The following is a 115,343-nucleotide window of genomic DNA, read 5'->3' on the forward strand; positions in this document are numbered from 1 at the left end:
CGTCCGGTCGGAGTGGTCGTGATTGGTGCCATTGCCGGTGCTGCCCGACCGGCTACCGGACGCGGTTAATCGTTTACCCGGGCTTCGCCGGTAAGGCGGTGGTGAACACCCACCGCCTTACCGCGATCGCTCACGGGCGCATTTCGTATGCGCCGGACAGCGCCGCCACCTTGCTCCAGACGCGTTCGAAGCGGGCTTGGTCGACAACGGGCTTGCGGACCTGCTCGACGGCCCAGCGCTGCTGCGCCTCGGTGGACGACGCCTTGCCGTGCAGCGCGACCGCGTAGGCCGAGAAGTCGCGCACCAGGACGTCGAACACCTGGTCCAGCACGTCGGTGTCCAGGTCGGTGATCCGGGCCTGCTCCAGCGCCAGCTGGCCGTAGACGACCAGCGTGAACAGGTGGCCGAGGTTGAGCAGGAAGTCCAGGTCCTGCTGCTGCTCCTCGTCCGGCGCGGCGGTGGTGAGCAGGGTGCGCAGCGCTCGGGCCTGCTCGTGGAAGCGGGCCACGTTGGGCACGTGCGCGTGCTCGCGGTAGGCGGTCTCCCAGTCCTGGAACGTGACCTGGCCGAGGCCGCGGGCCGGTCCCTGGCGCCAGAAGAACTCGTCGTCGGCCGGGTCGTGCCTGGTCGGGACGTCGGCGTAGGCGGTGGGCCGGAACAGGTAGTTCGGCATGAACTTGAGCACGAGGGCGAGGTTGACGTGGACCGTGCCCTCCAGCTTCGGCAGCGCGCGGATGTCGCGGGCGGCCATCGAGAAGTAGGTGTCCTTCTCGAAGCCCTTGGCCGCGATCACGTCCCACAGCAGGTCGACGACCCGTTCGCCCTCGCTGGTGACCTTCATCTTGGTGATCGGGTTGAACAGCAGGTAGCGGCGGTCCTCGGGGGAGGCGCTGCGGAAGTAGTCCGCGGCGCGGTCGGCGAACAGCTTCATGGCGACCAGGCGCGCGTAGGCGTCCACGAAGTTCTGCCGCACGTGCGGGAAGTCGGTGACCCGCTTGCCGTACAGGACCCGGTTGTGGGCGTGCGTGATGGCCTCGTAGAACGCGTGCTCGTCGATGCCGATCGAGGCCGTGCACAGGTTGAACTTGCCCACGTTGACCGTGTTGAGGGCGGCGCTGAACGCGTCCGGGCCGGTGTGCAGGACGTCGTCCGGGGACACCGGGTAGTCGTCCAGGTGGAACTCGCTGACGAACATCTGCGAGTCGACCACGTTCTTGACCAGCGTGAACTTCTCGTGCTGCGAGTCGACGGCGAAGAACACGTACCCGTCGGGGCCCTCGACGTCCGCGCGGCGGCCGAAGACCGACACCATGCCGGCCACGTTGCCGTTGCCGATGTAGTACTTCCCGCCGGACGCGGTGAAGCCGGTGGCGGTGGGCGTGAGGACCATGTCGGTGGAGTAGACGTCGGCGCCGTGCTCCTTCTCGGACAGCCCGAACGCGAACACCGAGCCCTGGTCGAGGAGTTCGGCGGCCTTCTTGCGGGCCACCGCGTTGTCGCTCATCCAGATCGGGCCCAGGCCCAGCACGGTGACCTGCCAGGCGTACCAGTACTGGAGGCCGTAGAAGGCGAGGACCTCACTCAGCGCGGCGTTGCGGGCGGCGTCCCAGCGCTTGGCGGGGTTGCCGTCGGCCTCGGTCGCGGGCGTGCAGAAGGTCGCGAACAGCTTCTCGCGCGCGACGAAGTCCAGGAACTCCGTGTACCAGACCTTGGCCTGGTCGTCGGCGATCAGGCGGCGCTTGCCGCGCTCCTCGAACCAGTCGACGGTCGCGCGCAGCAGGCGGCGGCCCTCCGCGTCCAGGTGTCCGAAGTCGTAGGTGTTCGGGTCGAACAGCACCGGGGTTCTCCCTTCGTCGCCGCCGCACGCTACCAGTCGGTAACTTCGCCGGCTCCTCGCGCTCGGGGTGCGAGGTCGCGTCGATCGTCCGTCTCCCGGGCGACCGAGCCGCCGTCTGCGGAGCGGCGGCCGAAAGACTAGTGTGCTGCGCGTCACAAGCCGAGGAGTTGTCATGAATCTGCTCGCCATCGGCACCCGCAAGGGCCTGTGGCTCGCGACCAGTGAGGACCGCACGTCGTGGAGCCTCAGCGGACCGCACCACCCGATGACCGAGGTCTACGCGATCGCGATCGAGGACCGCCGGGACCGGCCGCGGCTCCTGGTCGGCACGAGCAGTTCCCACTTCGGACCGACCGTCCTGACCAGCGACGACCTCGGCGTGACCTGGGAGGAACCGGATCAGGCGCCCATCGCGTTCCCGGCGGACGCCGCGCTGGAACGGGTGTGGCAGCTGGCGCTCACGCCCGACCCGGAGGTCGTGTACGCGGGCACGCAGCCGTCGGCGTTGTTCCGCTCCGAGGACGGCGGTCGGACGTATTCGCTGGTGGAGGGCTTGTGGAAGCACCCGCACCGCGAGCTGTGGGGCGAGGGGTTCGGCGGGCAGGCGATCCACACCGTGCTGCCGGACCCGGTCGACCCGCTGCGGCTGATCGTGGCGATGTCCACCGGCGGCGTGTACCGGACGTTCGACGGCGGGTCGTCGTGGAAGCCGGGCAACACCGGGATCAAGGCGTACTTCCTGGCCGACCCGTACCCGGAGTTCGGCCAGTGCGTGCACAAGGTGAGCCGGCACCCGTCCCGGCCGGAGCGGCTGTTCCTCCAGAACCACCACGGCGTGTACCGGTCGGACGACGCGGGGGAGACGTGGACGTCGATCGCGGACGGCCTGCCCGCCGACTTCGGCTTCGCCGTGGTCAGCCACCCGCACGACCCGGACGTGGTCTACACCTTCCCGCTGACCGCGGACGGCGACCGGTTCCCGCCCGGCGGGCAGTGCGCGGTGTACCGGTCGTCGGACGCGGGGTCCTCGTGGGAGGCGTTGCGCGCCGGGCTGCCGGACGGCTTCTGGACGGCCGTGATGCGTGACGCGATGTGCACGGACGCGGCGAGCCCGGCCGGCGTCTACTTCGGGTCGCGGTCGGGCGAGGTGTACGCGAGCGCCGACGAGGGCGCCGGCTGGCGGCGGATCGCCGAGCACCTGCCCGACGTGCTGTGCGTGCGGGCGGCTGAGGTGTGACGTGCGGGTGCTCGTGCTGATCCCCGGGCCGCTCCGCCGGACGGCGGGCGACCAGGCCAGGCTGGAGGTCGACCTGCCCGAACCCGCCACGCTGGGCGCGCTGCTCGACCACCTGGCCGCGCGGTACCCGTTGCTGGACCGCAGGTTGCGCGACGAGCGGGCCGGGCTGCGCCGTTACGTGAACTTCTACGTGGACGGGGAGGAGTGCCGCCGGCTGTCCGGCGCCGACACCTCGTTGCGCCCGGACGCGGAGGTGCGGATCCTGCCGTCGGTCGCGGGCGGTTAGGGCTTCGCGAGCCGCCGGTACAGCGGGCGCAGCTCGTCGGTCACCGAACGGCCGTCCACGACGAGCGGTTCGAGCTGGTCGAGCAGCGCGTCCGGGCGCCTCGTGGTCGGCTCGACGACGTCCGGCACGACCTCGGCGACCTTCGGGCGTGCCCAGAAGGTCTCGAACGAGTCCTCCCGCGGTCCCTGAGGCGTCGAGGGCTCGGCGGGCGGGATGGGGGCCCGCAGGTCGCGCAGCCGGTCGAGCAGGTCCTCGCGGGACCTCCCGCGCCAGGCCAGGATCTCGAACGGGTCGGTGTCGAACGACTCGGCGAGCAGGTAGCAGGTGGCGGCGAGGTGCTTGCACGGCACTTCCCAGTCCGGGCACGTGCAGTCCATGTGCAGCTCGCGCATCGTGCTCGGGAAGAGGGCGAGGCCGAGGTCGGCGAACACGTCCTCGATCTCCGGCGGCATCTCGCCCGCCAGCAGCTTGGCCGCGAAGATCGCCCGGTCGGCCAGCGCGTGCTCGATGCGCCGCCAGTCGTCGTCGGTGAACTTCCGCACCCCGATCCGCGCCCGGTACGGCTCGGGACGCGTCCCGGTCACCAGCGCCACCACCAGGCTGGACGACAGGGACAGGCTCATCACCTGGCCGGTGCGCGCGTACGCCCGGCCGCGGGCGAGGCGGGCGGCCATGCCGAACGACTCCAGCACCTCCAGGAACCGGCGCGACCACCACGTCTGCGCGATGTCGCCCCGCTTGCTGCGCAACGTGAGGCCGCCCTCGACCCGGATCGGCCGCGCCGGCGGGTGGTACCCGTGCCAGTCAGCCACCGACGGCCTCCCCGGACAGGGCGAACAGCTCGCGCAGCTCGCCGGTGGACATCTCGGTCAGCCAGTCCTCGCCCGCGCCGACCACGAGCTGGGCCAACCCGCGCTTCTCCTCGATCATCCGGTCGATCCGCTCCTCCAGCGTGCCGACGCAGACGAACTTGCGCACCTGCACGTGGTTGCGCTGGCCGATGCGGAACGCCCGGTCGGTGGCCTGGTCCTCCACGGCCGGGTTCCACCAGCGGTCGAGGTGGATCACGTGGTTGGCGGCGGTCAGGTTCAACCCCGTGCCGCCGGCCTTCAGCGAGAGCACGAAGATCGACGGGCCGTCCTGCGCCTGGAACCGCCGCACCATCTCGTCGCGCTGCCGTTTGGGCGTGCCGCCGTGCAGGTAGAGGACTTCGGTGTCGAAGCGGGCGGCCAGGTGGGGGACCACGAGCGAGCCGAAGGCGGTGAACTGGGTGAAGCACAACGCCTTGTCGCCGTCGGCCAGCGCTTCGTCCAGGACCTCCTCCAGCCGGGCCAGCTTGCCGGAGCGGCCGGCGACGCGCGAGCCGTCACCGAGGAGCTGCGCCGGGTGGTTGCACACCTGCTTGAGGCGGGACATCGTGGCCAGGACCAGGCCCTTGCGCTTGACGCCCTCCGCCTCGGCGATCTTGGCCAGCATGTCGTCCACCACGGCCTGGTAGAGCGTGGCCTGTTCGGCGGTCAGCGTGCACAGCTGCTTGACCTCGATCTTGTCCGGCAGGTCGGTGATGATCCGCGGGTCGGTCTTGAGGCGGCGGAGCACGAACGGACCGGTGATCCGGCGCAGGCGGACGGCGGCGTCCTCGTCGTGGTGGCGTTCGATGGGCACGGCGAAGCGGGCGCGGAACGTGTTGACCGTGCCCAGGACGCCGGGGTTGACGAAGTCCATGATCGACCACAGTTCGGCCAGCCGGTTCTCCACCGGTGTGCCCGTCAACGCCACGCGGTGCCGTGCGGGCAGGGCGCGCACGACCTTCGACTGCCGGGTGGCGCTGTTCTTGATGTTCTGCGCCTCGTCGAGGACGACCCGGTCCCAGCTCACGTCGGAGAGCTTCCCGGCGTCGCGCGCGACGACCGCGTAGGTGGTGATGACCAGGTCGCAGTCGGTGTCGAGGGCGCGGTCCGCGCCGTGGTAAACGCGCACCTCCAGGCCGGGGGTGAAGCGGGCGGCTTCGCGTTGCCAGTTGCCGACCACCGACATCGGGCAGACCAGCAGCGTCGGCAGGCGGGCGCCGTGCGCGCGGTTGTGCGCTTCCAGGGCCAGCAGTTGGACGGTCTTGCCGAGGCCCATGTCGTCGGCCAGGCACGCGCCGAGGCCGAGCCGGTCGAGGAACGCCAGCCAGGCCAAGCCGCGCTGCTGGTAGGGCCGCAGTTCGGCGACCAGGCCGCTCGGCTGCCCGACCGGCTCCAGGTGGTGCTCGACCTCGCCGGAGAGCAGGTCGCCGAGCCAGCCGGTGGCGCTGACGCCGTTCAGCGGCAGTGGCAGGTCGGCGTCCTCCGGGTGCAGGCCGGAGTGCAGCAGGACCTGCGCGGCGGTCATCTGCCCGCCGCCGCGCTTGAGGAAGGCGAGGCCCGCGGCGAGGCGTTTCGGGTCGACGTGCACCCACTGGCCGCGGACCCGGACCAGCGGCACCTTGGCCTCGGCGAGGGACTGCAGTTCGGCCTCGGTCAGCCGTTCGTCGCCGACGGCCAGTTCCCACTTGTAGTCGACCAGGACCTTCAGCCCGAGTTCGCTCTCCTTCGCCACCTCACCCGCCGTGCCGCGACTGGTGGCGTTGAGCCGGAGCCCGAGGCGCTGGGGTTGACGCCACCACGAGGGCAGCATCACGCCGAAGCCGGCCTCCGCCAACACCGCCGCGTGCTGGAGGAAGTCGTACGCGCCTTCGACGTCCAGCTCCAGCTCCACCGGCCGGCGGGCGGAGAGCGCCCGGTCCAACGCCGGGTAGAGCCGACCGGCCCGCCCCAGGTCGCCGAGCAGCACGTCCTCCGGCCGACCGACCCACCGCCGCAACACGGCGTCCTGCTTGTGCCACAGCTGTTCCGCCGTCACCACGACGCTGGGCTCGTCCACGGCCTGGAGCAGGAACTCGACCCGCCACCCGTCCTTCGCCATGCCGCCCTGGTCGGGCGAGCTGAGCCGGAAGCAGGTCCGAACAGGACTCTCCTGCAACCCGTTGGCCCGCCAAGCCCCCACCTTGGCCCGCAACGCACCCACTTCACCGACCACGCGCGGTTCGTCCACCAACGCGTTCAGCCACTGCCCGACCATCCCGTCCCCGCCGGGCCGCGCACCTCGCAACGCCACCCTGACCTCGCGGTCGACCGCGCGGTCCAGCACCTCCTGGACCAGGTCACCAGGCCCGTCGGAGCCCAGGAACGACGGCGGCGCGCTCGCCCGCAAAGCCGCGAAGCGCAACGCGTCCACCCCGGACAACGCCGCCCGCCACCTCGCGCACCCGTCCCCGTCCAGCGAAGGCAGCACCCGTCCCCGCCGAACCAGCTCCCGCCCGAACTCGAGGACGTCGATCAGGAACTTCCACGAAGCCCCACCCCGGCAGTCCGGTGGCAGCGACCCGGCCACCCCCTCGACCCACGCAACCGGAACCACCCACTCCCGCCAGCGCAGAGCTCCCCGCCGCCCACCGACGGCCTCGCGGACCAACTCGGGCGAACCGACCGGCCCACCGGCGTAGGAAGGCAACCGAACGGAAACCTCCCCGAGCACCCCACCGACCAACCGCGCGAGCCCTTCCCCGCCAACCGCGAACGGATGCCTCACCGCCCGCCGAGGCAACCGCCCACCAACCCGCTCCGGCAAGAGCGAATCCTCCACCCAAACCCCAACCCGCCCGCCACCCACGCCCAACGCATGCAGCACCAACACGAACAGCACTATGCGCCTACCGCCACCTCGTCCCCAACCCACCCCCACCCAGCCGACCACCAACAGCACCACCTACCACCGCCCCACTGCCCACTCCGCACCACGCCCCGCCGTAACCCTTGGGCCTTGGACGACCGGAGCGCCGCGTGGGCCTGCGGGCATGGTGGGGCGGGCCGGGCAGGGGCCGTGGCAGGCCGGACGGGGTTGGACCGGGCGGCCTGCCGGTGGAGGTTGGTCACTGGGGTTGGCGGGACCTCCGGCGGGCCAGGGTGGTGACGCCGACGGCGGCCAGGCCGACTTGGAGGGCCAGTTCGATCCAGTCGATGCCCGAGGTGTTCGAGACGCCGATGACGGACGCCGCGAAGGTGCCCACCAAGGCCGCCGCGATACCGACCAGCAGCGTCATCACCATCGAGATCTTCTGCCTGCCCGGCACGACCAGCCGCCCGAGGCCACCGACGACCACGCCGATGAACAACGCCGAGATGAGCCCGGTGATCTCCACGAGAGGTCCTTTCCTCGCCCTACGCGTCCACCTCGAGCATCACTCGGCGCCCTCCCCTCCTGAATCGGGTTTGCCCCTGACCCGCCCCTGATCCCGACCCTGAACCCGGAACACCTGCGCGCCGTCGGAGGACAGCTCCCGGCCGGGCACGTCCGGGTCGCAGCCCACCCTGGCCAGTCGTGACCTGATCGAGGTGGGGGAGCGTTCCAGCCGCTTGGCGATCGAACGGATCAGGTCGGCGGTCGGCGTCTCGGTGGTCGCCGCCAGCCAGTCGGCGCGCAGGCCGTCGTCCAGGTCCTGGCTCCACGGTTGGTTGGCGTTGGCCGGGCGGTCGCGGGCCGAGAGCGGGGACGGTGTGCTCAGCCTGCCCAACGCCTCCAGCACCTGCGCGAGCAGCTTGCCGATCTTCGCGCCGGCGTCCGCGGGCAGGCGGATGGTGCCCTCGGCCACCAGGACGCCCGAGGCGTCCACACCGGCCAGGTCGACGGAGAGGTCCGGGTCGGCGGTGGCCACCACCTGGTAGGTCGTGGAGCCGATGCGGACCGCGTTCTCGTACGTGGTTGTCGTCATGGTGATGACGCTAGCGGAGGGGTCCGACAACTTCGGGTCGCCGGCCACGGCCACGTGCCGGGGAACGGGCCGGAAGCCCGGGTCAGGGGCAGAGCGGGCAGGTCGGCGCGGTCGGCTCGGCGCCCGTCAGGTACGGCTTGAGGTGCACGGCGATGGCCCTCGCCAACGACGGCGGCACGGCGTTGCCGATCTGCCTGGCCACCTCGATCTTCGAGCCGCACCACTCGAACGAGTCCGGGAACGACTGCAGCCGCGCCGCCTCCAGGTGCGTGATCGGGCGGTCGACCCGGTGCCCGTCCTCGCCCGGCTCCCACTGCGGGTGCAGGTAGCGACCCTTCTCCGGCTTGTAGAACTCGGTGCGGATGGTCACCGACGGCTCGTCCCACCGCATCCGGCCCATCACGTCCGTCGTGCCGCTCTTCTTCTCCCGCCAGCACCGCGGCAACAGCTCCGTCGGCACGTCGAACCGGCCACCGCCCGGCGGGACGTGGCGGTACCGCTCCAGCGACAACGGCGTGGGGTTGCGGCCGATGTGCAGGTCCGGGCTCTTGAACGGCCCCGGCAGCTCCCGACCGAAGAACTCCACCACCGAGTTCGGCAACGCGGTCGTCACCGGCCGCTCCGGCAGGCCTCGGAGCACGTCGCCCACCGTGTGCCACCGCCCGCGCGGGTGCGTCGCGACCGGCAGCGGGACGCGCCCGATCCGCGAGCCGATCACGATCGTGCGCCGACGCCGTTGCGGCACGCCGAAATCCGCCGCCAGCAGGATGCCGAAGCTCAGCTCGTAGCCCTCGGTCTCGGCCTGGAGCAGCGCGAACTCCGTCGACGCCAGGAACCGGTCGACGTTCTCGATCACGAACACCTTCGGCCGGGCCTTCCGCACGAACCGCAGGTACTCGCGCCACAGCGAGTTGCGCGGGTCGTCGACGTCCTTCGAGCCCAGGTTCGAGAACCCCTGGCACGGCGGACCGCCCACGATCACGTCGACCTCGGGGATCGCGCTGTCCGGCACGGCCGCGATGTCCGACCAGCGGATGTGGTCCTCGCCGAAGTTCGCCGCGTACGTCGCCGCCGCGTGCAGGTCCCACTCGACCGCCATCACCGGCCGGTAGCCGCCCGCCGCGGCGAACCCCGCGGTCATGCCGCCGCAGCCGGCGAACAGGTCGATCATGGACAGCACGAGCTCAGGCTAGCCGACCGCGACGCCGCAACACCGTGGTCCGCACCCGACTCGCCGCGACGGCCGGGTCCTCGTGCTCCCACACCCGCACCGCGAGCCACCCCGCGTCCGCCAGCACCTGGTCGGTGTTCGCGTCACGCGCCTGGTTCGTCTCGATCTTGGTCCGCCAGAACTCGCCGTTGCGCTTGGGCCACGTGCCGTGCTCCGGGCAGCCGTGCCAGAAGCACCCGTCGACGAACACCGCCACCTTGGCCGGCCCGAACACCACGTCGGCCTCACGTCGCACCGCGCGCACGGGCCGTTGGTGCACCCGGTACCGCAGCCCCAGCCGGTGCAGCTCGCGCCGCAACGCGACCTCGATGCCCGTGTCACGGGAACGCTGCTTGCTCATCCGGGCGCGGACGTCGTCCGTCGTCTCCAGGTTCGGCACCCGGCCATGATGGCCCATGCGCCCGTCCCGCCGGCGCTCACCGTGGCCGGAGCCCACCCACGACCTCCCTCATGCCGGGTGCAGCACGTCGCGCAGCCGCCGCGCCGCGCGGTCCAGCTGCGCGCGTGACGGCAGCAGGGCCGCACCGACCTGCGTGAACTCGGTGACCCCCAGGTCCGTGAAGAAGAACGGCGGCATCGCGTGCACCAGCAGGTCCGCCGACCGCTGCCCGCCGCCGCGCGGGTTGAGGATCAGCCGCTCCACCCACGCGTCCACCTTGAACACGGTGTCCGCCAACGGGTGCACCCGCACGTCCAGCCCGTGCCCGCGCAGCACCGCGAGCACGTGCAGGTCGCGCAGGAACCCCAGGAAGTCGGACACCACGCGGTTGCGCAGCGCCGCACGCCCCTCCGGCCCCACCTCGGCGATCACCTCGCGGGCCGGCGTCCACAACATCCCCCGCGCCTGCTCGTCGGCCTCGCAGAACTCCCGGAACTCGGGCCAGCCGGGTAATCGACCAAGCGCCTCGACCACGTGGTGCGCCACGTGCGCGAAGGCGAAGTCGGGCCGCCAGTCCCGGATCTCGGGCACGTCGGTCGGACCCGGCCGCGGCGCGCTGCGGCACGCGGCCTCGACCTCGTCGGGTGTGATCCGGTGCACGGCCACGGACTCGTGCGCCATCACGTGCGCCACGACGTGCTTGCGCCCGCTGAACCAGTGGTTGAAGTGGAACCGGGTCTCCTGCGTGACGTTGAACAGCCGGCGCACTTCCATCGCGGTGGTCATGACGCGGAGAGTACGGACGACCACCGACAGCCCGACCGCGTTCGCCGCCGCCATAGCGCTCCGAGGACGCCCCGGTCGGCACAAGTGCGGACCGCGGGTTCCGACTGCCCATCGAATCGGTCACCTGCCGGAGCCGGTGTGCGCTGTGCGGGCGGAACGGGTTCTCAAGCGGTGCGCGAGGTGTTTGTCTGCTGATCCGCCGTGCCGCCGCTGCCTGTCCGGCGTCGGACGAGCCCGGCTTCCGGGCCCGTGCGTCGACCGCGGTCCTCGACGAGGTCACCCGAGGGTTCCGACGGGTCGCCGACCTCGACGTGCTCGCCGAGCTGATGTCCGCTGCGGCCGACCAGGACCCTTGAGCAACCGCCGGGCGTCAGGTGATCGACAGGTCGGCCCGGTCCGCGGCGGAGCGGCCCGCGTCCCACCCCGCCGCGCTGCGCACCGGCGTCGACTTGGCGACGGTCCGGGCGAACATCGCGCCGAAGTACTCCTCCACCGCCTTCTTGCGCTCGGCCAGCACGGGCAGCAGCCGGTCGTCGTCGGGCACCTCGTTCGCCGTCCGCAGCCGTTCCCCGATCCGGTGGGCGTACGACAGCAGGAACGACTTGCGGAACGCCGCCGACCGCGCCTCGTCGCCCTTGCGCGCCTTGTCGCCCGCCGCGATCATCGCCCGCGTCGCCTGGACCAGCAACGACGCCGACAGCAGCTCCACGATCTCCAGGTCGAGCTCCTCGCCGACCAACGCCACGAACCCCAGGTCGTACACCACGGCGCGGCAGCGGTTCGCCTCCGCGACCACGTGCACGACGTGCGCCTTGCCGTCGAAGTACCGCTTGTCCAACCACAACCGGCGTGACGTGGTCGTCGGCGCTTCCAGGGGCATCCGCTCCAACGCGTGCCGCGTCACCAGCTCCTGCGCCTTGGCCGACAGCGCCTCCGCCTCGTCCGGGAACGCGGTCGACTCCGCCTTGGCCAGCAGAGCCCGCACCCGGTTGAGGATCTTCGGGTCCACGTGGTGGTGGTCGACCTCGGCCAGCGGCGTGCCCGGCCTCGGCACGATCACCGGCAGACCCGGCAACGTGACCAGCACCGCCAGCACGGCCACGGCGGCGGCCACGGCGTCGTCACGCAGCTCGATGTGCCTGCTCGCCCACTGGTCGACGTGCGGCTGCGAGGTGTTCCACCACACCGTCGCCCCGATCTCCGCCAGCTGCTCCCGCCAGCGGGGGTGCAACACCGGGTAGCGGGCCGCCTCGACGGCCAACGAGTCGACCAGGAACGACAACGCGCGCTCGTCTTCATTGCGCCGTACGACCTCGTACACGTCGTAGGGCAGCCAGCCGTGCTCCCAGAGGTGCTCGAAGGCACGCCTCAGCACCGCCTGGACCGCGTCGTCCACTTCGGCCGGTGGGAGGGAGGAGGTGCGCGGCAGCCCGGCCCGGCGATTCGCCGCGGCCCGCCACAACGCATCGCGCAGGGAGTCCACGACCGCCGATTGTCCCCTTTCGGGTGTGGTGTCGCCGCACCCGGTGCGCGTTGCGGCCCCGGCGGGCCCCCGACGTGCCAGCCTCGCGCGGTGAGCCGGAAGACGCAGGTGCCGAAGCAGCGGCCGATCGTGGTGGTGAACCGTCCACAGGGGACACCGCTGACCGTGGCGCAGCGACAGGTGGTCCACCGCTGCCGCGCCCTGCCGCAGCTGCTCGACCCGCTGGAGGCGGAGCTGACGGTCAGCAGCGCGGTCGCGGACCTCCAGCCGGACGAGGAGTTCTGGGCGGGCCTGGTCGAGCACGCCGTGTCGCTGCCCAGCCGGCGCAACCACGCCCTGCTGCGCGTCCTGGCCGCCGTGCTCACCGGCCGTCCGCGCGAGTGGGCGGCGAGCGCCGTCACGCCGGCGGGCCCCGCCCTGGCGGTCGGCGGAGCCTGGATCTGCGACCGGTCGATCGACGCCGGCTACCTGGCCCTGATCTGCACGTACACGTTCGCCGGCGCCGAGCACGCCATGGTGTTCCTGATCGACGAGCTGTCGGGTGGCGAGGTCCGCACCGCCTTCGTCACCAGGGACGTCGTCACCGCCCGCGCCCGCCTGGCCGACCAGGGCCCGCTGAACCCGATCGGGGCCGAGGCCGCGCACTGGCTGCTGGCCAAGTCCTACCACCGCCTCGACCGCAACGCGGACGCGGTGATCGACCAGGACGTCCGGCGGACCCGGCTGCTGGCGGCCCGGCGGATCGCGCTCGCGTTCGGGTGACCCCTAATTCATTGCTCCGCCATCTAATCAGGTGACCGCGGTCACGATCCCGTTGGTCCGAACGGAGAGCGAATTGCCGAAGTAGGGGAATGTCTTCCGTACTGACATACCGTACGGTCGTGTTGTTGGTCGAATTGACACGCCACGGGGGTAGCGGATGTCGCGATCAGGTCAGGGCCCGGACCCGACGGCCGAGCTGGGCAACACCTTGTCGGGGTCCGTCTCCGGCGGTGCGGTGCAGGCGGCGGTGGTGCACGGGGGGATAGCGTTCCACAATGCACCGTCCACACCGCCGCCGGTGCCGCGGCAATTGTTGGGCGCTCCGGTGCATTTCACGGATCGGGCCGCGGAATTGGCCGAGCTGAACGAGGCGCTGGCCGACAACCGGCGCGACGGAATCCGCATGTTCGCGGTGCTCAGCGGTCCCGGCGGGGTGGGAAAGACCGCTCTCGCGCTGCACTGGGCGCACACCGCGCGCGACCGGTTCACCGACGGCCAGCTCTACGTCGACCTCGCGGGGTTCAGCGGATCCGAGCCGGTGACGCCGGAGGACGCGCTCGGCCTGTTCCTGCGCAGCCTGGGCGTGCCGTCCCGGGAGGTGCCGGTCGAGATCGCCGAGCAGGCCGCGCTCTACCGCTCGCTGACCGCGGACAAGAAGCTCCTGGTCCTGCTCGACAACGCGTACTCGGCCGCGCAGGTGCGCCCGCTCGCGCCGAACTCGCCGGCCAGCGCGGTCCTCGTGACCAGCCGCAACCGGTTGACCGGCCTGGTCGCCGAGGGCGCGCGACTGGTCGACGTCGGTCCGCTCGGCAAGCTGTCGGCGGTGCGGCTGCTGGCGAAGGTGGTGGGCAAACGCCGGATCGACGACGATCCCGAACGGGCCGAGGCGCTGGTCGGCATGTGCGGTGGCCTGCCGATCGCGGTCCGGGTGGCCGCCGCGCGGCTCGCCAGCCGCCCCAAGTGGTCCGTGCAGAAGATCGTCACCGAGTTGAGCGACGAGCGCAGCAGGCTGTCGATGCTGTCGGCGCCGGAGCTGTCCGTGCAGACGACCTTCGACCTGTCCTACCGCGCGCTCGGACCGACCGCGGCGGCGCTCTACCGCAGGCTCGCGCTGCACCCCGGCCAGGAGTTCGGCGCCTCGGTGGCGACGTCGGTGCTGGAGCAGGACACCTCGCACGCGTTGTTGGAGGAACTGGTGGACGGCAACCTGGTCGAGTCGGTCGGCGAGAGCCGGTACCGCTTCCACGACCTGCTCCGGCTGCACGCCCGCAACAAGGCCAACTCCGAGGACGACCCGGACGAGCGGGCGCACGCCGTGCGGCGGATGGTCGAGTGGTACCTCGCCGGCGCGATGGCGGCCGACCTCGTCGTCACACCCCACCGGCGCAGACAGGCCTACGAGTTCCTGGCACGGCCCGAGGGCGTGCCCGACTTCGCGGATCGCGAGTCGGCGTTGGCGTGGCTGGAGGAGGAGCGGCGGAACCTCATCACCTGCGGCCTGGTGGCGGAGGAACGCGGCTGGTGGGCGCTGGCCTGGCAGCTGGCGGACGTGCTCTGGCCCCTGTTCCTGCACCACAAGCACTACCGCGACCGCCTGGAGGTCGACCGGCGCGGCGTCGAGGCGGCACGCCGGTGGGGGAACCGGCTCGCCGAGGCCGACATGCTCAAGCGGCTCGGCCTGGTGTGCACCGCGGTGGGCAGGCTGGACGAGGCCGAAGAGCACCTGCGGGCGTCGGTCGCCGTCGCCGAGGAGATCGACGACCGGCGGGGCGCCGCCGACGCGGAGGAGGCGCTCGCGCTGCTGCACGTGGCCGGTGGCCGGCTCACCGAGGCCGTCGGGCTGTTCGAGCGGTTGGCCCGGACCAACCGGGACCTGGGCGCGCGGCGGAGCCTCGGCCTCACCCTGATCAACCTCGGTCGGGCGCTGACCGGGCTCGGCCGGGTCGACGAGGCGCTGCGGGCGTTGCTGGAGGCGATGGCGCAGTTCCGCGGGTTGGAGCCGCCGGACCCCTACAACCAGGCACGGGTCGTGGTGGCCCAGGCTGCGGCGTACCTGCGTGCCGACGACCTGCCGCTCGCCGACCGAACGGCGCGGAGCGCGCTGGACGCGCTGAGCGCGCTCGGCTCCAAACAGGGGATGGCCGAGTCGCACCAACTGCTGGCGGAGTCCGCCGAACGGCAGGGCGACGCGGGGCGGGCCGCAGAGCACTGGAGACAGGCTCTGCGGCTCTACACCGAGATCGGATCCTCAAAGGCCGCCGGCATCGCTCGACGACTGGACGTCCAGGACGACGACCCGGAGCCACCCGCACGCGACGGCTGACCGACGTGCCCGGTGTTCCGCGCACCACACGGGCAGCCCACGCGGTCGCAGCGCACTCAGGTCGAGTCGTGCCACGTGCCACGCGTAGAGCGACTGCACAGCCGACGCCACGACCGCCTGGACGTCGAGGCAGCGCGCCGCGGTGGCCGCGGGCGTGAGCTCGACCACCTGGCCGAACTCGGTCCGCACCACGAGCCGATCGGCCGACGCGGCGACGGCCAGCGCGGCGAACGGGTTGTCGCGCAGCAGTTCGGCGGTCGGATCGCCACCGTCCACAGCGGACATCTCGCGCACGAGGACGTCGGCCAGGCGGTCCGGCCCGCTCGTCCACCGCACCACGGGTTCGGTCACGGCGACTCCTCCGGTGGTGTCGGAACCGGCGGCACGGCGCGGTGCCGTCCCGGTTCGGGGAGGTCGAGCAGCTCGTACATGATCCGGCGCAACCGCGCCGACGAGCGGCCGGGCTCGGAGGTCAACCGCTCGCGCACGACCTCGCCCAGCTCGGCCGCACGTGCCGCGGCCAGGTCGAGCTGCGGTCGCACGGGCGAACCCGCCTGGAACCTGGGCGCCAGGTGCCGCAACAGGTCCTGCGCCGACCCGCCGGACGTGGCGACCCGCACCGGCGCGTCGACCAGGACCACCGGCCGCCCGATCGCCGCCGCGTACACGCCGACCGACCCGTGGTCGGCCACGACGTGGTCGGCGGCGATCACCGCGGCCCGCCAGTCCACGTGCGGACCGACCACGACCAGTCCTGCGTCCCGGCACTCCGCGAGCCACGCGTCCACCTGCCGCCGACCGTGGCCGAACCAGGCACCCGGGTGCACCAGCGCCACCACGCGGAACCCGTGCGGCGTCAGCTCTTCGAGCAGGCTCGGCAGCAGGTCCTCGAACCTGGCGAACAGCGAGTCCAAGCCCCACGTCGAGCTGACCACCACGGTCTGCCGACCCGGCTCGATGCCCAGCGCGGCCCGGTACTCCTCGCGCCGCGGCAGGCTCGCGACCAACCGGTCGTAGGCCGGGTCGCCCGCCACGACGGCGACGTCGAGCGCCTGCGGGCACTGCCGCCGCAGCACCTCCCGTTCGTCGTCGTGCGCGAGCACCAGCGCGCTCGCCAGCACACGGCCGTTGTGCAGGAGCCGTTGCGCGTCCAACCCGTAGACCACCGGCTCGCCGCCGGTGGTGAAGGACTTCCCGTAGCCCGCGCCGTGCGGCATCACCACCAGCGGCGCGTGCAACTCGTGCAGCCCGCCGTAGGACGCGGCGACGGCCAGGGCGAACTCCTGCCGGATCGCCAGCTCCCACGGCCACACGACGCCCCCGGTGGACCGCAGGAACTCGGCCACCCCGTTGCTGAAGACGTCAGGCGCCTGCGTGAAGACGACCTGCAGCCTCGTGTCCGTCTCGATCAGCTCCACGGCTTCCAGCAGACGTTGCCCGCTGGTGACCGTGTGCACCACGGCGAGCACCGACAGGCACCCGGCGCGGCTGACCCACTGCGACGCGTCGAGCCCGATCGGCACTCGCGGCCACTCTGGACGTGTCATGCACTCCCCCTCGCGCTCCAACCCTCGGGAGAAGAGTGACGGACCGGTTTGCCGGGAACTTGCAGTCCGCTTGCATCTGCCGATCGCCGTCCGGTCAAATAGGCGATTCGGACGAAAATGGGTAAACGGGCCTGCGGAACTTCCTCCCAGTGAAGCACACTGTGCCCAAGGGCAAGTTGGCCAGCGAAAGGGTGGCGCTGGTGGAGTTCAAGATCATCGGCAAGACGCGATTACACATCGACGGGAATGATTGCGATCTCGGGCCGGCCAAGCACCGTGGCGTGCTCACATTGCTCCTCTACTACTTCCCGAGACCGGTCCAGGTGGACACCATCGCTCAGGTGCTCTGGCCGGACAGTGCCCCGGAACAGGTGAAACGCAACCTGCAGCCGATCGTCAGCAGACTGCGGGCCATTCTGGCCAAATCGGGGACAGGCGCCTCGATCCCGAAGGAGGGCAACGCTTATCGGTTGGTGTTGCGACAGGCGGACTTGATCGACTACCACCGTTTCCGCAAATTGGCGGAGATGGGTCGGGTAGCGGCCTCTCGGGGTGACCACCGGGAGGCCAAGGCATTGCTGCGCGAGGCGCTTTCGCAGTGGAACGGCAGGCCGCTCGAAGAGCTCGGCGGGGCGTGGGCCGACCATTGTCGTGACCAAATGGAGACATTCGACCGGATGCCCGCGTTTTACGCGTTGCTGGACAGCCAGCGCCAACTGGGCGAGCACCTGGAGGTGATGGCGGAAGCGGGCAGGCTCACCGCGACCCAGGCCCCGGACGAGGCGTTCGCCGGCCTGTACATGCGCTCCCTGGACGCCTTGGGCCGCTACTCCACGGCGCTCGACTTCTACGCCGTGTTCTGCCAGCGCCTGTTCGAGCACGTCGGCGCCGAGCCCGGCCCGGAGTTGCGGGACCTCTACCGGAGCATCCTGCGCAAGCAGGAGAGCACCGCGGTGTCGGGCACGACGGCGCCGCACCAGCTGCCGCCGCCCGCGCGCAGCTTCACCGGCCGCGACGACCTGCTGGCCAGGCTCGACGCCCTGCTCGGCGAGGGCGACCAGGGCCGGGTCGTCGCGCTGCACGGGATGCCGAGCGTGGGCAAGAGCCAGCTCGCCCTCAAGTGGGCCGCACGGCACCGCGACCGGTTCCCGGACGGGAACCTGTACCTCGAGCTGCGCGGCGTCAGCCCCGGCACGCGGGTCGCCCCCGACGACGTGCTGGCGTTCCTGCTCAGGTCGCTCGGCGCCGAGCGAATACCCGCCACCGGCGGCGAGCGACAGCTCGAGCTCCGCCGGTTGCTGGGCAACCGCAGGATGCTGGTCCTGCTCGACGACGCGCACGAGAGCGCGCAGGTCAGGCCGGTCCTGGCCGCGACACCGCAGTGCCTCACGATCATCACGAGCCGGACCCGGCTGATGGGGCTGAAGGTCCTCGACCACGTCGACCTCGTGCCCGTGCCGCCGCTGTCGACGGCGGAGTCGATCACGTTGTTGCGCAACGAGATCGGCCGCGAGCGAGCCGACGCCGACCCCGCGGCGCTGCGGGACCTGGCCGGTCTGGTGGGCGGCCTGCCGCTGGGGTTGAGGATCATCGCGCAGCACGTCGCGAACCGGCCGGACACCCCGATCGGGGATCTCGTCGAGGACTTCAGGGGTCAGGAAGGGCTCGGGATCCTCGGATCCGTGCACGACAGCGACGACGAGAGCGCCACGCTGCCGGCGGCGTTCTCCTGGTCGTTCCGCGACCTGCCCGCGGACACCGCGCGGATGTTCCGGCTGCTGGCGCTCAACCCGACGGCCGAGTTCGGCGTCGACGCGGCGGTCGCGCTCCTGGGCGAGCCCTACGACGCGGTCAGCGCGCACCTGAGCACGCTGGTGCGCAGCAACCTGCTGGACTACGGCGCCGTGCCGCGGCGGTTCAGGCTGCACGACACGTTGTACGGCTACGCGCTGCACCTCGTGCGCCGCGACGAGCCCGCGCAGGCGCGCAAACACGCGATGACCCGGCTGCTGGACTGGTACCTGGCGTCGTCCGGCGCCGCGGCCCACCTGCTGGATCCCCAGACCTCGCCGGTGCCGCCACTGCCGGGCATGTCGGCGGAGCCGGTGCCGCTCGCGGACCAGTCGGACGCGCTGAGGTGGCTCACCAGGGAGCGGGCGAACCTGGTCGCCGCGGTGCCGCAAGCCGTGCGCCACGGGTTCCACGGGCACGCGTGGCGGCTATCGGCCAACTTCCACGAGGCGTACGACCGGTCCGGGCATTACGAGGACGTCCTCATCAGTCACCGTGCGGCGCTCAAATCGTGTGCCGCGCTCGACGACCTGGAAGCGTTGAGCGGCACGCACAGCAATGTCGGAATGGTGCTGTACCGGTTGTGCAAGTACGCCGAGGCGGAAGAGCACTTCAAAGCCGGATCGGACCTGGCGCAAGCCATCGGCGCGCACGAGATCCGACTCATCTGCTCGCACAACCTGGCCGGAATCCGCTTGGCCCTGGGCGAGGTCGGCGCCGCGATCGAGCTGTACCGGGAAACCCTGGACGCGACGCGCAAATCCGGCTATCGCGACGGCGAGGCGTACGCCTTGAACGAGCTCGCGAACGCGTACCGCAAAGCGGAGCGGGACGATCTCGCGTTGGAGCACTACTACCGGGCGCTCGCCATCCGTCGCTCGATAGGTCACGTCAGGGGTGTGGCGACCACGCTCACGGACGTCGGGCGGCTCCACTTCGAGAGGGGCGAGCACGAGGAGGCCCTGAGTCGGCTCCACGAAGCCCTGGCGCTCCACCCGATCGGCGGTGATCGCGCCCGCACCGCCGACGCGCTCGTCACCCTCACCGAGGTGGAGTACGACCTGGGCCGGTTCGGTGAAGCCATCGGCCACGCCGAGGAGGCCGTTTCCACGTGTCACGTCATAGGGGCGCGTGCGGGGCAGGGTCGCGCGTTGCACGTCTGGGGTCACGCGCTGGTGGCCCTCGGGCAGTTGGACGAGGCCGAAGAGCGGTTCCGGCTGGCAGTCGAGGTGCTGCGGGGCGTGCAGGAGGTCGAGGCCGAGGTGGTGACGGAACACCTGGCCGATGTGAAGACGATTCGCAGCGCTATTCCGGAGCCTCGTTCGTCGGCGTCCGACTTCACCGCGACACCCGCCAAGGAGATCACTGAGCGTAAGAACTGAGTGGAAAGGTCGTCACCTGATCCAGTGAATGTTGAGCGGGACAACAAAATAGTTATGCATCAATGGTTGTCGCAGCTCTTCTCTGACGGGTGGGTGACACCCGGAAGAGGACCACCCCGGTGTGAACGGGCCACTGGGGCGGGTGATCTACTGCGCCCGTGCGTACTCACGTTTCCCGCGCAATGCGGAACCTGGCTGTTTCGTTGATCGGTTCACTCGCCGTCGTCGCATTCGTGCTCGGCGGTCCGGCGGCGACGGCCGCCGAAGCCGATCCGGGTAGCTCGGCTTGTGTTGTGCAATGGCCCGGCCGTATCGGATGACGACCGCTTCGCGGTGGTCGAGACTCGAACGAGGAGCTCTGATGGAACCCGACATACGCAGAGCCGGCAGTACCGGTGGTGGAACCTCCGAGGCGCCGACCTGAGGACGTGGGTGGGAGTACAAGTTCCCACCCACTCCTTCGTGGCGTTCATCGCCGTGAAAGACAACAAGAGGGCCACCGGAATGGTGACCCTCTCGCTGTGTTGTGCGCCGCCAGGGACTCGAACCCCGAACCCGCTGATTAAGAGTCAGCTGCTCTGCCAGTTGAGCTAGCGGCGCTCGGACCCTCTTGCTCCGTCCGACGTGAAGAACATTAGCACAGCGTCCGACCGGGCTCCCAATCGCCTGGTCAGGGTAGGTGTGCCGCCCTGGTGCAGGGGGAACTTCGCCTTGGTAACGATCCAGCATCTCGGGCAACATCGTCAACCCTCCAGGCGTCACCTTGTCAGGGGATGCCGACAGACTCCTGTGCGGGCTGTCACGGCGTTCTGGGGATGAAGCGGAGGACGGGGATGTACCGCAAGCGGGGGGCGCGCCGAGCGCTGGGAATCGTCGCGATCGGGTTGGTCGCGACGTTGATCACGAGTTGTTCTTCCGGTTCGGCCGCGACCGGGGACGCCGGCGGCGAGGCCTCCACCACCACTACGTCGTCGACACCGCCGCCCAAGCCCGTGTCGTTGACCACGGGCCCCGCGGACGCGGCGGTCGACGTGCAACCCGGCGTGCCGGTCGTCGCCACGGCCACCGACGGCAAGATCACGTCGGTCTCGCTGACCAACCCGGAGGGCAAGGCCGTGGCCGGTCAGGTGAGCCCCGACGGTCTCCAGTGGACCAACACCGAGCCGCTCGGTTACCAGAAGACCTACACGCTGGCCGTGACGGGCGAGGGCGCGGACGGCAAGCCGGTCACCAAGACGTCCACCTTCACCACCGTGAAGCCGCGCACGCTGACCTACCTCTCGGTCAACCCGCAGGACGGCACGACGGTCGGCGTCGGCCAGCCGCTCGCGTTCTACTTCGACGAGCCGATCGCGGACAAGGCCGCCGCCGAGGCGATGATCTCGATCACCACGGTGCCGCGCGTCGAGGGCGCCTTCTACTGGTTCGACGAGAAGACGGCGCACTGGCGGCCGCAGAATTACTGGACGCCCGGCACCAAGATCACGATCAACGCCAAGATCTACGGCAAGCACGTGGGCAACGGCGTGTACGGCGAAGAAGACCGTGTGATCAACACCACCATCGGCGACTCCGTCGTGCACGAGGCGGACGGCCAGACGCACCAGGTCGTCACCAAGGTCAACGGTCAGGTCGTGCGCACCATGCCGACGTCCATGGGCGACGCGCAGAACCCCACCCCCACGGGCACCTACGTGCTCATGGAGAAGCACGCCCACATGGTGATGGACTCCCGCACCTACGGCCTGTCGCTGGAGGCGGGTGGCTACGTCACCCCGGTCGACTGGGCCTACCGGATGTCCAACTCCGGCATCTTCTTCCACAGCGCGCCGTGGTCCATCGGCGACCAGGGCCACCGCAACGTCAGCCACGGCTGCCTGAACCTCTCTCCCGAGAACGCCAAGTGGGTGTTCGACAACTCCAAGCAGGGCGACATCGTGGTCGTCACCAACTCCGGCGGCCCGGTGCTGGAGTCGTGGGACGGCTTCGGCGACTGGCAGATCCCGTGGGACCAGTGGGTCAAGGGCAACCGCTAGGGCTCAGAGATCGGTGACGCGACCCGCCGCCACCACCAGGCGGCGGGTCGTGCGCGCCGCGTCCCGTACTACTTCAACATCCTCGGGGAACGCCGCGAACTGCTCGCACAAGAACTGATCCGCTGTCGTCACACGTAGGCCGCGCCGACCCAGCGCCTGCTTGGGAAAGCCTCTGACGTCACGGGTGAGCAGGACGTCGGCCTTGCCGGCGAGGGCGGCGGCCGAGTGCGCCCAGTCGTCGGGGTCGGTTCCCGGCATGGAGGCGATGGGGCGCTCGTAGGCGCGCCGGGGCACCTCGTCGTCAGGAAAGACCTCCCGGATCGCCGCGCACAGCCCTGCTACGGCTTGCCTGCTCTTGTGTCCTGACCTGGGCACCACTTCGACGAGTCCGCCAGCAGGTCCTCGGACCACAGCACCCGGAACAGATCTTCTTCGGCGCAGTGCAACAGCAGGTCGCAGACGTAGAACGGGTACAAGGTGTCGGTGTCGGCGAAGGCACGGGTGACGGTCACCGAGGATCGGTCAATCCTGTCGATCGTAGAGGCCTGCTTCGGCGATCTCGTTCATCGCCGCGGACAGCCGGGAGCGTCGGTCGACCTTGCGGTCGAGGTAGGACTCCAGTGCTGCGACGGAGATGCGCCGATGACGACTTCCCTGCAGGTTCCGTGCCGGAATCGTCCCGTCATCGAGCAACTTGACCAGGAGTGGTCGGGAGATGCCCAAGTACTTCGCGGCTTGGTTCGGTGTGAGCTCCTCGTCCGCGTCAGGCGCGACCACGCGGACCCGGCGCCCGGCGGCCTGCTGGTGCACGGCGTGTAGCAGGACCTGTACCAGCGCCTTCGGGACTTCGACCTCTTCGCCGTCGACCACGAGCACGGCTCGGTCGAAGCGTGCGCCCGTCATAGCGTGTTCGAGTCGCGAGGATGCCTGTCGGGTCACCTCGTCGGGGCGTTCAAGTTCGAAGAGCGGTTCGACCGCGGACATCGCTACCCCCTCTGCGCATCGCAGGTAACGCCTATCTGCAGCATCTGCAACTGCTGGCTACAAGTCGGTGACGCGACCCGCCGCCACGACCAGGCGGCGGGTCGTGCGCACGGCGTCCAGCATCCGGCGGTCGTGGGTGACCAGCAGCAAGGTGCCCTGGTAGGAGTCGAGCGCGGACTCCAGCTGCTCGATCGCGGGCAGGTCGAGGTGGTTCGTCGGCTCGTCCAGCACGAGCAGGTTGACGCCGCGCGCCTGGAGCAGGGCCAACGCGGCACGGGTGCGCTCACCGGGTGAGAGCGACGCCGCCGTCCGCAGCACGTGCGCCGCCTTCAGCCCGAACTTCGCCAGCAACGTGCGCACGTCGGCGGGCGGCACGTCCGGCACGGCCGCGCCGAACGCGTCCAGCAGCGGCTCGTCGCCCAGGAACAGGCCACGCGCCTGGTCGATCTCGCCGACCACCACACCCGAGCCGAGGGACGACGAGCCCGAGGCCAACGGGACGCGGCCGAGCAGCGCCGCCAGCAACGTCGACTTGCCCGAGCCGTTGGCCCCGGTGATGGCGACCCGGTCCGCCCAGTCCACCTGCAGGTCCACCGGCCCCAGCGTGAACGACCCGCGCGTCACCACCGCCGCCCGCAGCACGGACACCACCGAGCCGGACCTGGGCGCGGCGGCGATCTCCATCCGCAGCTCCCACTCCTTGCGCGGCTCCTCGACCACGTCCAGGCGTTCGATCAGGCGCTCGGTCTGCCGGGCCTTCGACGCCTGCTTCTCGGTCGCCTCGGTGCGGAACTTGCGCCCGATCTTGTCGTTGTCGGGCGCCTTGCGGCGGGCGTTCTTCACGCCCTTCTCCATCCACGCCCGCTGCGCCCGGGCGCGCTCCTCCAGCGACGACCGCGTGGACGCGTACTCGTCGTACTCCTCACGCGCGTGCCTGCGGGCGATCTCCCGTTCCTCCAGGTACGACTCGTAGCCGCCGCCGTAGGACCGCACCTGCTGCTGCGCGAGGTCCAGCTCGACGACCCGCGTCACCGTGCGGGCCAGGAACTCGCGGTCGTGCGACACCACCACGACGCCCGCCCGCAGCCCCGTCACGAACCGCTCCAGCCGCGCCAGGCCGTCCAGGTCGAGGTCGTTGGTCGGCTCGTCGAGCAGGAACACGTCGTACCTGCTCAGCAGCAACGACGCCATGCTCGCCCGCGCCGCCTGGCCACCTGACAGGGCCGTCATCGGCAGGTCGAGCGAGACGTCGAGCCCCAGGTCGGCGGCCACCTCCAGCGACCGCTCCTCCAGGTCCGCGCCGCCGAGCGCGAGCCACCGCTCCAACGCGTCGGAGTAGCCGTCGTCACCCGAACCCGACGACAACGCCTCGGTCGCCCGGTCCAGCTCGACCTGCGCCGCCGCCACGCCCGTGCGTCGGGCCAGGAAGTCCCGCACGGTCTCGCCGGGGCGCCGTTCCGGCTCCTGCGGCAGGTGGCCGACGGTCGCGGTCGTCGGGGAGAGGCGGATCACACCCCGCTCGGCGGGCAGCAGGCCCGCCAACGTCCGCAGCAACGTCGACTTGCCCGCGCCGTTGGCGCCGACCAGGCCGATCACGTCACCGGGTGCGACGACCAGGTCCAGGCCTTCGAACAGGACGCGGTCGCCGTGCCCGGCGGCCAGGTCCTTCGCGACGAGTGTGGCGCTCATGACGACTCCACGGCAAAAGAAGACGCCCCTCGACAGGCGTCGAGGGGCGTTCGCTTGGGGTGAGTGACGGGACTTGAACCCGCGACACCTGGGATCACAACCCAGTGCTCTGCCAGCTGAGCTACACCCACCAAGACCGGCTGACCCGGCGCGTGAAGCATACAGTGCCCTACCGCCGGGTCTGAAATCGACCCTATTTCAGGTGGTCGGCGGCCAGCAGCTCGGCGGCCACGGCCTGCGCCTGCTCCGAGGAAGGCCCTGGCTGCGGCACGAACGCCGTCCGCCGGTAGTACGCCAGCTCGCGGATCGACTCCTTGATGTCGGCCAGGGCGCGGTGCGCCAGGCCCTTGCCCGGCTGCGCGTAGTAGATGCGCGGGTACCACCGCCGGCACAGCTCCTTGATCGACGACACGTCGACCATCCGGTAGTGCAGGTGCGCGTCGAGCTCGGGCATGTCACGGGCGATGAACCCGCGGTCGGTGGCGATCGAGTTGCCCGCCAGGGGAGCGGTGCGCGGGTCCGGCACCCACTCCTTGATGTAGGCCAGCACCTGCGCCTCGGCGTCGGCGAGCGTCACGGTCGACCGCCGCACCTCCTCGGTGAGCCCCGACTTGGCGTGCATCTGCATGACGACGTCCGGCATCGAGTCGAGCGCGGTGTCGTCGGCGTGGATCACCACGTCGACACCTTCGCCGAGCACGTTCAGCTCCGCGTCGGTCACCAGCGCCGCGATCTCGATCAAGGCGTCCTTGCCCAGGTCGAGGCCTGTCATCTCGCAGTCGATCCACACCAAGCGATCCATCACCCGCGCGAGCCTAGTCGCCCGGTCCCGCCGGCCCCGCGTCGCTTCGGGTGGCGGGCCCTTCCAATCTCATTACGCTCGGGGCGATGACGGCCCAGAGCGACATCGCTGCCGGTTACGCCTCCGAAGGCGCGGCCATCGAACTCGGTGCGGTCCTCGTGGACGGCACGGTGGAGCCGACCGCGCGCGTGCGGCTCCCGCTGGCCACGCTGAACCGGCACGGGCTGGTCGCGGGCGCCACCGGCACCGGCAAGACGAAGACGTTGCAGCTGATCGCGGAGCAGCTGTCGGCGGCGGGCGTGCCGGTGGTGATGGCGGACGTGAAGGGCGACCTGTCGGGGTTGTCACGGCCGGGCGAGGGCGGCGAGCGGGTCACCGAGCGTGCCACCCAGACGGGTGATGACTGGCAGCCTCAGGCGTGCCCGGTGCAGTTCCTGTCGCTGGGCACGGGTGGCGCGGCAGTGCCGGTGCGGGCGACCATCACCAGCTTCGGGCCGATCCTGTTGTCCAAGGTGCTCGGGCTCAACGACACCCAGGAGTCCACGCTCGGGCTGATCTTCCACTGGGCCGACTCGCGCGGGTTGCCGCTGCTGGACATCAAGGACCTGCGGTCGGTGATCGGGCACCTCACGTCCGAGGAGGGCAAGGCGGACCTGAAGGGCCTCGGCGGTGTGTCGTCGGCGACGGCCGGTGTGATCCTGCGCTCGCTGGTGAACCTGGAGGCGCAGGGCGGCGACACGTTCTTCGGCGAGCCGGAGCTCGACCCGCGCGACCTGATGCGGCTGGTCGACGGCCGCGGTGTGGTGTCGCTGCTGGAGCTGGCGGAGTTGCAGGCCAGGCCCGCGTTGTTCTCGACGTTCCTGATGTGGCTGCTGGCGGAGCTGTTCGAGGTGCTGCCCGAGGAGGGCGACCTGGAGAAGCCGAAACTGGTGTTCTTCTTCGACGAGGCGCACCTGCTGTTCGCCGACGCGTCCAAGGCGTTCCTGGAGCGGATCACGCAGACGGTGAAGCTGATCCGGTCCAAGGGCGTGGGTGTGTTCTTCTGCACGCAGCTGCCGACCGACGTGCCGAACGCGGTGCTGTCGCAGTTGGGCGCACGGGTGCAGCACGCGTTGCGGGCGTTCACGCCGGAGGACCAGGCGGCGTTGGCGAAGACGGTGAAGACGTACCCGACGACGCCGCACTACGAGCTGGACGAGGTGTTGACGTCGTTGGGGATCGGCGAGGCCGTGGTGACGGTGCTGAGCGAGAAGGGCGCGCCGACGCCGGTCGCGTGGACGAGGCTGCGCGCGCCGCGGTCCTTGATGGACACCATCGGATCGGACGCGATCAAGCAGGCCGCGGAGACGTCCGAGCTGCACGGCAAGTACGCCGAGACGGTCGACCGCGAGTCGGCGTACGAGAAGCTGACGGCGAAGGTGGCGCCTCCTCCCGCGCGGGAGGAGGCGCCACCTCGGGAGCCCGAACGCCGGGCCGAGCGCGAGGAGCCGGGCGTGGTGTCGCAGGTGCTCGGCAACTCGGCGGTGAAGTCGTTCCTGCGCTCAGCCGCGAGCGCGCTCGGGCGTGAGATCACCCGTGGGCTCTTCGGGACCTCCCGCAAGCGCCGCTGAGCGCTTGACCTTCATGGACAGGAACGCGGCGCCGATGCTGAGCAGGCCGGCGACGTACCAGGCCGGCGCGTAGTCGCCGAAGTGGTCGCGGGTGAGGCCGGCGGCGGTGGCGGCGATCGCCGCGCCGATCTGGTGCGAGGCGAAGACCCAGCCGAAGACCACCGGGGCGGACAGGCCGAACACCTGGCGGCACAGCGCCACCGTCGGCGGGACGGTGGCGACCCAGTCCAGGCCGTAGAAGATGATGAAGACGAGCATCGACGGGTGCACCGAGTCGTGGAACAGCTGCGGCAGGACGAGCAGCGACGCGCCGCGCAGCGCGTAGTACACGGCGAGCAGGATCCGTGAGTCGACGCGGTCGGTGAGCCAACCCGACAGGACCGTGCCGGCGATGTCGAAGATCCCGACCAGGGCGAGCAGGCCCGCCGCGGTGGTGGTGGGCATGCCGTGGTCGTGCGCGGCGGGGATGAAGTGGGTGCCGACCAGGCCGTTCGTGGTCGCGCCGCAGATCGCGAAGCCCGCCGCCAGGAACCAGAACGGTCCGGTGCGCGCGGCGCTGGTCAACGCGCCGATGGCACGCCGGGCCGAACCGCCCGTCGACGGCGGCACGGGCACGACCTCGTCGCCGCCGTAGGGCGGGACACCCACGTCGGCGGGGTGGTCGCGGAGGAACAGCAGCACCAGCGGCACCACCGCGAGGGCCGCGACCGACACCACGACGGACGCGGAGCGCCACCCGGAGGACTCCGACAACGCCGCCACCACCGGCAGGAACACCAGCTGCCCGGTCGCACCGCCCGCGGTCAGGATGCCGGTGACCAGGCCGCGGTGCTTGACGAACCAGCGGCCGGTGATGGTCGCCACGAACGCCAGCGCCATCGAACCGGTGCCCAGGCCGACCAGCACGCCCCAGAACAGCACCAGCTGCCAGGCCGTGGTCATGAACACGGTCAACCCGCTGCCCACCGCGACCAGCGTCAACGCCGAGGCCACGACCTTGCGCACGCCGAGCCGCTCCATCAGGGCGGCGGCGAACGGCGCGGTCAGCCCGAACAACATGAGGTTCACCGACACGGCGAAGCCGATCGTGGCCGTGGACCAGCCGAACTCGCGTTGCAGCGGTTCGATCAACGCGCCCGGGGTGGCCCGGAACGCCGCGGCGCCGACGAGCGCGATGAAGGCGACGCCGGCGACCACCCATGCCCAGTTCTGCCTGCTGCGAATCACGTGAGCAGCCTCAACGATGCGACCCGGTTCCGAAAAGTGGCTGGATGGCCATCATGTGCAAAAATCCGGCCATGGACAGCCGTCACCTGGTCGCCGTGCTCGCGCTGGACGAGGTGGTGACGTTCGACCTCGGCACGCCGACGCAGGTCCTCAACGCCGCCCGCGACGAGCACGGACAGCGGCACTACCGGGTGCGGGTCTGCACGCCGGGCGGACGTCCGGTGCGCAGCGCGGCCGGGTTCGCCATCACCCCCGACCACGGCCTGGAGCTGGTGGCGGAGGCGGACACGGTGATCGTGGCCGGTGTGCACTACGGGGCGCAGGTGCTGGAGGACGGCACGCTCGAACAGCCCGTGCGCGACGCCCTGCTCGCGGCGGCCGACCGGGGCGCGCGGGTGATGTCGATCTGCACGGGCGCGTTCGTGCTGGCCGCGGCCGGCCTGCTGGACGGGCGCAAGGCCACCACGCACTGGGCCCACGCGGACAACTTCCGCCGCCTGTTCCCGAACGTCGACCTCGACCCGGACGTGCTGTTCGTCGACGAGGGCGACGTGCTGACCTCGGCGGGCGTCGCCGCGGGCGTCGACCTGTGCCTGCACGTCGTGCGGCAGGACCACGGCAGCGAGGTCGCGAACATGGCCGCGCGCCGGTGCGTCGTGCCGCCGTGGCGTCCGGGCGGGCAGTCGCAGTTCATCGTCCGCCCGATCCCGGACCGGGCCGACACGTCCACCGCACCGGCGCGCGCGTGGGCCGTGGCGCACCTGCACGAGCCGCTGGACCTGCGCGCGCTGGCCGCGCACGCCCGGATGAGCGTCCGCACCTTCACCCGCCGGTTCCGCGAGGAGACCGGCGTGAGCCCCGGCAAGTGGATCACGCAGCAGCGCGTCGAACGGGCCCGGCACCTGCTGGAGACCACCGACCTGGCCATCGACCAGGTGGCCCGGCACGCGGGCTTCGGCACGGGTGCGGCGCTGCGGCAGCAGATGAGCGCGACGCTCGGCGTGTCGCCCAGCGCCTACCGCACCACGTTCCGCTCAGTCGGGTAGCTCCAGGAACGGGCGCAGCAGGTCCGGCACGGCCTCGTCGGCGAGCGCCAGGCCGTCGGCCTCGGCCACGTCGACCACGTGGTACGCGCCGTTGCCCGCCGCGGTGGTGGCGGTGATCGTGACCAGGCCCGCGCGGCGTTGGAAGAACGAGCGGGAGATGCGCCAGCCGATGATGCCGGTGCGTTGCAGCGCAACGGTTTCGCGGACCGCCGAGCCGGCGCGGGCGAGGAGGTGTCGGTCGGTCAGGGCGTGGCCGAGCGAGCGGTAGCGGTCCCAGCCCAGGGCGGCGGAGAAGGGCACCAGCGCCAGCACGACCTGCCACGTCCAGCTCGGCGCGAACCACGCCAGGACGGCCGCCGGCACCAGCAACGGCACGACGGCGCGCACCATCCGGCGGCGCAGGGCGGCGATCGGGTGCCGGCGCAACGGCGTCCGCGTCGGCGACGCCCCGGCCTGGTCGGCGGTGGCGGCCTGGTCGGCGACGCTGCCGGTCGGCGACCGCAGCACCTCCGCGGACACGCGGTGCGCCTCGGCGACCGGCGCGGGCGGCAGCAGCAGGTTGCTCTCGCCCTTGCGGCCCAGACCGGTCGTCACGGTCTTGGCGTGCGCGCCCCGCCCGGCGCGCAGCAGCAGCGGTTCGACCAGCTCGACGCCGCGAAGCCGTTGCTCCGCAACGGAAACCGAACGGGTGGTGAGCAGGCCGCGGCGCACGCGGACCGTGTCGTCCGGCTCGCGGGTCAGCCGGTAGCCCCAGAACTGCACCACGTACACCAGCACCGAGCCGAACGTGGCGACCAGCAGCACGACCGCGGCGATCACCGCGATGGTCAACCCGAGCGGCTGCTGGGCGACCCAGTGCGCGGCCTCGCTCATCGGCTCGAACACCTCGATGTCGAGCTCCCGCGCGAAGTTCATCACGAACCCGAACAGCGCGCCGGCGGCCACCAGGCCGGACAACGTCAACGGCGCGTAGCGCAGCCACCGGTTGTCCCATTCGGACAGCACGACGCCCGGCCGCGCTTCCTCCGCGACGGCAGGGGTTTCCGCCTTGGCGATGGTGAGCAGCAGCACGCGCAGCCGTTCCGCCTCGGCCGACGACACCGCGTCCAGCGTCAGGCCGTCCTCGCCGGGTTGGTCGCGCTGCCCGGTGCCGACCCGGATCGCGGACAGCCCGAACAGCCGGTGCCCGAGCTTCGCGGTCAGGTCTACCGTGCGGATCCGGTCGCGCGGCACCGCCAGGCGCTTGCGCACGAGCAGACCGGTGTGCAGCTCGACCTGCTCGGTGGTGATCCGGTACCGGGTGGTGATCCAGCGCAGCAGGCCGAACAGCACGATCGCCGCGATCACGCCGACGCTGACCAGGATCCGCCACGTCTCGCCCTTGCCGAGCACGATCAGGCCGACGAACAGCGGCACCAGGCCGAGCAGCTCGTTCAGCGGGCGGACGACGAGCATCCGCACGTCCAGCCGGTGCCAGTCCACCACCGGCTCGGCGTACTCGGGCGCGGCGGGCAGCTCCGTGGTCACGTGGCATCACCCGGCGTGGCCTGGGTGGTGGTGGTCAGCTCGTCGGCCAACCGCACCGCGTCGTCGTGGTCGAGGCCCTCGATGAGCACGGGACCGGCGGCCGAGGCGGTGGTCACGGTGACCGTGGACAGCCCGAGGAGCTGTTGCAGGGGACCGCGCTTGGTGTCCACGGTCTGGATGCGCGAGACCGGCGCGATGCGCCACTCCTGGTTCAGCCAGCCGGCCAGCGTGTACACCGCGTCCGGGGTGGCCTCCCAGCGGTGCACGCGGTACCGCCAGCGCGGCATCACCAGCGTGTGCGCGGCGCCGAGCACGAGGGTCGCGATCGCGGCGGTCACCTGCCACGGCGACGCGGTGAAGATCAGCACGACCAGTTGCGGGGCCAGCAGCACCGCCCAGCCGATCAGCGCGTGCAGGGTCCAGAGGGTGATCGACTTGCGGCTCACCTGGTGCCGCGGCGCACGCAGGCGCAACACTTCGCTGCTCACGCCGTCCACTGTGCCTCAAGGCCGAGCCCGCGTGCGCGCGAACCCGGCCTCGGGACCGATCGGTTACGGCTGCGGTGCGTAGGGCGCCTGGAACACCCTGGCCGTGGCGCTCTCGCCCTGGACGGCCACGGCGGCGGGCACACCCACGACGACCGCGAGACCGGCGCAGACGGCGAGCGCAGCCATGATCTTGTGCAGGGAGTGCACAACCATCGTCGAACTCCGTTCGATCGTAGCGGCTTTGTCGGCAGGGGGAGCCGGACCAGATCCGCGGACAGCGCCCGGAGGCGTCCAAGCGGAGCATGGCACAGGGGGGTCGTCACGGTCATCACCCACTTCTGCCCCTGCCCGTTAGGCAATACCCCCGGAGCGGCAGCCCCGATCGTCGGGGACATCCCACCATTACGGTAACGAGCCGGAAACCCTGAGGTGACTCAGTCGAGCAGCGGTCTGGTCCGCGCCTCCTCGTCCAGGTCCACCCACCAGACCGCCGCGCCCGCCCGGTCGCGCACGCCGATCGTCCGGTAGATCCGCTGGAGGTGGTTCTGCACGGTCTTCGGCGACAACGACAGCTCGGCCGCGATGTCCGCGGTGCTCTCACCGGCCGCGACGCGCCGCAGCACCTCGATGCCGCGCTTGGTCAGCCCGGACCGCAGCGCCCGCGCGATCCGCCGGTTGTCCTGCTCGGCGGTGGCCGAGCTGCGCAGCGGGTCCGGCGCCGCCCGCTGCTCGCGGCGCAGCCCGAACGTGCGCTCGGCCAGCTGGTCGACCAGCCGGGCGGACAGGTCGTGCTCCCGCATCCGCAGCAGGTCGCGGCCTTCCTGGAGCTCCCACAGCCGGTACTGCTCCAATTGAGACCGGGCGTGTCGCAACGCGGAGTCCAGGTTCCCGGCCCGTTCGTGGGCCACGCTCAGCGCGCCGTGCGCCCGCACCGCGACTTCCCGCGCCAGCACGCCCATCGCCAGCTCCGCCGCACGCGTGAGCAGCCGCACCTGGTCGTCGTGCCGCTCCCGCGCGCCGCTGATCCGGGCCCGCGCCATCAGCAGCTCGGCCCGCAGCACGGGCCGGTCCTGCCCGGTCAGCAGCCGGTCGGCCCGCTGGCACGAGCGCAGCGCCCGCTCCACGTCGCCCAGGTCCAGCCGCACGTGCGTGAGCAACAGGTTCAGCCTGGCCATCTGCAACGGCTGGTCGAGGTGCTTCCACCGGTCACGGGCCTGCGCGCACAACGCCTCGGCGCGCCGCAGCTTGCGCGTGCACGGCTCGCCGTCCGGGCTGCACCGGCTCGCCGCCGTGCGCACCATGCAGTGCTCGTGGTACTGCGTGCGCAGGACGTTGGCCTGCTCGTACAGGATTGAGCCGATCAGCTCGACGTCCTTGGTCAGCTCGGCCAGGCCGAGGGCGCGGGCCAGCGAGTGCAGCGACCGCTCCCGCGAGTCCAGCCGCAGCTCCACCACGGCCTGCGAGAAGCTGCACCACGCCTGGAGCCCGACGTGCCGGTTGGCCGCCGCGATGGCCTGCACCCGGTCGATGGTGTCCAGCGCGCCGGGCAGCAGCCCGCGCTTGCCGAGCGCCACGGACTGGGCCAGCACGCTGTGCGCCACGCCTTCGGCGTCGTCCAGCCACGAGAACGCGGCCACCGCCTTCTCGGCGGACTCCAGCGCGTCACCGGGGCGGCCCTCGTCCAACGCCATCCGCGCCTCGCGCAGGTTGGACACCGCGGCCTCGCGCGGATCGGCCGCCCGCTGGACGGGAATCGTCATGAGTCTGCCCCCGCTCGAGAGGGTACTCACCCCAACTCGCGCTTCAGCACCTTTCCCGTCTCATTGCGCGGCAGGGCGTCGAGGAAGACCACCTCCCTCGGCACGGAGAACCTGGCCAGGTTGCCGCGCACGTGGTCGAGCACCGCGTCCTCGTCCAGCGCCCCGGGCTCCTCGGGCACGACGTACGCGGCGAGCCGTTGGCCGAACTGCTCGTCCGGCACGCCGACCACGGCGACCTCTCGGACCCCGGCCAGGCCCGCCAGCAGGTCCTCGACCTCGTGCGGGTACACGTTCTCGCCGCCGGAGATGATCATCTCGTCGTCGCGGCCGGCGACGAACAGCAGGCCGTCCCGGTCGCGGTAGCCGACGTCGCCGGTCGACATGAGGCCGTCCCGGACCTCCTTGCCCGCGCCGTTGGTGTAGCCGTCGAACAGCATGTCGTTGGCCACGAAGATGCGGCCGGTCGTGCCGACGGGCACCGGGTCGCCCGCGTCGTCCAGGATCGCCAGCCGGGTGCCGCGCGGCGGCAGGCCCGCCGTGTCCGGGCGCCGGGCCAGCTCGTCGGGCCGGGCGATGGTCACCCACGACACCTCGGTGGAGCCGTAGAGGTTGTAGAGCACCGGGCCGAACTCCTCCAGGCACCGCCGGGCCACCGGTGGCGGCAGCGCCGAGCCGCTGGACGCGATCACCCGCAGCTTCGGCAGGTGCGGGCGCCCGGTCAGCTCGAGGATGCGCTGCAGCATCACGGGAACGGCGAACAGCGCCTCGCTGCCGTGCTCGCGCGCGTCGGCGAGCACGAGCGCCGGGTCGAACTTGCGGCGCAGCACGAACGTCGCGCCGAGCACCAGCCCGATCTGGAACGCGGCCAGGCCCCAGGTGTGGAACAGCGGCGCCGGCACGGAGAACCGGTCGCCCGCCCTGAACGGGATGCGGGACAGCATCGCGGCGGCGGGCGCGAGGCTCGCCGGCTCCGGCCGCCTGGCGCCCTTCGGCGCGCCCGTGGTGCCCGACGTCAGCACGATCATCCGGCCGCGCGGCGGGCGCCTGGGCAGCGGCGTGGCGGGTGAGCCCGCGATCAGCTGCTCCAGCGTCCTGCTCCTGGTGACGCCCTCGACCCACGCCATCACCCGGCGGACCTTGCGCGGCGCGTTGGCCAGCAGACCGCGGAACTCGGTGTCGGCGACGACCACGGACACGTCCTGCTCGCGCAGCACCACGGCGATCTGGGCCGCGCTCAACCCGGTGTTGATCAGCACGGTGTGCGCGCCGAGCTTCACGCACGCGGCCACGGTCTCCACGAAACCGCGGTGGTTGCGGCACAGCACCGCGACCTTCGACCCCGACCGCACGCCGAGGTCGTGCAGGCCGTGCGCGAGCCGGGTGGTGCGTTCGTCGACCTCGGCGTAGGTGAGCGTGCCCGCGTCGTCGATGATCGCCGGCCGGTCGGGGTGGCGCGCCGCGCCGGTGGCGAACCCGAACGCCACCGTGATGTCCCACTGGAGGTAGGCGTCGACGACACCGAGCAGCCTGCCGGGGCCCATCGGCCGCACGACGCCGGCGCGCACCAGCGTCGCCAACGCGCGCAGCGCTTCCAGGACCCGGTTCACCGCGTCGCCCGCAGGACGAGGCGGGTGACGCCCGCGGCGACGGCGGCCACCGGCGGCGTGCGCGGCGTGCCCTTCTCCGGCATCGCCCGGTACGCCAGGTGCAGCAGCGACCGCACCTGCTTCGGCGCGGCCTTGCGGGCGAGTTCGGCCAGCAGCCCGGACGGGAGGTTGACCTCCTCGGGACGGCGCTCCAGCGCACGGACGACCCACCGCGCCGCGCGTTCGGGCGTCGCCGCCGAGAAAGCGTCGTAGACCTTCGTCGGCCCGATCATGGGTGTTCGCACCAACGGCATCCGCACGGACGTGAACGTGACACCGTCCGCCACCGTCTCGCTAGCCGCCACCCGGCTGAACGCGTCCAGCGCGCTCTTGGAGGCCAGGTAGGCGGAGAAGCGCGGGGTGTTGAGCTGCACGCCCATGCTGGAGATGTTCACGATGTGCCCGAACCGCCGTTCCCTCATGTGCGGTAGCAGTCCGAGGACCAGCCGCAGCGGCGCGAAGTAGTTCAACGCCATGGTGCGCTCGTAGTCGTGCAACCGGTCGACGGACAGGTGCGCGCTGCGCCGGATCGACCGGCCCGCGTTGTTGACCAGCGCGTCGATGCCGTCGTGCTCGGCCAGGACCTGCTTGAGCAGCGCGCCGACGGCTTCCGCGTCGGTCAGGTCGCACGGGTAGGTGTGCGCCGTGCCGCCCTCCGCGCGGATCCGCTCGGCGACGTGCTCCAACTCCTCGGCACGGCGCGCGACCAGCAGCGGCACCGCTCCCTCCCGGGCCACGGCGAGCGCGGTGGCCGCGCCGATGCCCGACGACGCGCCGGTGATCAGCACGGTCCGCCCGGCCAGGCCGTGCTTGCGGGCGGCGCGCAACGGGTCCAGGTGGTCCGACCAGTACTTCCACAACACGGGCGCGTAAGTGGTGAAGTCGGGCGGTTCCAGGCCGGTGACCGCGCGGGTGGCGGTCGAGTCGAACTCCGCGTGCACCGCGAGGCGCGGCACGACCTGCGGCGGGATGCCCAGTTCGGTGAGCACGCCGGTGAGGATCGCGCTCGTCGGCGCGGCGGGCAGCGGCATCGGCACGGTGAACCGGACCTTCGGGGCGCCGGCGGCGTCGGCCAGCGCGTTGTGGACCTCGTCCAGCGACTGGGAGCGGCGCGCGGTGAGGTGGAACGTGCTGCCGGACGGCACGTCGGCGTGGATCAACCGGTCCAGCGCGCGCACCACGTAGTCGACGGGGACCAGGTTCGTGGCCCCGAAGTGCGGCGCGACGAGCGGCAGCCGGCGCGGCAGGCGGGCGAGCGCGGCCAGCGCCGGGAAGAAGCAGTACGGGCCGTCGACCTTGTCGATCTCGCCCATGCGCGAGTCGCCGACCACGGCGCCCGGCCGGTACACGCGCCACGGCATGCCCTGGTCGCGGACGATCCGCTCGGCCGCGTGCTTGGTCACGTGGTACGGCGAGGGCAGGTGCTGGCCGAGGTCGAAGTCGTCCTCGGTGAACGTGCCGCGGTGGTCGCCCGCGACCGCGATGGACGACACGTGGTGCAGCAGCCCGCAACCGGTGCGCTCGGCGTACTCCACGACCCGCCGGGTGCCCTCGACGTTGACGGCGTGGTGCGCGTCGGCGGACGCGGTGAAGTCGTAGACGGCGGCCAGGTGCACGACGTGGTCGACCCGGTCGGCGTCGATCGGCGAGCCGAGGTCGCCCAGCACCGGCGTCAGCTTGCCGTGCACGTCCAGCTTGTCCGCCGAGTGCGGTCTGACCAGCGCGAACACCCGTTCGCAGTCCGGTCGCCGCAGGAGCTCGGCGACCAGGCGCCTGCCGATGAAACCCGTCGCGCCGGTGACGAAGTAGGTACTCACGACCCCGATACTGACACTACCTACCCGTGAGTAGGAAGAGTGCGGGGTGAAATCGGAACGCCTGTGATCAGTTTTCCGGCGTGCCGGACGCGTTCACCACCGCGTCGCGCAAGGCCGCGCGCAGGCGGCCCACCTCCAACGGCGTCAGCACGGCGGCCTCACCCGGCGGCACCGTCACCACGACGTGGCCCTGGCTGACGAAAACGGTCATGTCACGGCGACGTGACGCGATGTCGCGGCAGGAGATCTGCCACTCCTTGCCTGTGCTCACGGCCCCCAACCTCCAGGTGTCTCGACACGGGGTGCTCGGACCAATCCGGGCGCTCGTGGGAGGAGACGCACGCGGCTTGGTGCCATGACGGGGCGTTCCGTCGGGCGACCGAGCCGAGCTGTCGCTAGCGTCGCATGAGGCTGTTGTTGCAGTCACCTGAAGGGGTGAGAAAATGGCTGAACCGCAACGGATCGTGATAATTGGATCAGGTCTGGCCGGCGCTGCGGCGGCAGGAGCGTTGCGTGAGCGCGGTTACACCGGTGACCTCGTCGTCTTCGGCCGTGAAGAGCACCAGCCGTACGAGCTTCCGGCGCTGTCCAAGCAGGTCCTGCTGGGCGACGCCGACGAGCCGAACCACGTGCACGAGCCCGACTTCTACGGAACCCGCCAGGTCGAGCTGCGGCTCGGCGTCGAGATCGTCCGCGTCGACGTCGCGGGACGGGCGGTCGAGGACTCGACCGGCGCAACGCACTCGTACGATCGGCTGATCCTGGCGACGGGCTCGACACCGCGCCGGTTGCCCGTGCCGGGCGGAGAGCTCCCAGGTCTGCGGACGTTGCGCACGGTGGAGGACTCGCTGGCGTTGCGGCGCGAGCTGGCCGACGGCCGCGAGGTGGTCATCGTCGGCGCGGGGTGGATCGGCTGCGAGGTCGCCGCCGCGGCCCGGCGGCACGGCGCGACGGTGACCGTGGTCGACCCGGTGGACCTGCCGTTGCGGCGCGTGCTCGGGCCGCGGATAGGCGAGGTGTTCCGCGACCTGCACGCCGCGCACGACGTGAGGTGGCGGCTCGGCGTCGGGGTGGACGGCTTCACCGAGCACGGCGTCCGGCTCGCCGACGGCGGTTCGCTGACCGGTGACGTGCTGGTGGTCGCGGTGGGCGCCGCGCCGGACCTGGGCCTGGCGCGGGACGCCGGGCTGGCGCTGGCCGACGGCGGGGTGGCGGTGGACGCCGCGCTGCGCACGTCCGCGCCGGACGTCTTCGCCGTCGGCGACATCGCCGCGCACGACCACCCCCGCTACGGGCGGCGGGTCCGGGTCGAGCACTGGGCGAACGCCAAGGGCCAGGGTGAGCACGTGGCCGGCCCGGTCCTCGGGCACGAGGAGCCGTACGAGGCGTCGCCGTACTTCTTCACCGACCAGTACGACCTCGGCATGGAGTACCGGGGACTCGCCGACGCCGAGCGCGACGAGCTGGTGGTGCGCGGTGACGTGGACGCGCGCGAGTTCACCGCGTTCTGGCTGCGCGACGGGAGGGTGCAAGCGGCGATGAACGTCAATCAGTGGGACGACGGGGAAGCGTTGCAGCTGCTGGTCGACGCGCGGGCCGAGGTGGCGCCGGAGCGGCTGCGCGGCGGCGATCTGGGCTAGGCCGTCACAGGCAGGAGCCGCTGTCGGGCCCGTGGTCGGCCGCGATCAGGCGCTCCAGCAGCTCGTGCAGGGCGCGGGCTTCCTCCGGCGAGAGCTCGGCGGTGAACTCGCGCTCCACCTGGACGTGCAGCTCCTCGACCTCGCGCTGGACGGCCCGGCCCTGCTCGGTGATCACCGGCACGCGCACGCGCCGGTCGTTCGGGTCCGGCTTGCGCATGATCAGGCCCGCGCGTTCCAGCCGGTCCAGCTCCGCGGTCAGCGTGGTCTTGTCGACGCCGAGCGCGTGGCCGAGCGCGAGCTGGGTGCGCTGGAACTCCTCGCTGGCCAACGCGGTCAGCACGATCTGCCCGCGCGTGGTGATGCCGTGCCGCACCGCCGCTTCCTGCGCGACCGTGCCCAGTTTCTGCGCCGCGCGGTGCAGCAGCCAGTTCAGGCCCGCACGGCTGGTGCAGCCGAGGCTGGGTGCGAGGTCCATGCCCGGATCATACGCCGGCTGTGAGATATTCTTGGCTGAGAACATCTTGACTCGTAACGCATCTACCCATATGTTCCGAGCCAAGAACTTCTGAGAGGGAACTATGGTCCACTTGTTGCACATCGACACCAGCCTGCGGTTCGAGGGTTCGGTGTCGCGCGAGGTCAGCGGTGCTTTCGCCGAGGCCTGGCGGGCCGCCCGACCGGACGGCGCGTACACCTACCGCGACCTGGCTGCCGACCCGCTGCCGCACGTCGATCCGGCGGCGCTGGCCACGCGGGAGGCCGACGGCGACCGGCCGTTGGAGCGGCGGCTGATCGCGGAGGTGAAGGCGGCGGACACGGTGCTGCTCGGCGTGCCGATGTACAACTTCGGCCTGCCGTCGAGCCTGAAGGCGTGGCTGGACTGGATCATCGTGCCGGAGCTGATGGCCGACCAGCAGACCGGCGAAGGCGTGCTGACCGGCAAGCGGATCGTGGTCGTGACCGCGCGGGGCGGCTCGTACGCGCCCGGCACGCCCCGGCACTCGTTCGACTTCCAGGAGCCGTACCTGCGCGCGGTGTTCGGCATGCTGGGCCTGGACCGGGACCTGGAGTTCGTGCACGCCGAGCTGACGTTGGCCGGCGTCGTGCCGCACATGGCCCAGTTCCGCGAACTCGCGGTCTCCTCGTTGGAGGACGCGCACCGGGTGGTGCGCGAGTTGGCCGTCGCCTGAGGGGGAGATCGGGTGACGGGCCGTGGTCGAGGGGGCGGCCCGTCACCCGATAGTGCAAGCGTCGTCGGCCTGCGACCATGTGGACCATGTCGGAGCCGATCGCCGCGGTCGTGGTGCGTGCCGCCGAGTTGACCGCACGCGGGTTCCCGCGCGAGGCGATCGGCCTGCTCCAGCCGGCCCTCGCGGTCAACCCGCTGCACGGTGAGGCGTGGTGCCGGCTGGCCGCCGCCCACCTCGACGCGGGCGAGCCCGACCCGGCGCTGAGCGCCGCCAAGCGGGCCCTGGTGCTCGACGGCGACCCGGCGTGGGCGCAGCGGCTGACCGCGTTGGCGTTGAGCGAACTCGGCCGGCACACCGAAGCGGTGGTCGCGGCCCGGGAGTGCGTGCGCCGCAAGCCCGGCGACTGGCGCTGCCAGGTGGTGCTGGCCGAGGTGCTGGCCGACAGCCCCGAAGGGCAGCGCGAGGCCGTGGAGGTGGCGCGGGAGGCCGCGCACCTCGCGCCGACGGAGGCCCGCGCGTTCCAGGTGCTCGGCGACTCCGCGTTGCGCGTGCGCGACTGGGGCACCGCCGAACGCGCCTACCGCACCGCGTTGCGCCTCGACCCGGGCGACGACGACGTGCGCGCGAACCTCGCCACCGTCCGGCGAAAGCGCGGCGGCGCGCCCGTGCCGCCGCCGTCCGGTGAAGCCCTGCACGCCGCGCACGTCCTGGTCTGGCCCGCGCTGTCGCGGCTCGCCGCGCTGCTCGTCGCCGGCGGCCTCGTGCTGCTGCTGGCCGGCATGCCGACGCCGACGCCGATGGTGGGCTGGTTCGCCGGGCTGCTGGTCGTCGGCTGCCTCGTGATCGCGGGATTGGTGCTGCTGAAGGCCCGGGGCGGTGTGCGGCGGGCGTTGCTGCGGCTGCCGCTGCACCGGCCCAAGGTGGCCTTCGCCACGACGATGTTCGGCCTGGCCGCGGTCATCCTCGCCGGCTGGGCGGTGGCGCTCCTCCTCGGGGCCACGACGATGCAGCCGCTCGTGATCGCGTGGCTGTGCGCCCTGCTCGGCGGAGCCGTCGTGGTCCTCTCCGGAAGCCGCTAACCTGGATGTCGGGAAGGAGGCCGATGACCCGACGCGCGCTGCTCGCGATCCTGGCGTTGATCGCGGGTTTCGTCGTGTCCGGACCCGGCCCGAGCACGACCGCCGACGTGGCCGCCGTCTCGTCCACCGTGGACGCCGCCCACCTGCCCGGCGCGGCCACCCGCGGCACGAACGCCGCGCACCCCGTGCAGGTGCACGTCGGCCAGCCGCTGGACGGCGTCCAGCCCGCCGTGCACGTCACGCCCGCGCCGCCGGTGCGGGTGCAGGTCGTCGACCCGACCCACCGCACCCCCGAGCGCAACGCCCGGACCCCGCTCGGCGAACGCGCACCTCCCCGGCCCTCCGGTAGCTGAACCCACCCGTTCACCTCACCCGGAGGTCTCTTCGCCATGCCGCGCCCCAGTGCGCGGCGAGCTCTTGTCGTCCGTGGGCTGCTGGCCCTCGGCGTGCTCGCCGCGTCCGCGTTCACCCTGCTCACCGTCCAACCGCGCCTCGGCCTCGACCTGCGCGGCGGCACCCAGGTCGTGCTCGAAACCCCGTCCGAGGCCACCTCCGACGCCACCGACCGGGCGATGGAGGTGCTGCGCCGCCGGGTCGACGAGCTCGGCGTGGCCGAACCCGTGCTGGCCCGGTCCGGAGACCACCGCATCGTGGTGGAGCTGCCCGGCGTGCAGGACCCGACCGAGGCCATCGAGGTGCTCGGCCGCACGGCCCAGCTGCGCGTGCAGCCGGTGACCGGGCTCGGCGACGTGCCCACGCCCGAGGGTGACGCGGTCAGCCTCGGCGAGGTCGTGATGACCGGCGAGGGCATCGAGGACGCCCGCGCCACGCCCAACCCGCAGGGCGTCGGCTACCTGGTCGGCGTCGACTTCCAGGGCGACGCGCCGCAGGCGTGGCAGCGGGTGACCGCGGAGGCCGCGTGCTCACCGCCGGGCGACCCGAAGCGGCGCGTGGCGTTCGTGCTGGACGGCGAGGTCGTGTCCGCGCCGCAGGTGGACGTGTCGACGGTGTGCGGCACGGGCATGATCGGCGGCAGCACGTCGATCACCGGGCAGTTCGGCCAGGCGGAGGCCGAGGAGCTGGCGCTGGTGATCCGGTCCGGCGCGCTGCCCGTGCCGGTGGAGGTGGTGGAGCAGCGGACCGTCGGGCCGACGCTCGGCGCGGAGGCGATCGAGGCCAGCGCCCGTGCGGCGATCATCGGCGTGGCGTTGACCGGCCTGTTCCTGGTGTTCGTGTACCGGCTGGCGGGGCTCGTGGCCGTGCTGGCGCTGGGTGGTTACGCGGCCTTGGCGTACGCGGCGATGCTGGCGATCGGCGCGACGTTGACGTTGCCGGGGTTGGCCGGGTTCGTGCTGGCCATCGGCATGGCGGTGGACGCGAACGTGCTGGTGTTCGAGCGGTCGCGGGAGGAGTACGCGCGGCGCAAACGCCTGCCGCGGTCGGTGGACCAGGGCTTCCGCGGCGCGCTGAGCGCGGTGGCGGACTCGAACGTGACCACGTTGCTGGCCGCCGGGCTGCTGTTCTGGTTGGCCACGGGGCCGGTGAAGGGGTTCGGCGTCACGCTGTCGATCGGTGTGCTGGCGTCGTTGTTCAGCGCCCTGGTGCTGAGCCGGGTGCTGTTGCAGCTGGTGATGCCGTTGCTGCATCGGCGGCCCGAGTGGAGCGGGCTGCACACGTTGGGGAGGGTGCGCACGTGGCTGACCTCGCGCGGGATCACGTTGTTCCGGCGGCCCCGGCAGTGGCTGCTCGCGGCCGGGCTCGTGCTGCTGGCGGCCGTCGGCGGGCTGGTCCTGCGAGGACTGGAGCTGGGCGTGGAGTTCACCGGCGGTCGGATGCTGGAGTTCACCGCGTCCCCGACGGACACCGGCTCAGTGGACACCGGTCGGGTGCGGGCGGAACTGGCGTCCGCCGGGTTCGGTGACGCGGTCGTGGTGAGCTCGGGTTCCGACGGCGTCTCGGTGCGCACCGGTCCGATCGACTCGGCCGCCGCCGTGCGCGTGGGCGAGGCGGTGGACCGCGCGACCGGTGGTGCGGAGCAGGTCAGCAACGAGCTGATCGGCCCCAGCCTGGGCTCGGAGCTGCGGCGCAACGCGCTCATCGCGCTGGCCATCGCGGTGGCCGCGCAGCTGGTCTACCTGGCCGTGCGGTTCGACTGGCGGCTCGGCGTGGCCACCGTGGTCGCGCTGGTCACGGACGTGATCGTGCTGGTCGGCGCGTTCGCGTGGCTGGGCAAGACGGCCGACGGCGTGTTCCTGGCCGCGCTGCTGACCGTGATCGGGTACTCGGTGAACGACTCGGTGGTGGTGTTCGACCGGGTACGCGAGCTGCGGCGGACGCGGGCGCCGTTCCCCGAGGTGATGAGTTCGGCGGTGCTGCAAACCCTGCCGCGGACCGTGAACACGGGTATCGGCGTGCTGTTCGTGCTGGCCGCGCTGCTGGTGCTCGGTGACGGCTCGCTGGCCGACTTCTCCACCGCGCTGCTGATCGGGCTCGTCGCCGGCACGGTCTCCACCGTGCTGACCGCGGCGCCGGTGGCGATCGTGCTGGAGGACCGGTGAGCACCGGCCACGCGTTGCTGGCGGGTCGGTGGGGCGTTCCTCGCCGCGGGCGTCATCGCGCGCGCCGGTGTCCGGATCGGACTGCCGACGATCCCGCTGTTCATGGTGGCGGGCATCCTGTTCGGGCCGCACACCCCCGGGTCTGTCCCTTGTGGACGGTCCCGGCGAGATGGCTGTCCTGTCCAGCCTCGGCCTGGTGTTCCTGCTGTTCTACCTCGGCCTCGAGTTCTCGGTGGACGACCTGGTGTCGGGCGGCCGACGGCTCGCCATGGCGGGGGCCGGGTACCTGGTGCTCAACATCGGCGGCGGGCTGGCGTTCGGCTTCGCGCTGGGGTGGGGCACGCTGCGAGGCGCTGGTGATCGCCTGCGCGATCGGCATCTCGTCGTCGGCGATCGTGACGAAGCTGCTGGTCGAGGCGCGGCGGTTGCGCAATCCGGAGTCACGGCTGGTGATGGGCATCATCGTGATCGAGGACGTGTTCCTCGCGCTGTACCTGGCCGTGCTGCGGCCCGTGCTCAGCGGGACGTCCGGGGTGTCCGCGCTGGTGGACTTCGGCAAGGCGCTCGCGTTCCTGCTGGTACTGGCCGCGATCCCGCGCTGGGGCGGCCGGGTGGTGACCAGGGTGTTCGGTCCGGCGGACGACGAGCTGCTGGTGGTGTGCTTCGTCGGGGTGGCGGTGACGGGCGCGGTGGTCGCGCACGAACTCGGGGTGTCCGACGCGATCGGCGCGTTCATGGTCGGCGCCGTGCTCGGCGGTTCCGGCGTCGCGCCCCGCGTGCACAAGCTGGTGCTGCCGCTGCGGGACGCGTTCGGCGCGCTGTTCTTCTTCCTCTTCGGCCTGAGCATCGATCCCCGCGCCGTGGGCACGGTGGCGCTGCCGATCCTGGCGGCCGTCGGGGTGACGATCGTGCTGAACCTGGGTGCCGGCCTGTACGCCGCGAAGCTGCACTCGTTCGACCGGCGGCAGGCGGTGGACATCGGCCTGACCGTGTTGACGCGCGGTGAGTTCTCCCTGGTCCTGGCCGCGATGGCGATGGCGGTGGCGGCGGGCCTGGACTCCCGCGTCGCGCCCTTCGTGGCGGACTACGTCCTGCTGCTGGCCGTGGTGGGTCCGCTGGCCGTGCTGCGTTCGGACCGGCTGACCTGGCTGCTGCCGAAGCGCCTGTTCGCGTAGTGATCACCCGCGATCCCTGGCGGCGGTGCCCGCCGCTAGGGGATCAACCCCTTGGCCGCGGCCAGTTCGTGCCCCTGCCAGGACCGCTGGTCGTTCCACACCGGGAACAACCCGTATCCGACCAGTTTGGCGACCACGTCCGGTCCGATGGTTTGGTCGAAGACGGTGACCAGGGTCACCTCCTCCCGGAACGCCGCCGAGGCGGCCACCAAGTCATCGGCCCACACCTGGGGTAAATAGATCTGCGAGTCCGGACGTACCATGGAGTCTATTGCGAAGAATCCGCAGACGGCCACATCTTTTCCCTTGGTGAGGATGTGGTTCCGTACGCCGATTCTTTCGGGTGTCTCGCTGACGGTCCACCCGTGGTGTCCAACCGAACGTAGGTAATCGTCGTAGAGCGGGAGCGCTGAATGGTAGATCTCACTGCGCTTCCGGTGTTTTTCCGATTCCGCCAGTCGGGTTCTTTCGAGTGAACCTGCCAGGTCGAGGATCGTTTCCTCGTCAACGTTCGAAGCCTTGGACGTCGACTTCTCAACCTGTTCCATATTCCTCGCCGAGGTGTCGTCCACCGGTACTTCGAGTAGGCGAGAGGCATGCAGGAGGAGACTCTCGGGTCGTAACATGAAAAGCCTGACGTCAGCGAATGAGCGGATCTCGCGCGCCAATTCGGGTCGAGGACCACGTGCCTGACCCTGGTGCTTTCGCCACCAGTCGTCCTTCACGTCACCGGTGACCAGAAGCACGTCACGCTTCTGCGCCCGCGCTTCGACGAGGATCTGCTTCCAGATCAGGTAGTCGCCCGCGAAGCGGTCGCCATCGGGTTTGGACTTGTCGCGGAACCCCGGAGGGATGTCGAGGTCGGCCCGCTTGGCCGCCTCGCTGATCTCCTTCGAGTATTCGACGTCGTCGAACGGCGGTCCGACCTTGCCGTCGAGCAGCTCGTGCAGGGTCTCGATGACGCGATCCTGGTTGGTGTCCCAGCTGTCCGTCGGGACCGTGGTGCCCGAGGTCTTGGCGATCTCGTCGAGAAGCACGGCGAAGGCGTCGTCCAACGAGGCCTGCAGCTTTTTCGTGCTGTCCTTGTCGAGAGATACCCGACGCGCCCAGCCGCGCAGTGCGTCGACCGCGCCCGCGCGTGCTCTCTCGAGGTCCGCGGACGTCTTCTTGGCCGCGACCCCGGTGTCACCGAGCGCGCTCTCCCGGTTGCGCCAGAACTCGACCAGCACCTGGTGCGGTATCCAGAGCCGGTCGTCGATCTTGCGGAGCACCGACATCAGGTCCTGCCTGGCCTGCTCCTTGTACCGGTACAGGTTGAGCAACACGTTCGTGTCGATGACGACGAGGCCTTCGGTGAGCAGCGCCAGGTAGTCCTGGTCCGTCGGCGTCCGGTAGGCCTCGAACCCGTCGAACAGCCCCGCGCGGCCCTGCTGTTCGGGCGTCATGGCCGGATCGTAGCGCCGAGCGGATCGTGTGCTTGCGGGCGGCGCGGAGCAGGTCGAGCATGATCCGCGGACCGACGACTCCGACGGCGCCCCGCAGAGGCCTGGGCAGGGATGAGGGACGAAGTGACCGGTCAGTTCGCCGCGTACCAGAACGAGATCTACCTCCAAGGCCTGGCGGGCGCCGTGCCGCCGTTCACCACGGATCCCGAAGCGTTGGAGGCGTCCGCCCGGGAACGGCTCGGGCCGGGGCCCTTCTGGTACGTGGCGGGCGCGGCCGGTGGTGGGGCCACGGCCAGGGCGAATCGCGAGGCGTTCGACGACTGGCGGATCGTGCCGCGGATGCTCACCAACGCCACCGAGCGGCACCTCGGGACGTCGTTGCTGGGCACGGACCTGCCCGCGCCGGTGCTGCTCGCGCCGGTGGGCGTGCAGTCGATCCTGCACCCGGACGGCGAACTGGCCACCGCGCGTGCGGCGGCGGAGCTGGGTGTGCCGTTCGTGCTGTCCACCGCGGCCTCGCACACGATCGAAGAAGTCGCCGAGGCAGCCGGTGACGCGGCACGCTGGTTCCAGCTCTACTGGCCCAACGACCCGGACGTGGCCGCGAGCATCCTGGACCGGGCGCGCAAGGCCGGGTACCGGGTCCTGGTCGTCACCCTCGACACGTGGACGCTCGCGTGGCGACCGCACGACCTCGACCAGTCCTACCTGCCGTTCCTGCGCGGTGTCGGCACGGCGATCCCGTTCTCCGACCCGGCGTTCCGGGCCGGGCTCGCCACGTCGCCCGAGGAGGACCTGCCGATGGCGATCCTGCGGTGGGTGCAGTTGTTCACCGGCACCGACAAGTCGTGGGACCAGCTGTCGTTCCTGCGCGAGCACTGGGACGGGCCGATCGTGCTCAAGGGCATCCAGCACCCCGACGACGCGCGCAAGGCCGTGGACGCGGGTGTGGACGGCATCGTGGTGTCCAACCACGGCGGGCGGCAGGTGGACGGCGCGGTCGGGTCGCTCGAGGTGCTGCCGGAGATCGCGGACGCCGTCGGCGAGCAGGTCGAGGTGCTGTTCGACTCCGGCATCCGCAGCGGCGCGGACATCGTGAAGGCGCTGGCGCTGGGCGCGAAGGCCGTGCTCGTCGGCCGGCCGTTCGCCTACGGCCTGGCGCACGGCGGTCAGGTCGGCGTGCGGCACGTGCTGCGCAGCCTGCTCGCCGACTTCGACCTGACCCTCGGCCTGTCCGGGCACCGCAGCCCGGCCGAGCTCAACCGCGAGGCGCTGCGTCGGCGCTGAGCTGCCGCAACCGGTTCTGCAAGGTGGTGAAGTCGGCCGGCTGCACGGTGATCCACGGCGTGCCGTCGCCGCCGGTCGTCTTCGCCGACAGGTAGCGGCCGGTGATCGTGTCGAAGTACGTCAACGGCGCCGCGCACCGCTGCTTGCGCCCGAACCGGTCACGTCGTGCGGCGTACAGCTGGCCGCCGCCGGTGCGTTGCTCGGCGAGCAGCTTGCGCACCTGCTGCACCTCGGTCACGTGCGCCCCGGTCGGTCGGCTGGCCTGCAGGAACGACCCGCCGTCCTCGTCCGGACGCGGTTGGCGCGGCTTGTCGTCCAACGCGTCGGCGGGCAGCGAGATCACGCCGCCGCGTCCCGGCTTCGCCTCCGGCAGCGCGGACACCAGGGACTGCACCACGTCCTCGGCCCGCACGGGCTCCAGCACGAAGTGCTTGTCCGCCCGCAGCACCACGCGCAGCGCCTCGTCGCCCGACTGCGCCACCAGCGCGGTGCGGGTCTCGTCGTCGCCCTGGTTGAAGAACGCGTAGTACTCGACGCTCGCGTCCGCGATCAGGCGCAGCGACCGGCTCAAGTCGGCGTGCACCTGCCGACCGCGGGCCAGGCCGAGCCGTTCCAGCTCGGCCCAACCGCGACGGGCGAGGTCGGCCAGCACCGTGACGTCACCCTCGGCGAGCTGGTCCTCGTCGAAGTCGACCTGGGTCAGCAGCGCGTTGTGCAGCGTCGGCAGACCTTCGGCCTGCCAGGCGTTGTAGAGCGCGACGACCGGGATGGCGACCCTGGTGCGCAGCACGTTCCCCCCTGTTCCAGCTATTCACCGATGACCGGTGGGGCCACCATCGTGCCGTCACCGAAGATGTCCTCGGTCTCCTGGAGGTACGACGCGGCCTTGTGCTCCTTGTCCTCTTCGCCCTGACCACCGGCCGCACCGGCGCCCATACCGCCCATGGCGCCGGCGCCGGGGCCACCGCGACCACCAGCCGCGCCACCACCGGGCCCGAACCCGCCCGCGCCGCCGGGCCCGAAGCCACCGCGACCCTCACCGTGTCCCATGACGCCGGCCGCGCCGCCGGGCCCGAACCCACCGCCCATCCCACCGGGTCCGCCCATGCCGGGGATCCGGCCGCCGCCCATGCCACCGCCGCCACCGCCGCCACCGCCGCCGCCACCGCCGCCGCCACCGCCGCCGCCACCGCCACGACCGCCACCTGGCATGCCGGGGTTGCCGGGCGGCGTTCCCGGCACGCGGTTGCGCGGGTTGTTGGGGTTGTTCGGGTGGTTGGGGTTGCGCGGGTCGTTCGGGTTGCGCGGGTCGTACGGCAACCGCGGGTCGTACGGCAACCGCGGGTCGTAGGGCAACCGCGGGTCGGACGGGAACCGCGGGTCGGACGGCAGCGGCGGCGGCCGGTACCCGATGTCGGGCTTGGGCCCGTTGGGGTCGGGCTGCACCCACGACGGCTTGGTCGTGTTGTCGTTCGTGCCGATCGGCGGGATGGTCGGTTCGGTCCACGACGGCTTCGTCGTGCCCGTGTTGGTGGTGCTGCTGGTGCTGGTCGTGCTGCTCGTGCTCGTCGTGTTGTTGTTCGTGTTATTAGTGTTGTTCGTGTTGTTGTTGAACTCTTCCTTGACCGGCGGGATGCGCTTTTCCTCTTGCTCGACGCTCCCCTTGACCTCGCCGGGATCGGGGAAGTACGGCATCGAGTTGCTGGCCGAGGTCGTGGAGCTGCCATAACGCTCCAGCACCTGGACGTTGTGCGTGTTGACCTGCTGGCTCTGCTCGACCGCGTCGTCGTAATCGGTGTCCCAGGGGACCACGCTGTTGTACCAGGGCTTGTCCGGCACCTGGACGGGCTCTTGCACGTTGTCCTTGGCCTCGCGGAACGCACGGCTGATCTCGCCCGTGTTGTCGCCCGCGGTCGTGGCGAGCTCGCTGGTCAAGTCCGACCAACTGGCCAACGGCGTGGTGTTGGCGCGGGCCGAGTCGCCCGCGGCGCCTTCCCAGACCGCGCCGGACGCCTTGACCGCCTGGTTGATCAGCTCGCTGATCTCGGCGTGGCCGGTGGAGATGCCCATCCACGCCTCGCTGCTGGCGTCCGTGGTCTGGTCGGGCCCTTTGCCCTCTCGGAACCAGCGGTAGATCTGCTCCGGGGCGACACACATGTTGAGGAGACCCATGCCGTCGCTGTCGACATCGCCTGCCATGCCTGTCCTACCCCTTCAGGTTCCCGACCACGGTTTCCGCGATCTCGCTGGACACGGAGCACGGGTCGGTGTACTCCGGCAGCTTCTTGTCGTTCACGCGAATCTGCACCGCGAAACCTTCGCCCGTGGCTACGCCGACAGCGGTGGTGCACGAGCCATGGGCGGCATCGGTCAGGTCGGTGTTGACCGCCGGGTATCCGGCGACCTCGGTCGGCTTGAACACCGGAAGATTCCCGCGGTTGGTGTAGACGCCGTCCAGGCCCTTGGCCTTGTCCAGCAGCACGACGAAGAAACTCGTGCCGAGCGGCTCGTCCGGGTACCACTGACAGCCCGTGCCGGTCGGGTCCGCGCGTTCGGTGCCGGCCTTTGTCACGCCGCGGGCGGAGAGTTGGTCTTCCTTCAGCATCGCGCAAGGGGTGTCGAACTTGGCGAGGTCCAGCTCTGGGCCGCTGATGGCCGGGGCTTCACCTGCTGCCGCCGACGTCGTGGTGGCCCCTGGCGCGGTGGTGCTCGCGCCGCCCCCTGGCAACGGGGTCCCGCCATCCTTGGTCGTGCAACCCGACGCGACCACGAGGGCCGTCGCGGACAAGATCACCAACGCTGCTCGCCTCAAGACTGATTCCCCTCGCCCTTGAAGGCGTCGGCGGTTGCCTGCTCCTGGTTCTCGTAGCTCGCCAGGGAGGCTTGGATGCTCTCGATCGTACTGTTGAGGGCTTCGATTGCCTTCAGGCTGGCCCAGCCGTAGCCGCCAGGGTCGTCCCCGGCGGTCTGTTGGATCGTCGTTGTCGCCGACTTGCTGTACGGGTCTTGGCCGGGCGACCCGAGGACCACGAATCCCAACTTCTGGTCGAAGAGTTCCTGAAGTCGGTTGCGCGCGTCGGTCAAGCCGTCGACCAGCTTCTGCGCCTGCGTCAGGTCGACCTTGAACGCGGTCTGGCTCGCCACCAACCCCGCACCCGCTGGTCCGGCGGACACCGTGTCCGCCACGAACCCGATCTGCTTGGCGCCCCCGCCGACGGCGTCCAACATCGTTCGTGCTCCCCTCGCGCTGAACTGCCCGAAGTGATGATGGCACAGGGCCTCGGCCACGATGGAGCTATCGGGACGGTTACTCCTGCGGGGGGGTGGACGTCCGATCCGTTCAAGACCGCGGGACCTCGGCGGGCATACCGTCGGTAGCATGATCGAAGCAGCACGTTCCTTCGTCTGGCTCAACGCACGCGTCCTCGAGCAACGGCGGTTCTCGCACCTCTTCGACGACGGGCCCGGGGAGGCCGTCGCGACCGCCGTGCTGGCCTACCGCAACGACGACGGCGGCTTCGGGCACGCCCTGGAGCCCGACGGACGCGGCCCGGAGAGCCAGCCGTTGCACACCTGCACCGCGTTGTCGCTGCTGGAAGAGGTCGGCAGCACCGAGTACGCGAAGTCGGCGTGCGATTTCCTGACCACGATCACCAACGCGGACGGCGGCGTGCCGAACTGCCTGGACACCGGGCACGACGACCTGCGGGCGCCGTGGTGGCAGCCCTCCGGTGACAGCGACCTCCTGGTCACGGCCCTGCTGGCGGGCGTCCTGCACAAGATGGCCGTCGAGCACGCCTGGCTGGACGGCGCCGCGGAGTTCTGCCGGCGACACCTCGGTGCGCTCACCAAGACCCACCCGTACGAGGCCGCCGCCTGCGTCCGCTTCCTCGACCACGCGCCCGACCGGCCGCGGGCGGAACGGGAGGCGGACCGGCTCGGGAAGCTCGTGCGCGAGCAAGGGCTGGTGGACGTCGGCGGGGCAAGGCGCACGAGGGGTACGCGGAGGGGGAGACCCACAAGCCGCACGACTACGCGCCGACGCCCGACAGCCTGGCCCGGAGGTGGTTCAGCGACGACGAGGTGAACGCCGACCTCGACGCCCTGGCGGCACAGCAGCAGGACGACGGCGGCTGGACGTTCCCGTGGGCCGCGTGGACGCCCGTGACGACCTACGAGTGGCGACCGATCGTGACCATCAAGGCGTTGCGGGCGTTGCGCGCCTACGACCGGATCAGCTGACCCAGCGGCACGCCCGCCAGCTCCCGCACCTCGCGCGACAGGTGCGCCTGGTCGGCGTACCCGGTGCGGTGGGCGATGTCGGCGAACGGCACGCCCCGCCACGCCAGCTTCACCGCGCGGTCGAACCGCAGCACGCGGTGCAGCACCTTGGGCCCGTAGCCGAACGCGGCCAGGCTGCGCCGGTGCAGCTGCCGGGCGCTGAGCCCCAGCGACCCGGCCAGGTCGCCGACGCTCCCCGTGGACGACGCGATGACGCTCACCGCGGGATCCGGCGGCGTCTCCCGCAACCGGGCCAGGGCGGCCGACGCCAGCACCTCGCACGGGTCCTCGGCCGCGCCGAGGGCGTCCTCGAGCCGAGCCGACGCACCCCACAGCTCCGACAGCGGAACGCGCTGGTCGCGGAGCTCCACCGCGGGCACGCCGAACGCCGAGGGCCCCACGCCGGGACCGAACCGGACGCCGAACAACGTGCCCGGCCTCGACCGCGTCACGTGCCCGACCGTGTCCGGCCCGGCCACGAACACCTCGCCCGTGCCCGCCGAGTACATCAGGTCGGTGCACCCGTCCGGCACGACCAGGCCGGGCGCGGCCGACGTCGTGGTCCGGCGCCACGCGCAGGCCAGACCCGGGAACGGGCGTTCCGCGTACACGTGGACAGATAGTAGTGGCGGGCCGCGCCGGAGGAGGATCGCGCGGCCCGCCACGAGCGCTCACGTGCCGAAACGGATCCAGTTCACGCTCACGTACGGCGCGGGCTGGCCGCTGGTGAACGTGATGTAGACGTCGTGCGTGCCGGTGACGCCCGAGATGTTCGCGGGCACCGTCCGCCAGCTCTGCCAGCCGCCGGTGTCGGCGATGGCGAAACTGCCGATCGGCGCCGCGGTCGGGCTGTCCAGCCGCACTTCGACCAGCCCGCTCACCCCGCCGGACGCGCCGGACGCGGCACGTGCGACGAACTGCGTCGCGGTGCGCGACCCGAACCGGACGCCGGAGAACCGCAGCGAGTTGCCGTTGCCCAGCTGCGCCACCGCCTGCCCGCCGTCACCCGACACGATCGAGCCGCCGGACCGCGACGTGGCCTGCTCGGCCTGGATGTCGCTGAACGCGTCCCACCCGCTGCCGCCGGGCTGGGTGGTGGTCGTGGTCGTGGGCTGCGTGCCGCCGCCCGCCGACCACACCGCGACGTAGTCGACGACCATCGAGTGCCCGGACTGGGTGGCCGAGGTCGGCGTGGCGAAGCCCGCGACGCCGTTGGGGAACGCGCCGCCCATGGCCAGGTTCAGCAGCAGGAAGTAGCCCGCGTGACCGGTCATGTTGTTCCACGTGGTCGCGTCCATCTGGTTCTGCGTGACGCTGTGGAACTGCTGCCCGTCGACGTACCAGCGCAACGCCTTGGGGGAGGAGCCGTCGTCCCACTCGAACCGGTAGGTGTGGAACGCCGACTGGCACGTCGAGCCGGGGCACGCGCGGCTCGCGCCGAGGCCGTTGGTCTCGTTGCACGGCCCGCCGGGGTTCACGCCGCAGTGCAGCACGCCCCACACGGAGTTGATGCCGTTGACGTTCTCCATGATGTCGAACTCGCCGATGGCGGGCCAGTTCCAGTAGTTGCCCCGGTACGGCGAGCCGAGCGCCCAGAACGCGGGCCAGTAGCCGAGTGCGGCCTGGCCGGTGACGTTGGGCATCTGGATGCGGCCCTCGATGGCGAGCTTGCCGCCCGCGGGCGGCTTGAAGTTCGACCGCTGGGTCTCGATGCGGGCGGACGTCCAGTTGCCCGCGCCGTCGCGCAGGGCGGTGATGCGCAGGTTGCCCGAGCCGTCGAGCTTGATGTTGTTCGTGCTGTTGGTGTAGTTCTGGATCTCGCCGGTGCCCCAGTTGCCCGGACCGCCGGGGTAGCCGTGGCCGAGGTCGAAGATCCAGTTCGAGGACGACGGCAGGGTGTTCGCGGCGCCGTTGAAGTCGTCGCTCCACTGCAAGGTCCAACCCGGCGGGGTGGACGGCACCGAGGCGTTGGCCGACATCGTGGCGACGACCGCCAGCGGCACGGCGGTGATCAGGGCGGCAGCGGTCGCGAGGACGCGTCGTCGTCTGCTCCGGCTGAACTCCATGAGCGGTGACCTCCTTGTCACTGTCCTCTAGCGTTCGGCACGACAACAAATTGCCTTCCGCCTCATGAGAGCGCTCTCATGAAGATCGATCAAGGGGCCGAACGGCGCAATAGCCGCTATTTCGCGTCGGCGTAGGAGTCGACCGGCACGGCTTTGAGCGGGAAGCGGACCGGTGTCGCGCCGAACACCAGCCGCGACGCCTCCTCGCCCGCCGCCGTCACCTCCGCGCACACCACCTCGGCCTGCTCCTGCGGGCAGTGCACCAGCACCTCGTCGTGCTGGAAGAACACCAGGTGCGCGCCTCGCGCCGACTGGTGCAGCCGTCGCCGCAGCACGCCGAGCAACGCCGCCGTCCAGTCCGCCGCGCTGGCCTGCACCACGAAGTTGCGGGTGAACCGGCCCCAGTCCCGTGCCGCCCGCCGCGACTGCCGCACCGCGTCCTCGCCGTCGTCGGCGTTGCCGGTCGTCTCGTGCCACGCGGCCGACGGCGGCGGGCTCGTGCGGCCCAACCGGGAGCGGACCATCCGGCCCTGCTCGCCCGCCAGCGCGGCGGCCTCCACGTACCCGACGGCTTCGGGGAAACGGCGGCGCAGCACCGCCATCGCCGGACCGGCGCCGCCGCCCGTGCCGCCGTACATCGCGGACAGCATCGCGAGCTTCGCCTTGCCCCGGTCGCCGTCGAACGCCTCCGCGGCCAACGTGGTGTAGAGATCGTCGTCCGAGGACACCTCGGTGAACTTGTGGTCGTTCGACAACGCCGCCAGCACCCGCGGCTCCAACTGCGCCGCGTCCGCCGCGACCAGCTTCCACCCAGGATCGGCCCGCACCGCCGTGCGCAGCGTGCGCGGGATCTGCAACGCCGCGCCACCCCGCGTCGCCCACCGCCCGGACACCACGCCGCCGACCACGTAGTCCGGCCGGAACCGCCCGTCCGCCACCCAGGCGTCCAGCCACGTCCAGCCGTGCGCCACCCACAGCCGGGCCAGCTCCTTGTACTCCAGCAGCGGCTCGACGGCCGGGTGGTCGACGCCCTTGAGCACCCACGCGCGGGCCGACGGCACGTCGATGCCCTCCCGGGCGAACGCGCGCACGATGCCCGGCGGGTGGTCGGGGTTGACCTGCTTGCCGCCGAACGCCGCCGTGATCCGGTCGGCCAGCTCGGCGAGCCGGGCCGGGCGCACGCCGTTGGCCGGACGCGGTCCCAGCGTGTCCACCAGGAGCTTCTCGTGCACGTCCACCCGCCACGGCAGGCCGAAGTGCGTCATCTCGGCGGCGGCCAACGCGCTGGCCGACTCGGCCGCGAACAGCAGCCGCAGGTGATCGGCGTGCGCGAGCGTGGCGACCAGCCGCTGCTGCTCGACGTGCACCGCGATCACCGCGTCGAGCGGGTCGACGTCGCCGGGCAGCCGCCGCTGCTCGGGTTCGAACAGGGTCGGCTGGGCATCGCGCTTGCGCGGCCCGTGGTCCTGCGGCACCGGCAGCCCGCGCAGCCGGGCGATCGCCGCGCCGAGGCCACGCGGCTCGCCGTGCCGCCCCTGGTAGGCCAGCAGCAGGTACTCGACGTGCGCCAGGTCCTGGCACCGCTCGACCCGGACCCCGCGTGCCAGCAGGTCGGGGTAGACCTCCGCCGTCTCCGCCCACAGCCACCGGGGTCTGTGCCGATCCTCCAGCTCGGACACCGCCGTCGCCAGGTCCGCCGTCGCCACCGCGGGTCCTTCGGGCACCCCGGCATCGGAGAGCACGCGGAGCCGTCCCGCGTTCTCCCCGTCCGTGACCAGGGCGATGAGCATGGCTCTGATTGTGTAGGACAGCACCGACAGTGTCGGATGGCGCCGCCTGCGACCTCGCGGGAGAGCAGTGGCCGGTCACCTGATCGTGGCGCGAGGCGGGGAGCAGGATGGGCCGGTGGACCGCACCCTGTCGCCCGGTGAGCTGCTGGATCCGCGGCACGAGGTGGTGCCGTTCCACGGGCGCGTGGACGAGTTGGCCGAACTGGCGCGGTGGCGGGACGGCGACGAGCCGTGCTCCGTCCTCCTCCTGCACGGTCCGGCGGGCGTCGGCAAGACCCGGTTGGCCGGGCACTTCGCGGCGGGCTCGGACGTCCTGGTCGTGGACGACGCGGACCTCGTGGACCACCTCGACCCGCGGCACCCCCGCGTGCTGCTGGTCGCCCGGACCACGGGCTGGTGGTGGTCCGCCCACCGGCAACGTGCCGCCGACCGGGGCTGCCGCACCGCGGACCTCGCCGTGACGGCCCACCCGGACGAGCACGAGACGTCCTTCGCCACCGCCTGCGCCCACTTCGCCTACGCCCTGGGCCTCCCTATCCCGACCACGCCACCGCCGGACGCGCCGACGCTGCACGACCTGCACCTGGCCGCCCTCACCGCCGTGCACGGCTCACCCGTCGAGCCGCCACCGACCGGCGGCCGGCTCGCGGAGGACGCGCTGGCCGTCACGCTGCTGGACGACCGGATCAGCCCCCACCGCACACCGGAAGCCCTGGAGCTCCTGCTCCGCGCCGCCGCACGCCTGCCGCACGCGCGCCGCCGCGCCGAGGAGCTGTTCACCACGGACCCGGACCTCGCGGACACCGCCACCGGCGCGACCCTGAGGATCCTCGCCGAGCGGCCCGCGCCGGCCAGGGCGATCGCGCGCCGCGTCTTCGACGACCCGCGCTTCCACGGCGACCCGCTGCCCGCCATCCTCACCCGGACCCTCGCGCGGGACGCCGAGGACCGGCTGGAACGGGCCGAGCTGCACGGCCTGCTGGCCGCCCGCGCGGCCCTGGCGTCGCTGCACGAGGAAGCCCTGACGGCGTCACGCGAGGAGGTCGCCCTCTACCGCGAACTGGCCGAAGAGGACCCGACCGAGCACCGCCCCGCGCTCGCGGACGCGTTGGGGGACTTGAGTTTGCGCTGCATAGCGGTAGGTCGGCCCGAGGACGCCCTGACCGCGTCCCAGGAAGCCGTGGCGCTGTGCCGCGTCGTCGCCGCCGAGGACCCCGACTGCACGCCGCAGCTCGCCGGCGCGCTCGACCGGCTGAGCAGGCGCTACGCCGCGCTCGGCCGCCGTGACGAGGCGTTGACCGCGATCGACGAGGCCGCCGACCTCTACCGCGACCTCGCGCAGGCCCACCCGAAGTTGTTCCGGGTGGACCTGGCGAAGGTCACCGACCAGCGGATCGGGCTAGCCCGTGGTGACCAGTGAGCGCAGGAAGAACGCCACGTTCGCCGGGCGCTCCGCCAGCCGCCGCATGAAGTAGCCGTACCACTGGTCGCCGTACGGCACGTAGACCCGCATGCGGTTGCCCGCGCCGGCGATGCGGCGCTGCTCGTCCGGCCGGATGCCGTAGAGCATCTGGTACTCGTAGGTGTCCGGCGACCGGTCCTTGGCCAGCTCGCCCGCGATCGTGATCAGCCGCGGGTCGTGCGAGGCGACCATCGGGTAGCCGTCGCCCGCCATCAACACCTTCAGGCACCGCACGTACGACCGGTCGACGTCCGCCTTGTCCTGGAACGCCACCGAAGCGGGCTCCCGGTACGCGCCCTTGCACAGCCGGACGCGCGACCCGGCGTGCGCCAGGTCCCGGCAGTCCTGCTCGGTCCGCTTCAGGTACGCCTGGAGCACCGCGCCGACCCACGGGAAGTCCACCCGCAGCTCGCGCAGGATGCCCAGGGTCGAGTCGGTGGTGGTGTGGTCCTCCATGTCGAGGGTGACCGTGGTGCCGACCGCGCCCGCCGCCGCGCAGATGCGGCGGGCGTTGTCCAACGCGATCTTCTCGCCGTCCACGGGCAGGAACTGGCCCACCGCGGACAGCTTCACGGACACCTCGGCGCGCTCGGTGTGCCCGGCGAGCTCCAGCCTGCGCAGCAGGTCCAGGTACGCCTCGACGGTGGCCGCGGCCTGCGCCGCGTCCCGGGTGTCCTCGCCGAGGTGGTCCAGCGTCACGTACCGGCCGTCGGCCAGCACCTCGCCGGTGGTGGCGACCGCCGCGGCCACGTCGTCGCCGGAGATGAAGCGCTTGACGACCGGCCGGGTCAGCGGCGTGCGTTCGACGAGCTCGCGGACGGCCCCGGATCGCGAGGCGGCGAGCAGCGCGGTGCGGAGCATGATCACCCCTGGTGCGGGTAGCGGTAGGAGGTCGGAGCCGCGAACGTCTCCTTGATCGAACGCGGGCTCACCCAGCGCAGCAGGTTGTGCACCGAGCCCGCCTTGTCGTTCGTGCCCGACGCCCGACCGCCGCCGAACGGCTGCTGGCCGACGACCGCGCCGGTCGGCTTGTCGTTGACGTAGAAGTTGCCCGCGGCGAACCGCAGCTCGTGCTGCGCGTGCACGACCGCGGCACGGTCCCGCGCGATGATCGCGCCGGTCAGCGCGTACGGCGCGGCGCTCTCCATCTGCCGCAGCACGGTGTCGTAGTCGGAGTCCTCGAACACGTGCACCGCCAGCACCGGCCCGAAGTACTCGGTGGTGAACACCTCGTGCTCCGGGTTGCTGCCCAGCAGGACGGTCGGCCGCACGAAGAAGCCCTCGGAGTCGTCCGCCGTGCCGCCCGCGACGACTTCCAGCTGGTCGTCCGCGTGCGCGGCCTTCAGCACGCCCGACAGCTTGTCGAACGAACGCCGGTCGATGACCGCGCCCATGAAGTTGGACAGGTCAGTGACGTCGCCCATGGTCAACGACTCGACGTCGGCCAGGAAGTCGTCCTTCACCCGGTTCCACACCGAGCGCGGCACGTAGGCGCGGGACGCGGCCGAGCACTTCTGGCCCTGGTACTCGAACGCGCCGCGGACCAGCGCGGTGCGCAGCACGTCCACGTCGGCCGACGGGTGCGCCAGCACGAAGTCCTTGCCGCCGGTCTCGCCCACGATCCGCGGGTACGACCGGTAGCCGGCGATGTTCGCGCCCACCTGGCCCCACAGGTGCTGGAACGTGCGGGTGGAGCCGGTGAAGTGGATGCCCGCGAGGTCCGGGTCGGCCAGCGCCACCTCGGACACGGCCAGGCCGTCACCGGGCAGCAGGTTGATCACGCCCGGCGGCAGGCCCGCCTCTTCGAGCAGCCGCATGGTCAGGTGCGCGGCGAAGCTCTGCGTCGGCGACGGCTTCCACAGCACCACGTTGCCCATCAGGGCGGGGGCGGTGGGCAGGTTGCCCGCGATGGCGGTGAAGTTGAACGGCGTGATCGCGTAGACGAAGCCCTCCAGCGGGCGGTGGTCCGTGCGGTTCCACACGCCGGTGGACGACTGCGGCTGCTCGGCGAGCAGCTGACGGCCGAAGGAGACGTTGAAGCGCCAGAAGTCGATCAGCTCGCACGCGGCGTCGATCTCGGCCTGGATCGCGGTCTTCGACTGGCCGAGCATGGTGGCCGCGTTGAGCGTGGCCCGCCACTTGGTCGCGAGCAGGTCGGCGGCGCGCAGCAGGATCGCGGCGCGGTCGTCGTAGGACATCGCGCGCCACGCGGGCGCGGCCTGCTTCGCGGCGGCGATGGCGTCCCGGGTGTCCTGTTGGGTGGCGCCGCGCAGCGTGCCGAGGACGGCGCGGTGGTTGTGCGGCTGCACGACGTCGAAGCGCTCGCCGCCGCCGGCCCGCTGCTCACCGCCGATGGTGAGGGTCAGCTCGGTGGGCTCCTTGGCCAGCTCGGCCAACTTCGCCTGCAGCTGCGCGCGCTCCGGGGTGCCGGGGGCGTAGCCGAGGACGGGCTCGTTCACCGGTGCGGGGACCGAGGTCACGGCATCCACAAGCAGCTCCTTCGCCACGGGGTTGGGGTTGACCCAACGGTAGGACTTCCAACCATGCGTCCCGTTGTCCACACGTCTAGGCTTGGCCACCCCTCGTTGTGGAACTGGACAAAGATGAGCCTGCGGCAGGTGTTGATCGCGCTCGGCGATCCGTTGGTCGAGGTGCAGGTCGCGCCGCACGGGCTGGAGGCCGACGTCCTCGACGTGGTCATCCTCGACCCCGACGACACGCCGGACGTGCGGCCCGGCGACCTCGCGCTCATCATCGGCGCCCGCGGACGGGCGGCGTCAGCGCTGGTCAGGGCCGCCGGCGCCGGGGGAGCGGTGGCCGTCGCGGTCAAGGTCGACGCGCCGTCGACCGTGCTGCGGCAGGCGGCGGCGGACGCGGGCGTGGCGCTGCTGGCCGTGCGGCCCGAGGTCCGCTGGGAACACCTCGAAGCGCTCGCCCGCGGCGTCGTGCGCAACGCCCGCGTGACGGCCGACGCGGGCGCGGGCGAGGTGCTCGGCGACCTGTTCGGCCTCGCCCAGACCATCGCCTCGCTGACCGGCGGCATCGTCAGCATCGAGGACACCGCCAGCCGCGTGCTGGCCTACTCCCGTTCCACGGACGAGGTCGACGAGCTGCGCAGGCTGTCGATCCTCGGCCGCCAGGGCCCGGAGCCCTACCTCAAGATGCTCCGCGAGTGGGGCGTCTACCAGCGCCTCCGCTCCGGTGAGGAGGTCGTCCGCATCGACGAGCGCCCCGAGCTGGGCATCCGCCGCCGCATCGCCGTCGGCATCCACGCGGGCACGCAGCCGCTGGGCACGATCTGGGTGCAGGAGGGCGACACGCCGCTGGCCGAGCAGGCCGAACGGGCCCTCCTCGGCGCGGCCCGCGTCACCGCCCTGCACCTGGTCCAGCAGCGCGAGCCCGCCGCCGCGTTCCGGGAGAACCTGCTCGCGTCCCTGCTCGACGGCCGGATGGACGCCGAGGCGATCGCCGAGCAGATCGGCGCGGACCCGGACAAGCCCGCCGCGGTCGTCGTCTTCGCGCTGCGCGGGCAGGAGCACACCGACCGCACGCAGCACGAGCTGCGCCGGGCCGAGATGACCAGCCTGATCTCGGTGCACGCCGCCGCGTACCGGCGCAGCGCGCTCGTCAGCCGGCAGAGCGGTCGCACGTACGCCCTGCTCACCGACCTGCCGCCGAAGGCGCCGCTGCTGACGCTGACCAAGGAGATCGTGGCCGCCGCGCGCAAGCACATGGGCCTGCGGGTGCAGGGCGCGATCGGCTCCACCGTGCCGACGGTGGACGAGGTGATCGTCTCCCGGGACGAGGCCGACCGCGTGCTCGACGCGATGTCGCGCGACCTCGACGCCGACGTGGCGACGCTCGAAGACGTCCGGTCCCAGGTGTTGATCAGTGAAACCCTCGCGCTTTTGGCCGACCACTCGCGCATCCGGGACCCGCGACTCGCGGAGCTCGATGGGGAACTGGCTCGTTCACTTTTGGTCTACTTGGACGAATTCGGTGACGTGAAACGCGCGGCCGCGCAACTGCACGTCCATCCGAACACGCTCCGGTACCGCCTCCGACGTGCAGCGGAGGTCGGCGGATTCGATCTCGACGACCCGCTGCTCCGGTTGTTCGCCCAGTTGCAACTCAGGCTGGGCTGAACCGGCGACCGGTCGCGACGTACCCTCCGGGAGTGAGCACCCAAGCCCGCGGCAGCGACTTCGCTGAATTGTCCAGGTTGGTCAAGCAGCAAGGTCTGCTGGACCGGCGCATCGGTTTCTACATCACGTTCCTGGTCGGAGTGCTGGCCGCCTTCGGCCTCACCGGGGTTGCGATGGTGCTGATCGGCGACTCTTGGTGGCAGCTTGTGCCGGCCGCCGTGCTCGCCGTCGTCTTCACCCAGATCGCGTTCCTCGGGCACGACGCCGGCCACCGGCAGGTGTTCGCGGAGCACAAGGCCAACCAGGCCATGGGCCTGCTGCTCGGCAACCTGCTGATCGGGGTCGGCTACGGCTGGTGGATGGGCAAGCACACCCGCCACCACGCCAACCCGAACCACGAGGACGAGGACCCGGACGTCGACATCGCCGTCCTCGCGTTCAGCGCCGAGCAGGCCGAGCGCAAGCGCGGCTTCTTCCGCTGGGTCGTCAAGCGCCAGGCGTACCTCTTCTTCCCGCTGCTGCTGCTCGAAGGCTTCAGCCTGCACGTCATCAGCGCCGCCGCCGCGGTGCGCCGGGACGTCAAGAGCTGGCGGCTGGAGGTCGCGCTGCTGACCGTGCACGTCGCGGTCTACCTGACCTCGGTGTTCCTGCTGATGTCCCCGCTGAAGGCGGTCGCGTTCATCGCGGTCCACCAGGGCCTGTTCGGCGTCTACATGGGCATCTCCTTCGCGCCCAACCACAAGGGCATGCCGGTGCTGCAGGCCGGCCACCAGCTCGACTTCCTGCGCAAGCAGGTGCTGACCTCCCGCAACGTCACCGGCGGCTGGTTCACCGACTTCCTGCTCGGCGGCCTGAACTACCAGATCGAGCACCACCTGTTCCCGAGCATGCCGCGACCGAACCTGCGCAAGGCGCAGGCCCTGGTCCGCGACTTCTGCCACCGGCAGTCGGTGTCCTACGCCGAGTGCGGCCTGTTCACGTCGTACGGGTACGTGCTGAAGTACCTGCACGAGGCGGGAGCTGAACTACGCGGTACAGGAACGCTCGCTCCAGCAGGGTCCAGGTAGTCGTCGTCACCAGGTAGACCCCGGCCGCCAGCGGCAGCACGGCGGCGATCAGCACGGTCCCGAACGGCAGGAGCCGCAGCAGCCCGGCGAACGGCGGCTGCGGCCCGCCGTTCCTCAGGGCCACGGCCGCCTGCCACCGCGACGTCGCGAAGGCGACCGCGGTGAGCACGGCGAACAGCGCCAGGAACACCGGCGTGTGCGCCCAGACGCCGAACCAGCTCGTGCCGAGCGGCACGCCGAGCAGCGTGCCGTCCAGCAGCGGGTTCGGCGTGGTGACCAGCCGGTACATCACCATGAAGAACGGCGCCTGCACCAGCGCGGGCAGGCAGCCGGCCAGCATCGACGTGCCGTTGGACCGGTAGAGCTCCAGGGTCTTCTCCTGGAGCTTCACCCGGTCCTTGCCGTACTTCTCGGACAGCTTGCGGACCTCGGGCGCCAACGCGGCGCGGGCTTTCTCACCGCGCACGGCGGCACGGCTGAGCGGGTGCATGAGCAGCCGCACGACGACGGTGAAGGCGACGATGGCCAAGGCGGGCGTGGCGAACGCGGCCAGGGCTGAGCCCAGGGCGTGGAACAAGGGGGAACTCCGTCCTCAGAGCAAGGGGAACTGCGGGCCTCAGGAGCTGAGGCCCAGTCCCGGAGCTCGAGGACGGGGACGGCCCGCCGCGTCGGGGTCGCGCAGCCGCAGGAACGCGGCGCGCAGTGATTTCTCGCGGATCGACAGCGATCGCACCCAGGCGGGCGCGGCCTGCACCACCGGCGTGGCGGTGAGCAGCAGCACGACCAGGGCCACGGCCGTCACGGCGGCCAGCACCTCGGTGGGCGTGCTCAGCAGGGTGAGGGCGTAGAGGGCCGGCAGGTACAGCGCCAACAGCAGCCGCAGCCTGGCCATTCCCCACCTCCCCCGGATCTCAGTCCACTCTACCCACGAGGGCGGGCCGCGCGGGGTGGTCGTAGCGCACCGTCACATCGGCGTGCGGCTCGTAGGAGGTGTACGCGGGCAGCGTCCACCGCCACTCGTCGGACAACTGCCGTTCGAGCGCGCCCGGCGACAGCCGCAGGTGCAGGGTCAGCTCCGCGGGCAGCCACTTGTCCAGCAGCACGGTGCCGTCGAGCAGCAGCACCCCGCCCGCGCCGAGCGTCACGTACTCGGCCCGGTGCGCCCGGTCCGTGGCCGCGTTCCACAACGCCGGCAGCACCCGCCCCGACCCGCCGGGGTCGAGCGGCTCCAGCACCTCGCGCAGCAACCCGCCCACGTCCAGCCACGAGTCGCGGAACGAGTCGGGATCCTCGTGCCCGTACTCCAGCCGCACGGACGCGGGCCGCAGGAAGTCCCACGCCGACACCCGCAGCACCGGACGTCCCAGCGCGCGCAGCGGCTCCACCAGGGCGTCCGCCAGCGCGCCCGGCTCGGTCGGCACGGCGCCGTCGATCAACACCCGTGCCCACGTCGTGCGCGGCAACGCGTCGACACGCCCGACCAACTCGTCCACGAGGGTCTGCGGCGAGAGCGGGACGACCTTCACGGCAGCGGGTGGTCCTCCCAGCCGGCGGGCAGCACCGGGACCGGCCAGTCCGGGTCCGGCTCCCACGCGCCCCACGCCGGGTCCCACCACGTCGTGCCGGCCGTCAGCATCTCCTCGACCTCCTTGGCGGTGCGCCGGATCCGCTCGGCCTCGGCGGCGTCGTACTTGCCGTCCGCGACCATCTCCTCGAACTCGTCGCGGTCCAGCTCCTGCCAGTCGCCCTCGACCGGCACCCAGAAGTCCACCGCGTGGTCGAGCGTGTCGAAGCCGAGCGCGGTGCGGCGGAACGGCTCCTGGAGGTTGAGGTAGAAGCCCGCGAACCGGCGGTCGTCACCCCGCCAGTACAGGTCGACCGAGTAGGCGTCGCCGGGCCGGTGCAGCTGGAGCTTGCCGATGCCCTTCCATCGCGTGCGGCCCAACTCCTGCCAGTGGTGGGTGCGCGGGTGCGGGTAGAAGCCGAACTCGGTGCCCGGCGCGGTGAACACCACGAGCAGGTCGGGCCCGTCCTCGACGACCCGGGTCGGCGTGACCGCCCACGGCTCGCCGTGCAACACCTCGCGGCGCAACGCCACGTCCCCCGGCTGGAAGTACCCCATGTGATCAGGCTAGTGCCGCGTTGAACCGCGCCGCCTCCGGCGACGCGACCTCGCGTGTGCGCTACCCCAGCGCTCGCCGCAACCTCGTGGCTGCCACTGCGCGGCGCGGGTCCGTGCGGGGCAGCAGGCGGACCAGGCGTTCCAGCACCGTCACGTCCTCCGCGACCAGGCCGAACGCCCACAGCGCCTCGACGTCCCCGCGCTCCAGCACGCCCCGGCGCAACGCCGCCGCCAGGTCTTCCCGCTCCTCGCACACCACCGGCGCCTCGGACCGGGGCAGCAGCTCGCCCCGGTACGCCGCCGCGGCCGTGCCCACGTCACCGGCGCGCAGCGCGTCACGCACCGCCAGGAAGTCGCCGCGCACGTCCGCCGACAGCCGGTACGGCCTGGTCAGCAGCACCGCGCCCAGCTGGGCGCGCAGCCGGTGCAGTTCGGCCCGCACGGTCGTCGGGTTGCCGCGCTCGCCGTACAGGTGCAGCGCCAACCGCTCCGCCGTCAGCCCGCGCGGGTGCAGCGCGAGCGCCGTCAGCAGCTCCGCGTGCCGCAACGACAGCGGCAGCGCCCGCCCGTCCAGCGACCCCTTCGGATCACCCAGGAACCGCAGCGACAGCACGGGTCTTCGCGTGCCCCGTCGTGGCACCCGGAGCAGGTACCCCTCGTCCAACGGCTCCAGGAGCGCTTCCCGTCCATCGGGCAGCCGCACGGTCTCGCCGGTCACGTCCACGCGCGCCTCCAGCAGGCCGTGCGGTTCGGCGGCCAGCACCCGGCCGCTCGGGCTCAGCAACGCGCCGGGCTCGCCGCGCAAGCCGATCAGGTGCCGCATGTTCACCGACCGCAGCCGCTCGTCCCGGGTCGCCGACCGCGCCCGCAACTGGCCCTCGGCCAACCGGGCGGCGGCGGACACGAGGGCGACCAGCGCCGGGTGCGTGCTGCTCACCGGCCCGCTCACGTCCACCACGCCGATCGTGCGGCCGGTGTCCGGGTCGCGCACCGGGCTCGCCGCGCACGTCCACCCGTGGTAGGTCCGCACCAGGTGCTCGGCGGAGTGCACCGTCACCGGCTTGCCCACCGCGAGCGCCGTCCCCATCGCGTTCGTGCCGATGGCGTCCTCGGCCCAGCACGCGCCTTCGATCAGCCGCACCCGTTCGGCCAGGAAGCGCACGGGGTTGGTGCCCTCGCACCACAGGATGTTGCCGTCCGCGTCGGTGACGATCATGACGTGCTGCGCCTCGTCGGCGAAGCCCAGCAACGTCTCGCGCAGCACCGGCAGCGCCGCCGCGATCGGGTGCGTGCCGCGCCGGTCGACCACCTCGGCCGGGTCGAGCACCACGGGCGGCTCGTGCCGGTCCGGGTCGACGCGCGCGGCCAGCGAACGCCGCCACGACTCCAGGATCAGCTCACGCGCCTCGTGCGCCCGGCCTCCGCCCAGCACCGCCTCGTGCACGTGCGCGAGCCGTCGCGGGTCCGGTTGCATGGGCGCCTCCCCGACCAGGATGACCCGCCCGCGCCGGTCGCGGCAAGCGAAACGCTGATCCGTTCGGGTGCAACGCGGTTGCAACGTCGTGCGTCCGACGCTGCTGCCCCACGACCAACGCGAGGAGGGGGCGGACATGGCGAGGTACGCGGCGCCGGGCGCGCAGGGCAGCGTGGTGTCGTACCGGGACCGGTACGAGCACTTCATCGGGGGCGAGTACGTGCCGCCGGCCGAGGGCGGCTACTTCGCCGACCACACCCCCGTCACCGGCGAGGTGTTCACCGAGGTGGCCCGGGGCTCCGCCGGGGACCTGGACCGGGCGTTGGACGCCGCGCACGGCGCGGCCCGCCGGTGGGGCCGCACGTCGGCCGCCGAACGGGCGAACGTGCTCAACGAGATCGCCGACCGGGTCGAGGACCACCTCGACGCGCTCGCGGTGGCCGAGACCTGGGAGACCGGCAAGCCGATCGGAGAGGCGCTGGCCGCCGACCTGCCGTCGGTGGTCGACCGCTTCCGCCACTTCGCGGGCGTGATCAGAGCCCAGGAGGGCGGCATCTCGCGGCCCGGCGAGGGCCTGACGGCCTACCACTTCCCGGAGCCGCTCGGCGTGGTCGGCCAGGTCGTCCCGTGGCACCGGCCGCTGCTCATGGCGGCGGAGAGGCTCGCGCCCGCGTTGGCGGCGGGCAACGCGGTGGTGCTCAAGCCCGCCGAGCAGACGCCCGCGTCGATCCACGTGCTGGTGGGCCTGATCGCCGACCTGCTGCCGCCCGGCGTGGTCAACGTCGTGAACGGGCTGACCCGCGGGTCGTCGGAGACCGGCAGGCACCCGCACGTCTTCTTCGCCGACGTGGCCGCGCACCGCGACGCGTTCTACGACAAGGCGTTGCGTGGCGTCACCACCTTCGCCCTCGACCAGGCGCTGGTGCAGAGCGCGGTCTACGACCGGTTCCTCGCCGACGTCACCGAGCGCGCCGCGGCGATCCGGCCCGGCCACCCGCTCGACACCGCGACCACCATCGGTGCGCTGACCAGTCGCGAGCAGGTGGACGAGTTCGTGGGGCGCGTCGAGACCGCCAAGCGGGAAGGCGCCCGGCTCGTCCGCGGTGGCGAGCGCGCCGACCTGCGCGGCGAGCTGGCCGGCGGGTACTACGTCACGCCGACGATCCTGGAGGGTCGGACGGGCCTCGACGGGACCGACGTCGGCGGCCCGGTCGTGTCGCTGACCAGGTTCGACGACCTCGACGACGCGGTGAAGGCGGCGAACGAGACCGCGCGCGGCGTCGGCGCGGGCGTCTGGTCCAGGGACACCGCCGTGGCCGACCGCGTCGCACGGCGGATCCACGCCCGCCGCGTGTGGCTGAACACGTTCCGCTCCGACATCGGCGGCCCCGCCGCGATCGACCACTACCAGCAGACCAAGACCGTCCTGGTGGAGAAGCCGTGGTGAGGGAGGCGACGCCCGGGCCGCCTCCCCCGACCGGGCACTACTTCCAGGGCACCTGCGGCGACGGGTAGTAGTTCACGCCCATCACGTCCCACCGGTCGGCCTGCGCCGCCAGCCGGACCTTGAACCGGTCCCAGTCGTGCGTCGACCACGGCGACCAGCCCAGCTCCGCGATCGCGGGCAGGCGCGGGAACGCCAGGAACTCCAGGTCGGCGGTGTTGGTGATGGTCTCGCTCCACAGCGGCGCCTCGACACCGCGCACCGCCTCGGCCGGCAGGCCCTCGATGTACGCGCCGGGGTTCCAGTCGTACGCGTCCTGCACGTCGGTGTACCCGGCCCAGCTCAACCCGAGCCGGGTGTCGGCGTCGTACTTCATGTCCAGGTACGCCTTGGTCGCGGGCGAGAGCACGATCTCGCTGCCACGCGCGGCGGCCTCGACCATGTCCGGCGCGACCGTCTTCGTGCCCCAGAACTGCGGCACCGCCGACGCGGGCGGACCGGCCTTCACGAACTCGTGCCAGCCGGTCGCGGTCTTGCCGTGCTCTGCCACCAGCGGCAGCACCTTGTCCATGAACAGGTCGAAGTCCGGGTCGGTGGTGGCGTGCGCCTCGTCGCCGCCGATGTGGAGGTACTCGCCCGGCGTCAACGCGGCGAGCTCGCGCAGCACGTCGTCCACGAACCGGTAGGTGATGTCCTTGTCGATGCACAGGGAGCTGAAGCCGACCTCGATGCCGGTGTAGAGCGGCGGCGCGACGCCGTCGCAGTTCAGCTCCGGGTACGACGAGAGCGCGGCGTTGGTGTGGCCCGGCATGTCGATCTCCGGGATCACCGTGATGTGCCGTGCGGCGGCGTAGGCCACCAGGTCCTGGTACTGCTCCTGGGTGTAGAAGCCGCCGGGACCGCCGCCCACCTCCGTGCTGCCGCCGTGCGCGGTGAGGTTGGGCCAGCTCTTGATCTCCAGCCGCCAGCCCTGGTCGTCGGTCAGGTGCAGGTGCAGCCGGTTGACCTTGTAGAGCGCGATCTGGTCGATGTACCGCTTGACCTCGTCGACGGAGAAGAAGTGCCGGGCCACGTCGAGCATCGCGCCCCGGTGGGCGTAGCGCGGGTAGTCCAGCACCCGGCCCCCGGCCGCGGTCCACGGCCCGGGCTGCTTGGTCTTCGCCTCCACCTTCGCGGGCAGGAGCTGCCGGAACGTCTGCACGCCCGCGAACAGGCCCGCCGCCGTCCGGGCCCGGATCAGCACGCCCCGCTTCGTGACGTCGAGCTGGTAGCCCTCGGCGCCGACGCGGGCGTCGGCGCCGACGAGCAGCAGCGAGATGTGCCGGCCGGACGCGCCGGGCGCCACGGGCAGGCGGTAGCCGGTCGACGGGCGCAGCACGCCCGCGAGGAACTCGCCGACCTCCTTCGCGCCGGCCGAGCCGGGGTGGGTGTAGATCCTGGTGTCCGCGCTGAGCGTGAACGTCACGCCCGGCCGCGGGGTGACAGTGACGGGAGCGGGCACGATGTGCTGCAACGGCGTCTCCGGAGCTGCTTGGGCGGGAACCGCCGCGCCCACCGCGCCCACGAACAGCAGCGCGACGAGCGCTCGACCGAACCCGCGCCGTCCGGCGCCTTCTGTGAGAAGCACTGACGTCCTCCTGGCCGGCGTGGATCACCGAGCGGCGGCTCACGCCACCGTTTCAGCCGCGCCAGGACGTGTCAAGGTCCAGACCAATTACCGCAGCTTCGGCTTGCCGAGACCGCGCCACGCGGCGGGGAACCGGTCCTCCACGCGTTGCGCCGCGGCCGTCTCCAGACCGTGCAGCACACCGAACGTGAAGCCGTTCCCCCCGTCGAGCTGCGCCTTCGCGCCGAGCTCGCGCAGCACCGGCCGCGCCAGCACGCCGTCCTGGTGCTCGCCGAGCAGTTCCTGGACCGCCTTGACCTTCTTGCGGTACACCTTGGCCCGCTTGCCGATCCGCGGTTCGGACACCTCCACCGCGTACCGCAGCCGTTTGGCCGCCTTGCGCGCCTCGTGCAGCTCGACGTCGTCGTGCGCGCCCTCGGCCCGCTTCGCCAGCCTGCGGTAGGTCTTGTCGACCAGGTCGGGCAGCGCCTTCGCGGCCTTGGCGTCCGCCGCCGGCGTGAACGGCGGTTCGGCGATCAGCGCGTCGACCGCGTCGAGCAGGGCGAAGTACCGCTCGCTGTCCAACGCCGCCACGGCCGCCTCGTGCGCCGCGGCCTCCAACGGCGCGAAGTGCCGGGTGAGCTGGGCGCGCACCGGGCCGAGCACCAACTCATCGTCGAGTCCGGCGACGTGGTCTTCGAAGCGCGTGCGCAGCACTTCGAGATCGCGGGCCTCGCCGAGCACGCCCGCGAGCCACTTCAGCTCGTCGGTCAGCTGACGCGTGTCGTCGCGTTCCACGATCGTGCCGAACGCCTGGAGCGCGCTGCGCATCCGACGCGTCGCCACCCGCATCTGGTGCACGGCGTCGTCCTCACCCCGGCGCACCCTGGGGTCCTGCTGCTTCAACGCGTCGGCCTGCTCGCGCAGGTACGCCAGCACCACGTCACCGGCGGACTTGTCCGACGTGGTCGGCGGCGTGGTGGTGGCGATCCGGTCGGCCAGCAGGCGGCCCAGCTTCGCCGACGACGTGGACCGGGTGATGCCCGAGTCCGCCAGCCGTGCCTCGACCCGGTCCAGGAGCGCGACGTCACCGCGTTCGCCCAGCTCGACCTCGATCTCGCGCCACGAGTCGACCAGCGAGTCGTCGGCCAGGGACTGCCCGGAGACCAGGTCCTCGACCACCTCGGTGAGCAGGCGGCCCTTGTCGTCCACGAGCTGCCAGCGCTGCCGCGTGGTCTGGATGCGTGCGACGGGCGACAACTCCTGGCCGCGCGCGTGCACCTGGACCAGCGAGCCGAGCTGCTTGGGCGGGTGCTTGGCGGCGCGGCCGGGCGGCAACCGCACCTCTTCGCGCGTGTCCACGCCCGCCGGCAGCTTCAGGTGCCAGCCCGCGTCGTCACCGCCCGTGCGGCGGCGCAACGTCAACCCGGCGCGGGCGAGCCTCAGGTCGGCGGTGTCGTAGTAGACCGCTTCCAGGCGTTGTTCCTCCGGTCCCGCCACGGCCGCCACACCGGGCAGGTCGGCCAGGTCCGGCAGCGCGGCGCCACCGGGGGCCTCGTACTTGCGTTCCGTCTCGTGCACCGACCTCGACATGTACCAGGCATACACCGTTTGGTGCGGGTTCATGCTGTTGTCACGGTGTGTGATCGAACGTTAACCAGGCCGGGGGTTTGTGTCGGCCCGTACGCGTGGTTTTCCGGTTCTGTCCCTGGACACGGCCTCCCGGTGCGGTTGGCTGGTTCGCGTGCCCACTGAGAAGGAACGGCTCGACGAGGTCGAGCCGACCGTCGCTGATCTCGTCGCCACCACCCAGGCGCTGACGGCCGAGCTCGGTCGGGTGAGCGCGCGCCTGCACGTGCTGGAGCGCAGGCTGTCCGGCGCCGGTTCGGGCCCGGACGAGGACCTCGACTCGACCGAGGGCATCGCCGACACGGTGAACGCGCTGCGCGCCGCGTGGGACGCCGAGCAGGAGCTGCTGGCCGACTCCGTCCGCGCCGACCTGCGGGCCGAGGTCGCCGAGTACGAGTCGCTGGCGCAGCAGCGGGACGCCGGGCTGGCCAAGCTCTCGGCCGGCCGCATGCCGCGCTTCGAGCGCGACGCGTTGCAGCACGAGGTGCAGAACCTGGAGTGGCGGGTCAACGCGCAGGAGGCGGGCGCGAGGGCCGCCTCCCACCGGCTGGCCGCCGACCTGCTCGCCGCCGAGGAGCCGTGGCGCGCGGAGGCCGTCGTGGCGGGGGAGAAGGCGCGCCAGGAAGTCCTGGACATCGCCCGCCGCCGCCTGAACCGCGCCCTGGCCGCCGACACCCGCCTGCCACTGTGGTTCCGCGTCGGCCTCGGCGAGATCACCACCCCCGACCCGTCCCGCTGGGTCGAGGCCGCCGTGGCCCTGGTCGCCTACCGCCTCGAGTACGGCGTCGCGGATCCGATCTCACCACTGGGCGAGATCCCCTCGGCCACCTCCGGCTTCGCCGCCTGGGTCCGCCGGGCCGAGGCGTACACGGACATCGTCGACCAGCTCGAGTCCCTGCGCCCCTGAGCCCCGCGCGAGTCGTCCACGGCCGGCCGTCGACGCCGCGGTCTCGTCAGTCCCTCGTGGCAGGATCAAAACCGGGGATCCCCGGGGCGGGGACCCCCGCGAAGCATTGCCGCGCCCTCAGCACGTCTTGAGCATCGCGGCCAACGCGTCGCGCTCCGCCTCGTCCACCGTCAGCTCGTACAGCGTCTTCACCGACACCACGGCCCGCGCGTACGTGCACCAGTACGCCTGGACCGGGGGCTTCCACTTGGCCGCGTCCTGGTCGCCCTTGGACCGGTTGCTGGCCGCCGTCACCGCGATCAGCTGCAACCCGCCGAGGTCGTTGGCGAACTTCTCCCGCTGCTCGTCGGTCCACTTGTCCGCGCCCGAACGCCACGCCTCGGCCAACGCCACCGTGTGGTCGATGTCGAGCTCACCCGCGTCGGTCACGACCTTGCCGTCGTAGACGCTGGTCCAGGTCCCCGAGGTGATCTTGCAGCGGTCACCGGTCTGCACGTCCGCGCCCTGCCGCTGCAACACCACGTCCCGCGTGTCGCACCCGTCGCCCTGGCCGCTCCAGTGCGGGAACCGGTCGCGGCTGTAGCCCGTCATCTTCCCCTCGGGCGCCAAGGTCAACGCCGCCAACTGCGCCGCCGGGTCGTCGCCGGGCGAAGCCGGACCCGTCGGCACGGGGGCGGTGGTGGGGGTGTTCGGAGCGAGGATGTCGGCGCCGCAGCCGGCGATGACCATGAGGAGCACCAGGACACCGCTGACAACCGCTGTCGACCGCTTGCCGCTCATGCACCCCATGATCAGCGATGATCGCGCCGAGCGGAACACCGCGGCCGAAATCGTCCGGAATAATCCCGAACCGTGCGCCGCATTCGACAGTCGTTCGACGTGCTCGTGCCGGCCTCGGTCGCGGTGCTCGTCGCATTCGTGGTGGTCGGGACGTCCACCTCCACCACCGCGATCACGGTGTCCGCCGCGCTGATCGCGGTGGTGTCCGGCGCCGCGCTGTGGTGGCGACGCCGCAATCCCGTGCCGGTCATGGGGATCGCGCTGGTCGGCGGCCTGGTCGTGCAACTCGTCGCGCCGATGACGGTCTTCCCGCTCGCCGCGCTCGTCGCCATGGGCTCGCTGGCCGCCGCGCGTCCACCGAAGTCCTCCTTGCCCGCCTTGGTCTTGCTGCTCGGCGTGATCTCGCTGAACTTCCGCACGACGACCCCCGAGGACACCCAGTTCGTGATGGCCGTCGCCGTGGTCGTCGCGGCGGTGGGGGAAGCCGTGCGCAGTCGCCGGGTCGCGTTGGCGCAAGCGGCGCAACGGGCGGTCGGCGAGGAACAAGCCCGCATCGCCCGGGAACTGCACGACGTCATCGCGCACGGCGTCTCGGTGATCGTGGTGCAGGCCGCGGCGGCGGACGACGTGTTCGACCGACGACCCGACCGCGCCAGGGAGGCGTTGCGCTCGATCGACGCGACGGGCCGGGCGACTCTCGAAGAGTTGCGCAAGGTCCTCGGCGCCGTGCGACCGGAGGAACGCCCGGGCCTGGACCGGCTGGCCGACCTCGTGGAACCGCTGCGCGCCGCCGGCCTGCACGTCGAGGTGAACCGGGAACCCGTGCCGCTGCCCGCCGGCGTGGACCTGTCGGCCTACCGGATCGTGCAGGAAGCCCTCACCAACACCCTCCGCCACGCCCGCGCCGGCCGTGCGGAAGTGGTGGTGCGCAACGATTCCGGCGTGCTCGAACTGGAAGTGCGCGACGACGGCCGAGGCGGCGTGCCCGCCTTCGGGCGCGGCATCACCGGCATGCGCGAACGCGCCGCGCTCCTCGGCGGCACGGTCGACGCGGGCCCGCTGCCCGACGGCGGTTTCCGCGTGCGCGCCCGCCTCCCGCTGGCGGTGACCGCGTGATCCGCGTCCTCGTCGCCGACGACCAGGCGTTGGTGCGCGCCGGTTTCCGCATGATCCTGGAAGCACGCGAGGACCTCGACGTCGTCGGCGAGGCGGCGGACGGCGTCGAAGCGGTGGACCTCACCGCGTCCCTGGAGCCGGACGTCGTCCTGATGGACGTCCGGATGCCCACCGTGGACGGACTGGAGGCGACCCGTCGCATCGTCACCTCCGGCAGTCCAGCCCGCGTCCTGGTCCTCACCACCTACGACGTGGACGACTCCGTCTACGCGGCCCTGCGCGCCGGCGCGAGCGGCTTCCTGCTCAAAGACGTGCGGCCACCCGAACTGGTCGAAGCCGTCCGCGTGGTCGCGCGCGGCGACGCCCTCCTCGCGCCTTCGGTGACCCGCCGCCTGCTGGACCGCTTCGTGGACACCTTCCCGGCGCCGTCCCCCCGCGCGCTGGAGGCGTTGACCAGCCGTGAGATCGAAGTGCTCCGCTTGGTCTCACTGGCCCTCTCGAACGCCGAGATCGCCGAGCACCTCGTCCTCACCGAGGCCACGATCAAGACGCACGTGTCCGCCATCCTGCGCAAACTGGGCCTCCGCGACCGCGTCCAAGCCGTCGTCCTGGCCTACGAAGTAGGACTCGTCCGCCCGCGCTCGGTCTGAAGGCGGAGGCCGGACACCGTTCTCAAGCCCGATGTGCCGAGCCCGAGGCGCTCCTAGCGTTCCACCGCATGTCCCGCAACGTCCGCGCCGCCTTGATCCTGTTCCTCCTCGCGCCCCTGATCGGCGAGTACGTCCTGGGCAACCTCCCGTTGTCCGAGATCGGCGCGCTCATCGTCCTCGCGCCGATGTACGGCGGGGGAGCGCTGCTGATCCGCGAGGTCGTCCGGCGCACCGGTCGGGGCTGGCCGACCATCCTCACCCTCGGCCTGGCCTACGGCGTGCTGGAAGCCGGTCTGCTGGACCAGTCGCTCTTCAACCCGGCGTTCGAGGAGTACCAGTTCCAGGCCGTCACACCGATCCCGGTCCTGGGGATCAGCGCGCTGAACGGCTACTCGTTCGTCGTCGGCCACGCCGTCTGGAGCATCGGCGTGCCGATCGCCCTGGTCGAGTCACTGGCCTGGCGTCGACGCACCACACCGTGGCTCGGCAAGACCGGCTTGGTCGTCCTCGCGCTCGTCTTCCTCGCCGGCTCCGCCCTCGTCTTCCGGATCCTCCTCGCCCAAGAGGACTTCATGGCCACGCCGGCTCAACGCCTCGGCGCCACCCTCGTCGTCGTGGCGCTGATCGCCATCGCCTTCCTGATCCGACCGCGCGCCACCACCGACCGACCCGTGCCCCGCCCGGGCACCCTCGGCTTCGGCGCGTTCCTGGTGTCCTCGATCTTCGTCGCCGTCCCCGAGGACTGGACCGGCTTCGGCCTCAAGATCGCCCTCACGATCATCGCCGCCACCGCGTTGACCTGGTGGGGCCGAAGCACGACCTGGGGCGCCGCCCACCGGTTCGCGGTGGCGGCCGGCGCCCTGGTCACCTACACGTGGCTGGGCTGGATCCTGGTGGAGAAGTCGCCCGGGCCCCTCATCGCCCACGCCGTCCTGATCGTCCTCACCTGGGCTTTCCTGTTCGTCGTGCGCCAGGCTTCGCTCAGGGTCGACTCGTGAGGTACCCGCCCATGTGCGTGAAGTACTCCGTCGCCCCCAGCTCGACGCCGTCCTCCGTCCGCACGCGCTTGACCAGCAGGGCGTGGTTGCGGCCGCGTCGAGCCTCCGCGCCCGCGACGATCGCGACGCCGTCGCCCTCGCGGTAGAAGATCCGACCGGGCGTGCCGCCGTAGCGCTCCTTGGACACCTCGGCCTCCACGATCTCCAGCCGCTTGCCCTTGTGGAACGCGAACGCGCTCGGATACGGCGCGCACTGCGCGCGCACCAGCCGGTCCAGCTCCTCCGCACCCCACGTCCAGTCGATGCGCAGGTCCTCCTCCGCGCGCTTGTGGAAGAAGCTGGCCTTCGACCGGTCCTGCTTGGTGAAGTCCGTGCGGCCCTTGGCGATCTCGGCCAGGCCGTCCACGGTGATCGGCCCGAACAGCTCCAGCGTCTTGTGGAACAGGTCCGCCGTCGTGTCGCGCGGGCCGACGGGGACGGCGCGCTGGAGCACGATGTCGCCGGCGTCCAGGGTGTCGTCCATCATGTGCGCGGTGACGCCGACCTCCTTCTCGCCGTTGATGAGGGCCCAGATCAACGGCGAGAAGCCCGCGTAGGCGGGGAGCAGCGAGTCGTGCACGTTCAGCGTGCCGTGCTTGGGGAGGGTGAAGATGTGCGGCGGGATCCACGTGCGCCAGTTCGTGGCGACGATGACGTCCGGCTCGACTTCCTTGAGGCGCTGGAACAACTCGTCGTCGTCAGGCCGGTTGCGGATGATCGTCTCGACGCCGTGCTCGGCGGCCAGGTCCGCGACCGAGTCGCTCCAGATGCGCTCGTAGGCGTGGTCGCTCTTGGGGTGCGTGACGACCAGCACCACCTCGTGCTCGGAGTCCAGCAGCGCCTGGAGCGTGCGGTGACCCCAGGTCTGGTAGCCGAACATGACGACCCGCATGGAGCTCCTCCTTGGATAGGCTCGCCTAAGTTATCCAACCCTAACCTAAGTGCTCGTGGGCTAGCCTTTGCGGGTGATCCTTGACCTCAAGGTGGTGGGCGGGCGGGTCGTGACCATGGACCCGGCCCGGCCGGTGGCGTCGGTGATCGGTGTCTGGGCGGGGAGGGTCGTCGGCCTGGACGACGACGTCGCCGACCTGCCCGCGCGCCGCGTGGTCGACCTCGACGGCGCGGTCGTCCTGCCGGGTTTCGTGGACGCCCACAACCACCTCGCGTGGGCCGGACGTGCGGCGAGGACACCGGACGTCTCCTCCTGCAGGACCGTCGCGCAGGTCCTGGACGTCCTGCGCGACGCGCCGCGCGCCTCGGGCTGGGTCGAAGCGGCGGGCTACGACCACCGCGCCCTCGACCGGCCGCTGACCTCGCGCGACCTTGACCTGATCGGGCCGCGCGTCTACGTGCAGGACCTCTCCGGCCACGCGTGCGTCGTCAGCAGCGACGTGCTCGCCGTGCTCCCCGCCTCGGCCTTGCGCGACGCCCGACGTGACGCGACCGGCGCCCCGACCGGCTTCCTCGCCGAAGCCGCCCAGACCGCCGTGCGTGCTCTACGACTCCCGTACTCGTTGGACGACATCGCCACCGACGTCGAGTCCGGCGCGAACCAGTGCCTGCGGGAAGGCGTGGTGCTGGCCGCCGAAGCCGGCGTCGGCGGCGGCCTGATCGGCAGCAGCCCGTTGGAGGTCGAGGCCTACCAACGCGCCACCCTGCCCATCCGCATCCAACTGATGGTCTCCGCCGACCGCCTGGAACCGGTGGCCGCCCACGCCGACGACGGCATCCGCCGCGCCGTGCCCCTCGGCCTCCGAACGGGCCTGGGCGACGACCGCCTCTCCATCGGCCCGCTCAAGCTGTGGACCGACGGCGGCATGATGGCCCGCACAGCGGCGTTGACCTCGCCGTACGAGGGCATGGGCACATCGGGCCAACTGCAGGACGACCCGGACCTCATGCGCGCCGCGATCGTCGACGGCCACACGGCCGGCTGGCAACTGGCGGTCCACGCCATCGGCGACCGCGCGGTCGACTTCGCCCTCGACGCCCTCTCCGAAGCCCGACAAACCCTTCCCCGCCCGAACGCCAGGCACCGAATCGAGCACTGCGGCCTGGTCCGCCCGGAGCAACTGGCCCGCATCGCCGAACTGGACGTCATCCCGGTGATCCAGCCGACCTTCCTGTGGGCCTACGGCGACGACTACGCCAAGATCATGGGCCCGGAACGCTCACCCTGGATGTACCGGGGCAAGTCCTTCCTCGACCACGGAATCGTCCTGGCCGGCAGCTCGGACCGCCCGGTGGCCGACGGCAAACCACTGCGCGCCATCCAGTTCATGGCCGAACGAAGGTCCAAAGAGGGCAACCCCATCGGCCCGGACGAGGCGATCACCGTCCAACAAGCGCTCGCCGCCTACACCATCGGCGCCGCCTACGCCTGCCGCCGGGAAAACGCGCTCGGCACCATCACCCCGGGCAAGCTCGCGGACTTCGCCATCCTCGAAGCCAATCCCCTGACCACCGACATCTCCAAGATCGGCGACATCAAGATCGCCGCCACCGTCATCGGCGGCCACTTCACCCACAACCCCGCCACCTTCTCCGCCTAACCCGCCACCGCACAACGGCCCGAATCCCCGCTGCACCACGACGAACCCGCAGCGGACCCACCTAGGCCCGATCTGACATGGGTTCGGGTGCCATGGGCTGGACGAAGCCGGGCAGGCTTGGCGGGTGCTCTTCCCGCCATGCCTGCCCGGCTTTAGCCTGCCTGGGGTGCCCGTAAGGGCCCCATCACATTGAGCCGGACTCGACCCAGAGCAGCCGCCCCAACCCAGAGCCGAACTCGACCCCGAGCAGCCGACCCGAACCGCACCGGCTCGACCTAAGCGCTCATCCTCCAATGGACCACGTACCCAGCCGCCTCCGCCGCGATCAACGCGTCCAACTTCGCCAGGTTCGTCCGCCGCGACATCCGGAACGCCCGCCCCCGCCGCGCGTCCAACACCAACGGCACGACCTCCGGCGTCGCGCCCGGCAACGTGTCGGGCATCGCCTGCTGCAGGATCCGCAACCCGATGTTGGCCGCCTCCTGCGTCATCGGCGCTTCCTTGACGTACACCAACACCGCCGCCCGCGACCCGTCCGGCATCCGCAACCCCAGGTGCGGCCGAACCCGCAACGCCAGGTCACCCGTTCGCCACTTGGCCGCCGACGTGGGCACACCGGTCGCCCTGGTCGACCGCAACCACGGCAGGAACCCCTCCCTCAGCTCCTCGAACGCCCGAGGCTGCCCGGCCCGAGGCTGCCGATGCGCCGCCTCGACCGCCTTGTCCAACTCCGCCGCCGGGTCGGGCGAGTTGGCCGCCCGCCGCATGGCGTCCCGCATCGGGTTGTAGAACCCGGCCACCCACTGCTCGGACGACAGGTAGATGCGCCGCTGCTCGGACACGATGCTGATCCGGCCACGCTGACCGCTCATGACGTACTCGGTGAAGGACAGGGCGGTGACGCTGATCGGCTCCACGACAAGCTCCCCTCGCACGCGCTCGAACTCGTGTTCGATTCTACCGAGGGGGTCCGACAATCCGGGGCCCGCGAACGGGGTATCCGCAGGTAGCACGCGATCGGCCTAGTCTCGAAGGCAGGCGCCCCCGCCACCCCCACCACGCGACCGGACACCACGCGACCGCCCACACCACGCCGACGCCTAAGCTGCCGGCCGGGGGAAGGAGCAATCCGTGGGTGAACGACCGGACATCGACCTGACCAGACCGAGCGCGGCCCGGGTGTACGACTACTACCTCGGCGGCGCGCACAACTTCGCCGTCGACCGCGAGATGGCCGAGCAGGCGATCTCGATGTGGCCGGAACTGCCGCTGATCATGCAGGCCAACCGGGCGTTCCTGCGCCGCGCCGTCCAGTTCTGCGTGAGCCGGGGCGTGACCCAGTTCCTCGACCTCGGCTCCGGCATCCCGACCGTGGGCAACGTCCACGAGGTCGCCCGCGAAGCCGACCCCGCCGCCCGCGTGGTCTACGTCGACAACGACCCGATCGCGGTGACGTACAGCCGAACGATCCTCGGCGACGACCCGCAGACGACCGTCGTCCAGGAGGACCTCCGCCACCCGGACGAGGTGCTCGCCGACCCGGTGGTCGCCCGCACGCTCGACTTCGACCAGCCGGTCGCGGTGATGACGGTCGCGGTGCTGCACTTCGTCCAGGACGACCCGGCGAAGATCATCGCCGCCTACCGGGACGCCGTGCCGCCGGGCAGCTACCTGGTCATCTCGCACGCCACCCACGACGGCCAGGACACCCAGGCCGACGACCACACCGACCTGTACCGGCGGCGCACCGCCACCCCGATGACGATGCGCTCCAAGTCCGAGGTCGAGGCGCTCTTCCAGGGCTACGAGCTGGTCGAGCCGGGCGTCGTGCACCTCCCGCTGTGGCGTCCCGCCTCGCCGGAAGACGTCGACGAGCACCCGGAGCGCTTCGCCGGCCTCGCCGCCGTGGGCCGCAAACTCTGACCCCACCCACCATCCCCTCGCCTCCCCACGAGTTCGCACCTTCGAGTGATCGAGCCCCACCGGCCAACATCGCTGTTGTAGTTTTGTGACCTGGCAGGCGCGGCTGCCACTGAGGCTCCTCCTGACCCGGATGGAGTGGGTGCCTCCAGAGCGCGTTCGAACGAACGCGTCCCGCGTGTCCGCCTCTTCCCGGGGTTCGGCGCCAGTGCGTTCGCGCGTCCGCGTGTTCGTGTTCGTGCGCTCGCGCGTTGTCGAGCCCGGTGGCGTCGACCGGGCGGCGTCCGCGGAGGTTCCTCGTGTCGACAAGCTCTCTGGCCAAGCGCTACTGGTGCACCGGCGAGACACCGAACATGGTGCGCAGGCAACGCGGCGGCGCCCAGCCCGACTCCCTCGTGCCCAGCGCCTGCCTGCCGGGCCAACGCCGGTTCGAGGCGTCGCTCCTGGCGGCGGCCAACCGCGCGATGGCGGGCATGCGCCGCCGTGGCCACTCCCTGCGGCCGACGTCCCTGGTGAGCCGCGTGCGGCCGGACGCGAAGGTGCTCGGCCTGCGGGTCCACGACGCCGCGCTGGACCAGCTCCTGACCGAAGCGCTCCCGGTCGTCGCCGGCGACCGGGTCCGCGGCGTGCCCGGACTGCGCGCCCACCCCCGGCGCGATCACCTCGACCTGCGTTCCCCGGACGGCGAAGTGCGCCTCCTCGGCGTGACGCGGGAACGCTGGCGTCGAGCCGTCGCCACCGGCCTGCCGGTCGACCTGGCCCTGACCGACCGCCTCGACCCGCGGGAGTCCCAACCACCACCCGACCTGCCCGCCGACCTGATGAGCGGCGTGCTCCGCCGGCTGCCGCTGTGGCGCGGCGCCGCCTGGCTGGACGGCGTCGTCGTCGGCGACGTGCTGGAGCTGTACTGGCGAGGCGGCCCGCCGAGCGAGTCGGTCGCCGCGATCCTGGCCGGTTCCACGTGCGGCATCCCCGCGTCGGCGGCCGTCCCGTACCGCTTCCGCAACGGCGTCCACGGCGTGGCCCTGTCCGCCGCCGACCCGCGAGCCGTGGCGAAGCCGGCCGAACCGGAGTGGGCCTGGGCCGAGTGGACCGCCGCCACCGCGCCCGGCCCCGCCGTGGCCGAACGCGCGGTGCGCCCCGCCGTCCACCCGCGCCCCGACCTGCCCGACCTGTGGGAGCAGCACGAGATGCGGGAGGCCTTGGCGTTGCGCGACATCACCACCGTCTACCGGCTCCTGACGCGCCACGGCGTGCCGCGCGACCGGATCGCCGCGCTGACCGGCCAACCGGGTCACGACGTCGACCGAATCCTCTCCGGGGCCAAGGTCGAGTCCTACGACACCCTGACCGACATCGCCAACGGCCTCGGCATCCCACGGGGCTACATGGGCCTGGCGCACGACGAGCAGACCGGCCCCGAACCCTTGTGCGACTGCGCGAACCTGGACGAACGCACGAAACGCGACCGCTTCCTGGCCCACGCCGCCCTCGTGACCGTCGGCACCTCCACCACCTGGGGCTGCCAAGCCCCCAGCTGCCGCTCCGCCCGCCCCGCCTGACCCCACGCCGATCAGGAAGGTGCCGGCGACGTCCAGGTCGGCCACCACGGAGAACCGGCTCGCGGACCAGTCGTTCCGGCAATGCGTTCCCCCGCGGATCGCGCCGCATCCCCCGGTGTGCGAGGCGTTATCGTGCTCACGTGCGGTTCGACGTGCTCGGTCCACTGGCCGTCTGGACGGATGCGGGCGCGGTGCCCGGCGTGAAGGTGCGCACGCTGTTGGCCGACCTCGTCGAGCACCGCGGCGACCTGATCCCGGCCGCCGGGCTACCTGCTCGGCGTGCCTGATCTCCCTCATCCGAAAGAAGTCCGAGAGGAGCAACGACCGTGAACGCCAAGGAGCCCGCCTCCGCGCAGGTGCTGGGCGCCGACGGGGGCAGGCCGGCGCCGTGGCCGGAGGCGCGTGAGCGGCTGGCCGGGTCGCAGTCGTACTGGACCGCGACGAACCACCCGGGCGGGCAGCCGCACCTGCGGCCCGTGCTCGCGGTCTGGGTGGACGAGGCGCTGTACCTCTCGTCGGACCCGACCGCCCGCAAGAGCCGCAACCTCGAGGTCGACGCCCACTGCTCGGTCGCGACGTCCTGCGACGACCTGGACCTGGTCGTCGAGGGGAAGGCCGAGCGGGTCACCGACCCGCAGCGGCTCCAGGACGTCGCCGCCGCGTACGAGGCGAAGTACGGCTGGCCGGTGACCGTCGATGGCACCGCGTTCACCGCCCCCTACGCGGCGCCGACCGCGGGCGAGGGCCCCTTCGTCGTCTACGAGGTCGAGCCGGTCACCGTGTTCGGCTTTCCGACCAGCGACAAGTTCGCGCCCACCCGCTGGCGCTTCTGACGGCGGCGATCACCGGGGAACGATCACGGACACCCACCGACGACCGGGTCCACCATCACGGGCCCGGCACGTCCCGGCCTTGGGCACGGTCCGGCCCGGCCGTGGCGTAGATCCGGATCGCTTGGGCGACGTGCTCGGCCGCCCGGCGCGCGAGGACGGCGAACAGGAACGCGCACAGCGCGAGCTCGTGGTGGCGGGTGTCGAGCGGCCCCGTTCACCGCCCGCCGAGTGCGGCGAACGCCGCCGCCGGGAACCGCCATTCCGGCGCATGGAGGCCAGCAGGCGCGGCGGTGGACGTGTTCGGTGATGGTCTCGCGCGGCGGTCGACCATCCGGGGGGTGAGCGGTCGACCGCCGCGCCCCGCAGGCTCACCGGAGGGGGGAGGCCGGTGAGCGTCAGCGGGTCGGGGATCAATCTACAACCACTTGCTCCTAGAAAACAACCTTTCACCCCAATTTCAGGACTACCGCTGGTAGGGCGTACACGGGGCCACCAAGCGGACGTACGACGACGGATGTGTGCCACCGCAAGCTGCCGCCGCGCGGGTGTACGAGCTGACCGACCGGGGGCCACGAACTCGAACCGGTGATCACCGCCCCGCGGGGCCGGCGGGGCAGTCGCTCGCCCCCCGCTCGGCGCGCGCCGATCAACGCCGACTCCGTGGTGCTCTCGCTCGAGGCGAGGTTCGGCCCAGCCGGGACCGCGCGGTTCACCGGGCGGGTCGTGCTGCGGATGGGCGAGCGCCCGTGACGCTCGACGCTGTCATGCCCCGAGCCCGGCCGGGGCGGGCGCCGCTGGGCAGCTGTCCTCCTCCGGGAGACCGCGCGCGCCGAGCGCTTCCTCGAACTGTTCGTCGCGCCCCAGGCCGCCGTCGCCGGCCGACACGCGCGCCGTGCCGGAGTTGGTGCGACTCCGGGTTACGCGTTGCCCGGATTATTAGTTTTGTGCGAATTTCGCAGAGCAACCTCGGAGATGCTCAGGCGGGTTCGGCCTCGACAGAATGGTGCCACGGGTATTTCCGAAACCGCACATCCGGAGGCACGCCAGCATGACCACCATCTCCACCGAAGCCACCGGCGTGGAACTGAAGGCCGTCATCGACGGTATCGCCGAGGCGTGGGCTGACAACAATCCCGACGGGTTCGCCGACCTCTACACGACCGACGCCACCATGGTGCTGTCCGGCGATCGCTTCTTCCGGGGCCGCGAGGTGATCCGCAAGGTCGCGGTCGAGCAGTTCAAGTCCGCGCACAAGGGCACCACGCTGCTCCAGAACATCGTCGTCTCCAGGCTGCTGACCGACGACACCGCGGTCGTCGTCACCGAGGGCGGTGTGCTGGCGCCGGGGCAGTCGGAGCCGTCCCCGGAACGCGCCCTGCGCGCCACGTGGGTGTTGGCCCGGGAGGACGGCAAGTGGCTGATCGCCGCCTACCAGAACGGCCGTCTGGCCGACACGCCGCTGCCCGGCGAGTAACGGTGGGCCTTTGCGCGTAAAAAGATTCCAGCCCGGCCGGAAAATCGGCCGGGCTGGAGCGCGTTCGGGGTCCGGGAATTCACGAAATTCCGTCGCAAGGCAGGCCGTGCGACGAACTTCGGCGGTGTCCGGGTCGAGCCCTCAGCGGGCTGCGGTGGCGACCGGGTCGGCGAGCGCGGACAGCAGGCGTTCCACGGCCTCCCGGTCACCGGTGACCTGAGCCCCACCCTCGTCCAGCACGGTCGCGAAGGGCTTCTTGTGGATCACCAGCGCGGTGAAGCCCGCGATGTCGGTGACGACCGAGGCGTCGGTGTCGTGCCACTCGCCGCGCTCCACGTGCAGTTCGCCGTCGGCGACGCGGACGACGAAGCGGTCCTCCCCGAGGTGTACGGCGTAGCGGGCGGCCAGGTCGCCCGCGCGCTCCGGCTCGAAGTGGGCGCGCAAGGCGAGGACCAAGGCGTCGACGCTGAGATCGGGCCGGATGTCCCGCTCGTGCAAGGGGGAGCGCCTGCCCCAGCGGCCCAGGTGCACCAGGACCGGTTCCAGCTCCCGGCCCCAGTCGGTCAGCTCGTAGACCCAGGCGCTGGTCGGCGGACCGAGCCGACGTCTGCGGACGACGCCCGTCTCTTCCATCTCCCGCAGTCGCTGGGACAGCACGTTGTGGCTCGCACCACCCAGTCCCGCCTGGAGGTCGGTGTAGCGCTTGGGGCCCAGCACCAGCTCGCGGACGACGAGCAGGGCCCACCGCTCGCCGACCACATCGAGGGCGCCCGCGATCGCGCAGCCACCGCCGTAGGTCCGCCTTGTCGCCATACCTTAGACGGTAGCTCATTCTCCTACAAAGTGGGTACCTACTTGCTTTTCAGGAGTGACTGCTACTACGTTACGGCGGAACCAAGTCCACAAGTAGCGGAGGGACGCTGTGAGCACGTCCGCACCCCCGTCCGGGATCACGTCTGCACAGAAGTGGATCCTCGGCCTGGCCTCCCTGGCCTCCTTCATGATTTCGCTCGACAGCCTGGTGGTCTCCACCGCGCTGCCGACCCTCCGGGTCGACCTGAACGCCTCCCTCGACTCGCTCGTGTGGACCGTCAACGCCTACAACCTCACGTTCGCGGTCCTGCTGATCACCGGCGCGGCGCTCGGTGACCGGTTCGGCCGCAAGCGGGTCTTCATCGCCGGCTTAGGGGTCTTCACCCTCGCCTCGGTGGCCTGCGCGCTGGCCACTACCAGCGGCTTCCTGATCGGCGCCCGCGCCGTGCAGGGTGTCGGCGCGGCACTGGTGCTGCCGATGGCGCTGACCCAGATCAGCGCCGCCTTCCCGCCCCAGCAGCGCGGCAAGGCGCTGGGCATCTTCCTCAGCATCACCGGTCTGGGCACCTTCCTCGGCCCGTTCGTCGGCGGTCTGCTCGCCGAGCAGGTGGGCTGGGAGTGGGTGTTCTGGATCAACATCCCGATCGGCCTGATCGCGATGGGGCTCGTGGCCGCGAAGGTCCAGGAGTCGCGTGGCCCGAACATCCGGTTCGACCTGCTGGGTGTCGTGCTCGTCACTGCCGGCGTGTTCGGCCTGGTGTGGGGCTTCCAGCGGGCGGACGCGTCCGGCTGGGGCAGCGCCGAGGTGATCGTGTCGCTGGTGGTCGGCGTCGTCCTGCTGGGCGCGTTCCTGGGTTGGGAGAGCAAGGCGCCCGCCCCGCTGATGCCACTGCGGTTCCTGAAGCTGCGGGCGTTCTCGGCGGGCAACATGAGCAGCTTCTTCGTGTTCGCCCAGATCTACGGCACGAACTTCATGCTGGCCCAGTTCCTCCAGAACGGCCAGGGCCACGGCCCGCTGGCGGCGGGCCTGCGGATGATGCCGTTCACCGTGACGGTGCTGATCCTGGCCCCGTTCGCGGGCATGCTGGCGGACAAGCTCGGCGACCGCGTCATGGTGGCGGGCGGCATGGCGCTCCAGGCCATCGGCGCCATCACCACGGCCGTGATCGTGACGGCCGACATCAGCTACGTGGCCCTGATCATCCCGCTGACCATCGGCAGCTGTGGTTTGACGCTGGCGATCCCGGCCACGCAGAAGGCGGTGGTCAGCTCGGTCAAGCCCCAGGAGATCGGCCAGGCGTCCGGCGTGGTGAGCATGCTGCGCTACCTGGGCGGCGTCTTCGGCATCGCCCTGCTGGGCAGCGTCTTCGCCAGCGCGGGCGGCGACTACGAGTCGGGCACGACGTTCACGGGCGGCTTCGCGGCCACGATGTGGGTGATCGGTGTCCTCGCCATCGTCGGCGTGGTGGTGGGCCTCATGATCCCGCCCCGCCCCGCAGGCCCGATGGGCCCGCCCCCCGGTGGTGGGGCCCCCGGTGGTGCGGCCCCCGGCGGCGCTCCGAGCGCGGCCCCGGCCCAGCCCCCGGCGGCCGGCGCGAAGAAGAGCTGAGCACTCTGTGAACGGGGGTGGTGGGCACGAGCCCACCACCCCCGTTCGGCTGTGCGCCCGCAAACCCGGCCCACCACACACTGCTCCGAGAGATCGGTCCAGATCGACCTGGCGTGCCGGCTTCGCCGACGCCACAACGCATCGCAGAACCCTCGCGTGCGTGCGGCGATCCTGACCGACGAGCTGTGGTCGCGTCCGGAGCCGCTGACGCCGTTACGCCCCAGGTGCTTCCACCAGGTCGCGAGCGCGATGACGACCGGGCTGCGTTGTGGACGGCAACCCGCGCACCGGCATCGGCTGGAACCGGCTGCCCACCGCCTTGTTCGGCGCGTCGGGTGCGACCTGTCGGCGGCGGGTCACCTCGGCGGTGACGTCGTTCCCGCGAACGGCCGAGGGCTCCTCGGGCGTGAGATCACCCGAGGAGCCCTCGATACGGCCCGCAAGCGCCGCCGACCTGAAGCGCGTCGATCAGTCGATCTGGAGTGCGCGCAACGCGGGCAGCACGTGCTCCGCGGTGAGGCGCAGGTGCTCGGCCCCGTTCTCGAACGAGCCCATCCGGAGCACGAAGTGCCGGGCCCCCGCGCGCACGTACTCGCCCAGCCACCGCACGCAATCCTCCGGCGATCCACCGAAGAACGGCATGATCCTCGACATGGTGCCCAGCGGCAGGCGGTAGTACCGCTGCGTGTAGTCCTCGAGTTCGGCCCTGGCGCGGTCGGCGTCGGAGGTGAGGTTGATCGTGACGAACATGCTCGGCGTCATCGCGTCCGGTGCACGCCCGGCCTCCTCGGCGGCCTTGCAGATGGCCGCCCACCCGGTCTCGTAGTCGGCGGGGTCGGGCACCAGGGGCATCCAGCCGTCGTAGTACCGCCCGGCCCTCGCCACCGCCTTCGGCGTGTTGCCGCTGGCCAGCCACATCTGCGGGCCGCCGGCCTGCGCGGGCGGCGGCTGCTCGCGCAGACCCCTGAGGTCCCAGTAGTTGCTCTTGAGTTCTCCGTCGTCGCCCGACCACACCTGCTTCCAGGCGGTCACGGCCTCGTCGACGCGCCCCGCCCGTTCGTTGTAGGACATGGGGACGGCGTCGTCCTCGGACTTGACGGGCAGCGGCGAGCCCGTGCCGATGGCGAGTTGCAGCCTCCCGGACGCCGCGTGGTCCAGCGTGACGAGCGAGTGCGCCAGGTTCACCGGCTCGCGCGTCGAGGCGATCAGGGCGGCGGTCCCGACGGTGATCCTGCTCGTGGCGGTGGCGACCGAGGACAGCAGTGTCAGCGGCTCCAACCGCGGCCTCGCGACGAACGAGTCACCCACCCAGACCGAGTCGAACCCATGGTCCTCGACCTGCCGGGCGATGTCCAACAACGGCCCGAAGTCATAGGACCCGAGCATCGCCGTTTCCCTGGTTGGCAACAGCACACCGATGCCTTTAAGAGGCACGACAAACCCCCTGAGATAGACGAAGTCGTCCTGCACGGCCAATGTAGCAGCGGATACGGTGCCAATCGGAAAAATGAGCAATTTCGGATAAAGCGGATTCATTCCACCTCACCGCGATGCGGTGGTCCGCAATCCGTTTCGGTCGTGACGCCAGATCAGCTCCGGACGCTCTCCGGCGTGAGGTTGCGAGGACTGTTCGGGTGCGTGACCGCCGCCGACCTGCACACCCTTCACGGACAGGAACGCCCGAGCGTCCCGGCGACTCGCCAGGCGGGGCCGTGGCGGCCGACGTGGTCGCGGGGGTGAGGCCGGCGCCGGAGTCGGCCTCACCCCGCTCGGGGTTCCGCTGCACCCCGGTGGCGCACGCTCGACGCCGGTGCCCCGCTTCGCCGCGGCGTTCACCTGCCTCGCCTCGAAGCCGTTCGCGCCGCTGCTGCCGCCGTTCGTGGTCGGCTTGCTGGTTCTCGTCGTGCCGGCCGGGGTGAACGGCGGCGAGTGGCGGATCGTCACGACTCCGCCGGCACGAAGATCACCCAGGCGACTCGGTGCGATCACAACGATCGCCTCCCCGGCCACGTCAGGTCGTGGGAACTCGATAGCGAGACATGCTTTGGCGCACCACGCGGTAACCACCGCGGCGGATGCAGTTTCTGCGCAGAATCCGGCCCGGTCGCCCCATCGTCGCGGTAGTGGACGGCCTCTCCGCGCGGGAACCGTTTGACGGTCGTCGGAGCGTTCGCGTCGGTGAAAAGCAGTCGCGGAACAGTCCCTGTTTCGTACAGCTCGACCGCGCGGACAGCTTCGCGGGTGTCGTGGCTGCCGAGACCGATCGCGATGTCGGCGGGGGCGTTCGCAGTCATGTGTCGGGTTCGAGTGCTTGCAAGCTCAGGACCGCGAACCCCTCCCGGTGTGGCGGGACCTGGTTTCGACATCGGCAATGGACGTGCTCCGCGAGCGGCATGCGGAAGCGGCAGGGGAGTGGGTGTTCCCCTCGTCCACGGGGTCACCCTGCGAGACCCGGCCAACACCAGGAAGGGCTCGGGACGCGTGGTGGCGGGCTCGGAGTGGGAAGGCCTCCGCCCGCACCCGTGCCGGCACCTGGTGAGGGCCGGCCTCGACGAGGCGGGGCTGTCGGCTCGGGAGAGCGCTGACTACCTCGGTCATGCCCAGGTGCGCATGACCCAGGACGTCTGCATCAACCGTCGGACAGTGGGTTCAGGCGGCGGCCGACGCCCTGGAAGGTCTCCGACCGGAGAATGAATCACGTGGGTTTGACGTGGGCCGATCTTGACCGGAGACCGGCCCCAACGTCCTCACCCGCACTGCTGCGCCCCCGGCAGGATTCGAACCTGCGACCTCGGGATTAGAAGTCCCTCGCTCTCTCCACTGAGCTACGGAGGCTGGAGGGGCTGTTGACCACGCGCTGTAGCAGCGTAGCCGCCCCACCGGACACATCGTCCGGAAGACTCGTCGCGTTTCCTTCCAGGCGTGGGAAGGTGGTTAAGATGGCCAAAAAGTGATGTGGATCACTGTGGAGGGGCTGTCGAGTCGCGCGAAACGAGGGAAACCGGCAGCCTTGTCGGCTCACCTGGTCTGCCGCCGTCGAGCAGTCGCAGGGCCAGTTCACCCGCGTGCCTACCCTTGTCGGCGAGAGGTTGACGCACCGTGGTCAACGGTGGGTCTGCGTGTTCGGCGGCGGGCACGTCGTCGAAGCCCACGACCGACACGTCGGCCGGTACGCGCAGTCCCAGGTCCCGCACCGCCTGGAGCGCGCCGAACGCCAGCTCGTCCGAAGCGCACAGCAACGCCGTCGGCCGCGGGGAGGCCGAGAGCAGGGCGCGGGCACCCGCACGGCCCAGTTCGCGGTTGCTGCGAGTGCACTCCCACACCGGGGTGTCCGCACCCGTCACGTCGAGATACCCGTGCAACCGGTCCCGCGTCACCCGGAACGACGTCGAAGCCAGCCGCGCGGGCGTGACGGGGCCGCTGTGCCCGTCCGGGTGCAGTGCGAACGTCACCACGCCGAACCGCCGGTGCCCCGCACCCCACAGCGACGACGCCGCCAGCCGCGCCCCGCCGAAGTCGTCCACCTCGACCCGCGCGGTGTCCGGCAGCACGGGCTGGTCGATCACCACCAACGGCAGCCCACGCGCGCGCACCGCCGCCAACGCGGGCGCGTCATCGGGCAGCGAGTAAGCCACCACGACGTCCGCCTGAGCCCGCGTCACGGTCTCCGGTCGCGGCCCGCCCTTGTCCCGGCCGGGCATCAACACCAGGCAATGGTCGTGTCCGTCCACGGTCGAAGCCAGTCCGTCCAGCACGATCGACAGCGCCGCGTCGGCGAACGACGCCGACAGTCCCTGCCCCAGCATGAACCCGACGGCCGCGCTGTGCCGGGTCGCGAGGCTGCGCGCGACCGGGTCCGGCCCCGCGTACCCGATGGACGCGGCCGTCTCCAGGATCCGCTCGCGCAACGCGGCGGACAGCTGGTCCGGCCGGTTGTAGGCGTTCGACACCGTGGCGCGCGACACGCCGACCACGCCGGCCACCGTGTCGAGCGTCGGCTTCCGAGGGCGGTCCACGTGATGAGCCTAACCAGGTAATCCGTTGGACGTTCTGAAGCGCTCTAGTTCACACTCGAACGCATGCCCGCACCACGCATCGCCGTCTTCGCGGTGTTCCTGTTCAACGGGGCGCTGTTCCTGTCCTGGGCCGCGCGCATGCCCGCGTTGGCGGCGCAGGTGGGCGCGACCGAGGCCACGCTCGGCCTCGCCCTGTTCGGCGCGAGCGTCGGCCTGGCGACGACGGCGCCGTTCGCGGCCAGGATCTGCGCACGGGTGGGCGCGCGAAAGCTGATCCTCGCCGGGGCGGCGGTCACCGTCGTGGGCGTGCCCTCCCTCACGCTCGCCGAGACGCCCTTCCAGCTGGGTCTGGTCCTGTTCGTGCTCGGCTCGTGCGGCGCGTCGCTGGACGTCGGCATGAACGTCGCCGCCGTGGCCGTCACCCGGAGCCTGGACCGGCCGCTGATGCCGCAGTTCCACGCCGGCTTCAGCGTCGGCGGCCTGGTGGGCTCGCTGGGCGCGGCAGCCGCGGCGGCCGTCGGCTGGGGCCTGACCCGTCACCTGATCGTCGTGGCGGTGATCGGCGCGGTCGCGATGGCGTGGGTGATCAGGTCCGTGCCGGACATGACGGCGGACACGTCCGGCGTGGCCGAGGGCGCGGCCGAGGGCGACCGCCCGGTCCTCAAGCGGCCGTTGTTGTGGCTGCTCGCGACCATCACGTTGTTCTCCGCCATCGCCGAGGGCGCCGCGTCGGACTGGTCGGCGCTGTTCTTCGTCAACGAACGGGGCGTGAGCGAGGCCGCCGCCGCTGCCGCCTACGCGGGGTTCTCCATCGCGATGGCCACCGCCCGCCTGTTCGGCGAGCCCGCGCAACGCCGGGTCGGCCCGTACCGGCTGCTCGCGGCGGGCGCCGTGGTGGCCGCGGTGGGGTTGGCGCTGGCCGTGCTCGTGGTGTCGCCGGCGGTCGGTTACGTCGGGTTCGCCCTCGTGGGCCTCGGCCTGGCGTTCGCGTTCCCGGTGATCATGGACCTGGCCGGCGACGCGGGCAAGCGCGCCGACGGCACGGGCGGTGAGCGCGAGATCGGCCTGGTCACGACGGTCGCCTACACCGGTTTCCTGCTCGGACCGCCCCTCGTCGGCGGTATCGCGCACGCGAGCAACCTGTCGATCTCGCTGGGTCTCGTGGCGTTCGTGATCGCGCTGATGGTGCCCGCCGTCGCGCTGGCACGCCGGTCGCGCGCCCGTGAGCTCACGCGATCGGGAGCCGGTTCAACGCGGCCTTGAGCAACGGCTGCATCCCGGCCAGCATCTGCTCGGGCACGCCGCCCGCCTGGGCCATCGCCACCAGGACGCTGCGGTTGGCGTTCACCGCCAGGGTCGCGGTGCACGCCATCTCACCGCCGCTCAGCTCGCACAGCGTCCACGTGGAGTGCCCCTCCACGACGACCTCACGGCCGTCGGACTGCCGCGTCCGCACCTGCTCGTACTTCTGGTAGAGCGCGGCGACCACGGTCCGCCCCGCCTGCGAGCCGTCGTCGAGCACGTACTGGCACGACTCCTGGATCACGTCGTCCTTGCGCGCGGGCTCCTTCTTGTACGGCCCGATGGACTTGAGGTCGGCCGCGGTGAGCAGGGAGCACGGCTCGACGCCGACGACCGTGCGCGGCTTGGCGATCTTGGGGCCGTCCGAGGGTTCGGCCGACGTCGTGGGCGTGACCCCGGCCTGGGGCAGCGCGTCCCCGTTGATGGAGTAACTGCACCCCGCCGACAGGAGCAAGGCGAGGGCCACCACGAGCGCCGTGCGAGAACTGGTCACGTCCGGCAACGGTAGTGGGTGTGATCTGCGCACGTCCGGCGGTTGGTGGTGGTGCGGTCGCGCCGCCTACGCTCGTCACGTGCCCACTGACGCGCCCTCCCGCACCCGGCGGACCGGTCTCATCCCGTTGTTGATCGTCGGCACGACGATAGCCGCGGTGGTCGCGGCGGCGCTGCTCGTCCTCACCGGGGGTGACGCGTCCGGGCTGATCGTGGTGCGCGTGCTGACCGAGGCGGCCGCGGTGGTGACCGTCGGGTCGCTGCTCCTGGCGGCGTTCCTGGTGCCGCCACAGGGAAGCGGCACGCTGGCCGCGGACGGTTACGCGGCTGTGCGCACGGCGGGCTGGGCGGCGTTGGTGTGGACGTTGGGCGCGGTGCTGTCGGTGCCGTTCACGGTGGCCGACGCGCTGGGGCAGCCGGTGACGGCGCTGCTGGAGCCGTCGGTGCTGTTCCAGGTGGCCGGGCTCGTGGAGCAGTCCAAGGCCTGGATGATCACGGCGGTGATCGTGGCGCTGCTGGCGTTGGGCTGCCGGCTGGTGCTGTCCTGGGGTTGGACCGTGCCGCTGTTCTTCCTGTCGGTGTTCGCCCTGATCCCGGTGGCCGTGACGGGGCACTCGTCGGGCGGCGGTTCGCACGACGTGGCCACGAACAGCCTGCTGTACCACCTGATCGGGGCGGCGTTGTGGGTCGGCGGCCTGATCGCGCTGCTGGCCCACGGTCGACGGCGCGGCGACCACCTGGGCCTGGCGACGGCGCGGTTCTCCAGGCTGGCGCTGGTCTGCTGGCTCGTGATGGCGGTGTCCGGCGTGGTCAACGCGTGGGTGCGGCTCCCGTTGAGCCAGCTGTTCGGCAGCGAGTACGGCCTGCTGGTGCTCGGCAAGACGCTCGCGCTGGTCGTCCTGGGTGTCGTGGGGTACTTCCAGCGCGAGAAGAGCGTGAAGGAAGTCGTGGCCACGGGGTCCGGGCGTTCGCTGGTGAAGCTCGCGGGCGTCGAAGTGCTCTTGATGTTCCTCACGATCGGCCTGGCCGCCGCGTTGAGCCGGACGCCTCCGCCGATGGAGGGCCGCGCGCTGCCCAGCACGGTGGAGCTGCGCATCGGCTACGACCTGGCCGGCGCGCCGACGTGGTCGCGGCTGCTGTTCGACTGGCGGTTCGACCTGGTCTTCGGCGCGATCTTCATCGCCCTCGGCGTGCTGTACCTGCTCGGCGTGCGGCGGCTGCGCAAGCGCGGTGACGCGTGGCCCGTCGGCCGCACGATCGCGTGGGTCGCGGGCTGCCTGACCGTGGTGTTCGCCACGTCGTCCGGCGTGGGCCGGTACGCGCCCGCGATGTTCAGCATCCACATGGAAGCGCACATGCTGCTGTCCATGCTGGCGCCGATCCTGCTGGTGCTGGGCGGTCCGGTGACGTTGGCGATGCGTGCGCTGCCGACGGCGGGCAAGGGCAACCCGCCGGGGCCTCGGGAGTGGCTGCTGGCGTTCGTGCACTCGCCGGTGGCGAAGGTGCTGACCAACCCGTTCGTGGCGTTGGCGCTGTTCGTCGGCTCGTTCTACGGCCTGTACTTCTCCGGCCTGTTCGACGCCGCGCTGGACTACCACTGGGCGCACCTGGCGATGAACGCCCACTTCATCCTGGTCGGCTACGTCTTCTACTGGCCGGTGATCGGCATCGACCCGGCGCCGAACCGGCTGCCCCCGCTGGGACGGCTGGGCCTGCTGTTCGCCTCGATCCCGTTCCACGCGTTCTTCGGCATCGTGCTGATGAGCTCGCAGACCGTGATCGGCGACAACTTCTACCGCTCGTTGGGCCTGCCGTGGGTGACGTCGCAGCTGGAGGACCAGCGGCTCGGCGGCGGCATCGCGTGGGCGGCGGGCGAGCTGCCGCTGATCGTGGTGATGGTGGCGTTGCTGGTGCAGTGGGCCAGGTCGGACAGCCGCGACGCCCGCCGGGCGGACCGGCGGGCGGACGCGGACGGTGACGCGGACCTGGCCGCGTACAACGCGATGCTGCGCAAGATGTCAGGCAAGGACTCTTAGAGCGGGCGCTTGAATCCCTTGACCGCCGCGACCCAACCCGCCGCGGCCAGCACGGCACTCGTCACCAGCGCCCCGACCACCCCCGTCACGGGCTGGGCCAGCGCCAGCGAGCGCGCCGCGTCCACCGCGAACGTCAACGGGTTGACGTTGGCGACCGCCTGGAGCCAGCCCGGCAGCCCGCTGATCGGCACGTACGCGCTGGAGGCGAACATCAGCGGGAACATCGCCAGGAAGCCGACGGTCTGCATCAGCTCGGCGTTGCGCAGCCACGCCGCGATGGCCAGGAAGATCCAGCCCAGACCCCACCCGACCGCCAGGGCCAACGCGAGCGCCGCGCCGGTGCCTGCCACACCGCCCGCGGGGGAGTAGCCGAACACCACGACCGCGAACACCAGCATCAACAGCAGCTGCGCGGCGGTGCGGACGAGGTCGGACAGGCTGCGTGCGACGAGCACCGAGCCTGACCGGATGGGCAGTGAGCGGAACCGGGCCAGCACGCCGTTCTTCATGTCCGTGACCAGGCCCACGCCCGCCTGCAACGCGGACTGCATGGCGGTGTTGACCAGGATCGCGGGCATCAGGAAGTCGATGTAGGCCACGCCCTGGGGGAAGCCGGGTGTGTTCGCGATGCTCGCGAAGATCTGGCTGAACAACGTGAGCATGATCAGCGGCTGGAGGATGCTGAACACGATCATGCGCGGGTCGCTGACGAGCGTGCGCAGGGACCGCTGGGTCAGCACCAGCACCTGGGTGCCGAAGTCCGTGCCACGCCAACGCGGCGCGGCGGTGAGGGTGGTCATCCGGTGGCTCCTGTTCAGGCCGCGTGCTGCGCGAGGGTGAGGTAGACGTCGTCGAGGGTCGGCTCGCCGAGGGCCAGTTCGGTGGCCTCCAAGCCGACCTCGTCCAGCGCGCGGACCACCTTGGCGATCTCGCGGGACGACGTGACGGGCGCGGTCAGCGTGTTCTCCGCCGCCACGGGCTGCATTCCGGCCCGTTCCAGGGCTCCGGTGGCCTTAAGGACGTCCGAGGCGTCCGCCAGGGTCACGGTGACCGTGCGTTGGCCGACTTGGGCCTTCAGCTCGGCGCTGGTGCCCGCGGCGACGACCTTGCCCTTCGAGAGCACCGTGATCGAGTCGGCCAGGCGGTCGGCCTCGTCCAGGTACTGGGTGGTGAGCAGGACCGCGGTGCCGTCGGTGACCAGGCCCTCCACGATCTCCCACAGGCCGAGCCTGCTGGCGGGGTCCAGGCCGGTGGTCGGTTCGTCCAGGAAGATCACTTCCGGGTGGCCGACGAGGCTCGCGGCCAGGTCGAGGCGTCGCCGCATGCCGCCCGAGTAGGTGCGGGACGGCCGCTTCGCCGCGTCGGCCAGCCCGAACAGCTCCAGCAGCTCGTTGCCCCTGGCCCTGGCCTCACGCGTGGTCGCGCCGAGCAGCCGGGCGATCAGGATCAGGTTGTCCAGGCCGGACAGCTGCTCGTCCACGGCGGCGAACTGGCCGGTCAACCCGATCCGGCTGCGCACCTGGTGGGCCTGCGCGACCACGTCGAACCCGGCCACGGTCGCGTGGCCGGAGTCCGGCGGCAGCATCGTGGTGAGCACGTTGACCAGCGTCGTCTTGCCGGCGCCGTTGTGGCCGAGCAGTCCGAGCACGGTGCCCTTGGGCACGGCGATGCTCACCCCGTCCAGGGCCTTCTGCGCGCCGAACGCCTTGCCGACGTCGACCGCCTCGATCATCAGGTCCTTCACTGCTTCCCCCTCAGTACGCCGTGCAGGAACAGCTCCACGAGCTGGTCGGCGTCGGCGGTGGAGTCGCCGAAGCCTTCGCCGTGCATGCGGTTGGTGAACACGAGCCCGAGCAGCAGCCGTGCGGCCAGGGACGGGTCGACGCGCAGGTCGTCGTCCGGGTCGAACAGCGAGGCGACGTGCTCGGTGATGCGCTGCATCTCGACCGGCGGCCCCTTGTGCTCGCGCTGCTTGTCGTGCCCGTCGTGCGGGTCGTAGCCCGAGTCGCGGAGCACGCTCATCAGCTTCCACATCCGGTCCAGGTAGCCGGAGACGGCGCTGATGGCCCAGGAGAGGCGTTCGGCGAGGGTGTTCGCCTGCCTCGCCTGCTCGATCAGCTCCAGCTCGGAGTCGGCCGCCAGCACGCTCTGCACGCACGTGCGGATGAGCTCCTGCTTGTCCTTGAACGCCCGGAAGACGGTGCCCTCCGCGATGCCGGCGGCCTTGGCGACCTGGCTGGTCGTGACGTTGGCGCCGTGCGTGAACAGCAGCGGGACGGTGGCGGCGACGATCGCCTCGCGACGGTCCTCGGGGCTCATCGCGGGCGCGCGCCGACGGCGTTGGGTGGTGTCCTCGGGCATGGGGCCAGCTTATGAGTGAGTCCTCACTCATGTCAACGAGTGAGCGCTCACTCATTTCAATTATGCATGCTCCAGCCAGTTGTCCACAGTTCCGAAACCACCGCTCGCCACTCGCCCCGACCACCGGCAACCTGGTCCCGAGCGATCAACCAGGAGGAGCGAGCCATGGCCTACAACGAGACCCGGGTCACCATCTGCGGCAACGTCGCCAGCCCGGTCAGCCACACCAAGGCCGCTACCGGCTTCAGCCGCGCGAAGTTCCGGCTGTTCACCGCGGAGCGCGTCTGGGACCAGGAACAACGCGCCTGGGAGGACGGCGCGCGGATGTTCCTGTCGGTGTCGTGCTGGCGGATGCTCGCCGACAACGCGCAGGCCTCGTTGAACAAGGGCGACCCGGTGGTGGTCACCGGCCGGCTGACGATCAGGGAGGTGGAGTTCGAGGGCAGGACCAGGCCGCTGGTGGAGATCGAGGCCACCGCGATCGGACCCAACCTGGCGATGTGCACGGCCACCCCGACGCGCACCCGGCTCGTGGCGGACGCGGTGGAGGCCCGGGCGGCGCCCGAGATCGCCGCGCCCCGCAAACCGGCGGAGTTGCCGCTGGTCCTCACGGGCGAGGCGGAGCGCCCGAAGGAGGTGGCCGAAGTGCCGTTCTGAGCCAAACGAGCTACAAGGGCTTCCGTCGGGCCGATCGGGGCGGAGAATGCGCGGGCAGTCGTCGCCGTTGCGAGCGTGGAGGAGGGAGGTCGTCGGGCCGGCGCCAGGGCCGGATCCGCACGCAGGCACCGGGGGTTGACAGCGCACCGAGTTCGCGCATCAGGTCGGAGTCGCTGGTCGCAGGGCCGCGCCAGGCGGGCCCGGCGGTCGTGTAACGACTGTGGGTGACCCACGTTCGCGTTAACTCTGCGTTGTGCCCACGTCCGTTGCCGGCGTCCGAGGTTCGGGCCCGATCGGCACCGCTCTACGATCGCGGGCATGGCCGAGTACGTCTACACCATGAAGAAGGTGCGCAAGGCGCACGGGGACAAAGTCATCCTGGATGACGTCACCATCATGTTCCTCCCCGGTGCGAAGATCGGCGTTGTCGGTCCCAACGGCGCCGGTAAGTCGAGCGTGCTGAAGATCATGGCCGGCCTGGACACACCGGGCAACGGCGAGGCCTTCCTCGCGCCGGGCTACACGGTCGGCATCCTCCAGCAGGAGCCGCCTCTCAACGAGGAGAAGACCGTCCTGGGCAACGTCCAGGAGGGCCTCGGCGAGATCAAGGTGAAGCTCGACCGCTACAACGAGATCGCCGAGAAGATGGCCGTCGACTACTCCGACGAGCTGATGGAGGAGATGGGTCAACTCCAGGAAGACCTGGACCACGCGAACGCGTGGGACCTCGACTCCCAGCTGGAGCAGGCGATGGACGCCCTCCGGTGCCCGCCGCCCGACGCCGACGTCAAGACCCTCTCCGGTGGCGAGCGCCGCCGGGTCGCCCTGTGCAAGCTGCTGCTGAGCAAGCCGGACCTGCTGCTGCTCGACGAGCCCACCAACCACCTGGACGCGGAGAGCGTGCTGTGGCTGGAGCAGCACCTGGCGCAGTACGCGGGCGCGGTCCTGGCCGTCACCCACGACCGGTACTTCCTCGACAACCTCGCCGAGTGGATCCTGGAGCTCGACCGCGGCCGGGCTCACCCGTACGAGGGCAACTACTCCACCTACCTGGAGAAGAAGGCCGAGCGGCTGGCGGTCACGGGCAAGAAGGACCAGAAGCTGCAGAAGCGGCTGAAGGACGAGCTGGAGTGGGTCCGGTCGGGCGCCAAGGCCCGGCAGGCCAAGTCCAAGGCCCGCCTCGGCCGTTACGAGGAGATGGCCGCGGAGGCGGAGAAGACCCGCAAGCTCGACTTCGAGGAGATCCAGATCCCGCCGGGCCCGCGTCTGGGCAACGTCGTGGTCGAGGTGGACAAGCTGAAGAAGGGCTTCGGCGACCGGGTGCTGATCGACGGCCTGTCGTTCAGCCTGCCGCGCAACGGCATCGTCGGCGTCATCGGTCCGAACGGCGTCGGCAAGACGACGCTGTTCAAGACCATCGTGGGGCTGGAGGAGCCAGACTCGGGCGCCGTCCGGATCGGCGAGACGGTCAAGCTGTCCTACGTCGACCAGAACCGCGGCGGCATCGACCCGAAGAAGAACGTGTGGGAGGTCGTCTCCGACGGCCTGGACTACATCCACGTCGGCAACGTCGAGATGCCGTCGCGGGCGTACGTCAGCGCGTTCGGCTTCAAGGGCCCGGACCAGCAGAAGCCGTCGGGCGTGCTCTCCGGCGGTGAGCGCAACCGGCTCAACCTGGCGCTGACCCTCAAGGAGGGCGGCAACCTGATCCTGCTGGACGAGCCGACGAACGACCTGGACGTCGAGACACTGGGCTCGCTGGAGAACGCCTTGGAGCAGTTCCCCGGCTGCGCCGTGGTCATCTCGCACGACCGGTGGTTCCTCGACCGCGTCGCCACGCACATCCTGGCGTGGGAGGGCACGGCCGAGAACCCGTCCAAGTGGTACTGGTTCGAGGGCAACTTCGAGGGCTACGAGAAGAACAAGATCGAGCGCCTCGGCGCGGAGGCGGCGAGGCCGCACCGCGTCACCTACCGCAAGCTCACACGGGACTGAGAGCCGGGTACCTACATCGTGGCGGCCAGGGGCGAGGCGCAGGCGGACGTCGAGGTGAGCACGCTGGTCGTGCCCGCCTGGCGGTTGCGTTGGCGGGCACCGGAGCTTGCTCTGGTGCTGGGCGAACGCGCCGTCGCGCTCGCCTCCACCCGCCGTGACGAGGTCGACCGGTTGCGCGCGGAGGCCCTCGTGGTCTTCGCGAGCAACCGCATGGGCCGGGGCGTCCGCATCGCGGACCGGGCGTTGGACGCCCTCAAGGCGGCCGAGGCAGCGTCCGAGCGGGAAACGGCCTGGCGCCTGCGGGTCGAGTTGGCCGACAGCGCCAGGTCGGTCGGCGCGCCCCTCACGGGCTTCGCCGCCGTCCGGCCGGTGCTGGAAGCCGACGACGTCCCGCCCGGCCTGCGGGCCACGGCCCTCGTCCAGGCCGGCGAGTGCCTGGTCTCGGTCGGCCGCGGCGCGGCGCTGGCCCAGGCGTTGGACGAAGCGGACCGCCTCTACCAGGCGGATCCGCTCCTGGACCACGACACGACCCTGCTGCACCGCGGCTTGCTGCGCGCGTCCGCGGCGGGCCAGCACCGCCGTTGGGGCGACCTGCAGGCGGCGGTCGCGTCGGCCCGTGACGGCCTGGCCGTGCTGGACCGGCTCAAGGAGCCGGAGTCCGACAACGGCCAGGTCCGGGGCAGGCTGACGGTCGAACTCGTCTGCGCCCTGATGGACTTGAACAAGCCGGGCGAGGCTTCGGAGATCGGCACCCCGCTCCTGGAGCGCCCGGTGCGGGCTCCGTCCGCCTCCACCACCGGCTGGCTGCGACTGGCCCTGGCCACCAGGGTCCACCTCCCCGCCGGCCGCGTCGACCAGGCCCGCGACCTGCTCCGTGACGCCGCCGACAGCGCCGAGCGCCACCAGTTGGACACCCTCCTGGCGGAAAGCCTCCTGGCGCTGGCGCACGTCCACGAGGTGGCCGGCGACCTGACCGAGGCACTGGCCAACCTCCGCTCCGCCCACGCCGCCGAACGCAGGCGTGCCAGAGCGGTCTACGCCGTGCGGGCCAGACTGGCCGCCGAGTTCTCCGGCGTCCACCGCCGGCCGGCGGGCGGCCTGCACGACGAACTGGCCGCCCTGCTCCGCACCGGAACCCCGGCCGTGACGCCACCCACCACCGACCCGGACCTCGCCCCCGAGGCCAAGCAACAACTCCGCCAGTGGCGTCCGGTCCAGGCGCACCGCAACGAGGGCATCCGGGTGAAGCGCTCCCGCCGCGCGGCCGAAGACATGACGGTGGAAGGCCTCTCCGCCGCCAGGGCCCACGCCGCCGACCGCTGGCGCCTGGTCCAACCGTTCGGCGAGGCGGAAGACGACACCGCGCAACCGGGAGGCCGCCGCCGAGCACCGGAACCGGAAACCCAACCACCACCCACCCACGGCCGCCCGGAACACGCCAGAAGCGGCCAAGCCAAGCCCACCCGCACACCACCCACCGGCATCCCGAACCCGGGCGCCCACGCAACCGGCGCAGCAACGACGCCGGGTGCGGGCATCGGCAACGCCTTCGCCGGCAGGCCGACCGGCACCCACGCGGGCACCGCGAACAACGCGGGAACCGCCGGCACCGCGCCCAACAGCCCTGGCCACCCCGCCACCCCGGACTACGCGCCGCCGGCAACCCACGCGGGCACCACCGGACCGGGCGCGCCCGCGCCCACCGGCGGGATCGGCAGCCCACCCTCTGACATCCACGCCGGCGGCGTCGGCACGGGCGCGGTCACCTCCGCCGGTGCCGCATCCGACGGCATCCACGCGCAAGCCGCAGGAACCGGCGATCCCGCCGTGGGCAGTGCCGGGTTCGGCACCGCGCCGGCCGGCCTTCACGCTCGCGGCGGTGCGGGGACTGGCGGTCCCGCGCAAGGGGCCACGTCGCCCGTGAGCCACGCGGGTGGTCCAGGGACCGGTGAGGCGCAGCTCGGCGGTTCGGGGGCCGGCGGTGTGGGACTTGGTGGTGTGGAAGCCGGCGATGCGGGATTTGGTGGTGAATCGGCCGACACCTACGCGAGCAGTGCGGTGACCGGTGAGGCCGTGTCCGGTGGCGCCGGGATTCGCGAGGTGGCGGCTGGCGCTGCCGGTGTGCCGGGCGGTGGTTCGGCCGAGTCGGCTGGGCAGGCTGGGACTCCGGCACACGGTGTGGGGGCTGGTGGTGTGCCGAACGTGGTGCCTGAGGCCGGCGTCGGCGGTGCGGGTGTTGGAGGTTTTCCCGGTACGTCGGGTGGCACCGGCTCCTCCGCGGGGAGTGCGGTGGCCGGTGGGCGTCAGGGTGCCGGTGAGCCCGCTGTTCGGCGGCCGGTCGGTGGTGCTGGGCTTGGTGGGGGCGGGTTCGGCATCGTGCAGCCCGAGGTCGGCGTGCAATCCGATGTTCGTGAGAGCGGTGTCGGTGAGACCGGCTCCGACGAGGCCGGGTCTGGCGGTGCCGGCTCGGGTGAGGCTGGTGCCGGCGAGAGCGGCACCGGCGAGAGCGGTGGCGGCGTTGCTCCTGCGGCTGGGCACGAGGGTGGCGAGCGGAGTGTGCCGGCGGCTGGGTTGATCGCTGCGGCGGGCGCTGTGCGCAGTGGGCGTCGGCGGGCTGCTCGTGAGGCTGCCGAGGACGAAGGGGAGCGGTCTTCCGGTGACGCCGACCCCAGTGTGTTGGACACGCTGAAGGCAGCCGGGCTGCTCGACCCGCAGCGCGCCGGTGGTCGGCGGCGTGCTCCCGACGCTGACGAGGAGGCCGCCGTTTCCGAGCCCGAGCCCGCGCGACAGGCTGAACCCGAGCAGGTGCAGTGGCGGGTGGAACCGCCGCCGCGACTGCGTGGTGAGGCACCGCCGCCCGTCGACATGTTCGACTCACCGACGATGGTCCAGCCGGCCGTGCGCGACGACGTGCCGCCGGTCGGGCTTGGCGCGGCCTTCGTGAAGGGGCCGCTCATCCCCACCGCCAGGGTGCCCGACCCGCCCGACTACCCGTTGCCGCCCGTGCCCGACTTCGCCATGTCGTCGTCGGTGCCGGAGCAGGCCGTGGAAGCGGAGGAGTCGCGACCGGTCTTCCCCTCGACGGACGTGGATTCGCCCGCCGAGGACCTGTCGGCGCCCGCACCGCGACCCGAGCCGCAGCGCGCACCACAGCCCGTGCCGCGACCCGAGCCACACCGAGAGCCGCGGCCTGAGCCGCAGCCGGCGCCGCTGCCTGAGCCGGACCAGGTGCCCGGAGTGCCCGAGCCCGACCAGGTGCCGCCGGTCCCGGTGCCCGACCCGGTGCCGTCCGACCCGTCCCCCGACGCGCCGCCGACCACGACACCGACCAGGCCACCGTCGGCGGAGTTCAGCCCGACCGGGTTCCTCGGCGCCGCCGACATCGAGCACGACGACACACCCGCACCCGCACCCGGCGAAGCGACCGGTGAGGCAGCCGGAGAACCGACCGGAGAACCGACCGGAGAACCGACCGGAGAACCGACCGGCGGGGAAACGCCGAAGGACCCCTTCGTCACCGCCGTCGTGGTCGGCGGCAAGACGATCGACCTGCCGGCCATCGTCGTCGAACCGACACCGCCCACCCCCGGCTCACCCAGCGCCACCCGCGCTTCACGCCGCCACAAGAGCGACCTGAGCCTGGCCGAGCTCCTCGCCGAGGCCCTCGTCGCGTACGAGGACGCCCGGCGCGAGGACGAAGCCGCCGGTCGCGTCGAGGTCGACGAGGACACCGTGCCCATCTCACCTGTCGGGACACCACCGCCCGAATCCGAGAACGAGACCACCGCCCCGATCCGGCGCGTCGACCCACCGCGCCGGTTCGACACGTGGACTCTTCCCGAATCGTGAAATAAGTTGAGCTTCTAATAAGGTTTCCCGTCGGTAACAAAGCGGGAAATAGGCCATGTCACAAGTGAATTCCCGACTTTCCCGGCAAGTTGTTCGATTCAGTGCGAGGGTTGCGGCGAACGGGTTCGCGCTCGTCTGGTTAAGTGGTGCGCACACCCGGTACACAGACGTACCGCATAGCGTGGAGTCGCCTGAAGATGACCTCGACTGGAGCCCCGTCCCGATCCGAGCCCACCGCCCGCGACGTCGGCGCGGCGAGCCCGGCCAGTCCCGAACAGGCCCGTGACGTTTTGATCGAACGTGCCGCCGCCAACGCCCCCGAGCTCGCCGACCTGATCCGCCTGTACTACCGCCACGTCCCGGCCGAGGAAGTCATCGACGACGACCCGGTCGACCTGGTGGGCGCGGTGCGCTCGAACTACCAGCTCGCCGAGACCCGGGTGCCGGGCCGTCCGGTCGTGCGGATCCTCAACCCGACCCGCGCGCACGACGGCTGGACGTGTCCGGCCACGGTGGTGCAGGTGGTCACCGACGACATGCCCTACCTGGTCGACTCGGTGGCCTCCGAGCTGACCCGCGGCGGCGTGCAGGTGCAACGGGTGGTGCACCCGATCGTCGTGGTGCGCCGTGACCTGGTCACGGGGGCGCTCCAGGAGGTCCTGCCGACCGCGGACCCGGCCGACCCGCCGGGCGACGCGCTGGCCGAGTCGTGGATGTACGTCGAGGTCGACCTGCTCACCGACCCGGACCGGGCGCGTGAGCTGGAAACCAAGCTGCACGCCGTGCTCAACGACGTCCGCGAGGTCGTCGAGGACACCGACAAGATGGCCGGCATGGCGGGGCACCTGGCCGAACTGCTGGAGTCCGAACCGCCGCCGCTGCCCAGCCACGAGGTGCAGGACGGCGCGAACCTGCTGCGCTGGTTGGCCGACGACCACTTCACGTTCCTCGGCTACCGCCAGTACGAGCTGGTCCGCGACGACCCGGCCACGGACGGCGAACCCGCGCTCAGGGCGGTCCTGGCGAGTGGTCTCGGGGTGCTCAGACAGGACAGCCTCGCGGCGCGCAGCCTGACGGCGGGCCCGGACGCGGGCGCCCAGGCACTGTCACCGGAACTGCTGGTCCTGACGCAGGCCAGCGCGCAGTCGAGCGTGCACCGGTCGGTGTACCCCTACTACGTCGGCGTGAAGACCTTCGACGCCGACGGCAACGTGACCGGCGAGCACCGGTTCCTCGGCGTCTTCTCCACCACGGCCCTGCACGAGGACGTGCTGGACATCCCGGCCATCGAACGCCGGGTCCGCGACGTCATCCACCGCGCCGGTTTCCCGCTGCACTCGTACTCGGGCCAGCGGATGCTCGAAGTGATCCAGAACTACCCGCGCACCGAGCTGTTCTCGGTCGACACGGACACGCTCTACCAGACCGTCACGGGCGTGATCGCGCTCGCCGAACGCCGCCGGCTGCGCCTGTTCCTGCGCCGCGACCCGTACGGCCGCTTCTACTCGTGCCTGGTCTACCTGCCGCGCGACCGCTACACCACGACGTCGCGGCTGGCCATGCAGGAAGTGCTGATCGACCAGCTCGGCGGCGTGAACCTGGAGTACAGCGCACGCGTCGGCGAGTCGGCGCTGGCCCGCGTGCACTTCACCGTGCACACCGACCCGAGCCGCCAGGCCGAGCCGGACACCGCCCACATCCAGCAGCTGCTGGCCGAGGCCGTGCGCCTGTGGGACGACCGCATGGTCGAGGCGGTCATGGAGGACCACGGCGCGGCTCTGGGCGCGGAATCGTCGTCCGAGCGGGGCCAGCGGATCGCCGCGGCGTTCCCCGAGGCCTACAAGGAGGACTTCACCGCGGCCGAGGGCCTGGCGGACTTCCGCCGCATCGAGGCCCTCAAGCGCGGTGACCTGGACCTGGTGTTCTACACGCCGCGCGACGCCGAGCCGGGTGAACGGCGGTTCAAGCTGTTCCTCGTCGGCGCCCGGTTGACGCTGTCCGACGTGCTGCCGATGTTGCAGCGCATGGGCGTGGTCGTGGTGGACGAGCGCCCGTACGAGCTGGTCCGCGACGACGGCGCCGAGTGCTGGATCTACGACTTCGGCCTGCGCATCGACCAGGTCACGCTGGACGAGCTGTCCAGCGAGGACCCCGAGTCGATCCGCACCCGCTTCCAGGACGCGTTCGCCGCCTCCTGGCGCGGCGAGGCCGAGGTGGACGGCTTCAACACGCTCGTGCTCAAGGCCGGCGTCACGTGGCAGCAGGCCGCGATGCTGCGTGCCTACGCCAAGTACCTCCGCCAGGCCGGCACCCCGTACAGCCAGGACTACATCGAGGACGCGGTCCTGGGGCACACCGAGGTCGCCACGGCTCTGGTGCGGCTGTTCGAGGCGCGGTTCGACCCCTCCCTGTCCGACGAGCAGCGCTCCAGTCGCACCGAGCACCTGGTCGACGACATCACCGAGATGATCGACAACGTGACCAGCCTGGACGCGGACCGCATCCTGCGCAGCCTGCTCACGCTGGTGCAGGCCACGCTGCGCACGAACTACTTCGTGCGCGACGTCGACGGCAACCCCCGCCCCTACCTGGCGGTCAAGCTGAACCCCCGCGCGATCCCGGACCTGCCCCAGCCGAGGCCCAGGTTCGAGATCTTCGTGTACTCGCCCCGCCTGGAAGGCGTGCACCTGCGCTTCGGCCCGGTCGCACGCGGCGGTCTGCGCTGGTCCGACCGACGTGAGGACTTCCGCACCGAGATCCTGGGCCTGGTGAAGGCGCAAGCCGTGAAGAACGCCGTGATCGTGCCGGTCGGCGCGAAGGGCGGCTTCGTGCTGAAGAAGCCGCCGGCGCCCACCGGCGACCCGGGCCAGGACCGCGAGCAGCTGCTGGCCGAGGGCATCGCCTGCTACCGCCAGTTCATCTCCGGCCTGCTCGACCTGACCGACAACCTCAACTCCGGCACGGTCCTGCCCGCGCCGCAGGTCGTCCGGCACGACGGCGACGACACCTACCTGGTGGTCGCGGCGGACAAGGGCACGGCGTCGTTCTCCGACATCGCCAACGAGGTCTCCAAGTCCTACGGCTTCTGGCTGGGCGACGCGTTCGCGTCCGGCGGATCCGTCGGCTACGACCACAAGGCCATGGGCATCACCGCCAAGGGCGCGTGGGAGAGCGTGAAGCGCCACTTCCGCGAACTGGGCACGGACACGCAGACCGAGGAGTTCACCGTCGTCGGCGTCGGCGACATGTCCGGTGACGTGTTCGGCAACGGCATGCTGCTGTCCGAGCACATCCGCCTGGTGGCCGCGTTCGACCACCGCCACATCTTCATCGACCCGAACCCCACCGCCGCGAGCGGCTACGCCGAGCGCAAGCGGCTGTTCGAACTGCCCCGCTCCTCGTGGGACGACTACGACCGCTCCCTGATCAGCGCCGGCGGTGGCGTGTGGCCGCGCACGGCCAAGTCGATCCCGGTCTCCGAGCAAGTCCGCGAAGCCCTGGGCCTGCCCGAGGGCGTGGTCAAGCTGTCGCCGCAGGAGCTGATGAAGGCGATCCTGCTCGCGCCCGTCGACCTGCTCTGGAACGGCGGCATCGGCACCTACGTCAAGGCGGGCGCCGAGTCGCACGCCGAGGTCGGGGACAAGGCCAACGACGCGATCCGCGTCAACGGCTCCGACCTGCGCGTCAAGGTCGTCGGCGAGGGCGGCAACCTCGGTCTGACCCAGCGCGGTCGCATCGAGTTCGCCCGCAACGGCGGCAAGGTCAACACCGACGCGCTCGACAACTCCGCCGGTGTCGACTGCTCCGACCACGAGGTCAACATCAAGATCCTGCTCGACGAGCTGGTCCGCGACGGCAAGCTCGACCAGGACCAGCGCAACGAGCTGCTGGGCCAGATGACCGACGAGGTCGGCGAGCTGGTCCTCGCCGACAACTACTCGCAGAACTCCGTGCTCGGCGTCTCCCGCGCCCACGCCGCGCCGATGCTCTCGGTGCACGCACGCCTGGTCGCGGACCTCGAACAACGCGGCGTCCTCGACCGCACGCTCGAAGCGCTGCCCAGCACCGCGGAGTTCAAGGCGCTGGAGAAGGCGGGCGACGGCCTCACCTCGCCCGAGCTGGCCACGCTCCTGGCACACGTGAAGCTCGCGCTGAAGGAGGAGGTGCTGGCCAGCGACCTGCCGACGATCGACGTGCTGGCCCGCCGGCTGCCCGACTACTTCCCGAGCGAGCTGCGGGAACGGTTCGCCGACGCCATCGGCAACCACCCGCTGTCCCGCGAGATCATCACGACCGTCCTGGTCAACGAGGTCGTCGACGGCGGCGGCGTGTCGTACGCGTTCCGCCTGGCCGAGGAGATCAGCGCCTCCGCGACCGACGCGGTGCGCGCGTACACCGTCGTGACCGCGATCTACGACCTGCCGTCGATCTGGCAGGAGATCCGCGCCCTGGACAACGTCGTGCCGACCGACGTCCAGGACGACATGGTGCTGGAAACGCGCCGCCTGCTGGACCGCGCGTCGCGCTGGCTGCTCACCAACCGCCCCCAGCCACTGGCGGTCGGCTCCACGATCAGCCGCTTCGCCCCCGTGGTCGGCTCCCTGGCACCGCGCGCCATCGACCTGCTCCAAGGTCACGAGAAGGAATCCGTGGTCGAGCACGTCGAACGGCTGGTCGGCCAGGGCGTGCCCGTCGGACTGGCCCGCCGCGTCGCCGGGCTGCTCTTCACCTACGGGCTGCTCGACGTCACGGAGGTCGCCGAACTCGCCGAGCGCGAGGAAGGCGAGGGCGCAACCGGTCAGGAGCGCACGCACCAGGAGACCGCCGAGGTCTACTTCGCGCTGTCGGACCACCTGGACGTCGACCGGATGCTCAGCTCGGTCTCGAACCTGGAACGCCTCAACCGCTGGCACTCGCTGGCCCGCCTGGCGTTGCGCGACGACTTCTACTCCTCGCTGCGCTCGATCACGATCGACGTCCTGCGCTCAGCCGAGCCGGGCGACACCCCGGAGGAGAAGATCGCGACCTGGGAACAGGCCAACTCCCCCCGCCTGAGCCGCGCCCGCGCCGCCCTCGCCGAGATCAACCGGGTCAGCAAGCTCGACCTGGCCACCCTCTCCGTCGCCGCCCGCCAGGTCCGCAGCATGATCCGCTGACCTCCCGTCGCCAGGGCACCGCACCCGCCGTGCCCTGGCGACCCGCCCCACCCCCACGCCTTCTCGGCCACTGGCACGCCTTCCCTCGACAGAAGGGCTTCGTGTCATCCCGCCGACCTGGCTCTCTTGTGATCTACCAACCCGATACCCCGCCTTCATCCTGGAACGTCCCCGTCGGACCATCCGCCCCCGATGTCGCCAACCGCACCACGGTCCTCGCGCTCACTTCCGGCGCTCTCCCCACCCCGAACGCCGCAGTCATGTCCGTCGCGGTGAATCCCGGCTCAAGCTCATTGAACTTGATGCCCGGCTGGGACTTGGCGTACTGCACCGTCACCATCGTGGCCGCCTCCTCCGTGACCCGCACGATCGCCACCGCATTCGTGTCGAAGACCCTCAATGCCTCAGGTCCGTCGACAACGTCACCACCGAGAACGCCCGCGTTGTGCACCAACACATCGAGCAAGCCCTCTTCCTCCCGGACCGTCGCCAGCGCGCCACTCACCGAAGCGTCGTCGGTCACATCGAGCTGCACGAATCGTGCGCCGAGCGCCGCCGCCGATTTCTCGCCCCGCTCGACACTCCTGGCGTCCGCGGACTTGCCGACCAAACGCCCCGGCAGAACACCCGGGCCGAACTGGGCCGCACCGGACAGGCCTGGCGAAACCCTGCGCTGAGCCAGGCGGGAACACACGCGTCCCCGCCCGACCCGACCAACCCTCTAACTACGCCACGTATCCGACAACGTCGCCGGCGACGTCGCGGACCGATTCGTCCCGCTCTCCCACGTCACCGCACCGCCGCTGTCCTTCCGGATGTACTTGTACTGGAACGACGTCCCCGCCGGCAGCGACACCGACCCCCGCCACGTCGGATAGGTCGCCGACGACAGCGCCACCGCCGCGCCGGTGTTCCACGCACCCAACGCCGGGTGGTCGCCGACCACGAAGATGTTCTGCCCCAACGACGTCGTGGCGTTCACCGCGAACGACGTCGTCCCCGCCGGCGGGTTCCCCGCCCCGGTCGCCCCGACGTGCAGCGCCAACGCCTCACCCGCGCCCAACGTCGCGGTGAACTGCCCGTTCGACCCGACCGCGACCGCCACGCACCCGTCCTGCTGCACGTTGCAGTACGACCCGGCCGGCAGCGAGGTCTGGAACGTCCGCGTCATCGCCGACGACTCGCGGTTGATCGCGACGAAGCCCTTGTTGCCCCGCCCGAACGCGATGGCGTCGCCGCCGTTGTCCCACCAGTTCACGACCGCCGTCCCGGCCACGGTGTTGCGGAACTGCACCATCGACGCGATCTGCGTCCACCGGTGCTGGCACTTCCACCCGGACGTGTAGCACTCCGACCCGGACGGCGGCCCGGCGTCGTGCGACGAGAACTCGTAGCCCGAGTACACGTTCGGCGAACCGTAGGGCCACGCCAGCATGAACACGTTCGCCAACGTGTAGGTCGACCCGTCGCGGTACGTCAACGTCGACCCGTTGCGCTCGGTGTCCCAGTTGTCCACGAACGACCGCGCCTGACCGCTCGCCAGGTAGCCCCACGACTGCCCGAACGTGCTCAGGTACGCCAGGTTCTCGTTGTTGAAGATCCGCTTGATGTCGTAGGCGTACCGGAACTCGTCCACGTCACCCGACCCGGTGTACTCGCCGGGCTGCACGGCCTCACCGGCCCCGTAGATCACCTCGTGCACCCAGAAAACACCCGGGTTGCTCAGCCGCGACTTGATCGCGGCCAGGTCCGCCGCCGGCATGTGCTTGGCCGCGTCGATCCGGAACCCGTCGACACCCATCGCGATCAGCGAGTTCAGGTACGACGCGATCTTCCCCCGCACGTGGTCGCTGCCGGTGTTCAGGTCCGACAGCCCGACCAGCTCGCAGTTCTGCACGTTGTCGCGGTTGCGGTAGTCGCTGATGTGCGACCGGCACGAGTGGAAGTCCCAGTCGCTGTAGATGCCGGGGTAGTTGTACTTCGTGTACGACGAGCCGCCGGTCCCCGTGCCCGAGCCGGCGCTCATGTGGTTGATCACCGCGTCCGCGATGACCTTCACGCCCGCCGCGTGGCAGGTGTTCACCATGTTCCGGAACGCGGCCTCGTCACCCAGACGCCCCGCGATGCGGTAGCTGACCGGCTGGTACGAGGTCCACCACTGGGACCCCTGGATGTGCTCGGTGGCCGGCGAGACCTCCACGAACCCGTAGCCGCGAGGCCCGAGCACGTTCGTGCACTCACTCGCCACCCGCGCGAACGGCCACTGGAACAGGGTCGCGGTCACGTCCTTCGCGGACGGCGGCGTTGCAAAACTTTGCGGGACCGCCAAAAGGCTGAACAGGAGTACGGCTATCGCGCCCAAGGCGCGTCGACTTGAGGAAACCACGATGTCTCCTAGCTGGCAGGGATGTGCTCTAGGTCATACCAGCTGCCAGACTTGCTGAAAACACTTGCAAAGTATTTCATTGCCCTCCGGCGGAACCGATCCGGAAGGACACCCCATGACGCAGGACTGGTGGCGCGATGCCGTCATCTACCAGGTCTACGTGCGCAGCTTCGCCGACTCGGACGGCGACGGTGTCGGTGACCTGCCCGGCATCCGCTCCCGACTGCCCTACCTGGCCGACCTCGGCGTGGACGCGGTCTGGATCACGCCGTTCTACTCGTCCCCGATGGCCGACGGCGGCTACGACGTCGCCGACTACCGGACCGTCGACCCGCTGTTCGGCTCCAACGACGACGCCAAGGCCCTCGTCGAGGACGCGCACGCCCTCGGCATCCGCGTGATCGTCGACCTGGTCCCGAACCACACCAGCGACCGGCACGCGTGGTTCCAGCAGGCGCTCGACGCCGCCCCGGGCTCCCCGGAACGCGCCCGCTACCACTTCCGCGACGGCCGCGGCGAGCAGCCTCCGAACGACTGGGAATCCGTCTTCGGCGGCCCCGCCTGGACGCGGGTCCCGGACGGCCAGTGGTACCTGCACCTGTTCGCGCCCGAGCAGCCGGACCTGAACTGGGACCAGCCGGAGGTGCGCGACGAGTTCCTCGACGTGCTGCGCTTCTGGCTCGACCTCGGCGTGGACGGCTTCCGCATCGACGTCGCGCACGGCATGGTCAAGGCCGACGGCCTGCCCGACGTCGGCACGCCCGGTCACCTCAAGCTGCTGGGCACCGAGGCGCTGCCGTTCTTCGACCAGGACGGCGTGCACGAGATCTACCGCGACTGGCGCAAGGTGCTCGACTCCTACCCGGGCAACCGGATCGGCGTGGCCGAGGCGTGGACGCCGAGCCCCGAGCGCACCGCCCGCTACCTGCGCTCCGACGAGCTGCACCAGGCGTTCAACTTCCACTACCTGACCGCCGGGTGGACCGCCACCGACCTCAAGCAGGTCATCGACGACTCGCTGGCCGCGATGAGGCCGGTCGCCGCGCCGACCACGTGGGTGCTGTCCAACCACGACGTGCAGCGGCACGTGACGCGGTACGGCAGCGTGGCGCGCGCCCGTGCCGCCGCGATGCTCATGCTCGCCCTGCCCGGCAGCGCGTACGTCTACCAGGGCGAGGAACTGGGCCTGCCGGAGGTGCTCGACCTGCCCGAGGACGTCCTCCAGGACCCGGTGTGGGAACGGTCCGGCCACACCGACCGCGGGCGTGACGGCTGCCGCGTGCCGATCCCGTGGACGGCGGACGGCCCGTCGTTCGGCTTCGGCGACGGCGGCTCGTGGCTGCCGCAGCCGTCCGCCTGGGCCGACCTCGGCGTGGCGAGCCAGCTCGGCGACCCGAACTCCGTGCTGGAGCTCTACCGCAGCGCGCTGCGCGTGCGACGGGAGCACCCTGACCTCGGTGCGGGCTCCGACGTGGAGTGGCTGGACGTGCCCGAAGGCGTGCTGTCGTTCCGCCGCGGCGCCTTCACGTGCGTGGTGAACTTCGGCCCTGACGTGGCACGCCTGCCCGCCGACGGCGAGGTGCTGCTCGCCTCGGGTGGTCACGCGACCGAAGACGCGGACGTCCTCGTGCCGCCGGACACGACCGTGTGGCTCTCGCGCCCGTAGAGTCACCCGGTGTGACAGCGCGGCTCAGTGACATCGCGACCCAGGCAGGCGTGAGCGAGGCGACGGTCAGCCGAGTGGTCAACGGCAAGCCAGGCGTCTCGGCCACCACCCGCCAGGCCGTGGTCGCCGCGATGGACGTGCTCGGCTACGAGCGCCCGCCCAGGCTCCGCCAGCGCAGCGCCGGGCTGATCGGGTTGATCACCCCCGAGTTGAACAACCCGATCTTCCCGGCGCTCGCGCAGGTCATAGAGCAGGTGCTGACCCGTGACGGCTACACGCCGGTGCTGTGCACGCAGACGCCCGGCGGCTCGACCGAGGACCAGCTGACCGAGATGCTGGTCGACCGGGGCGTGACCGGGATCGTCTTCGTGTCCGGCCTGCACGCCGACACGACCGCCGACAAGGACCGGTACGTCAAGCTGGCCGGCCGCGGCGTGCCGTTCGTGATGATCAACGGCTACACCGACCAGGTGTCCGCGCCGTTCGTCTCGGTGGACAACCGCGCCGCGGTCCGGTTGGCGGTCACCCACCTGGCCGAACTCGGGCACGAGGTGATCGGCCTGGCCGTCGGGCCGCCGCGGTTCGTGCCCGCGCTGCGCATGGTGGAGGGCTTCACGCTCGTCCGCCCGCAGGCCTCGGACCTGGTCGAGCACTCCCTGTTCACGGTCGAGGGCGGCCAGGCCGCGGCCAACGCCCTGCTGGACCGCGGCTGCACGGCGATCGTGTGCGGCAGCGACCTGATGGCGTTCGGCGCGATCCGCGCGGCCCGCGACCGGGGCCTCGACGTGCCGCGCGACGTGTCCGTCGTCGGCTTCGACGACTCGCCGCTGATCGTGTTCGCCGACCCGCCGCTGACCACGATCCGCCAGCCGGTCGAGGCGATGGGGCAGGCCGCCGTGCACGCGTTGCTGGAGGAGATCGGCGGCACGCCCGCACCGCACGCGGAGTTCGTGTTCCAGCCGGAACTGGTGGTGCGCGGCTCGACCGGCGCCCGCCCCAGATGACCGCGCTCGCCGAGCGGATCCTCGCGCAACGGATGCGGGCCCAACGCCTCTCGCACCCCGCCTCCGACGCCACGGACCTCCTCACGTCGATCTTCGCCCTCCAAGCGCAGGACGTCCCGGCGGCACGGCTCGCAGCGCGCGCCCGGGGCGTGAGGTCCCTGGACGGCCCTCTGGTGCGCACGTGGGCCATGCGCGGGACCCTCCACCTGCTCCACCAGGACGACCTGTGGGTCGTGAACCTCCTCGGCCCGACCTCCATCGCCGCCGGACGACGTCGCCGCGAGCAACTCGGCCTCACCGATGAGCTGTGCGAACGCGCGCTACCCGCGCTCCGCGAAGTCCTGACCGAGCCGCTGGAACGCGCCGAACTCGTGCGCCGCCTCGCCGACGTCGGCATCGCCCTCGACCCGAAGTCCCAGGCGCCCGCGCACCTGCTGGCGTTCGCCGCGAACTCCGGCGTGCTGTGCCGGGGCCTGGACGACACCTACCGTCTCCTGCGCATCGACTGCGGACCCCGTGGCGTGGACGAGCTGTGGCGGCGCTACCGACGTGCCTACGGCCCGGCCACGCCCGACGACTTCGCCGCGTGGAGCGGCCTGCCCAAGCGGATGCTCGGGAACCTGCCCGAGGTGGCCGACGAACCGGCCGAGCCGACCGGCGCGGTCCGCGTGCTCGGCCACTTCGACCCCTACCTCCTCGGCTACCGCGACCGCTCCCTCGCGCTCGACCCCGAGCACGCGCCGCTCGTGCAGACCGGCGGCGGTTTCCTCACCCCGCACGTCGTCGTGGACGGCCGCGTCGTCGCCGTCTGGCGGCGCGACGGCGGGCACTTCACCGTGCGGCCGTTCAGCGACCGCCCCGACCGCCCGGACATCGCGGAAGAGGTCGCCGACCTGGGACGATTCCTCGACTTGGACGCGCGCTTAACCTGGGCGTAGCACGTGGATAAGGTCACTGCCACGCATCGACGAGCGGGAGGCGCGTTCAACTTGGGTGTGTTCGTCACGGGTGTGCGCCCGCGCTGGTCGGACATGGACGCCTTCGGCCACGTCAACCACGCCAACACGGTGACCCTGCTGGAAGAGGCGCGCATCGACCTGCTGTTCACCGAGGCCGCCAGGCACGGTGTGCCGGAGATGTCGCACGGCATGGTCGTCGCCCGGCTCGTGGTGGACTACCTCGCGCCGGTGGTGTTCACCGGCGACGAGGTCGTGGTGGAGATGTCCGTTCGGGAATTGAAGTCCGCGTCCTTCACGTTGGACTACACGGTCCGCGGCGGTCGCCAGGAGGGCAGCGCCGTCGTCACGACGGCCGAGACCCTGATGGTCCCGTACAACCTGACGGCCGGACGCCCGCGCCGTCTACTCGAAGCCGAGCGCGACTTCCTCGCGGGCTGGCGTGCCGGAGGTAATGGTGCCTGAGCTGGTCCTCGCCGATCCCGCCGAGCGGGACGACCTCGGCGCGTTCGTCGCCCGTGCCGTCCGGTTGGACGGCCAAGCCGTGGTGCGGCTGCGCAACCGCCCGTCCGCCGACCTGGTCGACGCGTGGGTGGCGACCCCGTTCGACACCCTGGCCACCCGGACCGTCGCCGGCCGGATCACGCCGGGCGACGTCACCGTGTCCGGCACCGACCTGCTCACCGGTCTGGCCGTGGTGCGCAGCGAGACCGTCGACCCCGGTCCGGCGCGCGACATGATGTGGCGTTCGGCGCTGCCGCCGGTGGCGGGCTGGCTCCCGGTCGACCGGCTGCCCGGCAGCGTCGTGTCGGAGCTGGCGGAGAAGGGCGTCGAGGTGGCTCGGGAGAACGCGGGCCCCCGCGGCACGCCGCCCGCCTCGCTGCTGGACCAGACCGTGATCACGGTGAGCGGTTCCGGGTTGGACGTGAAGGTGCCCATGCGGTGCCTGTTCGCGTTGTCGGGCATGGGCTTCCTGGGCGGTGACGACGTGCGCATCACGGCCACGGACTCGTGGCTGCGCATCGACGCCCGGTTCGGCGCGGTGGTCCGCCGCCGCCACTCCATGCTGCCCCTGCTGGTCTGAGCGTTTCCGGCCGAACGAGTTCCGGTGTCGTACCCGCCGGCTACCCTGGTCAGGGGATCAGGGGGGTCCGGCGATGGAGTTCAGGGTGCTGGGGCCGGTGCGGGCCCGCACCGGGGGTGGTCCGGTCGAGGTCGGCGGGCCGAAGCCGAGGACGTTGCTGGCGTTGCTGGCGATCAACGCCGGCCGCGTGGTGTCACTGGAGAGGCTGGTCGACGTCCTGTGGGGCGAGCGGCCACCCGGTGATTCCCGTTCGGCCATCTACACCTACGTCTCGACGCTGCGCCGCGCGTTGGGCGACGTGCTGGTCCGCTCCGGCGGCGGCTACCTGCTGTCCGTCCGGCCCGACCAGGTCGACCTGCACGTCTTCACCGCGGAGCTGGGCGACGGCCGCCGCGCGCTGGCCGAGGGCGACCTCGAAGGCGCCGCGGCCCGGTTCGCCGCCGCCCTGGGCCGGTGGCACGGCACCCCGTTGGGCGGCGCCCAGGGCACGTGGGCGGAAGGTGAGCGGTCCCGGCTCGAAGAGCTGCGCCTCGGCGCGCTGGAGGACCGCTTCGACGCCGACCTGGCCCTGGGCCGCGGCGAGGCGCTGACCACCGAGCTGAGCGTGGCCGTGGCCGAGAACCCCCTCCGGGAACGGCTGCGCAGCCAGCTGATGCTCGCGCTCGGCCAAGCGGGGAGGCGGGCCGAGGCGTTGGCCTGCTACCAGCAGGGCAGGCGGATCCTGCTCGACGAACTCGGCCTCGAACCAGGCCTCGCCCTGCGCTCCACGCACGAACGCGTGCTGCGCGGCGAGCCCGAGCCGCCCACCGCCGAGCGACGGAAGCCCGGCCCGCCGTCGCCGAGCCAGCTGCCGTTCGACATCGCCGACTTCACCGGCCGCGTGGCCGAGCACGACCGCCTGGTGGCCCACCTGACCGGGACGACGGGCGCGGTGCGGGTGTGCGCCATCTCCGGCCAGCCGGGCGCGGGCAAGTCGACGCTCGCGGCCCACGTCGCCCACGCCGTGCGCGACCACTTCACCGACGGCCAGCTGTACGCGACCCTGCGCGGCGACGGCGTCGTGCCCGCCGACCCGGCCGAGGTGCTGGCCGGGTTCCTGCGCGCCCTGGGCACGGCGGAGGAGGCCATCCCGGCCGATCCGGCCGAACGCGCCCAGCTGTACCGCACCCTGCTGGCCGACCGACGGGTGCTGATCGTGC

General features: G+C 71.4%; 98 protein-coding genes and 3 tRNA genes (1 of these 101 cut by a window edge). 44 read left to right on the top strand and 57 right to left on the bottom strand.

From position 1 onward, the window contains the following. Nucleotides 1-130 precede the first annotated feature (130 nt). Nucleotides 131-1,837, bottom strand: a complete 1,707-nt coding sequence (locus tag AB0H12_RS27160) for an acyl-CoA dehydrogenase family protein (protein WP_499626460.1) — start codon at nt 1,835-1,837, stop codon at nt 131-133. 172 nt (nt 1,838-2,009) lie between these two features. On the opposite strand from AB0H12_RS27160, the gene AB0H12_RS27165 reads away from it, so the two are divergent. Together AB0H12_RS27165 and AB0H12_RS27170 are read left to right on the top strand one after the other, a co-directional pair. Further along, nucleotides 2,010-3,074: a WD40/YVTN/BNR-like repeat-containing protein gene (locus AB0H12_RS27165; RefSeq protein WP_499626462.1), complete on the top strand. Its 1,065-nt coding sequence runs from the start codon at nt 2,010-2,012 to the stop codon at nt 3,072-3,074. A gap of 1 nt (nt 3,075) precedes the next feature. Beyond that, nucleotides 3,076-3,360: a MoaD/ThiS family protein gene (locus AB0H12_RS27170; RefSeq protein ID WP_499626463.1), complete on the top strand. Its 285-nt coding sequence runs from the start codon at nt 3,076-3,078 to the stop codon at nt 3,358-3,360. Here the strand turns inward: AB0H12_RS27170 and AB0H12_RS27175 are convergent. The 8 genes from AB0H12_RS27175 to AB0H12_RS27210 all read right to left on the bottom strand — a co-directional run bounded on the left by AB0H12_RS27175 (nt 3,357) and on the right by AB0H12_RS27210 (nt 12,034). Further along, nucleotides 3,357-4,172, bottom strand: coding sequence for an SWIM zinc finger family protein (locus AB0H12_RS27175; protein ID WP_499626464.1), 816 nt, complete (start codon nt 4,170-4,172; stop codon nt 3,357-3,359). The genes AB0H12_RS27170 and AB0H12_RS27175 overlap by 4 nt on opposite strands. After that, nucleotides 4,165-6,804 (bottom strand): DEAD/DEAH box helicase, encoded by a 2,640-nt coding sequence (locus AB0H12_RS27180; RefSeq protein ID WP_499626466.1) that lies wholly within the window; start codon nt 6,802-6,804, stop codon nt 4,165-4,167. Before AB0H12_RS27180 ends, AB0H12_RS27175 begins: the two co-directional genes overlap by 8 nt. A gap of 511 nt (nt 6,805-7,315) precedes the next feature. Next, a complete protein-coding gene (locus tag AB0H12_RS27185; protein ID WP_499626468.1) occupies nt 7,316-7,585 on the bottom strand; it encodes a GlsB/YeaQ/YmgE family stress response membrane protein in 270 nt (89 codons plus the stop codon). A 39-nt stretch (nt 7,586-7,624) separates the two neighbouring features. Continuing rightward, nucleotides 7,625-8,155, bottom strand: a complete 531-nt coding sequence (locus AB0H12_RS27190) for a hypothetical protein (RefSeq protein WP_499626470.1) — start codon at nt 8,153-8,155, stop codon at nt 7,625-7,627. Nucleotides 8,156-8,237: 82 nt separating this feature from the next. Continuing rightward, a complete protein-coding gene (locus AB0H12_RS27195; protein ID WP_499626694.1) occupies nt 8,238-9,326 on the bottom strand; it encodes a DNA cytosine methyltransferase in 1,089 nt (362 codons plus the stop codon). 13 nt (nt 9,327-9,339) lie between these two features. Next, nucleotides 9,340-9,783, bottom strand: a complete 444-nt coding sequence (locus tag AB0H12_RS27200; RefSeq protein WP_372470424.1) for a very short patch repair endonuclease — start codon at nt 9,781-9,783, stop codon at nt 9,340-9,342. Between the two features lie 51 nt (nt 9,784-9,834). Beyond that, a complete protein-coding gene (locus AB0H12_RS27205) occupies nt 9,835-10,551 on the bottom strand; it encodes a hypothetical protein (protein WP_499626472.1) in 717 nt (238 codons plus the stop codon). Between the two features lie 370 nt (nt 10,552-10,921). Continuing rightward, nucleotides 10,922-12,034: a DUF2786 domain-containing protein gene (locus AB0H12_RS27210; protein WP_499626474.1), complete on the bottom strand. Its 1,113-nt coding sequence runs from the start codon at nt 12,032-12,034 to the stop codon at nt 10,922-10,924. 90 nt (nt 12,035-12,124) lie between these two features. Here AB0H12_RS27210 and AB0H12_RS27215 point away from each other — a divergent pair, with 90 nt between their 5' ends. Next, complete coding sequence (locus AB0H12_RS27215) at nt 12,125-12,796, top strand: hypothetical protein (protein ID WP_499626475.1); 672 nt, start codon at nt 12,125-12,127, stop codon at nt 12,794-12,796. A gap of 157 nt (nt 12,797-12,953) precedes the next feature. After that, entirely contained in the window at nt 12,954-15,119 is a 2,166-nt protein-coding gene (locus tag AB0H12_RS27220; RefSeq protein WP_499626477.1) for an ATP-binding protein, read from the top strand. Here AB0H12_RS27220 and AB0H12_RS27225 read toward each other — a convergent pair. Both AB0H12_RS27225 and AB0H12_RS27230 read right to left on the bottom strand, forming a co-directional pair. Beyond that, nucleotides 15,045-15,470 carry a hypothetical protein gene (locus AB0H12_RS27225; RefSeq protein WP_499626479.1) on the bottom strand — a complete coding sequence of 142 codons (426 nt, stop codon included), beginning with the start codon at nt 15,468-15,470 and terminating at the stop codon, nt 15,045-15,047. The genes AB0H12_RS27220 and AB0H12_RS27225 overlap by 75 nt on opposite strands. Continuing rightward, complete coding sequence (locus tag AB0H12_RS27230; RefSeq protein WP_499626481.1) at nt 15,467-16,666, bottom strand: NADPH-dependent FMN reductase family protein; 1,200 nt, start codon at nt 16,664-16,666, stop codon at nt 15,467-15,469. The genes AB0H12_RS27225 and AB0H12_RS27230 overlap by 4 nt, the downstream gene beginning before the upstream one ends. A 149-nt stretch (nt 16,667-16,815) precedes the next feature. Here AB0H12_RS27230 and AB0H12_RS27235 point away from each other — a divergent pair, with 149 nt between their 5' ends. Continuing rightward, nucleotides 16,816-19,839: an AfsR/SARP family transcriptional regulator gene (locus AB0H12_RS27235; protein WP_499626482.1), complete on the top strand. Its 3,024-nt coding sequence runs from the start codon at nt 16,816-16,818 to the stop codon at nt 19,837-19,839. A 527-nt stretch (nt 19,840-20,366) separates the two neighbouring features. Here AB0H12_RS27235 and AB0H12_RS27240 read toward each other — a convergent pair. Next, a tRNA-Lys gene (locus AB0H12_RS27240) sits at nt 20,367-20,439 on the bottom strand. Nucleotides 20,440-20,672: 233 nt separating this feature from the next. On the opposite strand from AB0H12_RS27240, the gene AB0H12_RS27245 reads away from it, so the two are divergent. After that, nucleotides 20,673-21,875 (top strand): L,D-transpeptidase, encoded by a 1,203-nt coding sequence (locus AB0H12_RS27245; RefSeq protein ID WP_499626483.1) that lies wholly within the window; start codon nt 20,673-20,675, stop codon nt 21,873-21,875. A 3-nt stretch (nt 21,876-21,878) separates the two neighbouring features. Here the strand turns inward: AB0H12_RS27245 and AB0H12_RS27250 are convergent, their stop codons facing one another. The 6 genes from AB0H12_RS27250 to orn form a co-directional block, all read right to left on the bottom strand. Further along, a complete protein-coding gene (locus tag AB0H12_RS27250) occupies nt 21,879-22,133 on the bottom strand; it encodes a hypothetical protein (RefSeq protein WP_499626485.1) in 255 nt (84 codons plus the stop codon). 80 nt (nt 22,134-22,213) lie between these two features. Further along, on the bottom strand, nt 22,214-22,387 hold the full coding sequence (locus AB0H12_RS27255; RefSeq protein WP_499626487.1) for a hypothetical protein: 174 nt from the start codon (nt 22,385-22,387) through the stop codon (nt 22,214-22,216). A 10-nt stretch (nt 22,388-22,397) separates the two neighbouring features. Then, nucleotides 22,398-22,859 (bottom strand): helix-turn-helix domain-containing protein, encoded by a 462-nt coding sequence (locus AB0H12_RS27260; protein WP_499626489.1) that lies wholly within the window; start codon nt 22,857-22,859, stop codon nt 22,398-22,400. 57 nt (nt 22,860-22,916) lie between these two features. Beyond that, on the bottom strand, nt 22,917-24,548 hold the full coding sequence (locus AB0H12_RS27265) for an ABC-F family ATP-binding cassette domain-containing protein (RefSeq protein ID WP_499626491.1): 1,632 nt from the start codon (nt 24,546-24,548) through the stop codon (nt 22,917-22,919). A gap of 55 nt (nt 24,549-24,603) precedes the next feature. Then, nucleotides 24,604-24,679 (bottom strand) — tRNA-His (locus AB0H12_RS27270). Nucleotides 24,680-24,741: 62 nt separating this feature from the next. Next, nucleotides 24,742-25,353 (bottom strand): oligoribonuclease, encoded by a 612-nt coding sequence (orn, locus tag AB0H12_RS27275; protein WP_499626493.1) that lies wholly within the window; start codon nt 25,351-25,353, stop codon nt 24,742-24,744. 83 nt (nt 25,354-25,436) lie between these two features. On the opposite strand from orn, the gene AB0H12_RS27280 reads away from it, so the two are divergent. Beyond that, complete coding sequence (locus AB0H12_RS27280) at nt 25,437-26,960, top strand: helicase HerA-like domain-containing protein (protein ID WP_499626495.1); 1,524 nt, start codon at nt 25,437-25,439, stop codon at nt 26,958-26,960. Here the strand turns inward: AB0H12_RS27280 and AB0H12_RS27285 are convergent. Then, nucleotides 26,892-28,187: an MFS transporter gene (locus tag AB0H12_RS27285; protein ID WP_499626496.1), complete on the bottom strand. Its 1,296-nt coding sequence runs from the start codon at nt 28,185-28,187 to the stop codon at nt 26,892-26,894. The genes AB0H12_RS27280 and AB0H12_RS27285 overlap by 69 nt on opposite strands. 71 nt (nt 28,188-28,258) lie before the next feature. Here AB0H12_RS27285 and AB0H12_RS27290 point away from each other — a divergent pair, with 71 nt between their 5' ends. After that, the gene (locus AB0H12_RS27290; RefSeq protein ID WP_499626497.1) at nt 28,259-29,233 is read left to right on the top strand and encodes a GlxA family transcriptional regulator; all 975 of its coding nucleotides are present in this window, start codon (nt 28,259-28,261) and stop codon (nt 29,231-29,233) included. Here the strand turns inward: AB0H12_RS27290 and AB0H12_RS27295 are convergent. The 7 genes from AB0H12_RS27295 to AB0H12_RS27325 form a co-directional block, all read right to left on the bottom strand. Next, nucleotides 29,222-30,760, bottom strand: coding sequence for a PH domain-containing protein (locus AB0H12_RS27295; RefSeq protein ID WP_499626499.1), 1,539 nt, complete (start codon nt 30,758-30,760; stop codon nt 29,222-29,224). The two genes, AB0H12_RS27290 and AB0H12_RS27295, sit on opposite strands and share 12 nt — an antisense overlap. Continuing rightward, the gene (locus AB0H12_RS27300) at nt 30,757-31,248 is read right to left on the bottom strand and encodes a PH domain-containing protein (protein ID WP_499626501.1); all 492 of its coding nucleotides are present in this window, start codon (nt 31,246-31,248) and stop codon (nt 30,757-30,759) included. Before AB0H12_RS27300 ends, AB0H12_RS27295 begins: the two co-directional genes overlap by 4 nt. 63 nt (nt 31,249-31,311) lie before the next feature. Further along, entirely contained in the window at nt 31,312-31,461 is a 150-nt protein-coding gene (locus AB0H12_RS27305; RefSeq protein WP_230565996.1) for a hypothetical protein, read from the bottom strand. 221 nt (nt 31,462-31,682) lie between these two features. Beyond that, a complete protein-coding gene (locus tag AB0H12_RS27310; RefSeq protein WP_499626503.1) occupies nt 31,683-33,008 on the bottom strand; it encodes a helix-turn-helix transcriptional regulator in 1,326 nt (441 codons plus the stop codon). 26 nt (nt 33,009-33,034) lie between these two features. Continuing rightward, entirely contained in the window at nt 33,035-34,615 is a 1,581-nt protein-coding gene (locus AB0H12_RS27315) for an AMP-binding protein (protein ID WP_499626505.1), read from the bottom strand. Next, entirely contained in the window at nt 34,612-36,471 is a 1,860-nt protein-coding gene (locus AB0H12_RS27320; RefSeq protein ID WP_499626507.1) for an SDR family oxidoreductase, read from the bottom strand. Before AB0H12_RS27320 ends, AB0H12_RS27315 begins: the two co-directional genes overlap by 4 nt. 67 nt (nt 36,472-36,538) lie before the next feature. Next, nucleotides 36,539-36,742 carry a hypothetical protein gene (locus tag AB0H12_RS27325; protein ID WP_053722955.1) on the bottom strand — a complete coding sequence of 68 codons (204 nt, stop codon included), beginning with the start codon at nt 36,740-36,742 and terminating at the stop codon, nt 36,539-36,541. Nucleotides 36,743-36,914: 172 nt separating this feature from the next. Here AB0H12_RS27325 and AB0H12_RS27330 point away from each other — a divergent pair, with 172 nt between their 5' ends. Continuing rightward, a complete protein-coding gene (locus tag AB0H12_RS27330) occupies nt 36,915-38,111 on the top strand; it encodes an NAD(P)/FAD-dependent oxidoreductase (protein ID WP_499626509.1) in 1,197 nt (398 codons plus the stop codon). Nucleotides 38,112-38,115: 4 nt separating this feature from the next. Here the strand turns inward: AB0H12_RS27330 and AB0H12_RS27335 are convergent, their stop codons facing one another. Further along, on the bottom strand, nt 38,116-38,586 hold the full coding sequence (locus AB0H12_RS27335) for a MarR family winged helix-turn-helix transcriptional regulator (RefSeq protein ID WP_499626511.1): 471 nt from the start codon (nt 38,584-38,586) through the stop codon (nt 38,116-38,118). Nucleotides 38,587-38,701: 115 nt separating this feature from the next. On the opposite strand from AB0H12_RS27335, the gene AB0H12_RS27340 reads away from it, so the two are divergent. From AB0H12_RS27340 to AB0H12_RS27360, 5 genes are all read left to right on the top strand, one after another. After that, entirely contained in the window at nt 38,702-39,301 is a 600-nt protein-coding gene (locus tag AB0H12_RS27340; RefSeq protein WP_499626512.1) for an FMN-dependent NADH-azoreductase, read from the top strand. An 86-nt stretch (nt 39,302-39,387) separates the two neighbouring features. Then, nucleotides 39,388-40,380 carry a tetratricopeptide repeat protein gene (locus AB0H12_RS27345; protein WP_499626514.1) on the top strand — a complete coding sequence of 331 codons (993 nt, stop codon included), beginning with the start codon at nt 39,388-39,390 and terminating at the stop codon, nt 40,378-40,380. A gap of 23 nt (nt 40,381-40,403) precedes the next feature. After that, nucleotides 40,404-40,733: a hypothetical protein gene (locus AB0H12_RS27350; protein WP_499626515.1), complete on the top strand. Its 330-nt coding sequence runs from the start codon at nt 40,404-40,406 to the stop codon at nt 40,731-40,733. Nucleotides 40,734-40,769: 36 nt separating this feature from the next. Next, nucleotides 40,770-42,938: a protein translocase subunit SecD gene (secD, locus tag AB0H12_RS27355; RefSeq protein WP_499626516.1), complete on the top strand. Its 2,169-nt coding sequence runs from the start codon at nt 40,770-40,772 to the stop codon at nt 42,936-42,938. Between the two features lie 356 nt (nt 42,939-43,294). Then, a complete protein-coding gene (locus AB0H12_RS27360) occupies nt 43,295-44,113 on the top strand; it encodes a cation:proton antiporter (RefSeq protein WP_499626518.1) in 819 nt (272 codons plus the stop codon). A gap of 35 nt (nt 44,114-44,148) precedes the next feature. On the opposite strand, the gene AB0H12_RS27365 is transcribed toward AB0H12_RS27360, so the two are convergent. Beyond that, nucleotides 44,149-45,558 (bottom strand): PIN-like domain-containing protein, encoded by a 1,410-nt coding sequence (locus tag AB0H12_RS27365; RefSeq protein WP_499626520.1) that lies wholly within the window; start codon nt 45,556-45,558, stop codon nt 44,149-44,151. A gap of 111 nt (nt 45,559-45,669) precedes the next feature. Between AB0H12_RS27365 and AB0H12_RS27370 the strand changes: the two genes are divergently transcribed. Beyond that, the gene (locus tag AB0H12_RS27370) at nt 45,670-46,845 is read left to right on the top strand and encodes a lactate 2-monooxygenase (RefSeq protein ID WP_499626522.1); all 1,176 of its coding nucleotides are present in this window, start codon (nt 45,670-45,672) and stop codon (nt 46,843-46,845) included. Here the strand turns inward: AB0H12_RS27370 and AB0H12_RS27375 are convergent. The 4 genes from AB0H12_RS27375 to AB0H12_RS27390 are packed head-to-tail and all read right to left on the bottom strand — an operon-like array spanning nt 46,817 to nt 50,133. Further along, nucleotides 46,817-47,635, bottom strand: coding sequence for an ESX secretion-associated protein EspG (locus AB0H12_RS27375; protein WP_499626524.1), 819 nt, complete (start codon nt 47,633-47,635; stop codon nt 46,817-46,819). The two genes, AB0H12_RS27370 and AB0H12_RS27375, sit on opposite strands and share 29 nt — an antisense overlap. Nucleotides 47,636-47,652: 17 nt before the next feature. Further along, entirely contained in the window at nt 47,653-49,044 is a 1,392-nt protein-coding gene (locus AB0H12_RS27380; protein WP_499626526.1) for a PPE domain-containing protein, read from the bottom strand. Nucleotides 49,045-49,051: 7 nt separating this feature from the next. Next, nucleotides 49,052-49,639 (bottom strand): DUF3558 domain-containing protein, encoded by a 588-nt coding sequence (locus AB0H12_RS27385; protein WP_499626528.1) that lies wholly within the window; start codon nt 49,637-49,639, stop codon nt 49,052-49,054. Between the two features lie 14 nt (nt 49,640-49,653). Continuing rightward, nucleotides 49,654-50,133: a hypothetical protein gene (locus AB0H12_RS27390; protein WP_499626530.1), complete on the bottom strand. Its 480-nt coding sequence runs from the start codon at nt 50,131-50,133 to the stop codon at nt 49,654-49,656. Nucleotides 50,134-50,224: 91 nt separating this feature from the next. On the opposite strand from AB0H12_RS27390, the gene AB0H12_RS27395 reads away from it, so the two are divergent. Next, nucleotides 50,225-50,932, top strand: a complete 708-nt coding sequence (locus AB0H12_RS27395; protein WP_499626532.1) for a hypothetical protein — start codon at nt 50,225-50,227, stop codon at nt 50,930-50,932. Continuing rightward, nucleotides 50,929-51,087: a hypothetical protein gene (locus AB0H12_RS27400; RefSeq protein WP_499626534.1), complete on the top strand. Its 159-nt coding sequence runs from the start codon at nt 50,929-50,931 to the stop codon at nt 51,085-51,087. The genes AB0H12_RS27395 and AB0H12_RS27400 overlap by 4 nt, the downstream gene beginning before the upstream one ends. Here the strand turns inward: AB0H12_RS27400 and AB0H12_RS27405 are convergent. From AB0H12_RS27405 to AB0H12_RS27415, 3 genes are all read right to left on the bottom strand, one after another. Next, nucleotides 51,069-51,737, bottom strand: a complete 669-nt coding sequence (locus AB0H12_RS27405) for a helix-turn-helix transcriptional regulator (RefSeq protein ID WP_499626536.1) — start codon at nt 51,735-51,737, stop codon at nt 51,069-51,071. The two genes, AB0H12_RS27400 and AB0H12_RS27405, sit on opposite strands and share 19 nt — an antisense overlap. A gap of 60 nt (nt 51,738-51,797) precedes the next feature. Next, nucleotides 51,798-53,192 carry a carbohydrate-binding protein gene (locus AB0H12_RS27410; RefSeq protein WP_499626538.1) on the bottom strand — a complete coding sequence of 465 codons (1,395 nt, stop codon included), beginning with the start codon at nt 53,190-53,192 and terminating at the stop codon, nt 51,798-51,800. 116 nt (nt 53,193-53,308) lie between these two features. Continuing rightward, entirely contained in the window at nt 53,309-54,982 is a 1,674-nt protein-coding gene (locus tag AB0H12_RS27415; RefSeq protein ID WP_499626540.1) for a bifunctional 3'-5' exonuclease/DNA polymerase, read from the bottom strand. Nucleotides 54,983-55,097: 115 nt separating this feature from the next. Between AB0H12_RS27415 and AB0H12_RS27420 the strand changes: the two genes are divergently transcribed. Continuing rightward, complete coding sequence (locus tag AB0H12_RS27420; RefSeq protein WP_499626541.1) at nt 55,098-56,402, top strand: hypothetical protein; 1,305 nt, start codon at nt 55,098-55,100, stop codon at nt 56,400-56,402. Here AB0H12_RS27420 and AB0H12_RS27425 read toward each other — a convergent pair. Beyond that, a complete protein-coding gene (locus AB0H12_RS27425) occupies nt 56,382-57,305 on the bottom strand; it encodes a proline dehydrogenase family protein (RefSeq protein WP_499626543.1) in 924 nt (307 codons plus the stop codon). The two genes, AB0H12_RS27420 and AB0H12_RS27425, sit on opposite strands and share 21 nt — an antisense overlap. A 2-nt stretch (nt 57,306-57,307) precedes the next feature. Continuing rightward, entirely contained in the window at nt 57,308-58,933 is a 1,626-nt protein-coding gene (pruA, locus tag AB0H12_RS27430) for an L-glutamate gamma-semialdehyde dehydrogenase (RefSeq protein WP_499626545.1), read from the bottom strand. 114 nt (nt 58,934-59,047) lie between these two features. On the opposite strand from pruA, the gene AB0H12_RS27435 reads away from it, so the two are divergent. Continuing rightward, nucleotides 59,048-60,589, top strand: coding sequence for a PucR family transcriptional regulator (locus AB0H12_RS27435; protein WP_499626547.1), 1,542 nt, complete (start codon nt 59,048-59,050; stop codon nt 60,587-60,589). A gap of 32 nt (nt 60,590-60,621) precedes the next feature. Beyond that, nucleotides 60,622-61,656 (top strand): fatty acid desaturase family protein, encoded by a 1,035-nt coding sequence (locus AB0H12_RS27440; protein ID WP_499626548.1) that lies wholly within the window; start codon nt 60,622-60,624, stop codon nt 61,654-61,656. Here AB0H12_RS27440 and AB0H12_RS27445 read toward each other — a convergent pair. The 5 genes from AB0H12_RS27445 to AB0H12_RS27465 all read right to left on the bottom strand — a co-directional run bounded on the left by AB0H12_RS27445 (nt 61,565) and on the right by AB0H12_RS27465 (nt 65,252). Beyond that, a complete protein-coding gene (locus AB0H12_RS27445; protein ID WP_499626550.1) occupies nt 61,565-62,233 on the bottom strand; it encodes a YidC/Oxa1 family membrane protein insertase in 669 nt (222 codons plus the stop codon). The genes AB0H12_RS27440 and AB0H12_RS27445 overlap by 92 nt on opposite strands. Before the next feature lie 39 nt (nt 62,234-62,272). Further along, on the bottom strand, nt 62,273-62,548 hold the full coding sequence (locus tag AB0H12_RS27450; protein WP_230565970.1) for a DUF6412 domain-containing protein: 276 nt from the start codon (nt 62,546-62,548) through the stop codon (nt 62,273-62,275). Between the two features lie 19 nt (nt 62,549-62,567). After that, the gene (locus AB0H12_RS27455) at nt 62,568-63,182 is read right to left on the bottom strand and encodes a nucleoside/nucleotide kinase family protein (protein ID WP_499626552.1); all 615 of its coding nucleotides are present in this window, start codon (nt 63,180-63,182) and stop codon (nt 62,568-62,570) included. Beyond that, entirely contained in the window at nt 63,179-63,778 is a 600-nt protein-coding gene (locus AB0H12_RS27460) for a DUF402 domain-containing protein (RefSeq protein WP_499626554.1), read from the bottom strand. Before AB0H12_RS27460 ends, AB0H12_RS27455 begins: the two co-directional genes overlap by 4 nt. Nucleotides 63,779-63,839: 61 nt before the next feature. Next, a complete protein-coding gene (locus AB0H12_RS27465; RefSeq protein WP_499626556.1) occupies nt 63,840-65,252 on the bottom strand; it encodes a GAF domain-containing protein in 1,413 nt (470 codons plus the stop codon). 136 nt (nt 65,253-65,388) lie between these two features. Between AB0H12_RS27465 and AB0H12_RS27470 the strand changes: the two genes are divergently transcribed. After that, nucleotides 65,389-66,699 (top strand): aldehyde dehydrogenase family protein, encoded by a 1,311-nt coding sequence (locus AB0H12_RS27470; RefSeq protein ID WP_499626557.1) that lies wholly within the window; start codon nt 65,389-65,391, stop codon nt 66,697-66,699. 37 nt (nt 66,700-66,736) lie between these two features. Here AB0H12_RS27470 and AB0H12_RS27475 read toward each other — a convergent pair whose 3' ends face one another. Continuing rightward, the gene (locus tag AB0H12_RS27475) at nt 66,737-68,323 is read right to left on the bottom strand and encodes a beta-N-acetylhexosaminidase (protein ID WP_499626559.1); all 1,587 of its coding nucleotides are present in this window, start codon (nt 68,321-68,323) and stop codon (nt 66,737-66,739) included. 87 nt (nt 68,324-68,410) lie between these two features. Continuing rightward, the gene (locus AB0H12_RS27480) at nt 68,411-69,895 is read right to left on the bottom strand and encodes a CYTH and CHAD domain-containing protein (protein ID WP_499626561.1); all 1,485 of its coding nucleotides are present in this window, start codon (nt 69,893-69,895) and stop codon (nt 68,411-68,413) included. A 151-nt stretch (nt 69,896-70,046) separates the two neighbouring features. On the opposite strand from AB0H12_RS27480, the gene AB0H12_RS27485 reads away from it, so the two are divergent. Next, on the top strand, nt 70,047-70,838 hold the full coding sequence (locus AB0H12_RS27485; protein WP_499626563.1) for a hypothetical protein: 792 nt from the start codon (nt 70,047-70,049) through the stop codon (nt 70,836-70,838). A gap of 117 nt (nt 70,839-70,955) precedes the next feature. Here the strand turns inward: AB0H12_RS27485 and AB0H12_RS27490 are convergent, their stop codons facing one another. Continuing rightward, nucleotides 70,956-71,618 carry an HNH endonuclease family protein gene (locus AB0H12_RS27490; RefSeq protein ID WP_499626565.1) on the bottom strand — a complete coding sequence of 221 codons (663 nt, stop codon included), beginning with the start codon at nt 71,616-71,618 and terminating at the stop codon, nt 70,956-70,958. Between the two features lie 72 nt (nt 71,619-71,690). Between AB0H12_RS27490 and AB0H12_RS27495 the strand changes: the two genes are divergently transcribed. From AB0H12_RS27495 to AB0H12_RS27505, 3 genes are all read left to right on the top strand, one after another. Further along, nucleotides 71,691-72,734: a sensor histidine kinase gene (locus AB0H12_RS27495; protein ID WP_499626567.1), complete on the top strand. Its 1,044-nt coding sequence runs from the start codon at nt 71,691-71,693 to the stop codon at nt 72,732-72,734. After that, nucleotides 72,731-73,384 carry a response regulator gene (locus tag AB0H12_RS27500; protein WP_499626569.1) on the top strand — a complete coding sequence of 218 codons (654 nt, stop codon included), beginning with the start codon at nt 72,731-72,733 and terminating at the stop codon, nt 73,382-73,384. The genes AB0H12_RS27495 and AB0H12_RS27500 overlap by 4 nt, the downstream gene beginning before the upstream one ends. A 68-nt stretch (nt 73,385-73,452) precedes the next feature. Then, nucleotides 73,453-74,382, top strand: a complete 930-nt coding sequence (locus AB0H12_RS27505; RefSeq protein WP_499626571.1) for an AF_0692 family protein — start codon at nt 73,453-73,455, stop codon at nt 74,380-74,382. Here the strand turns inward: AB0H12_RS27505 and AB0H12_RS27510 are convergent. Continuing rightward, nucleotides 74,366-75,313: a methionyl-tRNA formyltransferase gene (locus AB0H12_RS27510; protein WP_499626573.1), complete on the bottom strand. Its 948-nt coding sequence runs from the start codon at nt 75,311-75,313 to the stop codon at nt 74,366-74,368. The two genes, AB0H12_RS27505 and AB0H12_RS27510, sit on opposite strands and share 17 nt — an antisense overlap. A 73-nt stretch (nt 75,314-75,386) precedes the next feature. Between AB0H12_RS27510 and AB0H12_RS27515 the strand changes: the two genes are divergently transcribed. Continuing rightward, on the top strand, nt 75,387-76,973 hold the full coding sequence (locus AB0H12_RS27515; RefSeq protein WP_499626574.1) for an amidohydrolase: 1,587 nt from the start codon (nt 75,387-75,389) through the stop codon (nt 76,971-76,973). 275 nt (nt 76,974-77,248) lie between these two features. Here the strand turns inward: AB0H12_RS27515 and AB0H12_RS27520 are convergent, their stop codons facing one another. Further along, the gene (locus AB0H12_RS27520) at nt 77,249-77,890 is read right to left on the bottom strand and encodes a hypothetical protein (RefSeq protein ID WP_230565957.1); all 642 of its coding nucleotides are present in this window, start codon (nt 77,888-77,890) and stop codon (nt 77,249-77,251) included. 214 nt (nt 77,891-78,104) lie between these two features. Between AB0H12_RS27520 and AB0H12_RS27525 the strand changes: the two genes are divergently transcribed. From AB0H12_RS27525 to AB0H12_RS27545, 5 genes are all read left to right on the top strand, one after another. Beyond that, nucleotides 78,105-78,896: an SAM-dependent methyltransferase gene (locus AB0H12_RS27525; protein ID WP_499626577.1), complete on the top strand. Its 792-nt coding sequence runs from the start codon at nt 78,105-78,107 to the stop codon at nt 78,894-78,896. 296 nt (nt 78,897-79,192) lie between these two features. Next, nucleotides 79,193-80,455 carry a hypothetical protein gene (locus AB0H12_RS27530; RefSeq protein ID WP_499626578.1) on the top strand — a complete coding sequence of 421 codons (1,263 nt, stop codon included), beginning with the start codon at nt 79,193-79,195 and terminating at the stop codon, nt 80,453-80,455. Between the two features lie 140 nt (nt 80,456-80,595). Next, nucleotides 80,596-80,742, top strand: a complete 147-nt coding sequence (locus AB0H12_RS27535; RefSeq protein ID WP_499626579.1) for a hypothetical protein — start codon at nt 80,596-80,598, stop codon at nt 80,740-80,742. 39 nt (nt 80,743-80,781) lie between these two features. Then, nucleotides 80,782-81,288: a pyridoxamine 5'-phosphate oxidase family protein gene (locus AB0H12_RS27540; RefSeq protein ID WP_499626580.1), complete on the top strand. Its 507-nt coding sequence runs from the start codon at nt 80,782-80,784 to the stop codon at nt 81,286-81,288. A 1,048-nt stretch (nt 81,289-82,336) separates the two neighbouring features. Beyond that, complete coding sequence (locus tag AB0H12_RS27545) at nt 82,337-82,762, top strand: SgcJ/EcaC family oxidoreductase (RefSeq protein ID WP_499626582.1); 426 nt, start codon at nt 82,337-82,339, stop codon at nt 82,760-82,762. Nucleotides 82,763-82,903: 141 nt separating this feature from the next. Here the strand turns inward: AB0H12_RS27545 and AB0H12_RS27550 are convergent, their stop codons facing one another. Next, the gene (locus AB0H12_RS27550; RefSeq protein WP_499626583.1) at nt 82,904-83,575 is read right to left on the bottom strand and encodes a winged helix-turn-helix transcriptional regulator; all 672 of its coding nucleotides are present in this window, start codon (nt 83,573-83,575) and stop codon (nt 82,904-82,906) included. A gap of 109 nt (nt 83,576-83,684) precedes the next feature. Between AB0H12_RS27550 and AB0H12_RS27555 the strand changes: the two genes are divergently transcribed. After that, the gene (locus AB0H12_RS27555) at nt 83,685-85,184 is read left to right on the top strand and encodes an MFS transporter (RefSeq protein WP_499626585.1); all 1,500 of its coding nucleotides are present in this window, start codon (nt 83,685-83,687) and stop codon (nt 85,182-85,184) included. 468 nt (nt 85,185-85,652) lie between these two features. On the opposite strand, the gene AB0H12_RS27560 is transcribed toward AB0H12_RS27555, so the two are convergent. From AB0H12_RS27560 to AB0H12_RS27570, 3 genes are all read right to left on the bottom strand, one after another. Beyond that, on the bottom strand, nt 85,653-86,654 hold the full coding sequence (locus AB0H12_RS27560; protein ID WP_499626587.1) for an LLM class flavin-dependent oxidoreductase: 1,002 nt from the start codon (nt 86,652-86,654) through the stop codon (nt 85,653-85,655). A gap of 1,292 nt (nt 86,655-87,946) precedes the next feature. Next, nucleotides 87,947-88,019, bottom strand: a tRNA-Arg gene (locus AB0H12_RS27565). A 125-nt stretch (nt 88,020-88,144) separates the two neighbouring features. Further along, nucleotides 88,145-89,200: a LacI family DNA-binding transcriptional regulator gene (locus AB0H12_RS27570; protein ID WP_499626588.1), complete on the bottom strand. Its 1,056-nt coding sequence runs from the start codon at nt 89,198-89,200 to the stop codon at nt 88,145-88,147. A 63-nt stretch (nt 89,201-89,263) separates the two neighbouring features. Here AB0H12_RS27570 and AB0H12_RS27575 point away from each other — a divergent pair, with 63 nt between their 5' ends. Next, a complete protein-coding gene (locus AB0H12_RS27575) occupies nt 89,264-90,463 on the top strand; it encodes an MFS transporter (protein ID WP_499626590.1) in 1,200 nt (399 codons plus the stop codon). On the opposite strand, the gene AB0H12_RS27580 is transcribed toward AB0H12_RS27575, so the two are convergent. Next, complete coding sequence (locus AB0H12_RS27580) at nt 90,429-90,995, bottom strand: DUF3558 family protein (RefSeq protein ID WP_499626591.1); 567 nt, start codon at nt 90,993-90,995, stop codon at nt 90,429-90,431. The two genes, AB0H12_RS27575 and AB0H12_RS27580, sit on opposite strands and share 35 nt — an antisense overlap. A gap of 79 nt (nt 90,996-91,074) precedes the next feature. Between AB0H12_RS27580 and AB0H12_RS27585 the strand changes: the two genes are divergently transcribed. Then, a complete protein-coding gene (locus AB0H12_RS27585; RefSeq protein ID WP_499626593.1) occupies nt 91,075-93,030 on the top strand; it encodes a bifunctional copper resistance protein CopD/cytochrome c oxidase assembly protein in 1,956 nt (651 codons plus the stop codon). Here the strand turns inward: AB0H12_RS27585 and AB0H12_RS27590 are convergent. From AB0H12_RS27590 to AB0H12_RS27600, 3 genes are read right to left on the bottom strand one after another with little or no spacing between them, the layout of a single operon-like run. Next, nucleotides 93,027-93,830: an ABC transporter permease gene (locus tag AB0H12_RS27590; RefSeq protein WP_499626595.1), complete on the bottom strand. Its 804-nt coding sequence runs from the start codon at nt 93,828-93,830 to the stop codon at nt 93,027-93,029. The two genes, AB0H12_RS27585 and AB0H12_RS27590, sit on opposite strands and share 4 nt — an antisense overlap. Nucleotides 93,831-93,844: 14 nt before the next feature. Further along, entirely contained in the window at nt 93,845-94,774 is a 930-nt protein-coding gene (locus AB0H12_RS27595; protein WP_499626596.1) for an ATP-binding cassette domain-containing protein, read from the bottom strand. After that, the gene (locus AB0H12_RS27600) at nt 94,771-95,391 is read right to left on the bottom strand and encodes a TetR/AcrR family transcriptional regulator (RefSeq protein ID WP_499626598.1); all 621 of its coding nucleotides are present in this window, start codon (nt 95,389-95,391) and stop codon (nt 94,771-94,773) included. Before AB0H12_RS27600 ends, AB0H12_RS27595 begins: the two co-directional genes overlap by 4 nt. 165 nt (nt 95,392-95,556) lie before the next feature. Between AB0H12_RS27600 and AB0H12_RS27605 the strand changes: the two genes are divergently transcribed. The 4 genes from AB0H12_RS27605 to AB0H12_RS27620 all read left to right on the top strand — a co-directional run bounded on the left by AB0H12_RS27605 (nt 95,557) and on the right by AB0H12_RS27620 (nt 107,048). Beyond that, on the top strand, nt 95,557-96,048 hold the full coding sequence (locus AB0H12_RS27605; RefSeq protein ID WP_499626600.1) for a single-stranded DNA-binding protein: 492 nt from the start codon (nt 95,557-95,559) through the stop codon (nt 96,046-96,048). 318 nt (nt 96,049-96,366) lie between these two features. Continuing rightward, complete coding sequence (ettA, locus tag AB0H12_RS27610; RefSeq protein ID WP_499626602.1) at nt 96,367-98,043, top strand: energy-dependent translational throttle protein EttA; 1,677 nt, start codon at nt 96,367-96,369, stop codon at nt 98,041-98,043. An 18-nt stretch (nt 98,044-98,061) separates the two neighbouring features. Next, nucleotides 98,062-101,892, top strand: a complete 3,831-nt coding sequence (locus AB0H12_RS27615) for a hypothetical protein (RefSeq protein WP_499626604.1) — start codon at nt 98,062-98,064, stop codon at nt 101,890-101,892. Nucleotides 101,893-102,089: 197 nt separating this feature from the next. Further along, nucleotides 102,090-107,048 carry an NAD-glutamate dehydrogenase gene (locus tag AB0H12_RS27620; RefSeq protein ID WP_499626606.1) on the top strand — a complete coding sequence of 1,653 codons (4,959 nt, stop codon included), beginning with the start codon at nt 102,090-102,092 and terminating at the stop codon, nt 107,046-107,048. 133 nt (nt 107,049-107,181) lie between these two features. Here the strand turns inward: AB0H12_RS27620 and AB0H12_RS27625 are convergent, their stop codons facing one another. Together AB0H12_RS27625 and AB0H12_RS27630 are read right to left on the bottom strand one after the other, a co-directional pair. Next, nucleotides 107,182-107,658 carry an SDR family oxidoreductase gene (locus AB0H12_RS27625; RefSeq protein WP_499626608.1) on the bottom strand — a complete coding sequence of 159 codons (477 nt, stop codon included), beginning with the start codon at nt 107,656-107,658 and terminating at the stop codon, nt 107,182-107,184. Between the two features lie 111 nt (nt 107,659-107,769). After that, nucleotides 107,770-109,332, bottom strand: coding sequence for a carbohydrate-binding module family 20 domain-containing protein (locus tag AB0H12_RS27630; RefSeq protein WP_499626610.1), 1,563 nt, complete (start codon nt 109,330-109,332; stop codon nt 107,770-107,772). A gap of 217 nt (nt 109,333-109,549) precedes the next feature. Between AB0H12_RS27630 and AB0H12_RS27635 the strand changes: the two genes are divergently transcribed. The 6 genes from AB0H12_RS27635 to AB0H12_RS27660 form a co-directional block, all read left to right on the top strand. Further along, nucleotides 109,550-111,100, top strand: coding sequence for a glycoside hydrolase family 13 protein (locus tag AB0H12_RS27635; protein ID WP_499626612.1), 1,551 nt, complete (start codon nt 109,550-109,552; stop codon nt 111,098-111,100). An 11-nt stretch (nt 111,101-111,111) separates the two neighbouring features. Beyond that, nucleotides 111,112-112,104 carry a LacI family DNA-binding transcriptional regulator gene (locus tag AB0H12_RS27640; protein WP_499626613.1) on the top strand — a complete coding sequence of 331 codons (993 nt, stop codon included), beginning with the start codon at nt 111,112-111,114 and terminating at the stop codon, nt 112,102-112,104. Beyond that, a complete protein-coding gene (locus AB0H12_RS27645; RefSeq protein WP_499626615.1) occupies nt 112,101-113,042 on the top strand; it encodes a DNA glycosylase AlkZ-like family protein in 942 nt (313 codons plus the stop codon). Before AB0H12_RS27640 ends, AB0H12_RS27645 begins: the two co-directional genes overlap by 4 nt. A 51-nt stretch (nt 113,043-113,093) precedes the next feature. Continuing rightward, nucleotides 113,094-113,525, top strand: a complete 432-nt coding sequence (locus tag AB0H12_RS27650; protein WP_499626616.1) for an acyl-CoA thioesterase — start codon at nt 113,094-113,096, stop codon at nt 113,523-113,525. Beyond that, nucleotides 113,518-114,144 carry a DUF8010 domain-containing protein gene (locus AB0H12_RS27655; RefSeq protein WP_499626618.1) on the top strand — a complete coding sequence of 209 codons (627 nt, stop codon included), beginning with the start codon at nt 113,518-113,520 and terminating at the stop codon, nt 114,142-114,144. Before AB0H12_RS27650 ends, AB0H12_RS27655 begins: the two co-directional genes overlap by 8 nt. Before the next feature lie 73 nt (nt 114,145-114,217). Then, nucleotides 114,218-115,343: the start of an AfsR/SARP family transcriptional regulator gene (locus tag AB0H12_RS27660; RefSeq protein ID WP_499626619.1), read on the top strand. 1,892 nt of this gene lie beyond the right edge of the window; only the first 1,126 of its 3,018 coding nucleotides appear in the window; the start codon lies at nt 114,218-114,220; its stop codon lies beyond the right edge, outside the window.

Origin of the sequence: Actinosynnema sp. NPDC023794 (assembly GCF_040639675.1) — a bacterium.
Taxonomy (GTDB): Bacteria; Actinomycetota; Actinomycetes; order Mycobacteriales; family Pseudonocardiaceae; genus Actinosynnema; species Actinosynnema luteola.

Bases quoted from the DNA above. Each gene is read 5' to 3' on its own strand.
- AB0H12_RS27165 (WP_499626462.1), top strand. From the start codon at position 2,010: ATGAATCTGCTCGCCATCGGCACCCGCAAGGGCCTGTGGCTCGCGACC.
- AB0H12_RS27190 (WP_499626470.1), bottom strand. From the start codon at position 8,155: ATGACGACAACCACGTACGAGAACGCGGTCCGCATCGGCTCCACGACC.
- AB0H12_RS27195 (WP_499626694.1), bottom strand. From the start codon at position 9,326: ATGATCGACCTGTTCGCCGGCTGCGGCGGCATGACCGCGGGGTTCGCC.
- AB0H12_RS27200 (WP_372470424.1), bottom strand. From the start codon at position 9,783: ATGGGCCATCATGGCCGGGTGCCGAACCTGGAGACGACGGACGACGTC.
- AB0H12_RS27205 (WP_499626472.1), bottom strand. From the start codon at position 10,551: ATGACCACCGCGATGGAAGTGCGCCGGCTGTTCAACGTCACGCAGGAG.
- AB0H12_RS27220 (WP_499626477.1), top strand. From the start codon at position 12,954: ATGTCGCGATCAGGTCAGGGCCCGGACCCGACGGCCGAGCTGGGCAAC.
- AB0H12_RS27230 (WP_499626481.1), bottom strand. From the start codon at position 16,666: ATGACACGTCCAGAGTGGCCGCGAGTGCCGATCGGGCTCGACGCGTCG.
- AB0H12_RS27245 (WP_499626483.1), top strand. From the start codon at position 20,673: ATGTACCGCAAGCGGGGGGCGCGCCGAGCGCTGGGAATCGTCGCGATC.
- AB0H12_RS27250 (WP_499626485.1), bottom strand. From the start codon at position 22,133: ATGCCGGGAACCGACCCCGACGACTGGGCGCACTCGGCCGCCGCCCTC.
- AB0H12_RS27260 (WP_499626489.1), bottom strand. From the start codon at position 22,859: ATGTCCGCGGTCGAACCGCTCTTCGAACTTGAACGCCCCGACGAGGTG.
- AB0H12_RS27265 (WP_499626491.1), bottom strand. From the start codon at position 24,548: ATGAGCGCCACACTCGTCGCGAAGGACCTGGCCGCCGGGCACGGCGAC.
- AB0H12_RS27280 (WP_499626495.1), top strand. From the start codon at position 25,437: ATGACGGCCCAGAGCGACATCGCTGCCGGTTACGCCTCCGAAGGCGCG.
- AB0H12_RS27290 (WP_499626497.1), top strand. From the start codon at position 28,259: ATGGACAGCCGTCACCTGGTCGCCGTGCTCGCGCTGGACGAGGTGGTG.
- AB0H12_RS27305 (WP_230565996.1), bottom strand. From the start codon at position 31,461: ATGGTTGTGCACTCCCTGCACAAGATCATGGCTGCGCTCGCCGTCTGC.
- AB0H12_RS27310 (WP_499626503.1), bottom strand. From the start codon at position 33,008: ATGACGATTCCCGTCCAGCGGGCGGCCGATCCGCGCGAGGCCGCGGTG.
- AB0H12_RS27330 (WP_499626509.1), top strand. From the start codon at position 36,915: ATGGCTGAACCGCAACGGATCGTGATAATTGGATCAGGTCTGGCCGGC.
- AB0H12_RS27335 (WP_499626511.1), bottom strand. From the start codon at position 38,586: ATGGACCTCGCACCCAGCCTCGGCTGCACCAGCCGTGCGGGCCTGAAC.
- AB0H12_RS27345 (WP_499626514.1), top strand. From the start codon at position 39,388: ATGTCGGAGCCGATCGCCGCGGTCGTGGTGCGTGCCGCCGAGTTGACC.
- AB0H12_RS27350 (WP_499626515.1), top strand. From the start codon at position 40,404: ATGACCCGACGCGCGCTGCTCGCGATCCTGGCGTTGATCGCGGGTTTC.
- secD (WP_499626516.1), top strand. From the start codon at position 40,770: ATGCCGCGCCCCAGTGCGCGGCGAGCTCTTGTCGTCCGTGGGCTGCTG.
- AB0H12_RS27365 (WP_499626520.1), bottom strand. From the start codon at position 45,558: ATGACGCCCGAACAGCAGGGCCGCGCGGGGCTGTTCGACGGGTTCGAG.
- AB0H12_RS27370 (WP_499626522.1), top strand. From the start codon at position 45,670: ATGAGGGACGAAGTGACCGGTCAGTTCGCCGCGTACCAGAACGAGATC.
- AB0H12_RS27380 (WP_499626526.1), bottom strand. From the start codon at position 49,044: ATGGCAGGCGATGTCGACAGCGACGGCATGGGTCTCCTCAACATGTGT.
- AB0H12_RS27395 (WP_499626532.1), top strand. From the start codon at position 50,225: ATGATCGAAGCAGCACGTTCCTTCGTCTGGCTCAACGCACGCGTCCTC.
- AB0H12_RS27410 (WP_499626538.1), bottom strand. From the start codon at position 53,192: ATGGAGTTCAGCCGGAGCAGACGACGACGCGTCCTCGCGACCGCTGCC.
- AB0H12_RS27415 (WP_499626540.1), bottom strand. From the start codon at position 54,982: ATGCTCATCGCCCTGGTCACGGACGGGGAGAACGCGGGACGGCTCCGC.
- AB0H12_RS27425 (WP_499626543.1), bottom strand. From the start codon at position 57,305: ATGCTCCGCACCGCGCTGCTCGCCGCCTCGCGATCCGGGGCCGTCCGC.
- AB0H12_RS27435 (WP_499626547.1), top strand. From the start codon at position 59,048: ATGAGCCTGCGGCAGGTGTTGATCGCGCTCGGCGATCCGTTGGTCGAG.
- AB0H12_RS27450 (WP_230565970.1), bottom strand. From the start codon at position 62,548: ATGGCCAGGCTGCGGCTGCTGTTGGCGCTGTACCTGCCGGCCCTCTAC.
- AB0H12_RS27460 (WP_499626554.1), bottom strand. From the start codon at position 63,778: ATGGGGTACTTCCAGCCGGGGGACGTGGCGTTGCGCCGCGAGGTGTTG.
- AB0H12_RS27465 (WP_499626556.1), bottom strand. From the start codon at position 65,252: ATGCAACCGGACCCGCGACGGCTCGCGCACGTGCACGAGGCGGTGCTG.
- AB0H12_RS27470 (WP_499626557.1), top strand. From the start codon at position 65,389: ATGGCGAGGTACGCGGCGCCGGGCGCGCAGGGCAGCGTGGTGTCGTAC.
- AB0H12_RS27480 (WP_499626561.1), bottom strand. From the start codon at position 69,895: ATGTCGAGGTCGGTGCACGAGACGGAACGCAAGTACGAGGCCCCCGGT.
- AB0H12_RS27490 (WP_499626565.1), bottom strand. From the start codon at position 71,618: ATGAGCGGCAAGCGGTCGACAGCGGTTGTCAGCGGTGTCCTGGTGCTC.
- AB0H12_RS27505 (WP_499626571.1), top strand. From the start codon at position 73,453: ATGTCCCGCAACGTCCGCGCCGCCTTGATCCTGTTCCTCCTCGCGCCC.
- AB0H12_RS27510 (WP_499626573.1), bottom strand. From the start codon at position 75,313: ATGCGGGTCGTCATGTTCGGCTACCAGACCTGGGGTCACCGCACGCTC.
- AB0H12_RS27545 (WP_499626582.1), top strand. From the start codon at position 82,337: ATGACCACCATCTCCACCGAAGCCACCGGCGTGGAACTGAAGGCCGTC.
- AB0H12_RS27550 (WP_499626583.1), bottom strand. From the start codon at position 83,575: ATGGCGACAAGGCGGACCTACGGCGGTGGCTGCGCGATCGCGGGCGCC.
- AB0H12_RS27575 (WP_499626590.1), top strand. From the start codon at position 89,264: ATGCCCGCACCACGCATCGCCGTCTTCGCGGTGTTCCTGTTCAACGGG.
- AB0H12_RS27590 (WP_499626595.1), bottom strand. From the start codon at position 93,830: ATGACCACCCTCACCGCCGCGCCGCGTTGGCGTGGCACGGACTTCGGC.
- AB0H12_RS27600 (WP_499626598.1), bottom strand. From the start codon at position 95,391: ATGCCCGAGGACACCACCCAACGCCGTCGGCGCGCGCCCGCGATGAGC.
- AB0H12_RS27605 (WP_499626600.1), top strand. From the start codon at position 95,557: ATGGCCTACAACGAGACCCGGGTCACCATCTGCGGCAACGTCGCCAGC.
- ettA (WP_499626602.1), top strand. From the start codon at position 96,367: ATGGCCGAGTACGTCTACACCATGAAGAAGGTGCGCAAGGCGCACGGG.
- AB0H12_RS27620 (WP_499626606.1), top strand. From the start codon at position 102,090: ATGACCTCGACTGGAGCCCCGTCCCGATCCGAGCCCACCGCCCGCGAC.
- AB0H12_RS27635 (WP_499626612.1), top strand. From the start codon at position 109,550: ATGACGCAGGACTGGTGGCGCGATGCCGTCATCTACCAGGTCTACGTG.
- AB0H12_RS27645 (WP_499626615.1), top strand. From the start codon at position 112,101: ATGACCGCGCTCGCCGAGCGGATCCTCGCGCAACGGATGCGGGCCCAA.